The organism is Enterovirga sp. GCM10030262, assembly GCF_042666435.1.
In the GTDB taxonomy this organism is placed as follows: domain Bacteria; phylum Pseudomonadota; class Alphaproteobacteria; order Sphingomonadales; family Sphingomonadaceae; genus Allosphingosinicella.
Window position 1 is genome coordinate 392596 of record NZ_JBHTDC010000001.1, and the last position, 110519, is coordinate 503114.

The 110519-nt window shown below is 66.3% G+C and carries 116 protein-coding genes, 2 other RNA genes and 1 pseudogene (2 of these 119 only partly in view); 52 read left to right on the plus strand and 67 right to left on the minus strand.

Translation table 11 applies throughout. From position 1 onward, the window contains the following. Window positions 1-489, minus strand: the 5' portion of a protein-coding gene (locus tag ACFQRC_RS01850; protein WP_379957166.1) for an aspartate-semialdehyde dehydrogenase. It extends 540 nt beyond the left edge of the window; the window shows 489 of its 1029 coding nt (coding positions 1-489); its start codon is at window positions 487-489; its stop codon lies off the left edge, out of view. Between the two features lie 177 nt (window positions 490-666). Here ACFQRC_RS01850 and ACFQRC_RS01855 point away from each other — a divergent pair, with 177 nt between their 5' ends. Further along, window positions 667-1482, plus strand: coding sequence for a DUF2189 domain-containing protein (locus ACFQRC_RS01855; protein WP_379957168.1), 816 nt, complete (start codon window positions 667-669; stop codon window positions 1480-1482). Window positions 1483-1534: 52 nt separating this feature from the next. Here ACFQRC_RS01855 and rplS read toward each other — a convergent pair whose 3' ends face one another. The 4 genes from rplS to ACFQRC_RS01875 are packed head-to-tail and all read right to left on the minus strand — an operon-like array spanning window position 1535 to window position 3335. After that, window positions 1535-1954, minus strand: coding sequence for a 50S ribosomal protein L19 (rplS, locus tag ACFQRC_RS01860; protein WP_379957170.1), 420 nt, complete (start codon window positions 1952-1954; stop codon window positions 1535-1537). Window position 1955: 1 nt separating this feature from the next. Continuing rightward, the gene (gene trmD / locus ACFQRC_RS01865) at window positions 1956-2696 is read right to left on the minus strand and encodes a tRNA (guanosine(37)-N1)-methyltransferase TrmD (RefSeq protein ID WP_379957172.1); all 741 of its coding nucleotides are present in this window, start codon (window positions 2694-2696) and stop codon (window positions 1956-1958) included. Beyond that, window positions 2693-3079 carry a type II toxin-antitoxin system VapC family toxin gene (locus ACFQRC_RS01870; RefSeq protein ID WP_379957174.1) on the minus strand — a complete coding sequence of 129 codons (387 nt, stop codon included), beginning with the start codon at window positions 3077-3079 and terminating at the stop codon, window positions 2693-2695. The genes trmD and ACFQRC_RS01870 overlap by 4 nt, the downstream gene beginning before the upstream one ends. Then, window positions 3072-3335 carry an AbrB/MazE/SpoVT family DNA-binding domain-containing protein gene (locus ACFQRC_RS01875; protein ID WP_379957176.1) on the minus strand — a complete coding sequence of 88 codons (264 nt, stop codon included), beginning with the start codon at window positions 3333-3335 and terminating at the stop codon, window positions 3072-3074. Before ACFQRC_RS01875 ends, ACFQRC_RS01870 begins: the two co-directional genes overlap by 8 nt. 92 nt (window positions 3336-3427) lie before the next feature. On the opposite strand from ACFQRC_RS01875, the gene ACFQRC_RS01880 reads away from it, so the two are divergent. Continuing rightward, the gene (locus ACFQRC_RS01880) at window positions 3428-4345 is read left to right on the plus strand and encodes an NAD(P)/FAD-dependent oxidoreductase (protein WP_379957178.1); all 918 of its coding nucleotides are present in this window, start codon (window positions 3428-3430) and stop codon (window positions 4343-4345) included. Here the strand turns inward: ACFQRC_RS01880 and rimM are convergent. From rimM to ffh, 3 genes and pseudogenes are all read right to left on the minus strand, one after another. Continuing rightward, entirely contained in the window at window positions 4342-4824 is a 483-nt protein-coding gene (gene rimM / locus ACFQRC_RS01885; protein WP_379957180.1) for a ribosome maturation factor RimM, read from the minus strand. The two genes, ACFQRC_RS01880 and rimM, sit on opposite strands and share 4 nt — an antisense overlap. A gap of 276 nt (window positions 4825-5100) precedes the next feature. Then, window positions 5101-5502: pseudogene (gene rpsP, locus ACFQRC_RS01890) on the minus strand (30S ribosomal protein S16); the annotation flags it as partial. A gap of 121 nt (window positions 5503-5623) precedes the next feature. Then, complete coding sequence (ffh, locus tag ACFQRC_RS01895; protein ID WP_379957182.1) at window positions 5624-7105, minus strand: signal recognition particle protein; 1482 nt, start codon at window positions 7103-7105, stop codon at window positions 5624-5626. 227 nt (window positions 7106-7332) lie between these two features. Here ffh and ACFQRC_RS01900 point away from each other — a divergent pair, with 227 nt between their 5' ends. From ACFQRC_RS01900 to ACFQRC_RS01930, 7 genes are read left to right on the plus strand one after another with little or no spacing between them, the layout of a single operon-like run. Next, window positions 7333-8970: a putative bifunctional diguanylate cyclase/phosphodiesterase gene (locus tag ACFQRC_RS01900; protein ID WP_379957184.1), complete on the plus strand. Its 1638-nt coding sequence runs from the start codon at window positions 7333-7335 to the stop codon at window positions 8968-8970. A gap of 51 nt (window positions 8971-9021) precedes the next feature. After that, the gene (dapF, locus tag ACFQRC_RS01905; protein ID WP_379957186.1) at window positions 9022-9822 is read left to right on the plus strand and encodes a diaminopimelate epimerase; all 801 of its coding nucleotides are present in this window, start codon (window positions 9022-9024) and stop codon (window positions 9820-9822) included. Then, window positions 9819-11078: a tRNA (N(6)-L-threonylcarbamoyladenosine(37)-C(2))-methylthiotransferase MtaB gene (mtaB, locus tag ACFQRC_RS01910; RefSeq protein WP_379957188.1), complete on the plus strand. Its 1260-nt coding sequence runs from the start codon at window positions 9819-9821 to the stop codon at window positions 11076-11078. The genes dapF and mtaB overlap by 4 nt, the downstream gene beginning before the upstream one ends. After that, window positions 11075-12013 carry a signal recognition particle-docking protein FtsY gene (gene ftsY, locus ACFQRC_RS01915; RefSeq protein WP_379957190.1) on the plus strand — a complete coding sequence of 313 codons (939 nt, stop codon included), beginning with the start codon at window positions 11075-11077 and terminating at the stop codon, window positions 12011-12013. The genes mtaB and ftsY overlap by 4 nt, the downstream gene beginning before the upstream one ends. Continuing rightward, window positions 12010-12615, plus strand: coding sequence for a septation protein IspZ (ispZ, locus tag ACFQRC_RS01920; protein ID WP_379957192.1), 606 nt, complete (start codon window positions 12010-12012; stop codon window positions 12613-12615). The genes ftsY and ispZ overlap by 4 nt, the downstream gene beginning before the upstream one ends. 26 nt (window positions 12616-12641) lie before the next feature. Then, window positions 12642-13580: an ABC transporter ATP-binding protein gene (locus ACFQRC_RS01925; RefSeq protein WP_379957194.1), complete on the plus strand. Its 939-nt coding sequence runs from the start codon at window positions 12642-12644 to the stop codon at window positions 13578-13580. After that, on the plus strand, window positions 13577-14353 hold the full coding sequence (locus ACFQRC_RS01930; RefSeq protein WP_379957196.1) for an ABC transporter permease: 777 nt from the start codon (window positions 13577-13579) through the stop codon (window positions 14351-14353). Before ACFQRC_RS01925 ends, ACFQRC_RS01930 begins: the two co-directional genes overlap by 4 nt. 105 nt (window positions 14354-14458) lie before the next feature. On the opposite strand, the gene ACFQRC_RS01935 is transcribed toward ACFQRC_RS01930, so the two are convergent. Both ACFQRC_RS01935 and pspF read right to left on the minus strand, forming a co-directional pair. Beyond that, window positions 14459-15067 carry a superoxide dismutase gene (locus ACFQRC_RS01935; protein ID WP_379957198.1) on the minus strand — a complete coding sequence of 203 codons (609 nt, stop codon included), beginning with the start codon at window positions 15065-15067 and terminating at the stop codon, window positions 14459-14461. A 109-nt stretch (window positions 15068-15176) separates the two neighbouring features. Continuing rightward, on the minus strand, window positions 15177-16202 hold the full coding sequence (gene pspF / locus ACFQRC_RS01940) for a phage shock protein operon transcriptional activator (RefSeq protein WP_379957200.1): 1026 nt from the start codon (window positions 16200-16202) through the stop codon (window positions 15177-15179). 179 nt (window positions 16203-16381) lie between these two features. Here pspF and ACFQRC_RS01945 point away from each other — a divergent pair, with 179 nt between their 5' ends. From ACFQRC_RS01945 to ACFQRC_RS01995, 11 genes are all read left to right on the plus strand, one after another. Then, complete coding sequence (locus tag ACFQRC_RS01945; protein ID WP_379957202.1) at window positions 16382-16549, plus strand: hypothetical protein; 168 nt, start codon at window positions 16382-16384, stop codon at window positions 16547-16549. Window positions 16550-16603: 54 nt separating this feature from the next. Further along, window positions 16604-17284, plus strand: coding sequence for a phage shock protein PspA (pspA, locus tag ACFQRC_RS01950; protein ID WP_379957204.1), 681 nt, complete (start codon window positions 16604-16606; stop codon window positions 17282-17284). Between the two features lie 5 nt (window positions 17285-17289). Further along, entirely contained in the window at window positions 17290-17574 is a 285-nt protein-coding gene (gene pspB / locus ACFQRC_RS01955) for an envelope stress response membrane protein PspB (RefSeq protein ID WP_379957206.1), read from the plus strand. Continuing rightward, on the plus strand, window positions 17571-17957 hold the full coding sequence (pspC, locus tag ACFQRC_RS01960; protein WP_379957208.1) for an envelope stress response membrane protein PspC: 387 nt from the start codon (window positions 17571-17573) through the stop codon (window positions 17955-17957). The genes pspB and pspC overlap by 4 nt, the downstream gene beginning before the upstream one ends. Before the next feature lie 23 nt (window positions 17958-17980). After that, window positions 17981-18274, plus strand: coding sequence for a hypothetical protein (locus ACFQRC_RS01965; protein ID WP_379957210.1), 294 nt, complete (start codon window positions 17981-17983; stop codon window positions 18272-18274). Between the two features lie 25 nt (window positions 18275-18299). Beyond that, the gene (locus ACFQRC_RS01970; protein ID WP_379957212.1) at window positions 18300-18569 is read left to right on the plus strand and encodes a hypothetical protein; all 270 of its coding nucleotides are present in this window, start codon (window positions 18300-18302) and stop codon (window positions 18567-18569) included. Between the two features lie 14 nt (window positions 18570-18583). After that, window positions 18584-18895, plus strand: coding sequence for a hypothetical protein (locus ACFQRC_RS01975; protein ID WP_379957214.1), 312 nt, complete (start codon window positions 18584-18586; stop codon window positions 18893-18895). Between the two features lie 25 nt (window positions 18896-18920). After that, complete coding sequence (locus ACFQRC_RS01980; RefSeq protein WP_379957216.1) at window positions 18921-19157, plus strand: hypothetical protein; 237 nt, start codon at window positions 18921-18923, stop codon at window positions 19155-19157. An 11-nt stretch (window positions 19158-19168) separates the two neighbouring features. Continuing rightward, window positions 19169-19402, plus strand: a complete 234-nt coding sequence (locus tag ACFQRC_RS01985; RefSeq protein ID WP_379957218.1) for a hypothetical protein — start codon at window positions 19169-19171, stop codon at window positions 19400-19402. 135 nt (window positions 19403-19537) lie between these two features. Further along, window positions 19538-19945: a SufE family protein gene (locus ACFQRC_RS01990; RefSeq protein ID WP_379957220.1), complete on the plus strand. Its 408-nt coding sequence runs from the start codon at window positions 19538-19540 to the stop codon at window positions 19943-19945. After that, window positions 19942-20385, plus strand: a complete 444-nt coding sequence (locus ACFQRC_RS01995) for a PaaI family thioesterase (protein WP_379957222.1) — start codon at window positions 19942-19944, stop codon at window positions 20383-20385. Before ACFQRC_RS01990 ends, ACFQRC_RS01995 begins: the two co-directional genes overlap by 4 nt. Before the next feature lie 21 nt (window positions 20386-20406). On the opposite strand, the gene ACFQRC_RS02000 is transcribed toward ACFQRC_RS01995, so the two are convergent. Then, window positions 20407-20940 carry a J domain-containing protein gene (locus ACFQRC_RS02000; protein ID WP_379957224.1) on the minus strand — a complete coding sequence of 178 codons (534 nt, stop codon included), beginning with the start codon at window positions 20938-20940 and terminating at the stop codon, window positions 20407-20409. A 113-nt stretch (window positions 20941-21053) separates the two neighbouring features. On the opposite strand from ACFQRC_RS02000, the gene ACFQRC_RS02005 reads away from it, so the two are divergent. Together ACFQRC_RS02005 and ACFQRC_RS02010 are read left to right on the plus strand one after the other, a co-directional pair. Then, on the plus strand, window positions 21054-22130 hold the full coding sequence (locus tag ACFQRC_RS02005; RefSeq protein ID WP_379957226.1) for a multicopper oxidase domain-containing protein: 1077 nt from the start codon (window positions 21054-21056) through the stop codon (window positions 22128-22130). Then, a complete protein-coding gene (locus ACFQRC_RS02010; RefSeq protein WP_379957228.1) occupies window positions 22127-23278 on the plus strand; it encodes a ZIP family metal transporter in 1152 nt (383 codons plus the stop codon). The genes ACFQRC_RS02005 and ACFQRC_RS02010 overlap by 4 nt, the downstream gene beginning before the upstream one ends. 37 nt (window positions 23279-23315) lie before the next feature. Here ACFQRC_RS02010 and mntR read toward each other — a convergent pair whose 3' ends face one another. The 9 genes from mntR to ACFQRC_RS02055 form a co-directional block, all read right to left on the minus strand. Further along, the gene (gene mntR / locus ACFQRC_RS02015) at window positions 23316-23747 is read right to left on the minus strand and encodes a manganese-binding transcriptional regulator MntR (protein ID WP_379957230.1); all 432 of its coding nucleotides are present in this window, start codon (window positions 23745-23747) and stop codon (window positions 23316-23318) included. 76 nt (window positions 23748-23823) lie between these two features. Then, an RNA gene (rnpB, locus tag ACFQRC_RS02020) (RNase P RNA component class A) lies at window positions 23824-24226 on the minus strand. A gap of 32 nt (window positions 24227-24258) precedes the next feature. After that, window positions 24259-24939, minus strand: a complete 681-nt coding sequence (locus tag ACFQRC_RS02025; protein WP_379957232.1) for an N-acetylmuramoyl-L-alanine amidase — start codon at window positions 24937-24939, stop codon at window positions 24259-24261. Window positions 24940-24986: 47 nt separating this feature from the next. Continuing rightward, window positions 24987-25847 (minus strand): CheR family methyltransferase, encoded by an 861-nt coding sequence (locus ACFQRC_RS02030; protein WP_379957234.1) that lies wholly within the window; start codon window positions 25845-25847, stop codon window positions 24987-24989. After that, window positions 25838-26878 carry a chemotaxis-specific protein-glutamate methyltransferase CheB gene (cheB, locus tag ACFQRC_RS02035; RefSeq protein ID WP_379957236.1) on the minus strand — a complete coding sequence of 347 codons (1041 nt, stop codon included), beginning with the start codon at window positions 26876-26878 and terminating at the stop codon, window positions 25838-25840. The genes ACFQRC_RS02030 and cheB overlap by 10 nt, the downstream gene beginning before the upstream one ends. A 65-nt stretch (window positions 26879-26943) precedes the next feature. Further along, a complete protein-coding gene (locus tag ACFQRC_RS02040; RefSeq protein WP_379957238.1) occupies window positions 26944-27309 on the minus strand; it encodes a response regulator in 366 nt (121 codons plus the stop codon). A gap of 71 nt (window positions 27310-27380) precedes the next feature. Beyond that, entirely contained in the window at window positions 27381-27815 is a 435-nt protein-coding gene (locus ACFQRC_RS02045) for a chemotaxis protein CheW (RefSeq protein ID WP_379957240.1), read from the minus strand. Beyond that, window positions 27812-30166: a chemotaxis protein CheA gene (locus tag ACFQRC_RS02050; protein WP_379957242.1), complete on the minus strand. Its 2355-nt coding sequence runs from the start codon at window positions 30164-30166 to the stop codon at window positions 27812-27814. Before ACFQRC_RS02050 ends, ACFQRC_RS02045 begins: the two co-directional genes overlap by 4 nt. 73 nt (window positions 30167-30239) lie before the next feature. Further along, window positions 30240-30875: a histidine phosphotransferase family protein gene (locus tag ACFQRC_RS02055; RefSeq protein WP_379957244.1), complete on the minus strand. Its 636-nt coding sequence runs from the start codon at window positions 30873-30875 to the stop codon at window positions 30240-30242. Between the two features lie 446 nt (window positions 30876-31321). Here ACFQRC_RS02055 and ACFQRC_RS02060 point away from each other — a divergent pair, with 446 nt between their 5' ends. From ACFQRC_RS02060 to ACFQRC_RS02070, 3 genes are all read left to right on the plus strand, one after another. Next, window positions 31322-31555, plus strand: coding sequence for a DUF4160 domain-containing protein (locus ACFQRC_RS02060; RefSeq protein ID WP_379957246.1), 234 nt, complete (start codon window positions 31322-31324; stop codon window positions 31553-31555). Continuing rightward, window positions 31539-31805 carry a DUF2442 domain-containing protein gene (locus ACFQRC_RS02065; RefSeq protein WP_379957248.1) on the plus strand — a complete coding sequence of 89 codons (267 nt, stop codon included), beginning with the start codon at window positions 31539-31541 and terminating at the stop codon, window positions 31803-31805. Before ACFQRC_RS02060 ends, ACFQRC_RS02065 begins: the two co-directional genes overlap by 17 nt. A 200-nt stretch (window positions 31806-32005) precedes the next feature. Continuing rightward, entirely contained in the window at window positions 32006-32545 is a 540-nt protein-coding gene (locus tag ACFQRC_RS02070; protein WP_379957250.1) for a hypothetical protein, read from the plus strand. Window position 32546: 1 nt separating this feature from the next. On the opposite strand, the gene ACFQRC_RS02075 is transcribed toward ACFQRC_RS02070, so the two are convergent. Next, on the minus strand, window positions 32547-33113 hold the full coding sequence (locus ACFQRC_RS02075) for a hypothetical protein (protein ID WP_379957252.1): 567 nt from the start codon (window positions 33111-33113) through the stop codon (window positions 32547-32549). A gap of 483 nt (window positions 33114-33596) precedes the next feature. Here ACFQRC_RS02075 and ACFQRC_RS02080 point away from each other — a divergent pair, with 483 nt between their 5' ends. The 3 genes from ACFQRC_RS02080 to mtgA all read left to right on the plus strand — a co-directional run bounded on the left by ACFQRC_RS02080 (window position 33597) and on the right by mtgA (window position 36625). Beyond that, window positions 33597-34562, plus strand: a complete 966-nt coding sequence (locus tag ACFQRC_RS02080; protein WP_379957254.1) for an RluA family pseudouridine synthase — start codon at window positions 33597-33599, stop codon at window positions 34560-34562. 56 nt (window positions 34563-34618) lie between these two features. Beyond that, the gene (gene rpoH, locus ACFQRC_RS02085; protein WP_379957256.1) at window positions 34619-35524 is read left to right on the plus strand and encodes an RNA polymerase sigma factor RpoH; all 906 of its coding nucleotides are present in this window, start codon (window positions 34619-34621) and stop codon (window positions 35522-35524) included. A 141-nt stretch (window positions 35525-35665) separates the two neighbouring features. Then, entirely contained in the window at window positions 35666-36625 is a 960-nt protein-coding gene (gene mtgA, locus ACFQRC_RS02090; protein ID WP_379957258.1) for a monofunctional biosynthetic peptidoglycan transglycosylase, read from the plus strand. 135 nt (window positions 36626-36760) lie between these two features. On the opposite strand, the gene ACFQRC_RS02095 is transcribed toward mtgA, so the two are convergent. The 8 genes from ACFQRC_RS02095 to ACFQRC_RS02130 form a co-directional block, all read right to left on the minus strand. Continuing rightward, a complete protein-coding gene (locus tag ACFQRC_RS02095; RefSeq protein ID WP_379957260.1) occupies window positions 36761-37084 on the minus strand; it encodes a YbaB/EbfC family nucleoid-associated protein in 324 nt (107 codons plus the stop codon). Next, window positions 37085-38752, minus strand: a complete 1668-nt coding sequence (locus tag ACFQRC_RS02100) for a DNA polymerase III subunit gamma/tau (protein WP_379957262.1) — start codon at window positions 38750-38752, stop codon at window positions 37085-37087. A 132-nt stretch (window positions 38753-38884) separates the two neighbouring features. Next, window positions 38885-38982: signal recognition particle sRNA small type (ffs, locus tag ACFQRC_RS02105), an RNA gene on the minus strand. A 34-nt stretch (window positions 38983-39016) separates the two neighbouring features. Next, window positions 39017-39319, minus strand: coding sequence for a type II toxin-antitoxin system RelE/ParE family toxin (locus ACFQRC_RS02110; RefSeq protein ID WP_379960379.1), 303 nt, complete (start codon window positions 39317-39319; stop codon window positions 39017-39019). Continuing rightward, window positions 39298-39537: a type II toxin-antitoxin system ParD family antitoxin gene (locus ACFQRC_RS02115; RefSeq protein WP_379957264.1), complete on the minus strand. Its 240-nt coding sequence runs from the start codon at window positions 39535-39537 to the stop codon at window positions 39298-39300. The genes ACFQRC_RS02110 and ACFQRC_RS02115 overlap by 22 nt, the downstream gene beginning before the upstream one ends. Window positions 39538-39568: 31 nt before the next feature. After that, the gene (locus ACFQRC_RS02120) at window positions 39569-39904 is read right to left on the minus strand and encodes a 2Fe-2S iron-sulfur cluster-binding protein (protein WP_379957266.1); all 336 of its coding nucleotides are present in this window, start codon (window positions 39902-39904) and stop codon (window positions 39569-39571) included. Beyond that, on the minus strand, window positions 39901-41124 hold the full coding sequence (locus ACFQRC_RS02125; RefSeq protein WP_379957268.1) for a cysteine desulfurase family protein: 1224 nt from the start codon (window positions 41122-41124) through the stop codon (window positions 39901-39903). The genes ACFQRC_RS02120 and ACFQRC_RS02125 overlap by 4 nt, the downstream gene beginning before the upstream one ends. Further along, window positions 41121-42173 (minus strand): cysteine desulfurase family protein, encoded by a 1053-nt coding sequence (locus ACFQRC_RS02130; protein WP_379957270.1) that lies wholly within the window; start codon window positions 42171-42173, stop codon window positions 41121-41123. The genes ACFQRC_RS02125 and ACFQRC_RS02130 overlap by 4 nt, the downstream gene beginning before the upstream one ends. Window positions 42174-42280: 107 nt before the next feature. Here ACFQRC_RS02130 and ACFQRC_RS02135 point away from each other — a divergent pair, with 107 nt between their 5' ends. Beyond that, the gene (locus ACFQRC_RS02135; RefSeq protein ID WP_379957272.1) at window positions 42281-42937 is read left to right on the plus strand and encodes an alpha/beta hydrolase; all 657 of its coding nucleotides are present in this window, start codon (window positions 42281-42283) and stop codon (window positions 42935-42937) included. Window positions 42938-42972: 35 nt separating this feature from the next. Here ACFQRC_RS02135 and ACFQRC_RS02140 read toward each other — a convergent pair whose 3' ends face one another. Then, the gene (locus ACFQRC_RS02140) at window positions 42973-43143 is read right to left on the minus strand and encodes a hypothetical protein (protein WP_379957274.1); all 171 of its coding nucleotides are present in this window, start codon (window positions 43141-43143) and stop codon (window positions 42973-42975) included. Window positions 43144-43225: 82 nt separating this feature from the next. Here ACFQRC_RS02140 and ACFQRC_RS02145 point away from each other — a divergent pair, with 82 nt between their 5' ends. Further along, window positions 43226-43483, plus strand: a complete 258-nt coding sequence (locus ACFQRC_RS02145) for a hypothetical protein (protein ID WP_379957276.1) — start codon at window positions 43226-43228, stop codon at window positions 43481-43483. Here the strand turns inward: ACFQRC_RS02145 and ACFQRC_RS02150 are convergent. After that, on the minus strand, window positions 43453-44436 hold the full coding sequence (locus tag ACFQRC_RS02150) for a threonine/serine dehydratase (protein WP_379957278.1): 984 nt from the start codon (window positions 44434-44436) through the stop codon (window positions 43453-43455). The genes ACFQRC_RS02145 and ACFQRC_RS02150 overlap by 31 nt on opposite strands. A gap of 217 nt (window positions 44437-44653) precedes the next feature. Between ACFQRC_RS02150 and ACFQRC_RS02155 the strand changes: the two genes are divergently transcribed. Both ACFQRC_RS02155 and ACFQRC_RS02160 read left to right on the plus strand, forming a co-directional pair. Next, window positions 44654-45874, plus strand: a complete 1221-nt coding sequence (locus ACFQRC_RS02155; RefSeq protein WP_379957280.1) for a type III PLP-dependent enzyme — start codon at window positions 44654-44656, stop codon at window positions 45872-45874. A gap of 120 nt (window positions 45875-45994) precedes the next feature. Continuing rightward, entirely contained in the window at window positions 45995-47047 is a 1053-nt protein-coding gene (locus ACFQRC_RS02160; RefSeq protein ID WP_379957282.1) for a deoxyhypusine synthase, read from the plus strand. A gap of 37 nt (window positions 47048-47084) precedes the next feature. On the opposite strand, the gene ACFQRC_RS02165 is transcribed toward ACFQRC_RS02160, so the two are convergent. Beyond that, complete coding sequence (locus ACFQRC_RS02165; RefSeq protein WP_379957284.1) at window positions 47085-47621, minus strand: GNAT family N-acetyltransferase; 537 nt, start codon at window positions 47619-47621, stop codon at window positions 47085-47087. A gap of 63 nt (window positions 47622-47684) precedes the next feature. Here ACFQRC_RS02165 and ACFQRC_RS02170 point away from each other — a divergent pair, with 63 nt between their 5' ends. Beyond that, a complete protein-coding gene (locus ACFQRC_RS02170; protein ID WP_379957286.1) occupies window positions 47685-48119 on the plus strand; it encodes an MAPEG family protein in 435 nt (144 codons plus the stop codon). Here ACFQRC_RS02170 and ACFQRC_RS02175 read toward each other — a convergent pair. The 7 genes from ACFQRC_RS02175 to ACFQRC_RS02205 all read right to left on the minus strand — a co-directional run bounded on the left by ACFQRC_RS02175 (window position 48116) and on the right by ACFQRC_RS02205 (window position 56232). Continuing rightward, window positions 48116-49303, minus strand: a complete 1188-nt coding sequence (locus tag ACFQRC_RS02175; protein WP_379957288.1) for a class I SAM-dependent RNA methyltransferase — start codon at window positions 49301-49303, stop codon at window positions 48116-48118. The two genes, ACFQRC_RS02170 and ACFQRC_RS02175, sit on opposite strands and share 4 nt — an antisense overlap. Beyond that, window positions 49300-50661, minus strand: coding sequence for an NAD(P)H-hydrate dehydratase (locus tag ACFQRC_RS02180; RefSeq protein WP_379957290.1), 1362 nt, complete (start codon window positions 50659-50661; stop codon window positions 49300-49302). Before ACFQRC_RS02180 ends, ACFQRC_RS02175 begins: the two co-directional genes overlap by 4 nt. Then, window positions 50658-51035 carry a hypothetical protein gene (locus ACFQRC_RS02185; RefSeq protein ID WP_379957292.1) on the minus strand — a complete coding sequence of 126 codons (378 nt, stop codon included), beginning with the start codon at window positions 51033-51035 and terminating at the stop codon, window positions 50658-50660. Before ACFQRC_RS02185 ends, ACFQRC_RS02180 begins: the two co-directional genes overlap by 4 nt. Before the next feature lie 60 nt (window positions 51036-51095). Then, window positions 51096-51836, minus strand: coding sequence for an enoyl-CoA hydratase/isomerase family protein (locus ACFQRC_RS02190; RefSeq protein ID WP_379957294.1), 741 nt, complete (start codon window positions 51834-51836; stop codon window positions 51096-51098). 268 nt (window positions 51837-52104) lie between these two features. After that, complete coding sequence (locus ACFQRC_RS02195; RefSeq protein WP_379957296.1) at window positions 52105-52938, minus strand: 4-(cytidine 5'-diphospho)-2-C-methyl-D-erythritol kinase; 834 nt, start codon at window positions 52936-52938, stop codon at window positions 52105-52107. Then, window positions 52938-54626, minus strand: a complete 1689-nt coding sequence (locus tag ACFQRC_RS02200) for a tetratricopeptide repeat protein (RefSeq protein ID WP_379957298.1) — start codon at window positions 54624-54626, stop codon at window positions 52938-52940. The genes ACFQRC_RS02195 and ACFQRC_RS02200 overlap by 1 nt, the downstream gene beginning before the upstream one ends. Then, complete coding sequence (locus ACFQRC_RS02205) at window positions 54583-56232, minus strand: electron transfer flavoprotein-ubiquinone oxidoreductase (protein ID WP_379957300.1); 1650 nt, start codon at window positions 56230-56232, stop codon at window positions 54583-54585. Before ACFQRC_RS02205 ends, ACFQRC_RS02200 begins: the two co-directional genes overlap by 44 nt. Before the next feature lie 110 nt (window positions 56233-56342). Between ACFQRC_RS02205 and ACFQRC_RS02210 the strand changes: the two genes are divergently transcribed. The 3 genes from ACFQRC_RS02210 to ACFQRC_RS02220 are packed head-to-tail and all read left to right on the plus strand — an operon-like array spanning window position 56343 to window position 59951. Continuing rightward, window positions 56343-57062: a uracil-DNA glycosylase gene (locus tag ACFQRC_RS02210; protein ID WP_379957302.1), complete on the plus strand. Its 720-nt coding sequence runs from the start codon at window positions 56343-56345 to the stop codon at window positions 57060-57062. Continuing rightward, window positions 57059-58831: a lytic transglycosylase domain-containing protein gene (locus ACFQRC_RS02215; protein ID WP_379957304.1), complete on the plus strand. Its 1773-nt coding sequence runs from the start codon at window positions 57059-57061 to the stop codon at window positions 58829-58831. Before ACFQRC_RS02210 ends, ACFQRC_RS02215 begins: the two co-directional genes overlap by 4 nt. A 43-nt stretch (window positions 58832-58874) precedes the next feature. After that, a complete protein-coding gene (locus ACFQRC_RS02220) occupies window positions 58875-59951 on the plus strand; it encodes a PA0069 family radical SAM protein (protein WP_379957306.1) in 1077 nt (358 codons plus the stop codon). Between the two features lie 104 nt (window positions 59952-60055). On the opposite strand, the gene ACFQRC_RS02225 is transcribed toward ACFQRC_RS02220, so the two are convergent. The 6 genes from ACFQRC_RS02225 to proS all read right to left on the minus strand — a co-directional run bounded on the left by ACFQRC_RS02225 (window position 60056) and on the right by proS (window position 69701). Continuing rightward, complete coding sequence (locus tag ACFQRC_RS02225) at window positions 60056-61639, minus strand: long-chain fatty acid--CoA ligase (RefSeq protein WP_379957308.1); 1584 nt, start codon at window positions 61637-61639, stop codon at window positions 60056-60058. Between the two features lie 98 nt (window positions 61640-61737). After that, on the minus strand, window positions 61738-65328 hold the full coding sequence (gene dnaE / locus ACFQRC_RS02230) for a DNA polymerase III subunit alpha (RefSeq protein ID WP_379957310.1): 3591 nt from the start codon (window positions 65326-65328) through the stop codon (window positions 61738-61740). A 70-nt stretch (window positions 65329-65398) separates the two neighbouring features. Next, a complete protein-coding gene (locus ACFQRC_RS02235; RefSeq protein WP_379957312.1) occupies window positions 65399-66319 on the minus strand; it encodes a lysozyme inhibitor LprI family protein in 921 nt (306 codons plus the stop codon). Between the two features lie 32 nt (window positions 66320-66351). After that, window positions 66352-67023, minus strand: coding sequence for an ABC transporter ATP-binding protein (locus ACFQRC_RS02240; protein ID WP_379957314.1), 672 nt, complete (start codon window positions 67021-67023; stop codon window positions 66352-66354). After that, window positions 67016-68266: a lipoprotein-releasing ABC transporter permease subunit gene (locus tag ACFQRC_RS02245; RefSeq protein ID WP_379957316.1), complete on the minus strand. Its 1251-nt coding sequence runs from the start codon at window positions 68264-68266 to the stop codon at window positions 67016-67018. The genes ACFQRC_RS02240 and ACFQRC_RS02245 overlap by 8 nt, the downstream gene beginning before the upstream one ends. 130 nt (window positions 68267-68396) lie before the next feature. Then, the gene (gene proS, locus ACFQRC_RS02250) at window positions 68397-69701 is read right to left on the minus strand and encodes a proline--tRNA ligase (RefSeq protein ID WP_379957318.1); all 1305 of its coding nucleotides are present in this window, start codon (window positions 69699-69701) and stop codon (window positions 68397-68399) included. Between the two features lie 433 nt (window positions 69702-70134). On the opposite strand from proS, the gene ACFQRC_RS02255 reads away from it, so the two are divergent. The 7 genes from ACFQRC_RS02255 to ACFQRC_RS02285 all read left to right on the plus strand — a co-directional run bounded on the left by ACFQRC_RS02255 (window position 70135) and on the right by ACFQRC_RS02285 (window position 75016). Then, window positions 70135-71241 carry a sensor histidine kinase gene (locus tag ACFQRC_RS02255; RefSeq protein ID WP_379957320.1) on the plus strand — a complete coding sequence of 369 codons (1107 nt, stop codon included), beginning with the start codon at window positions 70135-70137 and terminating at the stop codon, window positions 71239-71241. 183 nt (window positions 71242-71424) lie between these two features. Continuing rightward, window positions 71425-71634 carry a cold-shock protein gene (locus ACFQRC_RS02260; protein ID WP_379957322.1) on the plus strand — a complete coding sequence of 70 codons (210 nt, stop codon included), beginning with the start codon at window positions 71425-71427 and terminating at the stop codon, window positions 71632-71634. Window positions 71635-71686: 52 nt separating this feature from the next. After that, window positions 71687-71950 carry a translation initiation factor IF-1 gene (infA, locus tag ACFQRC_RS02265; protein WP_379957324.1) on the plus strand — a complete coding sequence of 88 codons (264 nt, stop codon included), beginning with the start codon at window positions 71687-71689 and terminating at the stop codon, window positions 71948-71950. A gap of 270 nt (window positions 71951-72220) precedes the next feature. Next, the gene (locus ACFQRC_RS02270) at window positions 72221-72430 is read left to right on the plus strand and encodes a hypothetical protein (RefSeq protein ID WP_379957326.1); all 210 of its coding nucleotides are present in this window, start codon (window positions 72221-72223) and stop codon (window positions 72428-72430) included. Between the two features lie 195 nt (window positions 72431-72625). Beyond that, window positions 72626-73891 (plus strand): HD-GYP domain-containing protein, encoded by a 1266-nt coding sequence (locus ACFQRC_RS02275; protein ID WP_379957328.1) that lies wholly within the window; start codon window positions 72626-72628, stop codon window positions 73889-73891. A 397-nt stretch (window positions 73892-74288) separates the two neighbouring features. Beyond that, window positions 74289-74609, plus strand: a complete 321-nt coding sequence (locus tag ACFQRC_RS02280; protein WP_379957329.1) for a ribbon-helix-helix protein, CopG family — start codon at window positions 74289-74291, stop codon at window positions 74607-74609. After that, a complete protein-coding gene (locus ACFQRC_RS02285; protein ID WP_379957331.1) occupies window positions 74588-75016 on the plus strand; it encodes a PIN domain-containing protein in 429 nt (142 codons plus the stop codon). The genes ACFQRC_RS02280 and ACFQRC_RS02285 overlap by 22 nt, the downstream gene beginning before the upstream one ends. 678 nt (window positions 75017-75694) lie before the next feature. Here the strand turns inward: ACFQRC_RS02285 and ACFQRC_RS02290 are convergent. The 4 genes from ACFQRC_RS02290 to tpiA form a co-directional block, all read right to left on the minus strand. Further along, window positions 75695-75793, minus strand: a complete 99-nt coding sequence (locus ACFQRC_RS02290; protein ID WP_379957333.1) for a hypothetical protein — start codon at window positions 75791-75793, stop codon at window positions 75695-75697. A gap of 79 nt (window positions 75794-75872) precedes the next feature. Beyond that, window positions 75873-77504 carry a CTP synthase gene (locus ACFQRC_RS02295; RefSeq protein WP_379957334.1) on the minus strand — a complete coding sequence of 544 codons (1632 nt, stop codon included), beginning with the start codon at window positions 77502-77504 and terminating at the stop codon, window positions 75873-75875. Between the two features lie 158 nt (window positions 77505-77662). Beyond that, a complete protein-coding gene (gene secG / locus ACFQRC_RS02300) occupies window positions 77663-78061 on the minus strand; it encodes a preprotein translocase subunit SecG (RefSeq protein WP_379957335.1) in 399 nt (132 codons plus the stop codon). A gap of 128 nt (window positions 78062-78189) precedes the next feature. Next, window positions 78190-78933 (minus strand): triose-phosphate isomerase, encoded by a 744-nt coding sequence (gene tpiA, locus ACFQRC_RS02305; protein WP_379957336.1) that lies wholly within the window; start codon window positions 78931-78933, stop codon window positions 78190-78192. Window positions 78934-79096: 163 nt separating this feature from the next. Between tpiA and ACFQRC_RS02310 the strand changes: the two genes are divergently transcribed. The 6 genes from ACFQRC_RS02310 (at window position 79097) to ACFQRC_RS02335 (ending at window position 84599) form a co-directional block, all read left to right on the plus strand. Beyond that, window positions 79097-81040 (plus strand): peptidyl-prolyl cis-trans isomerase, encoded by a 1944-nt coding sequence (locus tag ACFQRC_RS02310; RefSeq protein WP_379957338.1) that lies wholly within the window; start codon window positions 79097-79099, stop codon window positions 81038-81040. Between the two features lie 75 nt (window positions 81041-81115). Then, entirely contained in the window at window positions 81116-81700 is a 585-nt protein-coding gene (locus ACFQRC_RS02315) for an anthranilate synthase component II (RefSeq protein ID WP_379957340.1), read from the plus strand. A gap of 54 nt (window positions 81701-81754) precedes the next feature. After that, window positions 81755-82402, plus strand: a complete 648-nt coding sequence (gene lexA, locus ACFQRC_RS02320) for a transcriptional repressor LexA (protein WP_379957342.1) — start codon at window positions 81755-81757, stop codon at window positions 82400-82402. Between the two features lie 25 nt (window positions 82403-82427). Beyond that, window positions 82428-82763, plus strand: a complete 336-nt coding sequence (locus ACFQRC_RS02325; RefSeq protein ID WP_379957344.1) for a VOC family protein — start codon at window positions 82428-82430, stop codon at window positions 82761-82763. Between the two features lie 309 nt (window positions 82764-83072). Then, window positions 83073-83684 (plus strand): hypothetical protein, encoded by a 612-nt coding sequence (locus ACFQRC_RS02330; protein WP_379957346.1) that lies wholly within the window; start codon window positions 83073-83075, stop codon window positions 83682-83684. 306 nt (window positions 83685-83990) lie between these two features. Next, entirely contained in the window at window positions 83991-84599 is a 609-nt protein-coding gene (locus tag ACFQRC_RS02335) for a hypothetical protein (RefSeq protein ID WP_379957348.1), read from the plus strand. Between the two features lie 15 nt (window positions 84600-84614). On the opposite strand, the gene ACFQRC_RS02340 is transcribed toward ACFQRC_RS02335, so the two are convergent. Beyond that, window positions 84615-86690, minus strand: coding sequence for a ComEC/Rec2 family competence protein (locus ACFQRC_RS02340; protein WP_379957350.1), 2076 nt, complete (start codon window positions 86688-86690; stop codon window positions 84615-84617). Between the two features lie 107 nt (window positions 86691-86797). On the opposite strand from ACFQRC_RS02340, the gene gltX reads away from it, so the two are divergent. Further along, window positions 86798-88234: a glutamate--tRNA ligase gene (gene gltX / locus ACFQRC_RS02345; protein ID WP_379957352.1), complete on the plus strand. Its 1437-nt coding sequence runs from the start codon at window positions 86798-86800 to the stop codon at window positions 88232-88234. 1 nt (window position 88235) lies between these two features. Continuing rightward, complete coding sequence (locus ACFQRC_RS02350) at window positions 88236-89522, plus strand: citrate synthase (RefSeq protein WP_379957354.1); 1287 nt, start codon at window positions 88236-88238, stop codon at window positions 89520-89522. A gap of 20 nt (window positions 89523-89542) precedes the next feature. Here ACFQRC_RS02350 and ACFQRC_RS02355 read toward each other — a convergent pair whose 3' ends face one another. The 4 genes from ACFQRC_RS02355 to ACFQRC_RS02370 all read right to left on the minus strand — a co-directional run bounded on the left by ACFQRC_RS02355 (window position 89543) and on the right by ACFQRC_RS02370 (window position 93758). Beyond that, a complete protein-coding gene (locus ACFQRC_RS02355) occupies window positions 89543-90937 on the minus strand; it encodes an ATP-binding protein (protein WP_379957356.1) in 1395 nt (464 codons plus the stop codon). Then, entirely contained in the window at window positions 90934-92040 is a 1107-nt protein-coding gene (locus tag ACFQRC_RS02360) for a DUF2336 domain-containing protein (protein ID WP_379957358.1), read from the minus strand. Before ACFQRC_RS02360 ends, ACFQRC_RS02355 begins: the two co-directional genes overlap by 4 nt. A 35-nt stretch (window positions 92041-92075) precedes the next feature. Beyond that, window positions 92076-93278 (minus strand): hypothetical protein, encoded by a 1203-nt coding sequence (locus ACFQRC_RS02365; protein WP_379957360.1) that lies wholly within the window; start codon window positions 93276-93278, stop codon window positions 92076-92078. 159 nt (window positions 93279-93437) lie between these two features. After that, window positions 93438-93758 carry an Hpt domain-containing protein gene (locus ACFQRC_RS02370; protein ID WP_379957362.1) on the minus strand — a complete coding sequence of 107 codons (321 nt, stop codon included), beginning with the start codon at window positions 93756-93758 and terminating at the stop codon, window positions 93438-93440. Between the two features lie 84 nt (window positions 93759-93842). Between ACFQRC_RS02370 and ACFQRC_RS02375 the strand changes: the two genes are divergently transcribed. Beyond that, entirely contained in the window at window positions 93843-96149 is a 2307-nt protein-coding gene (locus tag ACFQRC_RS02375) for a hypothetical protein (RefSeq protein ID WP_379957364.1), read from the plus strand. 3 nt (window positions 96150-96152) lie between these two features. Here the strand turns inward: ACFQRC_RS02375 and ACFQRC_RS02380 are convergent, their stop codons facing one another. The 13 genes from ACFQRC_RS02380 to ACFQRC_RS02440 form a co-directional block, all read right to left on the minus strand. Further along, window positions 96153-96413, minus strand: coding sequence for a DUF1467 family protein (locus ACFQRC_RS02380; protein ID WP_379957366.1), 261 nt, complete (start codon window positions 96411-96413; stop codon window positions 96153-96155). Window positions 96414-96415: 2 nt separating this feature from the next. Next, window positions 96416-98056: a ribonuclease J gene (locus tag ACFQRC_RS02385; RefSeq protein WP_379957368.1), complete on the minus strand. Its 1641-nt coding sequence runs from the start codon at window positions 98054-98056 to the stop codon at window positions 96416-96418. Window positions 98057-98208: 152 nt separating this feature from the next. Next, window positions 98209-98985, minus strand: coding sequence for a type III pantothenate kinase (locus ACFQRC_RS02390; protein WP_379957370.1), 777 nt, complete (start codon window positions 98983-98985; stop codon window positions 98209-98211). A gap of 43 nt (window positions 98986-99028) precedes the next feature. Further along, window positions 99029-99808 carry a biotin--[acetyl-CoA-carboxylase] ligase gene (locus ACFQRC_RS02395; protein ID WP_379957372.1) on the minus strand — a complete coding sequence of 260 codons (780 nt, stop codon included), beginning with the start codon at window positions 99806-99808 and terminating at the stop codon, window positions 99029-99031. Between the two features lie 131 nt (window positions 99809-99939). Then, entirely contained in the window at window positions 99940-101376 is a 1437-nt protein-coding gene (nuoN, locus tag ACFQRC_RS02400) for an NADH-quinone oxidoreductase subunit NuoN (RefSeq protein WP_379957374.1), read from the minus strand. Between the two features lie 112 nt (window positions 101377-101488). Then, window positions 101489-103039: an NADH-quinone oxidoreductase subunit M gene (locus ACFQRC_RS02405; RefSeq protein WP_379957376.1), complete on the minus strand. Its 1551-nt coding sequence runs from the start codon at window positions 103037-103039 to the stop codon at window positions 101489-101491. 142 nt (window positions 103040-103181) lie between these two features. Next, complete coding sequence (gene nuoL / locus ACFQRC_RS02410) at window positions 103182-105254, minus strand: NADH-quinone oxidoreductase subunit L (RefSeq protein ID WP_379957378.1); 2073 nt, start codon at window positions 105252-105254, stop codon at window positions 103182-103184. Window positions 105255-105354: 100 nt separating this feature from the next. Further along, on the minus strand, window positions 105355-105660 hold the full coding sequence (gene nuoK, locus ACFQRC_RS02415) for an NADH-quinone oxidoreductase subunit NuoK (protein WP_379957380.1): 306 nt from the start codon (window positions 105658-105660) through the stop codon (window positions 105355-105357). After that, entirely contained in the window at window positions 105657-106268 is a 612-nt protein-coding gene (locus tag ACFQRC_RS02420) for an NADH-quinone oxidoreductase subunit J (protein WP_379957382.1), read from the minus strand. The genes nuoK and ACFQRC_RS02420 overlap by 4 nt, the downstream gene beginning before the upstream one ends. A gap of 148 nt (window positions 106269-106416) precedes the next feature. Then, a complete protein-coding gene (nuoI, locus tag ACFQRC_RS02425; RefSeq protein WP_379957384.1) occupies window positions 106417-106899 on the minus strand; it encodes an NADH-quinone oxidoreductase subunit NuoI in 483 nt (160 codons plus the stop codon). Beyond that, window positions 106896-108047: an NADH-quinone oxidoreductase subunit NuoH gene (gene nuoH, locus ACFQRC_RS02430; RefSeq protein ID WP_379957386.1), complete on the minus strand. Its 1152-nt coding sequence runs from the start codon at window positions 108045-108047 to the stop codon at window positions 106896-106898. The genes nuoI and nuoH overlap by 4 nt, the downstream gene beginning before the upstream one ends. Window positions 108048-108158: 111 nt before the next feature. Beyond that, entirely contained in the window at window positions 108159-110165 is a 2007-nt protein-coding gene (nuoG, locus tag ACFQRC_RS02435) for an NADH-quinone oxidoreductase subunit NuoG (protein WP_379957388.1), read from the minus strand. Continuing rightward, window positions 110158-110519 carry the final stretch of a hypothetical protein gene (locus ACFQRC_RS02440; protein ID WP_379957390.1) on the minus strand. 400 nt of this gene lie beyond the right edge of the window, so the window shows 362 of its 762 coding nt (coding positions 401-762); its start codon lies off the right edge, out of view — the gene reads right to left on this strand; the stop codon is at window positions 110158-110160. The genes nuoG and ACFQRC_RS02440 overlap by 8 nt, the downstream gene beginning before the upstream one ends.

The following is a 110519-nucleotide window of genomic DNA, read 5'->3' on the forward strand; positions in this document are numbered from 1 at the left end:
GCCGGAAACGGATTGATAGGTCGCCACCACGACCCGTTTGATCGTCGCGAAATCGTGGAGCGGCTTCAGCGCCACCACCATCTGCGCGGTCGAGCAATTGGGATTGGCGATGATGTTCTTCTTCGCATAGCCGGCGATCGCGTGCGCATTCACCTCGGGCACGATCAGCGGCACGTCCGGGTCCATGCGGTAGTAGGAGCTGTTGTCGATGACGGTGCAGCCCGCCGCCGCCGCCTTCGGCGCATAGGCCTTCGAGACTTCGGAGCCGGCGGCGAACAGCGCCATGTCCCAACCCGTCCAGTCGAAATGCTCGATGTTGCGCACCTTCAGCAGCTTGCCGCTGTCGCCGAAGTCGATCTCGTCGCCGGTGGACCGGGCGCTCGCCACCGCCGCCACTTCGTCGGCGGGGAATTCGCGCTCGGCGAGGATGTTCAGCATCTCGCGCCCGACATTGCCGGTCGCGCCGACGACGACCACCCGATAACCCATTTCGCTTCTCCAGACCTGTGGCCGCCGATCTAGTGCGGCGGACGTCTTTATCCAAGCCGGGAATCGATCGGCACATGCGCCTCGCGAAGGCGCCGCGCCTCTGCTATGGGAGAGGGAGGCGGCACACCGGCCCGCCCGAAGAGACCGGACCGCCGCCGTCCCGCAAGGAGGATGTCGATGGCTGTCGCTCAACACCTACCCACTGTCTCTGCTCCGTCCGCCGCCCCGGTCCGCAAGATAACGTCCGAAGATCTCAGCATCTCGCTTCGCGACGGCTGGCAGGATTTCATGGCGATGCGCGGCGACCTGATCTTCATAGGGCTGCTCTATCCGCTGGTCGGCCTCGTCGCCGCCACCGTGACCCTGGGCGGCACGCTTCTGCCGCTCTTCTTCCCGATCGCCGCCGGCATATCTTTGCTCGGACCCATCGTGGCGATCGGCTTCTACGAGCTTGCCCGGCGGCGCGAGGACGGGCTGGAATCGGACTGGTCGCATTTCTTCGACGTGCGCAAGCGGCCGTCGGCGGACGGGCTCGGCGTCGTCGCGGCGCTTCTCGTCACCATCTTCATGCTGTGGGTCGCCGCCGCCGCCATCCTCTACGTGGCCTTGTGGGGAATGAACGCGCCCGATTCGATCGGCGCGTTCCTCACCCGGCTGTTCACCACTCCGGAAGGCTGGGCGTTGATCGTTGCCGGCAACCTGATCGGCCTCGGCTTCGCCGCATTGGTGCTGGCGGTCAGCGTCGTGTCGCTGCCGATGCTGGTCGACTGCGAAGTCGACGCCAGCACCGCCGTCGCCACGTCGGTCGCCGCTTTCGGGCAGAATAGCGGCCTCATGATGCGCTGGGGCATGATCGTCGCGGTGCTGCTCGTGCTCGGGTCCATTCCCGCGTTCATCGGCCTGGCGGTGGTCCTGCCGTGGCTCGGCTATGCGACCTGGCACCTCTACACGCGCCTCGTCGATCGGGCCGCCTTCCCGCACTGCGCCGATTGAAAAAGGGCGGCCCCGGCGGGACCGCCCTATTCTATCAGCTTGTCGCCGAGGCTCAGCCTTCGGCATTCTCCGTCTGCGGCGTAGCCGTCTTGGCCGCCGGCTTGTCGCCGCGCGTGTCGCGGCGCTCGGCGATGCGGGCGGACTTGCCGGTGCGGCCGCGCAGATAATAAAGCTTGGCGCGGCGGACGGCGCCCTTGCGGACCACCTCGATCGAATCGATGTTCGGCGAATAAAGCGGGAAGACGCGCTCGACGCCCTCGCCGAACGAGATCTTGCGGACGGTGAAGCTGCTGCCGAGCCCGCGATTGGCGCGGGCGATGCAGACGCCTTCGTAATTCTGGACGCGGGTGCGCTCGCCTTCGACGACGCGGACGCCGACGCGGACGGTGTCGCCGGGACGGAATTCGGGGATCGACTTGGTCGACTTGAACTGCTCGATGGCCTCGGCCTCGAGGGTCTGGATGAGGTTCATTCTAGGTGCCTTCGTCTTCGTGCCGCGCGCCAGAGGGCGATGGCCTGGGCGCGTCCCCATGACGCTCCATCAGGTCCGGCCGCCGTGACCGTGTGTCCGCCTCCGCCATGGCTTTTCGCCAGGCGGCGATCTTCGCATGATCCCCCGATCGCAGCACTTCAGGGATCGTGCGCCCTTCCCACATTGGAGGTCGGGTATAATGAGGATATTCGAGAAGGCCCGTTTCGAAGCTCTCCTCTTCACCGCTCGTCGGCGCGCCCATTACCCCGGGGAGCAGCCGAACGCAAGCGTCGAGGAGGACGATCGCCGCGGTCTCGCCGCCCGAAAGGATATAGTCGCCGATCGAGACGGGGATGATCGGTCGCGCTTCGAACAATCGCTCGTCGATCCCCTCGAAACGGCCGCAGAGGATGGAGACGCCAGGTCCGGCGGCGAGGTCGCGGACCAACCTCTGGCTGAGCGGCTTGCCGCGCGGCGTCATCACCAGCATCGGCGCCTCCGGCCGCCGCTCCAGCACATGATCGACCGCACACGCCAGTACGTCCGCCCGCATCACCATCCCCGCCCCGCCACCGGCCGGCGTATCGTCGACCGAACGGTGCCTGTCGGTCGCGAAATCGCGGATTTGAACGGTGTCCAATGACCAGGTCCGCTCCCTCAGTGCTCGGCCGGCGAGGCTCTGGCCGAGCGGGCCCGGAAACATTTCCGGATAAAGCGTCAGAACGGTTGCTGCCCAACTCATGGCCTTGCCCAGTTTTCAATCCTCAATCCCGACACATCGGCGAAGTCCCGTTCGTTATTGGTGACGAACGTAAGATCGAGGGCTTTGGCATGGGCAGCGATCAACCGATCGAAGGTGCCTCGCTTGAAAGGTATTAAAGCATAGGCTCGCGCTGCGGCGGCATCAAACGGCAATACATTCACCACCCTGAAAATCGCCTCCGCCTGAGCGACCTTTACCGGATTCCCTTCCGGCACTTTGCGCATCACTTCGCCGTAAGCGATAGCGGAGGTCACTACTTCGCCGGGACGACAAGCTTCAACTCGCTCACGCGCCTCCCGCGAAACCCCCTCCATCAAATAGATGCAAATATTCGCGTCGAGCAGAAAAAGCGGGTCAGTCACGCTTCAGAAGCTTTCCTTCCCAGTCCAGCTCGCGCGGCTCCATGATCCGTTCTTCAGGAGTGAGCGGCTTCAGCCAAGGACAGGAGCCGTAGATGCCCGTCAGGTCGATCCTGTCCGGCTTCTCTACGGGTTCCAGCACATATTTGCCCTGCTCCTCGCGCACGCGCATTTCCGTTCCCGCCTCGATGCCGAGCGCCTTCGGCAGCCGCACGGCGACCGAATTGCCCGACTTGAACGTTCTGGTCGTCTTCGCCATCGAAGCCTCCGTATATACAAGATGTATATACATGTACGGCCCCTCCCATTCAATAGCGGGAACAAGGCGGCGCGGCCTTCGCTATGCGCCGCATGAGCGAATCCAATTTCGACTGCCTCGTCATCGGCGGCGGGCCCGCCGGCCTCACGGCGGCGATCTATCTCGCCCGCTTTCATCTCCGGGTGAAGGTGCTGGACGCGGGAAAGAGCCGGGCGAGCCTCATTCCCTGCACCCGCAACCATTCGGGATTCCCCGACGGCATATCGGGCGAGGAGTTGATCCGGCGGATGAAGGCCCAAACCCAGAAATACGGCGTCTCCATCGAAAACGGACGGGTGACGCGGCTCGACCCGGCCGACGGCGGCTTCGAGGCCCATTGGGGCGGTGGCCGGCTGACCGCCCGCGCGGTCCTGATCGCGACCGGGGTCAGCAATCGACGGCCGCCGATGGACGAGGCTTTGCACGACGAAGCGCTCGCCCGCGGTCTGATCCGTTATTGTCCGATCTGCGACGGCTACGAGGTGACAGACAAGAAAGTGGGCGTGATCGGAGACGACAGCCACGGCGTTGCCGAGGCGATCTTCCTGCGCGGCTACACAAAGGAGGTGACGCTGATCGCACCCGACACGGCGATGAGCCTGCGGCAGAAGGATTATGAGAAGCTTGCCGAGCTGGGCATCCAGGCGGTGGACGGGCCGTGCCAGGCGGTGGCGATCGACGGCAAATGCATCGTCGTCGATACGGCCGAGGGGCGCCACGTCTTCGACAGCGTCTATCCGGCGCTCGGCTCGGACACGCATTCCGATCTCGCCGAGATGGTCGGCGCCGATCTGAACGAGACGGATTGCATCCTCGTAGACTCGCACCAGCGGACTTCCGTGACGGGACTCTATGCGGCGGGAGACGTCGTCATCGGGCTCGACCAGATCAGCCACGCAATGGGCGAAGGCGGGGTCGCGGCGACGACGATCCGAAACGACCTCGCGAAGCGCCGGCCGCTGATTCGCTAGGCCAGGAAAAGCGGATCGACGACGATCCTGCCCTCCGCAAGGTCGGCGATCCCCTCGCGGAATGGGACCATGGACCGTTTACCGTCCGGCTTCTCGATCTCGAGGATATCGCCGGCGCCGAAATTCTCGATGGCCACCACCGTGCCGAGCGCGGCGCCGTCGCGGCTCTCGCAGGGAAGACCGATCATGTCGGCATGATAATATTCGCCCTCCTCCAGCGGCGGGAGGGCATCGCGGGAGACGGTCACGAGCCGGCCGCGCAGGGCTTCGGCGGCGGTCCGGTCGGTGATTTCCGCGAAGCGGGCGATGGGCGCGCCACCGCCCGCCTTCACGGATTTCAGGGTCAGCGTCCGGTCGCCGACCTGGATGCTTTTGTGACGCGCGACGCTTTCGGCACTTTGCGCGAACAGCTTCAGCCGTACCTCGCCGCCGATGCCGTGGGCACCGATCACGGCGGCGAGGGTGACGGTGTCGGCCAAGGCTTATTGCGCCTTTTCGGCACCTTCGGCCGGAGCGTCCTCGGGAGCGCCTTCGGCCGGTTCGGACGTCGACTCGCCCTCATTGGCGGCCTCGTCGGCCGGGGCGGCTTCGGCCTCGGCGGCGGGGGCCTCTTCCGCGGCGGGAGCGGCTTCGGCCTGGGCGGCGGGGGCCTCTTCCGCGGCAGCTTCCTCGGCGGGAGCGGCTTCGGCCTCGGCGGGAGCCTCCTCGGCTACCGGCGTGGCCTCTTCCCCGGCCTCGGCGACGACCTCTACCGTCTCTTCCTCGGCGGCGGGCTCTTCAGCCGGAGCGGCGGCCGCGGCAGCGGCAGCCTCGGCGGCTTCGGTTTCCTTGGTGGCACGCTCCTCGGCGCGCTCCTTGGCCTTCTCGCCCGGCTCGCCCTTCTTGGGGTTGGAACGCGCGGCGCGCTCCAGCAGGCCGGCGGCGTCGAGGAAGCGATGGACGCGATCCGACGGCTTGGCGCCGACGGACAGCCAATGTTTGGCGCGCTCGGTGTCGAGCTTCACGCGCTCTTCGCTGTCCCTGGGCAGCAGCGGATTGTAGCTGCCGATGCGCTCGATGAACTTGCCGTCGCGCGAATTGCGCGAGTCGGTGACGACGATCTTGTAATAAGGACGCTTCTTCGCGCCACCCCGGGCGAGACGGATTGCAACTGCCATTTGTTTCTTCCTTTCTTGATAGTTCAGTCCGTCATCCCGGCGAAGGCCGGGATCTCCCTTCTTCATCTCCAGAAGGGAAAGGGAGATTCCAGCTTTCGCTGGAATGACGGGGTGGTTTCACTCATTTCTTCATGAATTTGTCGAAGCCGGGCGGAAGGTTGAAGGGCTGCGCCCCGCTTCCCCCCGGAAGACCGGGAAGGCCGGTCGGGGGCGCTCCCGCGCCGCCGCCGAGCCCGCCCATCATTCCGCCAAGGCCGCCGCCCCCGCCGCCGCCGCCGAACAGCGCGCCGAGCTTGCCGAGGCCGCCCATCTTCCTGATCTTCTTCATGGCCGTGGCCATTTCCTGGTGCATCTTCAGCAACCGGTTGACCTCCTGAACGGTGGTGCCGGATCCCTTGGCAACGCGTATCTTGCGCTTGGCGTTCAACAATTCCGGCTTCGAACGCTCCCTGGGCGTCATCGAGCCGATGATCGCATCGAGGCGCGGGAGCGTCTTGTCGTCCTGCGCCGCCTGGGCCGCGCCGGCCATCTTCTTCATCCCCGGAAGCATTCCCGCCAGCGCGCCGAGCCCGCCCATGCGCTGCATCTGCATCAACTGGTTGCGAAGGTCGTTCAAATCGAACTGGCCCTTCGCCATCTTCCGGGCGAGCGCTTCGGCCTCCTCGACCTGGATCGTCTCGCTGGCGCGCTCGACCAGGCTGACGACGTCGCCCATGCCAAGGATGCGACCGGCGATGCGCTGGGGATGGAAGGACTCGAGCTTGTCGATGCCTTCCCCGACGCCGGCGAACTTGATCGGCTTGCCGGTAACGGCGCGCATCGAAAGCGCCGCGCCGCCGCGGGCGTCGCCATCCAGACGCGTGAGGACGACGCCGGTGAGGTCGACCTGTTCGGAAAAGCTCTTGGCGACGTTGACGGCGTCCTGGCCGGTCAGCGCGTCCACGACGAGCAGGATTTCGGCGGGACTCGAGACCTCGGCGACCGCCTTCATTTCCTCCATCAGCGCCTGATCGACGTGAAGGCGGCCAGCGGTGTCGAGCAGGACGACGTCGAAGCCCTGCAGCTTGGCCGACTGCAACGCGCGGCGCGCGATCTCGACGGGCTGCTGGCCGGGCACGATCGGAAGCGTCGCGACCTTCGCCTGGGTGCCGAGCACCGCCAGCTGCTCCTGCGCGGCCGGGCGGGCGACGTCCAGCGACGCCATCATCACCCTCTTGCGGCCCTTTTCGGTCAGGCGCCTGGCGATCTTGGCGGTGGTGGTGGTCTTGCCGGACCCCTGAAGGCCGACCATCATCACAACGGCCGGCGGCGTGACTTCGAGGTCGAGGTCGGACGCATCGGCGCCGAGCATCTCGACCAGGGCGTCGTGGACGATCTTGACGACCTGCTGGCCGGGCGTGACCGATTTCAGAACCTGCTGGCCGACCGCCTGCTCGGTCGCCTTGTCGACGAATTCGCGGACGACGGGGAGCGCGACATCGGCTTCCAGCAGGGCGATCCGGACCTCGCGCATCGCCGCGCGGACGTCGGCCTCGCTCAGCGCTCCGCGGCCGCGAAGGCGGTCGAACACCCCGCTCAGGCGATCGCTCAGACTGTCGAACATTCCGTCTTCCTTCCCTCGAGCGGCCCAACGCAAAAGCGCCGGCGGGCGAAAACTCGCCGGCCAGCGCGCGCCCTTGGACGCTCGATATGCACCTATTCCCGGAACAGGATGTGGGGCGCATAGCGGGAGAGGCGCGCGAAGGCAAGACGGCGCTCGCCGCGCTTAACCCCATTTTCACTCCGCCCGCCTAACCGGGAGGCTGGAAGCCGCGGAGACGATGGACGACAATGGCGAGCATGTTCTCGAAAGAGAGGCTGAGCCACGGCCGCGCCGGCGACGGCGATCTCATCATCATCGGCATCGCCGTGACCGCGCTGCTGACGCTGGCCGCTTTCGGCAATTATTATTTCGAGGCGCTGCGCGGGCAGCTCGTGCGGCTGGGCGCCGACAATAGCGGCATCGTCGTCGGCCTTCTTCTGCTCAACGTCGCGCTGACCATCTACGGCTGGCGCCGCTACCATGACGTGAAGCGGGAAATACTGGAACGCACCGCCGCCGAAGGCCGCGCGCGGACGCTCGCCTCCACCGATCCGCTCACCGGCTTCCTCAACCGCCGCGCGCTCGGCGGCGCCCTCGAAACCCTCATCATGGCCGCGGCCCGCAAGAAGCAGGCGGTGGCGATGATGATCATCGACCTAGACGGCTTCAAGACCATCAACGATGTCCATGGCCACCTCACTGGCGACAATCTGCTGCGCACCACCGCCGACGTCATCCTCAAGGCGCTGCCGCCCCATTCGGTCGGCGGCCGTCTGGGCGGCGACGAGTTCGCGGCCGCATTCCCGTTCGATCCCGAGATGGGCGCGGTCGTCGAGGGCATTGCGGGCCAGATCGTCGATCGCCTGGGCAGACCTTTCGACCTCGCCGGCGTCCATACCCACGTCACCGCCTCCGTCGGGATCGCGCGATCCGACGACGATTGCGGCGGCATCGACGCCCTGCTGCGCCGCGCCGACATCGCCATGCACGCGGCCAAGAAGCTGGGCCGAGGGCGGTCCGTCTGGTTCGACGGCAGCATGGAACGCGAGCTTCGCGCCCGAAACGCCGCCGAGGCCGGCCTCCGCCACGGCATCCCGCTCGGCGAGTTCGTCCCCTATTTTGAGCAGCAGATCGATCTCGCCAGCGGCAGCCTTCACGGCTTCGAGATGCTCGCTCGCTGGCGGCATCCGGAGAATGGAATTGTCACCCCCGACGAATTTATCGGCGTCGCCGAGGAATGCGGGCTGATCGGCGACCTGTCACTGTCGGTGATGCGGCAGGCCTTCGAGGAAGCCAGGGGCTGGGATCCCCGGCTGATGCTGTCGGTCAACATCTCGCCCGCGCAACTCAAGGATCCCTGGCTCGCGCAGCGTATGCTGAAGCTGCTGGTCGAGACCGGCTTTCCCGCCGAGCGGCTCGAGGTCGAGATCACCGAAAGCTCGCTGTTCGAGAATCTCGGTCTCGCCCAGTCGATCGTCGGAAGCCTCAAGAATCAGGGCATCCGCCTCGCGCTCGACGATTTCGGCACCGGCTACTCCTCCCTCGCCCATCTTCGGGCGCTGCCCTTCGACCGGATCAAGATCGACCGCAGCTTCGTCTCGTCGATCAACGACAATCCGGAGAGCGCGGCGATCGTGAACGCGATCACCCGCCTCGCCGACAGCCTCAACCTGGCCGTGACGGCGGAGGGCATCGAGGACGAGCTGATCGAGGCGCGGCTGCGCGCGATCGGCAGCTACAAGGGCCAGGGCTGGAAGTTCGGGCGGCCGATGCCGGCCGACGCCGTGCGCCGGCTGCTGGCCGAACGCAACCTGCTGGCCGCCGGGCGGCAGGAGCCGCCGAGGAGACGGCTCAACAATCGGGATCGCACGCGCCGCTCCCGCTGATGCGCGGCCCGAAGGTGGACTTGGGCCCTGCCGCTCACTAGATCGCGCGCCATGCGGCGCTTTCATAAAATGCACGGCCTCGGCAACGATTTCGTCATCTTCGACGCCCGCGAGGAGCCGGTCGAGATGGACGGAGCGCGCGCGCGCGCCATCGCCGATCGCCGGACCGGCATAGGCTGCGACCAGCTGATCGTGATGGAGCCGTCGGCGCGGGCCGATTTCAGGATGCGCATCTTCAACGCCGACGGCGGCGAGGTCGAGGCCTGCGGCAACGCCGCGCGCTGCGTGGCGCTGCTCGCGGGCGGCGATGCCCGTATCGAGACGGCGGGCGGCATCATCACGGGGTCCGCGCAAGGCGGCGGAGCCAGGATCGACATGGGCGAGCCGCGCTTCGCCTGGGACGAAATACCCCTTGGCTATGCGATGGACACGGCGGCGATGCCGGTCGGATGGGAATATCTCCAGCAGCCCGCCGCGATCAATGTCGGCAATCCTCATATCGTCTTCTTCGTCGAGGATAGCGGGGCGGTCGAGCTGGAGCGACTGGGGCCGCTGATCGAACGGGATCCGCTTTTTCCCGACCGGGTCAATGTCGGCGTCGCTTCGATGGAGGACGGCGCGATTAGGCTCCGCGTCTGGGAACGGGGCGCGGGCCTCACTCTGGCCTGCGGCACCGGCGCCTGCGCGGCCGCCGTCGCGGGCATAAGGCGGGGCTTGGTGGCGAGCCCGGTCGAGGTGCGGCTGCCCGGCGGCGCGCTGACGATAGAATGGAAGGCCGGAACTCCCATCCGCATGAGCGGCCCGGCCACCCATGTCTTCAACGGCGAGATCGATCTGGCGGCGCTCGCATGAGCGTGGAGGTCGTCTCGATGGGCTGCCGCCTCAACGCCGCGGAAAGCGAGGCGATACGCCTGCTCGCCGCTGAGGAGGACGATCTCATCGTCGTCAACAGCTGTGCCGTCACCAACGAAGCCATGCGCCAGGCGCGTCAGGCGATCCGCAAGGCCAAGCGCGCCCGGCCCGAGGCGCGGGTGATCGTGACCGGCTGCGCCGCGCAGGTGGAGCCGGAGACTTTCGCCAGGATGCCGGAGGTGACGCGCGTGCTGGGGAACAGGGAGAAATTCGACCCCGCCTCGTTCGACTTTTTGCTTCCTGGACAGGCAAAAATCCAGGTTTCCGACATCATGGCGGTTCGCGATACCGCCCCGCATCTCGCCACCGCCTTCGCCGAGCATACGCGGGCGTTCGTCGAGGTGCAGAATGGCTGCGACCATCGCTGCACCTTTTGCATCATCCCTTTTGGGCGCGGGAACAGCCGGTCGGTTCCGGCCGGACTGGTCGTCGATCGGATCAAGGCGCTGGCCGACGAGGGTTATCGGGAAGTCGTGCTGACCGGCGTCGACGTCACCAGCTACGGTCCCGATCTGCCGGGCAGCCCGACCCTCGGCCAGTTGGTGGAACGCATCTTCCGCCACGTTCCCGCCCTCCCCCGCCTGCGCCTCTCGTCGCTCGACAGCGTCGAGATAGACGAGCGGCTGGAGGAGTTGATCTGCCATGAGCCGCGCTTCATGCCGCACCTCCATATGAGCTTTCAATCGGGCGACGACATGATCCTCAAGCGGATGAAGCGGCGCCACAGCCGGGCGCAGGCGATCGAGACCGTCGCGCGGCTCAAGGCGAGGCGGCCGGACATTGCGATCGGCGCCGATCTCATCGCCGGGTTCCCGACCGAAACCAACGAAATGGCCGAAAACAGCCTGCGCCTGATCGACGAGTGTGACATCGTCATGGGCCACATCTTCCCTTATTCGCCGAAGGAAGGCACTCCGGCGGCACACATGCCGCAAGTGGGCCAGACGCTGGTCAAGGAACGTGCGAGAAAGCTCCGCTCGGCGACGGCGCGGCGCAAGGCTTTGTGGTTGCAGGGGCTCGTGGGGACGGAACAGAAGGTGCTGATCGAGCGGAGCGGGGATCGAGGACATGCGGAGAATTTCGCCCCTGTCCATCTTCGTCATTCCGGCGAAAGCGGCCATGACGCGGTTGGGCGGATTTTGAGGACCAGAATCATCGGAATAGAAAATGGCACGCCGATCGGAGAAGCGGTTTGAGCGAGAGTCCCTGGCTTGAGCGGCTGCGCGGCGGGTTCAAGAAGACATCGGATCGGCTGGGAGACAATCTCAGCGGCCTCTTCACCAAGTCCGCGCTGGACGAGGAAGTGCTCGACGAGATCGAGGAAGCGCTGATCGCGTCCGATCTAGGCCCGGCGACCGCCGCCAAGGTGCGCGACAGGCTGGCGCGCGAGCGGTTTGAGCGCGGTCTTTCCGAGGCCGGTGTTCGCGAAATCGTGGCGGAGGAGCTGGCCAAAATTCTGGCCCCCGTCGCGGTGCCGCTGGAGATCGATGCCTTCCCGCGGCCGCAGGTTATCCTGGTCGTCGGCGTCAACGGTTCCGGCAAGACGACCACCATCGCCAAGCTCGCCCACCTTTTCCTCGAACAGGATTACGGCGTTCTCCTCGCCGCCGGCGATACGTTCCGCGCCGCTGCGATCGGCCAGCTCAAAATCTGGGCGGACCGGATCGGCGTGCCGATCATCACCGGCCCGGAAGGCGGCGATCCTTCCGCCGTCGTTTTCGACGGCGTGAAGAAGGCGACGGCGGAAGGGATCGACGTGCTGATCGTCGATACCGCCGGCCGCCTGCAGAACAAGAAGGCTTTGATGGACGAGCTCGCCAAGATCAGGCGCGTGCTCGGACGGCTCAACCCGGCGGCGCCGCATGACGTGGTACTCGTGCTCGACGCGACGACGGGCCAGAATGCGCTCAGTCAGATCGAGGTATTCAAGGAAGTATCGGGCGTGACCGGTCTCGTCATGACCAAGCTCGACGGCACCGCGCGCGGCGGGGTCCTCGTCGCCGCCGCCGAACGACATGGCCTCCCCATCCACGCCATCGGCGTCGGCGAGGGCATGGACGACCTCCGCCCGTTCGAAGCGGATGAAGCCGCCCGCGCGATCGCCGGCGTACCGAAAGAAAGTGAAGCATGACCGACGCCGCCAAACCGAAGCCGCATGGCGGCCTCAGCTTCGCGCTCGATTTCGGGCCGCTGCTCGCCTTCTTCGTCGCCTACAAATTCACCGGAATCATCATGGGCACGGCGGTGTTCATGGCGGCGATCGTCGTGGCGCTCGTCGTCTCGGTGGCGGTGCTGAAGCGCGTTTCTCCGATGACCTGGATTTCGGCCGTTCTCGTGGTCGGCTTCGGAGGCCTCACCATCTACCTGAACGATCCGCGCTTCATCCAGCTCAAGCCGACGATCATCTATTCCGGTTTCGCTCTGCTGCTTTTCGCCGGCCTCGCGGCCCGAAAGCCGTTGCTCCGCTACGTGTTCGGGCCGATCTTCGAGGGATTGAACGAGGCCGGATGGCTCAAGCTGTCGCGCAACTGGGCGATCTTCTTCGCCGCCATGGCCGTCGTCAACGAGGGTCTGCGCGCCTGGCTGTCCTTCGATGCCTGGCTGACGGTGAAGGTGTGGGGTGTCACGATCCTGTCCATGGCTTTCGCTTTGGCCAACATACCGATGCTGCTGCGCCACGGCTTCAGCGTCGCCGAAGTCAAGGAAGAGCCGCCGATCCCGCCGCAGGGTTGAGCGCGATTTCGAGGGGAAAGAACCAGATGCCGCCCGTCGTTTCCATATCCCACCTCGCCAAGCGCTACGCCTCCGGGCTGGAGGCCTTGAAGGACGTCAGCCTCGACATCCGCAAAGGCGAGATATTCGCTTTGCTCGGGCCGAACGGCGCCGGCAAGACGACGCTCATCAGCATCGTCTGCGGCATCGTCACTCCGACCAGCGGCAGCGTGATCGCCGACGGGCACGACATCCAGAGCGAGTATAAGCAGGCGCGCTCCAAGATCGGCCTGGTTCCCCAGGAGCTTACCACCGATGCCTTTGAAACGGTGTGGGCGACGGTCACCTTCAGCCGCGGGCTTTTCGGGCTGCCGCCCAATCCCGCTTATATCGAGAAGCTGCTGAGGGATCTGTCGCTATGGGACAAGCGCAAGTCCAAGATCATCGAATTGTCGGGCGGCATGAAGCGCCGGGTGATGATCGCCAAGGCGCTCTCCCACGAACCGCGCATCCTGTTTCTCGACGAGCCCACGGCCGGCGTCGACGTCGAGCTTCGCCGCGACATGTGGGAGCTGGTCCGGAGGCTTCGGGATACCGGCGTCACCATCATCCTCACGACCCATTATATCGACGAGGCCGAGGAGATGGCCGACCGGGTGGGGGTCATCAGCCGGGGCGAACTGATCCTGGTCGAACAGAAAGCCGACCTGATGAAAAAGCTGGGGAAGAAGCAGCTTACGCTCAACCTTTCGGAACCGATGGCGCAAGTCCCGCCGGAATTGGGCGAGTGGCGGCTCGCGCTCAAGGCCGATGGGAACGAGCTTGAATATGTTTTCGATACCAATGACGAGCGAACCGGGGTGCCGTCCCTCCTCCGGCGGATGAGCGACCTCGGCATCGGCTTCAAGGATCTCCACACCCGGCAAAGCTCGCTCGAGGAGATTTTCGTCAGCCTGGTCAGCGAGTCCAGGGAGGCGGCACGATGAGCGCAGGCGGCTTCAACGGCCACGGCGTCTGGGCCGTCTACCGCTTCGAGATGGCGCGGGCGCTTCGCACGTGGTTGCAGAGCGTGGTGACGCCGGTCATCACCACGTCGCTCTATTTCATCGTGTTCGGCGCCGCCATCGGGTCGCGGATGACCGAGATCGGCGGCGTGGATTACGGCGCATTCATCGTGCCCGGCCTCATCATGCTGTCGCTGTTCACGCAGAGCATATTCAACGCGAGCTTCGGGATTTATTTTCCGAAATTCACCGGCACGATCTACGAGATTCTCTCCGCCCCCATCTCCACCCTGGAGATCGTGATCGCCTATGTCGGCGCGGCCGCGACCAAGTCGGTGGTGCTGGGCCTCATCATCCTGGCCACCGCGACCCTGTTCGTGCCGATCCAGGTCGTGCATCCCGTCTGGATGATCGCCTTCCTGCTGCTGATCGCGACCACGTTCAGCCTGTTCGGCTTCATCATCGGCATCTGGGCGAAGAGCTTCGAGCAATTGAACTTCATCCCGATGCTGATCGTCACCCCCCTCACCTTCCTGGGCGGCGCCTTCTATTCGATCGACATGCTGCCCGAGCCGTGGCGGACGGTCACCCTGTTCAATCCGGTGGTCTATCTCATCAGCGGCTTCCGCTGGAGCTTCTACGGCACGTCGGACGTGGGCGTGGCCGTCAGCCTGGTGGCCACCCTCGGGTTCTTCTTCCTCTGCCTCGGCGCCGTCGCCTGGATCTTCAAGACCGGCTACCGGCTGAAGAGCTAGGTTTGCAGATATGCTTCCGTTCCCCGGCGAAAGCCGGGGTCCAGCGGCGCCGGCTGGCGACTGGGTCCCGGCTTTCGCCGGGACACAGCAGTATGCGGGTCCGCCTCAGCCCACCGCCTTGGCGAAATGCCCGGCGACCTTCTCCCAATTCACCACGTCCCACCACGCCTTCAGATAGTCCGCCCGGCGATTGTTATACTTGAGATAATAAGCATGCTCCCAGACGTCGTTGCCGAGGATGGGAACGCCTTTCACGGGTGCGTCATCCATCAGCGGATTGTCCTGATTGGGCGTGGCGGTCACCTGAAGCTCGCCCGACGGGTTGACGATCAGCCACACCCAGCCCGAGCCGAACTGGCCGACCCCGGCCTCGTTGAACTTGGTCTTGAGCGCGTCGAACGACCCGAAGGCCTGATCGATCGTCTCGGCCAGGCGGCCCGAAGGCCCGCCCCCGCTTGGACCCATGATCTCCCAGAAGAAGCTGTGATTCCAATGGCCGCCGCCATTGTTGCGCACCTTCTTTGACGCCGACGAGATGCCGGCGAGAATCTCCTCCAGGCTCTTTCCTTCGAGCCCTTCCTCCGTGACGCCTTCGTTCAGTTTGTCCACATAAGCCTGATGGTGCTTGTCGTGATGGAGCTGCATCGTCTGCGCGTCTATGACGGGCTCCAGCGCGTCGAAGGCGTAAGGCAGATCGGGAAGCGTGAAGGCCATGGCGTGTTTCTCCTGTGCTGGGGTCATACCCGCCTAACGCGGTCGCCGCGCGAATGGGCAAATATTTTTCGATCAGCCGCGCCCAGGGACTCGATCAGGCGGCGGAGCCTTACTGGATCTCGTGGCGCTTCAGCGCATGGCGGAGCTGGTCGTAGCTCAGTTGAAGGGCGGCGGCGGCGGCGCGCTGGTTCCAGCGGCATTTCTCCAGGGCGGCCGTCAGGATCGCCTTTTCATATTCGGCGACGGCCAACCGGAAATCCGCGCAGCCTTCGGGATCGTAGGCCGCCGCGGACAGGGCGTCCGGAAGCGTCTCGGCGGGCGCCAGTATCTCCATCGGCGGGGCTTTGAGGACGGCCGGGCGCCAGGGCGATTCGAACGGATCGAACACGACCTCGTCGACCGGACGCTCCGGATCCTCCCAGCGATAGACGGCGCGCTCGACCACATTGCGCAGCTCGCGGACATTGCCGGGCCAGTCGTAGGCGAGGAGCTTCGCCGCGGCGGCGGCACTGAAGTCCGGCCAGCGATTCCATTCCAGTTCCAACGCCATGCGGCGGGCGAAATGGTCGGCGAGAATCGGGATGTCGCTGGTGCGATGGCGGAGCGGCGGCAGGGTTATGACCTCGAAGGACAGGCGGTCGAGAAGGTCGGCGCGAAAACGCCCCTCCTCCACCGCCTTGGGCAGATGCTCGTTGGTCGCCGCCACGATCCGGGCGTCGATCTTGAGCGGCCGGTTGGAACCGATCCGCGTCACCTCGCCATATTCCACCGCGCGCAGCAGCCTGTCCTGCGCCGGGCTCGACAGGGTTCCCAGTTCGTCCAGGAACAGGGTGCCGCCGTCCGCTTCCTCGAAACGCCCCGGACGAGCCTTGGTGGCGCCGGTGAAGGCGCCGGCCTCATGGCCGAACAATTCGGCCTCGATCAGGGTTTCCGGTAGCGCCGCGCAGTTCATGATGACCAGGGGCCCGTCCCAGCGCGACGAGAGGCGGTGAAGCCGCTCTGCGACCAGTTCCTTGCCGGTGCCGCGTTCCCCGATCACCAGCACCGGACGGTCGAGCGGCGCGGCGCGACTCGCCCGCTCGATCGCATCGAGAAAGGATGAGGACTGGCCCACCATCTGAGTATTGCGTTCCATTCCCAATGTTTGGGGCCACGCACCATGTTTTGGCAAGAGGAAAGTGGCTCAGCAGCGCCTGACCGGACGTCATTTCCTTGGATTTCCGCCGTTCCCGCAGTTTGGCATACCTCTTGTAAAGAAGAGAACATCATCGCCGGAACAAGGCGAAACGGAAACTCAATTCAGGGAGCAGCATCATGTTCAACATCGACACCGCCGACCTTCAGCGCGTCGTCACCGCCATCGTCGGAGCCCTCGTCCTCAGCACCGCCTGCGTCGGCGCGGCCGTCGTTCCGGCCCGCGCGGCCGAGACGGCGCCGGTCCAGGCCGCCCAGGTTCAGCTTTCGGATGAGCTTCGCGCCTGATCAATGCTATGACGATCCGCGCACCTGGCGTCACACCAAGGAGTTTTTAATCAGATGGGCATCTTTTCACGGACCCGCGACATCGTCGCCGCCAACTTCACCGACCTTCTCGACAAGGCGGAGGACCCGGCGAAGATGATCCGCATGATCATCATGGAGATGGAAGAGACTTTGGTCGAAGTCCGCGCCTCCGCCGCCCGCACCATCGCGGACCAGAAGGAAATGCGCCGGCAGATCGCCAAGCTCGACAAGCTCCAGGAGAGTTGGACCGAGAAGGCCGAGCTCGCCCTCTCCAAGGACCGCGAGGATCTCGCCAAGGCCGCGTTGGTCGAAAAGCAGAAGGCCGGCGACCTCGCCGACAGTTTGAAGGCCGAGATCACGGTGCTCGACGACGCGCTTCGCGCCTCCGAAGGTGATATCCACAAGCTGCAGACCAAGCTGCGCGAGGCTCGCACCCGCCAGAACGCGATCACCAGCCGGCTCGAAAGCGCCCACAACCGCGTCCGCATGCGCGAAATGTATGCCGGCCCCAAGGTCGACGAAGCCTTTTCGCGCTTCGACGTGCTGGAGCGCCGGGTCGATTATGCCGAAGGCCATGCCGACGCCCTGAGCCTCGGCGCGCCGCCCAAGAGCCTCGATGAGGAGATCGCCGAGCTGCGCAGTTCGGAGAAGGTCGAGGCCGAGCTCGAGGCGATGAAGGCCGCCCGCGACACCAGCGCGAAGAAGGAGGGCTGATCGCCATGGAAGAGGTGCTCATTCCGGTCATCGCCATCACGACCCTCTTTCTGGGCCTGCCGTGGCTGATCTTTCACTACATCACCCGTTGGAAAAGCGCCGCGACGCTCACCTCCGAGGATGAGAAGCTGCTCGACGACCTGCACGAAACCGCGCGCAGGCTCGACGACCGGCTGGCGACGATCGAGCGCATCATGACCGCCGAGAATCCGGCATGGCGCCAGATCACCGCGGATCCCGCCGACATCGGCATCCATGACCTTCATACGACCCGGAGGATCAACCAATGAACGCTCCCCGCCGCACCAAATTCTATCTCGACAAGCAGAATAAGAAGTGGCTGGGCGTCTGTTCGGGAATCGCCGATTATACCGGGCTCGACGTGACCCTGGTCCGGATCGGGCTGGTCGTGCTGACCTTGCTCGGCGGCTTCCCCTGGACCCTGATCGCTTATTGGGTTGCCGCCTGGATGGCGCCGGTGAAGCCGCACGAGCTTTATGGCCAGGACCTCGAGGAAGCGAAATTCTGGCAGGGCGTGCGCGCCAACCCGACCCGCACGGCGCGCGACGTTCGCTCGCGCTTCCGCGACATCGATCGCCGGCTGGCCGACGTCGAGACCTATGTCACCAGCTCGAACAGCAGGCTGGCGCAGGAAATCGAACAGCTTCGCTGAGAGCGAAAATAGGGGAAAAGAAGATGTCCTGGGGAAGTCCGGCTTTCGTAATCGCCATCATCGCCATGTCCTATGCGGCCTGGCTGATCACCAGCTGGATCCGCGCCAAGCACGGCTATCCCATCGAGAATGAGTGGGGTGGAATGACCGAGAAGAGCGACGGCCCCGACGCGAAGCGCCAGATCGAGCTTCTGTCGAAGGAGAATGACGGGCTGAAGGGCCAGGTCAGCCGGCTTGAGGAGCGCCTCTCTGTGCTGGAGCGCATCGCCACCGATCCGGCCGAGCGCACCGCCCGCGAAATCGAGAAGCTGCGCTGAGGCGCGCGCAAGGGGAGCGAACATAATGGAAGACTGGGTATTGTTTTTCGTGGTCGTGGTTGGCGTGCCCGTAATCGCGGGGGTTGCCAGCGACATCTTCAAGCGCTGGACCGCCCTGAAGGAGAAGCAGCTCGATCACGCCGCCGTCCTCGCGGCCGACAAGGCGGTGACGCAGGCGAGCCATATCGAGCGGCTGGAGCAGCGCGTGCGGGTGCTGGAGCGCATCGCCACCGACAAGGGCGCCGAGCTTACCGCCGAGATCGAGACTCTGCGCGACGCGCCGCGCATCAACTAGACGGGAGAGAAATGATGTTCCCATTCGCTGATTTCGCACCGGTCGCCGCTTTGGTCGGCTTCGCCGCCGTCGCCGGCTGGGTGTTCACCACATGGCTCCGCGTCAAGAACGGTTATCCGCTCGACGGCGCCTGGGGCCAGGCCGTCTACCCTAAGACCAGCGATGAATCGGTCGAGCGGATCAAGCTGCTCAGCTCCGAAAACGCGCAGCTGCGCGCCGAGCTGGGCGCGATCAAGGACCGGCTCGCGACCGTCGAGAGGATCGTCACCGACGACAGCCATCGCCTGACGCAGGAAATCGAAAGCCTGCGTGGACCGACCAACTGAAGCGACAGATCAAGACAGGGAGAGAATGATGGGTCCGTTCGAGATGGTGGTGGGGATCGTCCTCATCGTTACCGTGGGACAGATATTGCGGGCGCGCTACAAAACGAGGGGGACCCAGCTTCGGCTCGCCGACGACCCCGACGCGCAGCGGATGCGCGACGAGATCAAGACGCTGCGCGACCGCGTGGCCGTGCTCGAGCGGATCGCCACCGACAAGGAGCACAGCCTCGAACGCGAGATCGAGCTGCTGCGGGACCGCTGAAGGAGGAAGCCATGGCCGATCCTGCCGCCATGCTGACATTGATCACCGCCGGAACCGCCGGCATCTCCATCACCAGCGCCGCGGCTTTGAGGGGTTGGAATGGCTGGCTGGATCTGAAGCGGATGGAACTCGCCGGACCGGACCGGAAAGCGAGCCCGCCCTCCCCCGCCGCGCGCATCGAAATGGCCGACCTCAAGGAGCGGGTACGCAAGCTGGAGGCGATCGCCGAAGGGATCGACACCTAGGCTCCCCCCGTCATTCCAGCGCAAGCTGGAATCTCCCTTCCTTGAGAAGCAAAGGGATTCCAGCTTTCGCTGGAATGACGCGCTGTTCCCCGAATCTCTGGTGACGAACCGGGGCGGCCCCACTATCTCGTGCGCATGGCCGCCCTCACCGACATTTTCGCCGATTACGAGCTTCTCGAAGCGGACGATCGCTACCGGCTGCTGATCGACCTCGGCCGCGGGCTGGAGCCGATGCCCGACGCCCTCAAGACCGATGCGACCCTGGTCCGAGGCTGTTCGGCAGCGGTGTGGCTCTATCCGGTCGAGCGGGACGACGGCACGCTCCACTTCCTCGCCGACAGCAATGCCGCGATCACCAAGGGCATCGTCGCCCTGGTGCTGCTCGCGGTGCAGGACCGCCGGGCGGAGGAGATAGTTGCGACCGATATCGAGCGCGCCCTGGCCCCATTCGATCTCAGGAACCAGCTCAGCTCCAACCGCACGCAGGGCATTCCCAACATGATCTCCCTCATCCGCCGGACCGCCGAGCGGCTGAACGGATGAGCCCGCCCGACCTGAGCAAGATGAAGGGCTTCGATCCCAGGCTCTTCATGTCCTACGCGGACAAGGTGGGACATGGCGCCGCGGTGGGCATCGTCTATCACGACCATGGGCCGGACTGGGTGGAACTCGCCCTCCCTTATGAAGAGAAGCTGATCGGCGTCGCCGAGAGCGGCATCATCGCCTCGGGTCCGATCATCAGCCTGATGGATATGGCGACGAGCCTCGCCATCTGGGCCAAGCTCGATCGTTTCCGCCATCAGGCGACATTGGACATGCGGGTGGACTATCTGCGCCCGGCGACTCCGGGCCGCACGATCATCGGGCGCGGCGAATGCTATCGGGTGACGAAGAGCGTCGGCTTCACCCGCGGCCTCGCCCATGACGGCGATGCCGCCGATCCCGTCGCCCATGTCGCGGCGACCTTCATGTTCACGGACTGAGTTCCCCGCAATAGAGAGGAATCAAGGCGACAGCGCGCTTCGCCGTTCCTCGGCCTTGCGCAACACATCGTAAGCCGCCTGCACCGCCTGGAAACGGGTCGCGGCCTCCGCGCCGGGCGCGACGTCCGGATGGTTCGCCTTGGCCAGGCGGCGATAAGCGGACTTGATCTCCTCGAAATCGGGGTCGCCCTCGATCTCGAGTATATCGAGCGCCCGCATCTCGTCGCGGCTGCGGCTGCCGTCGCCGGAGCCACCCCAACCATAATGTTTGGCTTCCTGGAAACCCTTGGCATCGCGCCGCTCGTCCGCCTCGCGCGCCGCCGCTTCCTCGGCGGTCAGGCCCTCGAAATAATTCCAGTTTCGGTTGTACTCGGCGGCGTGGCGTTCGCAGAAATACCAGCGGTCGGGCTTGTTCGGCGCCTTGGGCGCGGGGCGGTCGCCGGGTTCGGTGCAGCCATGCCGGTCGCACAGCCGCACCTCGGTCGCCGCGCGATTGCCGCCATAGCCGCGCCAGCGCGGAAATCCCCAGTCGTTCGATCGTGTCGCCTTGGCCATAGGTGTCCATCTAGGCAGTGGCGCCCGGATTCTCCATGACTTTCGACGAAGATGATGTTGCTCGTGGCATGAAAGTTTAGCTATGGCTGTATTTTAGCGCTTGGAACGGCGAAATGAAAAGCTGGTGGAGCAATGCCGTGAGCCGCCGCGTGCTGTTGGGGGGCGGCGCGCTCGTCGGCGCGGCCCAGGCCGTTTACGGCATTCGGCCCAATCGACCGTCGCATCCATCGCCGCCGCCGGGCCACGGCAGCCACGACGGCATGATCACGCGCGGCGAAGTCGATAACGCCCGCAATGGGTTCGATCCCCATGACATTCTCACCGACTGGGATGTCGGCACGGTCTCGTCATTGCCCGACGGGCGGACGTTGCGGGAGTTCGACATTGTCGCCGAGGACAAGGAGATCGAGATCGCGCCCGGCGTGATATTTCCGGCCTGGACCTATAATGGACGGGTTCCCGGGCCGAGCTTGCGGGCCACGGAAGGGGAACGGCTCCGGATACGATTCCGCAATTATGGTTCGCATCCGCATTCGATTCATTTCCACGGCATCCATTCGGCCCGAATGGACGGCGTTCCCGGCGCTGGAAACGTGCTGCCGGGCGGCGAGTTCATCTACGAGTTCGACGCCCTGCCCTTCGGCTGCCACCTCTATCACTGCCATTCGGTGCCGCTGAAACGGCACATCCACAAGGGCCTGTACGGCGCCTTCATCATCGACCCCGATCCGGCCCGCCGCGCCGAGCATCAGGCGGCGGCCCGGTCGCGCGTCCTGGGCTCCCCCGAAAACGCCACCTGGCAGGAAATTGTCATGGTGATGAACGCGTTCGACACCAATTTCGACGAGGAGAATGAGGTCTACGCCGTCAACACCGTCGCCCACGCTTATGCGAAGCGGCCGATCGTGATCGACCGGGCGCGGCCGGTGCGCCTCTACCTCATCAACATGACCGAGTTCGATCCGATCAACTCATTCCATCTCCACGCCAATTTCTTCGACTATTACGACCATGGGACGACGCTGACCCCGACGCTCAAGACGGTCGATACGATCATGCAATGCCAGGGACAGCGAGGCATATTGGAGTTCAGCTTCGCCGAGCACGAGCCCGGCCTCTATATGTTTCACGCCCACCAGTCGGAATTCGCCGAGCTCGGTTGGATGAGCATGTTCGAGGTCCGGGGGTGAGCCGGGCGCTGCTTTGGGCGCTGCTGCCGCTGCTCCTGATCGTCGCGGTCGCCGCAGCGTTTTTGGCGAGCGACCCGCTCGGCCCCTTTACCGGCTCCGCTCCCCCCGTCGAAGAGCTCACCATCGAACGCACCATCCTCGACGAGCGGGGGATCAGCGTCCGCATCCGCGCCGGCGGCTCGGAGCCGATGACGATCGCCCAGGTCCAGGTCGATGGCGCCTACTGGACCTTCGACCAGGATCCCGTCGGTGCCCTTGATCGCATGGACGCGGCATGGCTCACCATCCCCTATCCCTGGGTGTCCGGGGAGGCGCACCATCTCTCCTTCGTCACAAACACCGGCATGCTGTTCGATCACAGGATCGACGTCGCGGTGGCGACGCCCGCCATGACCAGCGACCGGCTCGGCTTCTACGCCCTCATAGGCCTGTTCGTGGGCGTGGTGCCGATTGCGCTCGGCATGCTATTCTATCCAGCGCTGCGGGCCGGCGGTGCCGGCGCCTTCCAGTTCGCGCTGGCCCTGACGATCGGTCTGCTCGCCTTCCTGTTCGTCGATACTTTGGCGGAAGGGCTTGAATTTGCGAGCGCCGCGGCGCCCCAGTTCCAGGGGTCCGCTCTGGTCTGGCTGCCGGCCGCGCTGACCTTCGCGGCGCTGATAATGATCGGCCGTAGGGGCGGGGCGCTGAGCGGCGTCGCGCTGGCGACGTCGATCGCGTTCGGGATCGGCGTCCACAATCTGGGCGAGGGACTGGCGATCGGCGCCGCCTTCGCGACCGGCGCGGCGGCGCTCGGCTCGTTCCTGGTGATCGGCTTCACCTTGCACAACATTACCGAAGGGATCGGCATCGCCGCGCCGATGATGTCTGAGCGGCCGCGCCTGCGAATATTCGTCGGGCTCGCCGCGCTGGCCGGGCTGCCCGCGGTACTTGGGATATGGATCGGCAGCTTCGCCTTTTCCCCGCATTGGGCCGCGCTCGCCCTGGGCATCGGCGCGGGCGCGATCCTGCAGGTGGTCGTCGAGGTCGGCGCCTATCTGATCCGCAAATCCCGTGAGCAGGACCGGAACTGGGCGACCGGCATGACGTTCGTTGGCGTCGCGCTAGGCATCCTCGTCATGTATGCGACCGCCTTCCTCGTCCAGGTCTGACGCGGGACCGATCCGGTTATCCCGACCCTTGACGGGCTCATTCGCTGTTCAGCCGCTCGGTCAGGCGGATGAACGCCGCCAGCGTCTGTTCGCTGACATGATGTTCGATGCCCTCGGCATCCGCTTCCGCGGTCATCTCGTCGATACCAAGCGCGCGCAGGAAGTCGTGCACCGCCCTGTGCCGCGAGCGCGAGGCCTCGGCGATGGCCTCTCCGCTCTCGGTCAGAAAGATCGAGCGGTAAGGCCTGGTCTGCACCAGACCGGCGCGCTGGAGCCGCTGAACGACCTTGGTCGCGGTCGCGTGCGACACTCCGATATTCTCGGCGAGGTCGGTCAACCGCGCTTCCCCCGTCGCCGCGATCAGGTCGCCGATCAGCTCGACATAATCTTCCGCCATCTCGGTCCGATGCGCCTCGCGCATACGCCGGAACGCGGCCGCCCGGCGTGCCGCTCCCTTCAGTTCCGCCATTGTGCCCCTTTCGCAGGACAGCCGATCCCTTGTCGGACGATCCGTATAGTCGCCTCTCGCGCCTTTCCAGAAAAGAAGTGCCAGAGGGTCTGTAAGCCGGGTTCTGTCCTCCTCCATAGCCTTGGCGACGGAGGATGTGCGGCCATTCCTCTAGGAGGCGGATTACTCCGCCCCTCAAGCAACCAACCCGGGCGACGAGCCAAGACAGGCCCATATGCCGCCCCTATTCGGTCTTGCTCCCGGTGGGGTTTACCTTGCCGCTTCCGTTGCCGGTCGCGCGGTGCGCTCTTACCGCACCCTTTCACTGTCACGTCACCGAAGTCTTGGGCCGAAGCCGACGCGACCTGCTTTCTGTTGCACTGTCCCTGGACCGAAAAACGAGTTTCCGGCCCGCCGGTAATTAGCCGGCACCGTTGTCTTGTGGAGCCCGGACTTTCCTCGCCCCGCTTATCGCGAGCCGCGGCCGCCCGACCCTCTGGCTCGGCCTATGTAGCCGCTCCCGCCAGGACGTTCAATCGCGGCCGAGCAGCAATCCCAGGAGGATCGCACGGCTTTCGCCGTCGATGATCCCGTCGACCAGTTCCGGGCGAAAGCGGCGCTGGAAGGCGATCGTCGCCGCTTCGGGATTGGCCACGTCGTAGCCGAAGCGTTCGAGCGCGAGCAGGAAGCCGGCGTCGGTCCAGTTGGGATCCATCAGATTGCGGGTGGGGCGCGGCAAGGCGAGGCCGAGCTTCGCCAGCCGCTGCCATTCGAACAATTCGCCGGGATCGCGCTTGCGGTCGGGCGCTATGTCCGAATGGCCGACGACGTTGGCGGGGGGGATGGAGTGGCGCCGAACGATGCCGGCGACGAGCGGAATCAGCGCATCCATCTGCTCTTCGGGAAAGGGGCGATAGCCATATTCGTGGCCGGGATTGACGATTTCGATCCCGATACTGGCCGAATTCACGTCGCGGACTCCGCGCCAGTGGGAGCGGCCGGCGTGCCAGGCGCGCTTTTCTTCATCGACCATCCGCAGCACCTGCCCGTCCTCGGCGACGAGATAATGGGCGGATACCTTCGCGTCGGGGTCGGTCAGCCGCGCGATGGCCGAGGCGGCATCCGTCATGCCCGTATAATGGAGGACCAGCATGGTCACCGGCAGCTCGCGCTCGTCGAAATTGGGCGAGGGACAGTCGATGATCGCGCTCATGGGATCAGTAGCGCGCGAAAATGCCGCGCGCGTCAAGAGCGATCGGGTCAGCCGAGGACCGAGCGACGCGACGGCGGGACCAGGCTTTCGTCGCGGCGCATGTAGAGACCCCTGTGATCGGGGTCGGATGCGAATTGCTCGGTCTGGCCGATCACGGTCTCCCCGGCGCCGAGCATCAGAATCGCGTCGGCAGCGCTCGCCGACGCCAGCTTGTCGAACACTTTCCTGCGCATTTCAGGCGAGAAATAGAGCAGGACGTTGCGGCAGAGAATGACGTCGAACTTCCCCGGCCGCGGCGGTGGCTCGGCCAGGCTATGCTGCTGGAAGCGCACCGAATCGCGTATGCGCGACGCGATGCGCCATTGCTGGCCCGGCTCTTCCTCGAACCAGCGGATCATCTGGAGAACCGGAAGGCCGCGCTGAACCTCGAACTGGGAGTAGAGGCCGGCACGGGCGCGATCGATCGCGCCGCGGGACACGTCGGTGCCGACGATGTCGATCTTCCAGCCCTGCCAGCGTATCTTGTCCTCGGCGAAGGCCATGGCCAGCGAATAGACTTCCTGACCCGTCGAGCAACCGGCGCACCAGATATTGAGCTTCTTCTCGGCCGAACGGGTGCGCTCCAGGCGGCGCAGGGCGCCGTTGAGCAGGAGGTCGAAGGGCGCGCGGTCGCGATAGAAATAGGTCTCGTTGTTGAGCAGCGCGTCGACGACTTCCTCGGCGAGACCGGGCTCCCGCCCGGCGACCAGGATCGCGATGAGCTGATCGAGGGTGGCGATGTCGCGCTCGCGCATAAGCGACTTGAGCGCGGTCTCGATCCGCCACCGGCGGCTGATCGTCAATTGCTGGCCGGTCCGCGTCTCGAGCAGGCCGGCGAGGATGCGGCTGGAGGCGTCGTTTACTTCCACGCCGCCCCCTGGGCGCGCGCGGCGACGCGCCGGGCGAGATCGGGGGGCGGCAGGATCGCCGCCGCCAGACCCGCCTCGGCGACCGTCCGAGGCATGCCCCAGACCGCGGAGGTGCGCTGATCCTGGACCAGCACGGCGCCGCCACTGTCGACGATACGGGCGCTGCCGACCAGGCCGTCCCGGCCCATGCCGCTGAACACCACGCCGAGCCCGTTCTTCCCGAAAGTCTCGCCAACCGACCAGAACATGCAGTCGACCGAGGGCATGCAGCCCGAGCTGGCCGGCGCGCGGCCGAGCTTCACGCAGACACCCCTGCCGTTGCGAACCAGGCCCAGATGCGCATCGCCCGGAGCGATGAAAATCTCTTCGTTCCGCAGGAGCATTCCGTCCTCCGCCACCTGGGCCTGGCGACCCGAGGCGGCGGCGATCTGGCGCGCGAAGAATGGCATGAACACGACGGGCAGATGCTGGGTCACGAGGATCGGCGCATCGATCCGGCCGGGCAGCGCCTTCAGGAATTCGCCCAGCGCATAGAGGCCGCCTGTGGAAGCCCCGAGGGCAAGGCAGGAAAGCGCGCTATCCGGCATCGCGCGGAGGGTAACGAGGACCTGCTCGGGGCCACTGCCCGCGCAAGCGGCGCTACCGCACCTGTCGACGCGGCCGATCCGGCGCAGGCGCTCGGCGAGCACCTCGGAGAAACGGCCGGCGAACGTGCCGGTGCCGGGCTTGGGAAGCGTATCGGCGGCGCCGAGCGCGAGCGCCTTGACCGTCGCCTCGGCGCCGTCTTCGCAGATCGACGAGACGATCAGGACGCGCGCGCCATGGCCGCGTCTCAATATCTCCGGGAGCGCCTGCAGGCCCGATGTGCCCGGCATCTCGACGTCGAGCAGGACGATGTCGACCCTTATGCTTTTCAGCGCGTCGAGCGCTTCTCCGGCGTTGCCGGCCAGCGCGACGATCTCGAAATCCTTCTGGGCGGACAGCATTCGCGACAGCACCGCCCTCGCGATCGGCGAATCGTCGACGATCATGAGGCGGATAGGCTCCGGGCCTGCAACGCCGGCGTGGCGTTCGGGGGCCGCGGCGGATGGTGGCGTCACACGACCCCGACTATCTGAAGCTTGCTCTCGAGGGTCTCGCGATCGAACGGCTTCATCACATATTCGTCCGCACCGGCATCGATCGCCGCGCGGATATGGGCCGCGTCATTCTCGGTGGTACAGAAGACCACCTTGGGCTGCATGTCGAGCTTTTGCTGGCGAAGCGTGCGAAGGAACTCCATGCCGCTCATCACCGGCATATTCCAGTCGAGCAGCACCACGTCGGGCACCTGGTTCTCGATGCGCGACAGGGCCTCGCGACCGTCCTCGGCCTCATCGACGGCGAAATTGAGGGTCTCCAATATGTGCCGCGCCACCTTGCGGATCACCTTGGAATCGTCGACGACAAGACAGTTCTTCATTCCAACACACTCTCTCTTTCGGCCGCTATTCAACAGGCTAGCTGCAATTGGTAATGACTGTGTTAAGGCGCTCAGGCGGCTTGTGCGGTGGGGCCGGCCAGCAGCGCCTGGGTGTCGACGAGCAGCAGCAGATCGTCGCCGGCCTCGACCATGCCCCGGGCGACGCGGCGCCAGCCGGCGGCGAGCGACGTACGGACCGGTTGCACTTCACCCGAATATTCCATGACGTCCTCGACCGTGTCGACGAGCAAAGCGTAAGGATGGCCGTCGGCTTCGACGACGATCGCCTCGCGCACCCCTTGGACGCAGGAGCGGCCAAGCTCGATCGAGGCCGAACAGTCGATGACGGTCAGCACGCGGCTCCTCAGCGCCGCGAGGCCGGCGACATGGTCGGCGGCGCGCGGGATGGGCGTCAGCCCCTCGATCTCGACTACCGCCTCCACATCCCCGGCGGGAATGGCGACGCGCTGCCCCGCCAGCGCGATGATGAGTAGAAGCTCCGTCACCGGCCGTTCCTTCCACGTTGCGCCGCGCGTCGGCTGAGCGCGCTCAGCAGGCCGACGCGATCGTAGCGGTAGATGCTGTCGTCATTCTCGTTGGCGGGGTCGAGCTCGGCGCGAATCCTGAGCAGCCTGTCGGAGAAGCCGGCGGCGATGTCCGATCCGGCGCTCGCGATCAACACGTCCGCTTCGTGCGCGTCCGCTCCGTCCGCCGCGATGACGCGGTAGCCGGCGCTCTCGATAATCGGCCGCAGGATATTCTCCATCCAGCCGTCGCCACGAGGCATCGCGCACACCGGCTTCGCGGCGCTAGCGGTCCCGTCGCGGCCATAAGCTCCGAACAGCCAATAGGTATCGACCATCTCGACCTGCTCGCCGTCGATCAACGTCACGCCGCTCACGTCGCCCGGGGAGCCCGCGGGGTGGAGCTCGGCGCCGAGCGATACCAGGTCGATCACCTCGGCGAAGCCATAGGCCAGCTCGGTCGAACCGTCCGAGAGGCGAAGAATGCGGATGCCTGTCGACGGGGTCTCGTCGCAACCGGCCAGCGGCAGGATGCGTTCGCCGAGCGCGACGCGCAGGCGGCCGGCGCTCCGCTTGATCGAGTCCGCGGGCACATCCTCGATCCGTTCGACGACCGCGAGACGGATGACGCGCTTGCCCCCGTCCAGTCCCCTGAAGAGCAAGGCCGGAATCTCGTTCCCGCTGCCTGTTTCCGGCCTGGGCGCGGCGGTCAGCTTGTCGATTTCGCTCTGGTCCAGCTCGACTCCGGCCGAGGCGGCGATGCCCGAAGGGTCGAGCAGGAGGATCGGACTGCCGTCGTCGGCGAGGGTTGTTCCGGCGTAGAGACCCGTCGCCATCACGACCGGAGCCGCGGGCTTCACCACCAATTCCTCATGGTCGTGGACGAGATCGACCGCCAGAGCATAGACGTCGCCGCCGGCGGGCTTGAGCACGATCATGCACTGGTCGCCCGCGTCGCCAGTCTCCTCGATGCCCAATATGGCCGCCAGCGAGACCAGCGGAATGCGCTTGTCGCGGATGCTCGCGATCCGGGCGCCGCCCACCGATTCGATGCGGACGCTGTTGTTCCTGTTGCGCACGATCTCCTCGATGGCGGAACGGGGGATGGCGTAATTCCGGCCGGCGACGCTGACCGTCAGGGCCGGAATGATGGTGAGCGTGAGCGGAACCCGCAAGGTGAGGCGGACCCCCTGCCCCAGCTTGCTGTCGACATCGACGATACCGCCGATACGCTCGATATTGGCGCGGACCACGTCCATGCCGACGCCGCGCCCGGAGATGGCGGTGATTTCATGGGCGGTGGAAACCCCGGCCTGGAAGATGAGCGCGATGCGCTGCGCGTGGGACAGCCGTTCGCTCTGTTCGATGGTGAGCGTGCCGGCCGAAACCGCCTTGCGGACCAGCCGCTCGCCATCGATGCCGCGGCCGTCGTCGGCGATTTCGATCAATATCTGGTTGCCGGCCTGGCGCGCCCATACGCGCAACGATCCGACGCCGGCCTTGCCCGCCGCCATCCGCTCGTCGGCCGGCTCGATGCCGTGATCGATGGCGTTGCGGACGATGTGGGTCAACGGATCGCGGATCATCTCGATCATCTCGCGATCGAGCTCGACGTCGCCGCCGTCCACTTCGAGCGTCACCTGCTTGCCCAGCTCGGCCGAAAGATCGCGGACCATGCGCGGCAGGCTGACGAACAGATTGTCGATGCGCTGCATCCGCGTGCGCGTAATGGCGTCGCGCATCTCGGCGATGCACGCGGAGACGCGGTCGAAGGCGGCTTCGACGGCCATGTCGGTCGGCGCCTCGCGCAACCGGCGCGCCAGCTCGTTGCGGGCGAGCACCATGTCGGAAACGCCGCTCATCATGCGGTCGAGCAGATCGACCGACAGGCGGATGCTGCGCAGGTTCTTGCGGCTTTCGACCGCCACGCCCGTGGCGGCTTCCTGGCCCGGGCGAACCGGGTCCGCGCTTTCGCCGAGGGCGGCGATCAGCTGGTCGTCATCCGCGCTGGAGACGGATTCGCCGGTTTCGAGCGCCTGGACGAGCTCGCCGATGCGGTCGATCACGGCCAGGACGGCGGAGACGACGCGGTGGTCGGCCCCGCGCCTGCCGGCGCGGACGTCGGCGAGAACGTCCTCCGCCGCATGGCTGAGCGCCTCGAGCCGCGGCAAGTCGAAGAAGCCGCAATTGCCCTTCACCGTGTGGACGAAGCGGAAAATCTCGTCGAGGCGGCCGCGATCGTCGGGCGCGGCTTCCCAGGCGACGATCTCGCCGCCCAGCGCCTCGAGCATTTCGCGGGTTTCCGCGATGAATTCGTTGATCAGGTCGTCCATCGAGCCCCATCCGGCAAGGGTGATGGAGCGCTTATGGAGAGGAGTTGGTAAAGGAGGCGTTTACTGGCGGGCGTCAGGCGGGGACGGAAGCGCCGAACATCAGCATCCCTTCCTCGCTCTCCATCACCTGCACGTCGCCGCCGCCTTCGGCGACGAGGCAGTGGACCAGCCAGGCGGCCGCCGCGCGGGGCGCGATCTGCTCTTCCGAGCTCTGGCCGGACAGCACCTTCTTCAACTCGGGATCGAGGACGATGCGCGGGCCTTCGGCGCGAATGACGATGTCGAGGCCGCCGTCATGCTTTTCCGCGCCGACGTCGAGCCGGCCGCCCCGCACGAGCGCGTCGCCGGCGATGAGGACGAGGTTCAAGAGCACCTTCAACGCCGCCTTGCTCATCGACGGCTCGTCGACCATCCAGCCCAGCTGGATGCGGCCGTCGCCCCCGAACAGCCCCTCGATGGCCACCCTCGCCTCGCGCGTGTCGACATCGTCGGCGAACCCGCCGGCGGCGCCGAAGGCGAGGCGGAAGAATTTGAGCTTGTTAGCGGAGGCGCGGGCGCTTTCGCCGAGGAGATCGAGACAGCGAGCGCGCATTTCGGGGTCATGCTCGTCGGAGAGCAGTTCGATGCCGTTGTTGAGAGCGCCGACGGGACTCAGCAGATCGTGACAAAGGCGCGAACAAAGGAGGCTCGCGAATTCGTGGGATTTCATTCGGTTGGCCCCTCTGGCGGCTGATGCGTCTCTGTTCATGCCTATTGGCGCGTGCGCCGCGCGGTTGCAAGGCGGCGCGTCGCCCGCCGGGCCCGTCGCGGCCCAGATGGCCGAACGCCAGGCGCGCACGCGGGCGGAGCCAATCCGCTATCCTGTCTCCGCCATTTTGCGGGGAATGCGACGTCGATCTGGAGGATAAGGCGCCAAGCCAGCCTCTCTCCCCTTGCGGGAGAGAGCGACTCGCCGCAGGCGAGCGGAGAGAGGGGTTGCCTCGGCGAAGCCGAGGCGGAACAGGGCATGGCCGAGATGAGCGAAAAATTCCGCGAGAAAGGCGGCGAAATCTATCTTCCCGCAGCCGAATAAGTGCCGTCTGTTGACGGACGCACTCTCCGCGCGCGAAGGCATGGCACAGACCTGAGGCTCGTTCCAATCAGGGGGAAAACATCGTGCCGACCGTCCATCGTGAAAAGGGACACCGCTTCTATTTCTTCAGCCACGAACCCAACGAGCCGCCTCACATTCACGTCGACAAGGGTGGTGCGACTCTGAAGGCTTGGCTCGACCCGGTGACGTTCGCGAAGGCCAGCGGCTTTCGCCCGCGCGAAATCAATGCCATATTGGCGATGGTTACGGAGCATCGCGCGGTGCTGCTGGAGGCTTGGCATGAATATTTCGGTTAAGGTGACGGACGAGCGCGTCGCCGACGTGCGCTGCGACGCCGACAGCCTGATCGTCGATCTGATGGACGGCCGCTCCATCTCCGTGCCCCTGGCATGGTACCCCCGCCTGCTCGCCGCCACCCCCGAACAGCGCGCCCATTGGGAGAAAGCCGGCGGCGGCTATGGCATCCACTGGCCGGACATCGACGAAGATTTGAGCACCGAAGGCCTTTTGCGAGGCGCACCGGCGCCTCGGACGGGTGCCAATTGAGTATTGTGTCCCGGGAATGTCTGTCGGGTGCCAATTGAGTATTGTGTCCCGGGAATGTCTGTCTCGGGAATGTCAAAACTGGCCATATTCTAATGGGCGCCCAATATGTCGCCTCAGAAGTGACGCGGCTTTTCTCAGATCGAAACCTTAGGAAGGCTAATCGTGATATCCCTCAACGCTCCTATCCCGCCTAACACATCGTGAATGCCTTTCCCGAGCGGCCTGTTGATTGGGACAATGCTGAGCAAGAGAAGGAGGTCTTCGCTAGGTTTGGCCTAGCCAGCTATCATGCCCAATGTTTTGAACACTCGGTCGTCAATCTCCTGCTGACTGCGGAGTTGGTGGCAGCGAGCAAGGTTGTGGATAGCAAAGAGGCATGGGAACAGCTGGTCGATCACATTCTCGACTCATCTTTCGAGCTCACGCTAGGTAATATTCTGCGTCGTCTGGAACAGCGGATTGCTATTGAGCCGCGCACTATGAAGATCATCCGCGACGCCAAGGATCGACGGGATTGGCTGGCTCACCGATTCTTTAGAGAACATGCCGAAGATTTCGTGACGAGCTCAGGTAGGCTGCGCATGCTCGATGTCGTGGAGGAGCATGGAACTCATATTTACGAGGCGATGCAAATCGTTGACCTCATTGAAGGTGCAACTGCCAAGCACTTGGGCGATACACCGGAGCGACGAGAAGAGTTTTACAGCCGCTATTTCAAAGAAGTCCTCGCTCGAGAATAGGTCAAAGGAGGTTCCTCGTTTCCTCCACCTCTATCGCTGCGCCCTCGCAGTACGTTACGATAATCCAATGAGCCTGAAAAAGCTCGTCCAAATCAGCGTCGATTCCTTCGAACCATTTCCCACCTTTTGAGCTGGGATAGCGAAATCGGTCTGCAAATGGGTCAAGTGCTTGCACGAATGCGATCATCTCTCTCACGCTGTTTGTGAGGTCGTCATCATCCGAATATCCAAGGTCTGCACGCGCGCGCTGTAAGCCCACGAATAGTGCACTGAGATTATGGCTCGGCTTGCCCTCAAACCCACCTGCAATTTCGGTAATTGCCGCCTTTAGAGCCAGTTCGACGCTTTGCCGCCAAAGCAAAATGAGGGGCCGCAACAGAAATCCGGAATGGTCCGCCCGAGCCTGATCCCACAGTGTCTCGAAACCTCGCTGAAAGCTATAGGACAGAGCATCCCAAGAGACCGAGATTATGTCGTGGAGAGGCGCGACATTCCGGATGAACGCCCGCAACTCAGGTTGCGTGTTGACAATGTCGTCCACGAGTTCTTCGCGTCGTTCAAATGACATCGGCTCTCGCCCTGAGTTCCAATCGAGACCTGCGTTCAGACAATTCGCCTCAACTCCGGTAATGCAACACCTAACTTACCCCGCTCTCCCCGATTCGCCCACCCCGTTCGCCGCACTGCAGAGGGGGATTTTCCTACACCCCCCGACATGCCCTAAATGCTCCGCTCCTTTTTCGACTCGGAAGGCGCAAGGATCATGAAGCGTCACACGGCAGACGTTCCGAGGCCCAAATCGGGGGCCAGGTGATTCACTCCGTGGCGGCCAACCGCAAGCGCTCCATGGCCAGTGCGAACATTGGGACCATTCGCGGGAGGTCGTGGTGACGCCCCCCTCACCCCACCCGCAAAATCTTCTCCATCGCCTTCCCCCGCGCCGCATATCGCCGTTCCCGGGGAATTTGGAGAACTTCCGGCTCCGCGGCGGCGGCGCTCGACAGCGCCCGAACCCCTTGAAATCCGCCGTTCCGGGGCCATTTCGGCCGGGATGGAGCGGGGGGTTTCCACGATAGTCGCAACGATCGCCGAGGGCGCCGCCGGCGTCCGGCTCGACCGTGCGCTCGCGGCCGCCTTGCCGGCCATTTCGCGCGAGCGGTTGAAGGCGCTGATCTCAGGCGGCGCGGTGCGCGACGGCGAAGGCGTGGAGGTTCGGGATCCCGCCTCGAAAGCGCGCCCCGGCCCCTACGAAATCATCCTTCCCGCCCCCGCGCCTTTGCACAACGAGCCGCAGGACATCGCGCTGGAGATCGTCCACGAGGACGACCATCTTCTCGTCGTCGACAAGCCGGCGGGGATGGTGGTGCATCCGGCGGCCGGCAATTTCGACGGCACCCTGGTCAACGCCTTGCTCCACCATTGCGCCGGGCGGCTGTCCGGCATCGGCGGCGTCGCGCGGCCCGGCATCGTCCACCGGATCGACAAGGACACGTCGGGCCTTCTCGTCGTCGCCAAGACCGACATCGCCCATGAAGGGCTTTCAGCCCAGTTCGCCGCCCACAGCATAGACCGGCGCTATCGGGCCATCGTCGCCGGGGTTCCGAACCCGCCGAGTGGAACCATCGACGCGCCGCTCGCCCGGTCGGCGGCCAATCGCAAGAAGATGGCGATCGTCGGGGCCAGGGGAGCCGGGGACCGGGGCAAGCGCGCGGTGACTCATTACCGGCTGCTGGAACCGCTCAGGGAGGCAGCTCTGGTGGAATGCCGCCTGGAGACGGGCCGCACGCACCAGGTGCGCGTTCACATGACCTCGATCGGCCACCCCCTGCTCGGCGATCCCGTTTATGGACGCGGCAGAATCGTTCACAATCATCTACTCAATCAATTGGACTTCAAGCGCCAGGCGCTGCACGCTGCGGAGCTTGGTTTCCTGCACCCGGTTTCGAAGGAAAACCTGTCCTTCAAAAGCGCCGTCCCGTCCGATATGCAGGAACTGTTCAGGGCGCTTACCGTATAGCAAGCAAGTATCGGCACGGAGCATAACGTGCGGTGCCAGGGAGAATGAGAAGAGATATGGCAAGCGGCAGCAAGGTTCCGGCGACTATCCCCGCCTCCGGTGGCGAAGCGGGGCTCAATCGCTACCTGACCGAGATCAAGAAATTCCCGATCCTCGCCCCCGAGGAGGAATATATGCTGGCCAAGCGCTGGACCGAGCATCAGGACACCGATGCGGCGGCCAAATTGGTCAACAGCCACCTGCGCCTCGTCGCCAAGATCGCGATGGGTTACCGCGGCTATGGCCTGCCTGTCAGCGAACTCATCTCCGAGGGCAATATCGGCCTGATGCAGGGCGTGAAGAAGTTCGAGCCCGAACGCGGCTTCCGTCTCGCCACCTATGCGATGTGGTGGATTCGCGCGTCGATCCAGGAATTCATCCTGCGCTCCTGGAGCCTCGTCAAGATGGGCACCACCGCCGCGCAGAAGAAGCTGTTCTTCAACCTTCGCCGGATGAAGAACCGCATCGAGGCGTTCGAGGACGGCGACATGAAGCCCGAGGACGTCGCCAAGATCGCCAAGGATTTGGGCGTCTCCGAGGACGACGTCATCTCGATGAACCGGCGCATGGCGATGGGCGGCGACACCTCGCTGAACGTGCCGCTGCGCGAGGAAGGCGAAGGCCAGTGGCAGGATTGGCTGGTCGATACCGACCCGCTCCAGGACGAACGCGTCGCCGAGGCCGAGGAGAGCCAGGTCCGTCACGAATTGCTCGTCAAGGCGATGGATTCGCTGAACGACCGCGAGAAGCATATCCTCACCGAGCGTCGCCTTTCGGAGGACCCGAAGACGCTCGAGGAGCTGAGCCAGGTCTATGACGTCAGCCGCGAGCGCATCCGCCAGATCGAGGTGCGCGCGTTCGAGAAATTGCAGAAGGCGCTGATGAACCTCGCCGGCGAGCGGCGGCTGCTCCCGGCCGGTTAGGCGGCCGTGGCCGCGATTTGCGCCTGTCGTCGCCCTGAACCTGTTTCAGGGCCCAGCTTTCCGTCCGCGCGGTGGCTCGTAGTTGGATGCTGAAACAAGTTCAGCATGACGAACCGGGGAACGACCGCTAATCACTCCCGCATGGCAAAATCCAAACGAAGAGCGCCCAAGCGCGGCTGGTTTGGCCGTATCTCGTCGTGGCTGGTGAGCGCCGTCCTGATCTTCCTGCTGGGCAGCGTCCTCTGGGTGCTGCTCTATCGCTTCGTCCCTCCGCCGATCACCTTCACCATGGCGGGCGACCTGCTCGGCGGGCGGAGCATCTCCAAGGACTGGATGCCGATCGAGGAGATAGACGACGACATGGAGCGAGCGGCGATCGCGGCCGAGGACAGCAAATTCTGCAGCCATCGCGGGTTCGACGTCGATGCCATCGCCCAGGCGATGCGCGAGAACGCCCAGGGCGGCCGCATCCGCGGCGGTTCGACGATCAGCCAGCAGACCGCCAAGAACGCCTTTCTCTGGCAGGGCGGCGGCTATGTCCGGAAAGGCCTGGAAGCCTGGTTCACTTTGCTGATCGAAAATCTGTGGCCCAAGCAAAGGATCATGGAGGTCTATCTCAACATCGCCGAGACCGGGCTCGGCACCTATGGCGTCAATGCCGGCGCGCAGCGTTATTTCGACAAGGATGCCTCCAGCCTCAGCCGCACCGAGGCGGCGCGGATTGCCGCCGTGCTGCCGCTCCCCAAGGAGCGCGAGGCAATCGCGCCGAGCGGCTTCACCCGCCGCTACGGCAATTCGATCGCCGCCCGCATCCGCGTCGTGCAGCGCGACGGCCTCGACGCCTGCCTGAAGGGCGACGGCGTCCGCATGGCCGTCGAGGAGCCCGAAGAAGCGCCTGCCGCTCCGACACAGCGCAAGCAAGCGGCGCCCGCTGCCGCCCCGGACCCACAGCCGGAGCGGATCGAGGATTATCTCGAAGCACCGGACATCGGGCCACCGGTCGCGGCACAATCGCCGGCCGAGGGCGTGCCGCCGGTCATCGAGATCGAACCGCCTCCGCCGCCGCCTGCTGCCGAACCCTCGGACGCGAATGGGATGTAATCGTCATCCCGGCGAAGGCTGGGATCCCGGAACAAGAAGTCACGGACCTTCTCCACGAGATCCCGGCTTTCGCTGGGGTGACGAGCGCCCCACGAGACCCCAGCTTTCGCCGGGGTGACGCGTGCCCCCCACTCGTCAGAATGGCATCTTGAACCCCGGCGGCAGCGGCAGGCCGCTGGTCACCTTCTGCATTTCCTGATTGGCGGCGGCATCGGCCTTCGATCGGGCGTCGTTGATCGCGGCGGCGACGAGATCCTCGACCATCTGCTTTTCGGACGGCGCGAGCAGGCTTTCATCGATGTCCACCGCGATGATCCGGCCCTTGGCGCTGGCGCGGATCTTGACGAGGCCACCGCCGGAAACCCCCTCGACCTCGATCGAATCGAGGGCGTTCTGCGCCTTCTGCAGCTCGGCCTGGGCGTCCTGGGCCATCTTCATGATGTCGTCGAGATTGGGCATTCATGCGCTCCGTTGATCGTTCACAGTGTAATCGGCAAGTTCGGCGTCGGGGAACGCCTCGAACGCCGCCTTGACCATAGGCGAGGCCAGCACCGACTGGCGCAGCGCCTCGGCCTCCCCCTTTTCCTGTTCGAGCAAGGTCGGCTCCGCCGCGTCCTCAGACGCCTCGACAGCCCAGTTCGTTCCCGTCAGCGCCTTCAGCGATGTCGCCAGATCGCGCGAAAAGTCACCGGCGAGCGGCTTCACCGGGCGGAAGACGAATGTGGGCGGCTCGTAACGCACCACGCCGACGAAATCGTGCAGCATCTGGGCGAGGTGCGGCTTGCCGTTGGCGGCGAGGAATTCGACCAGTTTGGCGAACGTCCCCGGCGCCTTCAGCATCGCGCTTTGCCCCTCGCCCGGAGCCTCCGGCGGACGCGACGTCGCGGGTGCCGCCCGGCCGCTTCCCAGTTTCTCGATCAGCGCGCCGGGATCGGGCATCTCGCTGGCATGGATGACGCGAAGCAGCGCCATTTCGGCGGCTTCGAGCGGCATGGCGGCCGTCTGGACCTCGCTCAGGCCCTTGAGGAAAAGCTGCCAGAGACGGTGGATGAGGGCGTAGTTGAGGCGGCTCGCCCAATCGGAATAGGCCTCGCGCTCCTCATGGCTCTGCGCCGGATCGATGCTTCCGCCCACCTTGGCGCGGGTGATGCCGTGGACGCTCTCCAGAAGCCCGCGCAGCAGCGCGGCGGGCTCGACGCCGAGATCATATTGCTCCTTGACCATCGCCAAAGCCCCCGGCGCATCGCCGGCGAGGAGAAGGCCGAGGAGATTGCGGGTGGCGCCCCTGTCGGAAAGGCCGATCATCGCTCGCACCTGATCGGCGGTCACGCCGTCCGCGCCATGGGCGATCGCCTGGTCAAGGATGGAAAGACCGTCGCGGGCCGAGCCTTCCGCCGCCCGGGCGATGAGGGCGAGCGCCTCCGGCTCGGCCTCTACCCCCTCCTGCTTCGCCACTGCGGCGAAATGGGCGGCGAGTTGCTCGGCCGATATGCGGCGAAGATCGAAGCGCTGGCAGCGCGACAGCACCGTTACCGGCACCTTGTTCACCTCGGTGGTGGCGAACAGGAATTTCACGTGCGGGGGTGGTTCTTCCAATGTCTTGAGAAGCGCGTTGAACGCGTTCTTCGACAGCATGTGGACTTCGTCGATGATGTAGACCTTGTAGCGCGCCGAGACCGCGGCGTAGCGCACCGCCTCGATGATCTCGCGCACGTCGTCGACGCCGGTATTGGAGGCCGCGTCCATCTCGACCACGTCGATATGCCGTCCCTCGGCGATGGCCACGCAGGGCTCGCAGACTCCGCAGGGACTGATGGTCGGGCCACCGGCCCCGTCCGGCCCGATGCAGTTCAATGCCTTGGCGATCAGCCGCGCGGTCGAGGTCTTGCCGACGCCGCGGACGCCGGTCAGCAGGAAGGCGTGCGCCAGCCGGTCGCGCCTGATGGCATTGCCCAGCGTCCGCACCATGGCGTCCTGGCCGATCAGCTCATCGAAGGACTGCGGACGATATTTGCGCGCCAGGACGCGATAGGGCTGCGCCCCTTCGACGCCGCTCGGGACAGGCTTGGCGGGCTGCGTGGGCTCGTCGAGGCCGAGGCCGAAGGTGTCAGGGGATTCGGATGCCATGGGCGCCAACCTAAGCGGCCCCCCTTCGTCATTCCAGCGAAAGCTGGAATCCCCCGTCGTTTGGCGCGGCGCGTGTGGAAAGCAAGGGGAGATTCCAGCTTTCGCTGGAATGACGGCCCTGCTCAACGTCGGGGAGGTGGGAGCCGGAACGACCCGGGGCGAAATCGTTGCGGCTGCTTCCTTCCGGACCTGACCGGGTTGGCGATAGCACCGTCCGCCCGACTCCCGCGGCGCATATGGGGGAACGCCAGGCCAAGGGCAAGATCAGATGACATGCAGCGTAGCGTCCATACTGTCATGGAGCACACGCGAGATCAGGATCTCGTCTTCCTTGCGGTAGAAATAGATGAAATGGCGTTGGCACCGTGCCTTGTGCAGGGCAGGTTTGATGAAGTCGGCAGGACGACTGAGGCGGCGTCCGGCGGCAAGCTCGCGGAAGGCCAGGGTAAGTTGCGCGGCATAACGGTCTGCTTGCTCGACTCCCCACCGTTCGGCGCTGAATAGCCAAATCTCATCGAGATCGGCTTCAGCGAGGGCGGATAGAATCAGGCGGCGCGCGATCGATATTTCTCCCGAGCCCGGGCAAAGACTTCTTCGGGCGAAAACGGGCTAACTCCGCTGGCATCCCCTTCTTCGATCAGGGCGCGGAGGCGATCCACGTCCGCCTGACGGCTGCGAATGAGATCACGAATATAATCGCTTGCATTGGCATAGAGGCCGGTCGCCACCTGAGCCTCGACGAAAGCCTTCATCTCAGCGGGCAGGGAGACATTCATCGTGGCCATAGGCAAAAAATGGCGTTGATGACAAAGATTGTCAACGGCCCTGCATGTCGTGGCTGCCGCCGGGCATCCTCACCCGCAGGCTGTCCAGCGCTTCGCTCGTCCATATCTGGCAGGCGAGGCGCGAGTGGCGGGTGACGTGAAAAGCGAGGTCGAGCATGTCTTCCTCCTCCTCGCCGGCGGGCGGGAGGCGCGCGAAATCGGCCGCGTCGACGATGACGTGGCAGGTCGAGCAGGCCATCTGCCCCTCGCACGTGCCTTCGAGCGGCTGGCCGTCGGCCTGGGCGATGTCGAGCAAGCGCTCGCCGGCAGGGGCGTCGATTTCGCTGACGTCCGAGCCGTCAGCGGAGATGAAGCGGATGCGGGTCATGCGGCGAAGATTCGCTGGCGCTGCGCGGCTTCGCGGATGAGCGCCAGGGCTTGCGCCAGCTCACCCTCGGTCGTGTAGCGCCCGAAGCCCAGGCGGATGCTGGAGCGCGCCTCCCTCTCCGATAGCCCCAGAGCCGCGAGGACGTGGCTCGGGCGGCCGGAGCCGCTGGCGCAGGCCGAGCCGGCGGAGAAGGCGACGCCGCGCACTTCGGAGATGAGGCGGGCGGCGTCGATGCCCTCGCACCGGAGGTTGAGATTGCCCTGGTAGCGGCGGTCGGCCGAGCCATTGAGCGACCATCCGTCGAGCTGTGAAAGCGCGGTGGCCCGGAGGCGCTCAACATGGACGCGGTCTTCCTCCTGGCGGCCCGATAACAGCCTCGCCGCTTCGCCGAAGCCGACGCAAAGGGCGGGCGAGAGCGTGCCCGAGCGGATGCCGCCCTCCTGCCCGCCGCCGTGCAGGAGCGGGTCGATCGCGACGCCGTCGCGTATCCAGAGCGCGCCGATCCCTTTGGGACCATGAACCTTGTGGGCGGAGACCGCGACCATGTCGCATGCGTCGAGCGGGACGGGAACGCGGCCGAAACCCTGGACGGCGTCGCAGAAAACCAGCGCGCCGTGGCGACGCGCGATGGCCGAGATTTCGGCGACGGGCTGGATGACGCCGATCTCGTTATTGACCAGCATCGCGGCGACGAGGCCGGTGCGGTCGTCGACGTGATCGGCGACGCGGTTGAGATCGACAAGGCCGTCGGGCTGAACCGGAATGATATCGATGTCGAAGTCCAGGCCGCCGAGCCATTCGACAGTGTCGAGGACGCAGGCATGTTCGGTGGCGAGAGTGACGATCTTGCGCTTGTTTTCGGGGAGGCGCGTCGCGGCCCCTTTCAATGCCCAGTTGGCGGCTTCGGTGGCCCCGGAGGTAAAAAACAACCGCCTTTCCCCGTTCGCCCCGAGCGAAGTCGAGGGGCCCTGCTGAGCGGAGCCGAGGCGCTTATTCTCGGCTTCGCTCGAAAGGGTGTCTCGACTTCGCTCGACACGAGCGGGTTGGAAATTCAGCGCATGAAATACGTGCTCGCGCGCCACCTCGATTGCCGCCGCCGCCTCCCGGCCGATGCGGTGCGGGCTGTGGGGATTGCCGAAGTTCGTCTCCAGCCACGGGCGCATCGCGGCGGCGGCTTCGGGCGCGAGCGGGGTGGTGGCCTGATAATCGAGATAGATCATGCGGCGCGGCGTTTGGCGGACATCGCCAGCCACAGATCGGCGAAGCGGTCGACTTCCTCGTCCGTCGTCGAGGGACCGAAGCTTACCCGCACGACCTCGCGCGCCGCCTCTTCGTCCCAGCCCATGGCGGCGAGGACGTGACTGGGCTTGAGGCTGCCCGAGGAGCAGGCGCTGCCCGCCGAGACGGCGATTCCGGCCATGTCGAACTGGATGAGCTGGGCGTTGGAAGGCACGCCCGGCATCCTATAGCCTCCGATCGTGGGGATGCGCGAAACATCCGGCGCGACGACCTCCCCGCCGGCCGCCATGACCGCGCTTTCGAGCCGGGCACGGAGAGCGGCGGCGCGGCCGAGCCAGTCCGGCGCGGTTTCAAGCGCGGCGGCCATTCCGACGACGCCTGGAAGGTTTTCGGTGCCGGGCCTGTAGCCCTGCTCCTGGCCGCCGACGGCCTCGATCAGGGCAAGGTCGCGCACGAGCAGCGCGCCCACGCCGGGCGGCCCGCCGAACTTGTGGGCGGAGATCGCGATCATGTCCGCGTCGGGCAAATTCAGCTTCCCGGCGGTCTGCGCGCAATCGGCGAGGATTATTCCGCCCTTTTCCCGAACGGCGGCGGCGATTTCGCCGAGGGGCTGGAGGACGCCCGTCTCGTTATTGGCGTGCTGGACCGCGACCAGCGGGCGCTCCCCCTCGACGGCGGTCACATCGACGATCCCTCCCCCGTCGACCGCCAGCCCGAGCGCGTCCGGGGCGGCGCGAAGGACGGCGTCATGCTCGACGGCGGAGACGTAGCGCGGCCCCGCCTTCGCGCGGCGAAGCGCGATCGCCAGCGCTTCGCTCGCGCCCGACGTGAACAGGATCCTGCCCGTCCAGCCGAGCGCGGCGGCGATCCGCGCCCGCGCCTCTTCCAAGGCGGCCTTCGCCGCCCTGCCCTCGGCGTGCGGCGAACTCGGATTGTGCCAGCGCGCCAACGCCTCGGCCATCGCCTCGCGCGCCGCGGGCAAGAGCGGAGTCGTCGCGGCATGGTCCAGATAGGCACGGCCTTGCGGCACCGGTCTTCCTTCGATTGCTAAGCGGGCGCTTCACCCTATATAGAGCGCCGTCGCGCATGGCACAGTCCAGACGCGTTTCCTATCACGCCAGTCCGAGCGCAGGTGCAATGCCCGAAGTCATTTTCCCCGGCCCCGAAGGCCGTCTCGAAGGCCGTTTCCAGCCGGGCCCCCGCCCCCGCGCGCCCGTCGCCATGATCCTCCATCCGCACCCGCAAGCGGGCGGCACGATGAACAACGCGATCGTCCAGGCGCTCTACAAGACCTTCGTCCGCCGCGGCTTCGCGACCTTGCGCTTCAACTTCCGCGGCGTCGGCAGGAGCCAGGGCGTGTTCGACAACGGCATCGGGGAATTGTCGGACGCCGCCTCGGCGCTCGATTGGGTGCAGCAGATCCACCCGGAAGCCGAGACGACCTGGGTCGGCGGGGTCAGCTTCGGCGCGTGGATCGGCATGCAATTGCTGATGCGCCGGCCCGAAGTGCGTGGCTTCATCTCGATCGCGCCGCCGGCCAACATGTATGATTTCACCTTCCTCGCCCCCTGCCCCGCCTCGGGCATCATCATCCAGGGCGAGGCCGACGAGGTGGTGACGCCGCTCGCGGTCCAGAAGCTGGTCGACAAGCTCCGCACCCAGCGCCACATCACCATCCACCACGACACGATCCCCGGCGCGAATCACTTCTTCGCGAACGAAATGCCGCAGCTGATGAAGTCGGTGGACAATTATCTCGACATGCGGCTCGATCCGAACTGCCCGATCAAGTGACGCTTGCGTCATCCCGGCTTTCGCCGGGATGACGATTACACCGTCCAGATCAGCACGTTCCCCAGCAGTACCAGGGCCGCGACCAGCATCAGCAGCCCCTTCTTCGTCTCCCGCCGCCTGACGATCAGCCACATGCCGCCCGCGCCGAGCAGGAAGGCGCCGATCATCGCGATGGAGAGGAAGGCCGAAGTCGATCCGCTGCTCATCCGCGCTCCATGGCACGGGAAGGCCGGGCGAAAAAGGGCGCGTCTTTACGATCGGTTAAGGCTGGCCCTTTAATCCGGCCCCATGGGATATAGTGAGCGCCGGCACGGCCTGGACGAGGCCTTCGAGCGGATCGAAGAGACGATCCTGCCGAGCATCTCGATGATGCTGGACACATTGCTCGACGCGGCAACCTTGGGCCGGCCGGGCATCGACGCCGACGTCTATGCGGCGGAACTGCGCACCATCGCCCTGCAGCTCGAAGCGCTGACCCGGCAGGTGGAAGCCCTCTCGCCGGCCCATATCGATCCTCAGGAATATCGCGCGGCCTCGGTCGCCTGAGCCTTCAATATCGCCGCATAGACCAGCGGATCGACATTGCCCCCCGACAAGATGATTGCCGTACGGCCGCTGACGGCGCCCGCCTTTCCCGCCAGCAATGCCGCCAGCGCGACCGCGCCGCCGGGCTCGACCACCAGCCGCAAATGCCGCGCGGCGAAGGCCATGGCGGCTTCGATTTCCGCCTCGCTCACCGCGATGCCGCGCGCGCCCTCGCCGCGGAGCGCATCGAAGGTCAGCGGCGATACCAGCTTCGTCTGAAGCGCGTCGCAGCGCGTCGGAGGGGCGTCGTCCGGAACAGGCACCCGCTCGCCCGCTTCGAAGGATCGCGCCATGTCGTCCCAGCCTTCGGGCTCGACGGTGACGATTTCCGACTCGGGCAGGGCGAGCGCGATGCCCGCCGAGAGCCCGCCGCCGCCGCAGCAGACCAGCACCTTGTCCGGTAAGGCGCCATTGCTCTCCAGCATCTGCCCGCGCAGCTCGACCCCGACGCTGCCCTGCCCCTCAATCACGTCGACATCGTCGAAGGACGGGACCAGGGTGGCGCCGCTCTCCGCCGCCAGCCGCGCGCCGATCTCCTCGCGGCTCTCGGTGTCGCGGTCATAGGCTACGATCCGCGCGCCGGCGGCGAGGGTGGCGTCGCGTTTCACCGACGGAGCATCGGAGGGCATGACGATGGTCGCGGCGATGCCCATGCGCCTGGCGGCTATGGCCACGCCCTGGGCGTGATTACCGGACGAGAAAGCGACGACTCCGCGTTCCCGTTCGTCCGGACTCAAGAGCATCAGCCGGTTGGTCGCGCCGCGCAGTTTGAAGCTGCCGCCCTGCTGGAGGCATTCCGCCTTCGCCCACAGGCGGGTTCCGCTGATTTCGAACGGCAGTATCGGCGTCCGGGTGACGACATCCCTTATCCTCGCCGCCGCCGCATCGACACCGTCCCGCGTGGGTCGCCTCATCGTCATTCGCTTCCATTCCTCATCGCAATTGGGCCACGTTTCGGCGGGCAAAAAGGCCGTAAATCCCGCGATTTGACCGCCGCGGGCCGCGACGCGGGACCACGGGACTTTACAGGGGGGTCGGACACACATATATCGCCTGCCGCTGCCCCATGGGGACTTCCAACAACCGCAAGGCAGCCTCGTCGTCAACTACCGCCTTTGGAGGTCCCTTGAATTGCACAGCCATCATAACGCGCTGGGGCTAGCTACCGCCCCGACCGGCACCGCCCGCGGTGTCGAGATCGCAAAAGGACGCCCGGTTCAGCCGGTCACGCTCCTTCGTCCGCACGCCGCCCGGCGCGCCGCCCGATACTTCGTCGAGAAGTTTCCGGGAACGTCGATGTATGCGGTCAAGGCCAATCCGTCTCCCGAGCTGCTGGGCATCCTGTGGGACAGCGGCGTGACGCATTACGACGTCGCGTCGATCGCCGAGGTGCGCCTGGTCTCGGCCACTCTGCCCGAAGCGACGCTTTGCTTCATGCACCCGGTCAAGGCCGAGGAAGCGATCGAGGAGGCCTATTTCACGCACGGGGTGCGCACCTTCTCGCTCGACACGATGGACGAGCTGGGCAAGATCCTGCGCGCCACCAAAGGCGCCGCGGACCTCAACCTGTGCGTCAGGCTGCGTGTGTCGTCCGATCATTCGAAGCTCAGCCTCGCCTCCAAATTCGGCGCCGAGCCAGGAGAAACGAAGGAATTGCTGTTCGCGGCCCGCCAGGCGGCCGACGCGCTCGGCATCTGCTTCCATGTCGGCAGCCAGGCGATGACGCCCGCGGCTTATGCCGAAGCGATGGAGCGGGTGCGCGCGGCGATCGTCGAGGCGGCAGTCACGGTCGACATCGTCGATGTCGGCGGCGGCTTCCCCTCCGTCTATCCCGGCATGGAGCCGCCGCCGCTGGAAGCCTATTTCGCGGTCATCCACAATGCGTTCGAGAGCCTGCCCATCTCTTACTCGGCGGAATTGTGGTGCGAGCCCGGCCGGGCCTTGTGCGCGGAATATGCGAGCGTTCTGGTTCGGGTCGAGAAAAGGCGCGGCGACGAGCTCTACATCAACGACGGCGCCTATGGGGCGCTGTTCGATGCGGCGCATGTCGGCTGGCGATTCCCGGTCAAGCTGGTCCGCGAGGAAGCCTCCGAGACTCGCGAAATGGCGTTCAGTTTCTACGGCCCGACCTGCGACGATCTCGATCACATGACGGGCCCCTTCATGCTCCCCGCCGACGTCGCCGCCGGCGATTATATCGAGATCGGCATGCTCGGCGCTTATGGCTGCGCGATGCGGACCGGCTTCAACGGCTTCGGATCGGACCTGAGGGTCGTCGCCACGGACGAGCCGATGGCGACGCTGTACGCCGATGAGGAACGCCCGGCGGCCTCGAACGTCGTCACGCTGTAACGGCTGCTAATCGGCTAAGGCGTCACCCCGGCGAAGGCCGGGGTCTCGTCTCGCGCGCCGTGCCCCAATTCCACGAGATCCCGGCCTGCGCCGGGATGACGCTGACTTGAAGGAAGTACAATGAACGACGCCCCCATCAACGACACCCGCAAGGCGGAGCTTCTGTCAAGCGTGGTCGAGCATATCGACATCAAGAGCTTCGACGCGCGCCCGATCGTCGACGCGATGAAGAAGATGAGCTTCACCAGCCGCGACCTCGGCCGCGCGACCGACATCTACAACCAGATGCTGGCCGACCCCGATTGCGCGGTCATCCTGGTCGTCGCCGGCTCGACTTCGGCGGGCGGCTGCATGGACCTCTATGCCGACCTCGTCCGCCACAATATGGTCGATGCGATCGTCGCCACCGGCGCCACCATCGTCGATATGGATTTCTTCGAAGCGCTTGGCCACAAGCACTATCAAGCCCTTGAAATCCCCGACGACGACACTTTGCGCTCGCTCTATATCGATCGCATCTACGACACCTATATCGACGAGGAGAAGCTCCAGGAGACCGATCACACGATCGGCGACATCGCCAATTCGCTGGAGCCGCGCCCCTATTCCTCGCGCGCCTTCATCCGCGAGATGGGCAAATGGCTGATGACGCACGGCAAGAAGGACAACAGCCTGGTCAAGCTCGCCTACGAGCATGACGTGCCGATCTTCTGCCCCGCTTTCGTCGACAGCTCGGCCGGCTTCGGCCTGGTCAAGCATCAAGTTGATGCCATGAAGGCGGGTCGCCAATATATGGTCCTCGACGCCATCGCCGATTTCAGGGAGCTGACCAGCCTCAAGATCCAGGCCGGCACTACCGGCCTGCTGATGATCGGCGGCGGCGTGCCGAAGAATTTCGTCCAGGACACCGTCGTCTGCGCGGAGATCCTCGGCCACGACGATGTCGAGGTGCATAAATATGCGGTCCAGATCACCGTCGCCGACGTCCGTGACGGCGCCTGCTCCTCCTCGACGCTTCAGGAGGCGGCGAGCTGGGGCAAGGTGTCGACCGCGATGGAACAGATGGTGTTCGCCGAGGCGACCAGCGTCCTCCCGCTCCTCGCCTCCGACGCTTATCATCGCGGCCACTGGAAGACCCGCGCCAAGCGCGCCTTCGGCAAGATGTTCGACTGATTCCCTCCTCCCGGCGAACTGGGCTCGCCGGGAGAAATCACCGCCTGCCCCGCCGCCACTCCTCGCGCGTCTGCCCCCAGATGTCGACCGGATAGGCTTCGAAGGGCGGCGGCAGCTTGCCGGGGCCGCGGTTGACCGAGCCCAGCCGTTCGGCAAGTTTCTGCGAAGGCCGGTTGTCCGGGTCGATACAGTGGATCACGTCGGTCCAGCCCAGCCGGTCGAACGCCCAGTCGATGGTGGCGACGGCCGCTTCATAGGCGTAGCCCTGCCCCCACGCCGATCGGACGATACCCCAGCCGACCTCGCTCCCCGGCCATTGCTCCGGCTGCCACGGTCCGACCCGGCCGATCCACCGACCGCTCGCCTTCTCGATCAGCGAGAACATAGCGAAACCTTGTAGCGCCCATGAACCCGCCATCGCCGCCATGCCCCGCCAGGCCGCGGCGCGGGGGACCGGGCCGCCAATGAAGCGGGACGCTTCCGGATCCGCCATGAACTCGGCCCAGCCGTCAAAATCCGCTGCGGCTATCGGTCGCAGCAGCAGCCTTTCCGTCTCGATCCTCGGTTCCATCATCTCCCCCTTGTCTTGCGGGCCGCGCTGCGTCACCCTTGCTTCTTGTCAGGGGGAGACGAAAACATGCAACCCAGTCCTATTCTTGGCCCGATCGTGGCGCTGGTCGCCTGGTCGCTGGTGATGATGCTCTGGATGGCGGCGACGCGGCTTCCGGCGATGAGTCGCAAGGGCATCCGCATCGGCACGCTTGTCGGCGGTCGCGGCGCCGATCTCGACGGAGTCCTCGAGGACAGCATCCAGTGGAAGTCCCACAATTACGCCCATCTGATGGAGCAGCCGACGGTCTTCTACGCCGTCGCTTTGTCGCTGGCGCTGATGGACCAGGGCGACGGCCTCAACCTGACCCTCGCCTGGGTCTATGTCGGGCTTCGCATCGCCCACAGCCTGGTGCAGGCGATTTTCAACCGGGTGCTGGTCCGCTTCCTGCTCTTCCTCCTGTCGTCGCTGGCGCTGGTCGGGCTCACCGTCCACGCAGCGGCGGTGCTGTTGAACTCCTAGCGGGAGAAGCAGGCGGCCAGCTCGACATGGATCGACCAGCGGAACTGGCCGACCGGCCTCACCCAATCGAGGCGATAGCCGCCCTCCACCAGCATCTTCGCGTCACGGGCGAAGGTGCTCGGGTTGCACGAGACATAGGCGACGCGCGGCACGGCGCACCGTGCGAGCAGCGCCACCTGCTCCTTGGCGCCGGCGCGGGGGGGATCGAGGACGACGGCTTCGAAGCGGCCGAGTTCCTTCTCGTCCAGCGGGCGGCGGAAGAGATCGCGATGGTCGACGAAAACCGGCCGCTGGGCTCGGTTCGCGGCGCCCTTCAGCGCCAGCGCCGCGTCGCGGTCGCCTTCGACGGCGAGGCTGCGGCCCTCCAGGGACAAAGCGAAGGTGCCGAGTCCGGCGAACAGGTCGGCGACGGTTAGCGCCTCACCCACGGCCTCGCGGACGGCGGCGATCAGCGCCGCCTCGCCTTCCGCCGTCGCCTGGAGGAAGGCGCCGTAGGGCAGCGGCACGGCGATGCCGCCGAGCGTGACCGTCACCGGCTCGGGCTCCCAGCGCGTCTGCGGGCCGTAGCCGTCGTCCAGCGCCAGGCGGGCGAGGCGGTGGGTCTCGGCGAAGGCGGCGAGCGCCTCGTTCGCCTTCAGGCCATCAACATTCACCTTTTCGAGCAATATGTCGGCGCCCTGATCGGCCAGGATCATGCGGACCCCGCCGCCGCCGCGCGGGCCGAGCAATTCGCCCATCAGCTTGCGCAGCGGCGCGACCAGAGCGAACAATTCGCGGCGCAGGATGTGGCATTCACGCATGTCGATGATGCGGTGGCTCTTCTCGGCGTTAAATCCGAGCAGCACGAAATTCCCCTTCCGCTCGGCCCGGAGCGACGCTCGCCGGCGGCTGACCGGCGGCGAGATATGGGGCGGCTGGATGTCGGGCGCGGAGATTCCCTGCGCCGCCAGCGCGGAGGCGATACGGTCGGCGAGGAAGACGGCATAGGCCTCGTCGTCGATATGCTGGAGCTGACAGCCCCCGCATTCGGGGAAATGCCGGCAAGGCGGGACCGCGCGATGCGGGCCGGGCAAGGCGATGCCGCCCGGCTGGACCATGTCTCCGGGCGCGGTGAAGGGGAGGTGACGCCCGCTCTCAGTGACGCCCTCCCCTCGCGCCGCGATACGGACGACGGTGTCGGTCATCGGCACTCGGCCAAGGCGGAGGGAAGGCAGGCGAGCATATCGTCCGCGATCAGATATGGCCCGGCCATCTCGGCGGCGCGGCCGTGCAGCCAGACACCGGCGCAGGCTGCCTCGAAAGCATCGAGCCCGCGCGCCCGCATCGCCGCGACGATGCCGGCGAGGACGTCCCCCGTGCCCGCGCTGGCGAGCCAGTGCGACGCAGGGCGCGCGACGGCGGCACGGCCGTCCGGCGCGGCGACCACCGTATCCGCGCCCTTGAAGATGACCACGGCCCCGGCACGCGTAGCCGCCGCCCGGGCCTGCTCGACCTTGCTTCCGGGAAGCGATCCGAACAGGCGGGCGAACTCGCCGGCATGGGGGGTGAGGATCGGCGTCCGGCTCCATTGCGGGTACGGATGGCCGGCGAGCAGGGTCAAGGCATCGCCGTCGATCACCAGCGGGCGATTCGATTCGAACGCCTGTCGGAGCAATTCCTTTGCTTCCCCCGTCCTCCCAAGTCCGGGGCCGATGACGATGGCATCGATACGCTCATCCTCATGCGGGTCCGGCCCCTGCACGACCGCGCTGGGAAGCGCCGCGACCAATCGCGATGCGACCAGGCGAACATAGCCCGCGCCAGTCCTCGCGGCCGCCGTGGCGGCGAGCGCGATGGCGCCCTCCATCTCGCCAGCGACCAGGGCCACATAGCCTCGCCTATATTTGTGATCGTCGGGGCCGGGTGCGGCGAGGCTCGGCCGCTCTATCAGCCAAAGGTTGCTCGTCGCCGCGATGCCGATATCGGCGACCGCGATGCGGCCCATGTGGCGCGCCGCCGGCTGGAGGAGATGAGAGGGCTTGCGCGCCCCGAAGGTGATGGAGAGATCGTAATCCGGCACCGGAGAGAGGATGCGACCGTCGTCGGTGGCGACGCCGCTGGGCAGGTCGATCGCGACCCGGACCGCTGCTTCGCGAGCCAGACGCCCCAGAGCCCGCACGGTCGCGTCGTCGAGCGGCCGCGCAAGCCCGGTGCCGAACAAAGCGTCGATCAGCAAAGGCGCGTGGGACGCCTCGTCGAGAGGCTGGACTGTGCCGCGCCATTGGTCACGGGCCCATTTCGCGGCTTCGCTCTTCGGCTCGGCGAGCGCGGCGACCCGGACATCGACGCCCCGGTCGGCCAGATCGCGGGCAATCACATAGCCGTCGCCGCCATTATTGCCCGGCCCGCAAAGGACGAGGGTGGGGAGCGGCCCGCCGAAGCGCCATATCGCTTCGGCGGCGGCGGTGCCCGCACGCTCCATCAGGGCCTCGACGGAATCGCCGGCATCGATCGCCCGCTGCTCGGCGGCGCGCATCTCCTCCGCCGTCAGGATGAAGCTCATCGGCCCTTGACGCTCGCCGGCAGGCGGTAGCGGTCGCCGGCCACGGCGACCTCGATTCGATCATCGGCGATTACCGACACGGTCGCCGGCTCCGCCCCGTCGGCGGCGACCACGCCGCGCCCGTCGGTGGCGACGAGGAACCGGCGGAAGCCGCCGCTCGGATGGCGCAGGACAAGCGATACCTCTCCGCCGCCGCTGATCCGCTCGATAGTGCAGACCCGACCAAGTTCCGCCGCGCCCTCGACCGCGCAGTCGATGCGCCCATCCTCGGCGGCCCGCGCATCGGCCTCGGCAAAGGCCTCCTGCGTCGCTTGGCCGGAATCGCCGCAAGCGGCGGCCAGGAGCATGGCAGCGAGAGCGAAGCCGGTCTTCATCCGCCGCTGTTTGAGCCATGCGCCCGCCTCAGGCAAGGGAGCCGGAGCGAAAGTCCCGGCCTATTTAGGCCGCGCGCGATAGGCGGCCAGCCGCTGGACCAGCGCCTCCGAGCCGAGCAAGGCGTCGAACGCGCGGTCCTGCGCCCCGTCTTGCAAAACTCCCGACGCCGCCAGAGCGATGCCGCGCTTCAGCATCGCGATGCTTTTGTCATCGTTAGCGACGACGGCATCGGCGAACGCGTCCGCCGCCGCTTCCACATCGTCGCACATCAGTTCGGCCAGACCGATCCTGACGGCCTCCTCGTCGTCGATCGCACCCGCGCCGAACAGGAGGCGCGCGGCGTGGCCGGGACCGACCAAAGCCACCAGCCGGTGCACGTCTTCCTGGGGATAGCCGATGCCGAGCTTGGCCGGCGTGATCGCGAAGCGCGCGGCGGGTCCGGCGATGCGGATGTCGCAGGCCATGGCGAGCGCCACGCCGGCGCCGTAGCAGGCGCCGTCGACCATTGCGACGGTCGGAATGGCCAGCCCCCGCAACATGTCGAGGCCGTACCGAATCGCCTCTCGAAAGGCGCTGCGCGCGGCCTCATCCTCCCGGAAGCGGGGGAAGTCGGCGATATCGGCGCCCGCGCAGAAGGCTCCCTCGGCCTTGGCGCCCACAAGGAGAATTCTGGCGCTCGATCCCGCGGCGGCGGCGTGGGTAGCGAGTTCACCCCAGCCGGACAGCGAAACGGCGTTGCGCGCCTCGGGGCGGTTCAGGCGAAGCCGGGCGATGGCGCCCGTGACGGTGAGGTCGAACATGCAAGGCGGGTTGCCGGGAACGGAGCGCTTTGTCACCACCGGGGGCATAAAAAAGGCCGGGCGCCTGAAAGAGGCGGCCCGGCCTTACACGGGTGCATGGCGCCCGCTCCCGCGAGGGAGCGGGGACCATGCGCGGATGTCAGTGCGGCCAGGGACCGCGCTTCGACCCGTCCGGGGATCGAAGGAGCAAGAGGCGTGCCACGACGGGGAGCTGCGGATGACGATGGTTAAGCCGCTGAAAAAGCTGTGCCGTTCCGGGAGACGCGGGTCATCTGAGACGAGTCGCGAGCTGCCACCAATCCGGGCGATCGGCCGCGATCGACCCCTGCGCTCCGTCTCGCGCGGCCTCCGTTTCGAATAGAGCGAAGCAGGTCGCGCCCGATCCGGACATGCGGGAGACGATGATACCGGGCGCGCCGGCCAGGCGGGCGAGGATTTCGCCTATCGCCGGCGCCAGGCTCCGCGCGGGCGCTTCGAGATCGTTGCGTCCCTCGATCGCCGTGGCGAGCGGAGACGCGATCGGCAACGGTCCGCGATCGACGCCATCCCACGCTGAAAACACCGCCGCGGTCGAAACGGGAATGCCGGGGTTGACCAGCAAGGCCGGCGTTCCGGCGAGGCCGGATCCATCCTGCGACGAAAGCCTGTCGCCTCTGCCTTCGCCGCGCGCGGTCTGGCTCGCGAGGCAGGCGGGAACGTCGGCGCCGAGGGTGGCGGCGATGGTGAGCAAGGCCGCCTCGTCCGCATCGATTTTCCACCAGCGGGCCAGCAGGCGCAGGGTGGCGGCGGCATCGGCCGAACCGCCGCCAATGCCCGAGGCGACCGGCAGGCGCTTGTCGAGCGCGAGAGCGGCGCCGCGTATAACGCCATATTCGCGGCGGAAGGCCTCGGCGGCGCGCTGGACGAGATTGTCGGAGGCATCCCCCAGCTCGGGCGCGAAGGGACCGGTGACGGTGAGCGTGAGACCCGCGCCCTCGGCGACGCTCAGGCTGTCCCCATCCTCGCAAAAAGCAAACAGGGTCTCGATGCGATGATAGCCGTCCGGCGCCCTCCCCCGCACGTGCAGCGCCAGGTTGATCTTGGCGTAGGCGGTCTCGCGCATCAGGGAGAAGCGAGCTTCGGAGTCAGGCCGGTCTCCAGCTTGGCGCGAAGGCGCGCGGCATCCTCGTCCTCGGCGTAGATCAGGGCCGCCTCCCAGGCATAGCGCGCCTCGTAGCGGCGGCCCGCGCTGTAATATGCGTCACCGAGATGTTCGTTGATCGCCGGATCGGCGGGCTGCCCGACGACCGCCTTTTCGAGCAGCTGGATCGCCTGGGGCAGATTGCCGCGCAGATAATGCGCCCAGCCCAGCGAGTCGGTGATCTCCGCGCTGTCGGGCTGGAGCCGGCTCGCTTCGGCGATCAGCCGCATCGCCTCCTCGATATTCTCCCGCCGCTCCAGCTGCGCATAGCCCAAATAATTGAGCACGATCGGCTGCTGAGGCGCCAGGCGATAGGCGGCTTCGAGCGCGGCCTTGGCCTCCGCCCAGTCGCCGGCTTGCTCCAGCACCCCGCCGCGGAGCAGCCACAAAGCCCATTCATTCTCCTGCCCCCTGGCGAGCGCCAGCGCCTCGGCATAGGCGGCGGCGGCTTCGTCCAGCCGTTTCAACCCGCCATAGAGATCGCCAAGCCGGGTCCATTCGGCGGCGGCCGGCGGCCCGGACGCCACCGCGGCCCGCGCATCGGCGAGCGCCTTCTCGGCCTGGCCGGTAGCCACGAGCAACCTGATCCGGCTCTCGCTCACAATGGCAGCGAAAGGATCGCCCGGCGGGATGTGGGCCAGGACTTCGAGTGCCGCCGCTTCCTGCTCGCGGGCTGCGAATATCTCGCTGGTGACGAGCCAGGTCTCGCTATTTTCGGGCGCGAGGAAGGTGGCGAGGCGCGCATAGGTAAGCGCCAGCGAACTCACATTCTGGCGGTGCAGGTCAATGGCGACCCGCACCAGGAATTCGGCGATGCCGGCGGACGCGCCGTCGATCGCGCCGGGAATGGGTTCGCGCTTCTCGAGCAGCGCCCGCGCGGCGACGAGCGGCGCCTCGTCTCCCTGAAGCAAGATGGCGGCCGCCTTGCGATCATTGTTGTCGGCGAGCCAGGCGGCGCCGGCGATGCGCAGGCGGCTGGCGCGCCCGCCGCCGCCCTCGGCCATCGCCACCAATCCGGCGACGCCTTCCTTCCTGTTGCCCTGGGCGAGCAGGATCAGCGGGCGGTGCTCCGCGACGTACGCCCCCGCGATCGGGTCGTCCGCCGCCGCGTCGAGGATCGCGATCGGGTCGCCGTCACCGGTTTCGAAGGCGAGCCAGGCGCGCAGCACCGGGGCCATGAAGGCGAATATCTCGTCTTTCTCGATGGCGTCGATGTGCAGCGTTGCCGCTTTCCAGTCGCGGGTGCGCAAAGCCTCGGTGAGCAGCAGCAGCCTGATGTCCGGAGCGAGCAAGCCGGCCTTTTCGAGGATGCGAGCGGATCGAACCGCCAGCGCCGGATCGCCGGCCTCGACCGCCTGGCCGAGCGCGCGGGCGGCGAGTATCTCATTCTGCGGCGCCAGCGCGAGAACCGCCGCATAGCCCTGCGACGCCCGGTCGGCGGCGCCGATCGTATCGGCCGCCCGCGCCTGGACATAGGCGCTGAGCAGAGCATGGTCTTCGCGGCTTGCCTCGGCCGCGCTCAAGGGGAGGATCAGCGCGCCGGCGAGAAGGCCGTAGAAGCCGGATTTACATATTGGGATAGTTGGGGCCTCCTCCGCCTTCCGGCACAACCCAGTTGATGTTCTGGGTCGGATCCTTGATGTCGCACGTCTTGCAATGAACGCAATTCTGGGCGTTGATCTGGAGGCGGGGCCTGCCCTCCTCCACACCCACGATCTCGTAAACGCCCGCCGGGCAATAACGCTGCTCGGGCGCGTCATATTCGGCGAGATTCACCTCTATCGGTACATCCGCATTCTTGAGCGTCAGGTGAACCGGCTGATCCTCCTCGTGATTGGTGTTGGACAGAAACACCGAGGAGAGGCGATCGAAGCTGATAACGCCGTCGGGCCTGGGATAGGCGATCGGCTTCGCCTGGTCCTTGCGCAGCAGGGTCTCGTTATCGGGATGATGCTTCATCGTGAAGGGAAGACCGATATGGAGCTGCCGCATCCACATGTCGGCGCCGGCGAGCAAGGTGCCCCATGTGCCGCCATATTTGGCCACCATCGGCTCGACGTTGCGGACCATCTTCAATTCGTCCGCGACCCAGCTTGAACGGAGATTGTCGTCATAGGCCTGGAGCGCGTCGCACTCGCGTCCGGCGGCGACCGCCTCGAACGCGGCCTCGGCGGCCAGCATTCCCGATTTCATCGCGGTATGGCTGCCCTTGATGCGGGGCACGTTGACGAAGCCGGCAGAGCAGCCGATCAGCGCGCCGCCTTCGAACGCGAGCTTGGGCACTGCCTGCCAGCCGCCCTCGTTGATCGCGCGCGCGCCGTAGCTGACGCGCTTGCCCCCTTCGAGGATCGCGCGGATGTCCGGATGCTGCTTCCAGCGCTGGAATTCCTCGAACGGATTGAGGTGCGGGTTCCTGTAATTGAGCGCGACGACGAAGCCCAAGGCGACCTGTCCCGCCTCCTGATGGTAGAGGAACCCCCCGCCCCAGGCATCGTCGAGCGGCCATCCCTGGGTATGGATGACGCGGCCGGGGACATGCTTGCCGGGCTCGACATCCCACAATTCTTTCAACCCGATTCCATAGACTTGCGGCTGGCTTTCGGAATCGAGCTTGAAGATGCGCTTCAGTTCCTTGGTGAGGTGGCCGCGGGCGCCCTCGGCGAAGAAAGTATATTTGCCGTGCAGTTCCATTCCGGGCTGGTAATCGGGCTTGCGGGTGCCGTCGCGAGCGACCCCCATGTCGCCGGTGGCGACGCCCTTCACGGCGCCATTGTCGTGGAACAGCACTTCCGCCGCCGCGAAACCTGGAAAGACCTCGACGCCCAGGGCTTCGGCCTGGCCGGCGAGCCAGCGGCAGAAATTGCCGAGCGAGCAGGTGAAGGTGCCCTTGTTGTTCATGAAGGGCGGCATCATCAGATGCGGCATTCCGTATTTCTTCGTCTCGGTGAGCACCCAATGGTGGTTCTCGGTCACCGGAACGGTAAGCGGGCTGCCCAGCTCCTTCCAGTTGGGCAGCAATTCATCGAGCGCGCGCGGATCGATCACCGCGCCGGAAAGGATATGCGCCCCGACCTCGGACCCCTTTTCCAGGATGCAGACGGAGAGCTCGCGCCCCGCCCTTTCGGCGAGCTGCTTCAGGCGGATGCCGGCGGCCAGGCCGGCCGGGCCGGCGCCGACAATCACCACGTCATAGGCCATGGATTCGCGTTCGCTCATTCGCCTCTCCGTTCCGCCGCCGTTCCTTCGTCGCAAACGGCCAACGTCTGGCAGATAAGCGGCCAGATTGCGGTTGACCACCCCGCAATAGCCTGACTCTATGGGCGGCTGTGGAGCGGGGAGACCATCCATATTCCCCGGCGGCCGCGCTCAGCGCGCTGCAATGGTGGGCCGATGCGGGCGTCGACGTGATTGTCGACGAAGCCCCGCGCGACTGGTTGCGCCCGCAGACCAGGCCGACCGCTCCGATGAAACCCCAGCCGCCGGCGGACGCCCCCCCCGATCAGCTGGAGCTGTTCCAGGCCTGGCTCAGGGACCATGCCGCCCTCCCCTTCGCTTCACCCGCGGCGCCGCGCATCTGCCCGTCGGGCGATCCGGCGGCGGGACTGATGATCCTGACCGACATGCCGGCAGGCGAGGATTGCGCGTCGGGGACATTGCTTTCCGGCGAGGCGGGACGGCTGTTCGACCGGATGATGGCGGCGATCGGGCGCGACCGGGCCTCGCTCTATCTCGCCTCGCTGTCCTGCCTGCGCTCGCCGGACGGCCGTTTGACCGGCGAGGCGGCCAACAGGTGCGCCACCCTGGCGCGGCACCATGTCGGCCTGGCCGACCCCAAGGCTCTGCTCATTTTCGGAGACGCGGTCTCCAAGGCCTTGCTCGGCCTCTCGATGGCGCAGGCGCGCGGCCGGTGGCACGAGATCGCCACCCATGCGGGGCTCATCCCGACTTTGGTGACCATCCCTCCCTCCTACCTGCTCAACCAACCATCGGCGAAGGCGCTCGCCTGGGCCGATCTGCAAATGCTCGCCGAAGGATTGAACCGATGACCATGCTTCGCGCCCTGCTGCTGGCGGCGGCCGCCGCGCTTCCGGCGGCGCCGGCGATAGCCATCGACGCCAGCCCGAGCCGCAGCAGCGATTTGCGCCGCAGTGAGCCGTCGGTGCTCAGCGCGTCGGAACGCAGCAATTATCGCGAAGTCTTCGCGGGGCTTGATCGAGGCGACTGGGCGGGCGCCGCCGCCCGCCTCTCCGGGATGCGCAACGGCCCGCTTCACGCCGCGGCCACGGCCGAACTCTACCTCGCCAAGGGCTCTCCCGTCGTTTCGCTCCCGCAGTTGATGACTTTGCTCGAGCGAGCGCCGGAATTGCCGCAGGCCGCGCAGCTCGGACGGCTGGCGGAGAGGCGCGGCGCCGAGACCTTGCCCCGCCTCCCCGAAGCGCAGAATCTGGTCTGGGCCGGAAGCCAGCCGCGCCGGGCCCGGGCGCGGGGCGTCGAAGGCGATCCCGTCGCCGCGCAGATCGAAGCGCGCATCCAGTCCCTGATCGTCGAGGATCAGCCGGGCGCGGCCGAAGCTTTGCTGAACGAGAAATTCCACGCCCTCACCCCCGGAGCGCGCACCGAATTCCAGCAGCGCATCGCCTGGTCTTATTATCTGACCGAGAATGACCGGACGGCCCGGCGCCTGGCCGATACGGCGCGGAGCGGCAGCGGCGAATGGGCGCTGCATGCCGCCTGGATCTCCGGCCTCGCCTCCTGGCGGATGGGCGATTGCGCGTCCGCGGCCGACGCCTTCGCCTCGGTCGGCGCCCGCTCCGGCGATCCCGAACTGATGGCGGCCGGCCATTATTGGGCGGCGCGCGCGGACATGAAATGCGCGCGGCCGGAACGGGTCCAGGCGCGGCTGCGGAGCGCGGCCCGGCTCAAGGAAACCTTCTACGGCTTGCTCGCCGCCAGCGCGCTCGGCATCCGCGCGCCCGATTTTCCGGGCCTCCACGATTATCGCGACGCCGAATGGCGCAAGATCGCGCGCAAGCCCAATGTCGAAGCCGCCATCGCGCTTGCCGAAATTGGCGAGACGGCGCTCGCGGACGAGTTTATCAAGCATCAGGCGCGGATCGGCGGGCGCGACGAGCATGAGGCGCTGCTCCACCTCGCCGCCGACCTCAACCTTCCCTCCACCCAATATTGGCTCGCGCACAACGCGCCGCGCGGCGCACACGTGAACATGGCCGCCCGCTATCCACGGCCCGACTGGCAGCCGTCGCGCGGCTGGCGGGTCGACCAGGCGCTGGCCTTCGCCCACGCGCTCCAGGAATCGAGCTTCCGAACCGCCGTGGTCAGCCCCGCCGGAGCGCGCGGCCTGATGCAGGTGCGCCCCGGCACCGCCGGCGACATCGCCCGCGCCCGGGGCGATGCCTTCAGTCCGGACCAGCTCAGCAATCCGGCGGCCAATCTCGAATATGGCCAGAGCTATCTCGAATATCTGCGCGGCCATCACGGCACCGGCGGGCTGCTGCCCAAAGTCATCGCCGCCTATAATGCCGGGCCGGCCCCGATCTCCGAATGGAACACCCGCCGCTTCGGCGAGGGCGATCCTTTGCTCTACATCGAATCGATTCCCTATTGGGAAACGCGCGGCTACGTGCCGATCGTGCTGCGCAATTACTGGATCTACGAACAGCAGGCCGGCAAGGAATCCTCCAGCCGCGAGGCGCTTGCCCAGGGGATGTGGCCGCGCTTTCCGGGTCTTCCCGGCGCAACCGCCGTTCGGTTGGGGCAGCCCAGTTCCGCAGTTGCCGCCCACGGCAGCGACTAGCTTCGTTCTTGCTATGTTCCGATTGAAGGCGTAGACATTCGGGATGCACGGTCCCGATGTCCGCCACGGCCGAGGCGCGCCCGAGAACAGGATTCCGACCCGCTTCGGCCTAGCGGCGCGAGAGGCCGACGGCGACTGGCTCGACGCGCGCGAGGCGCTGGACGGCGGCCCGCCGCCGCTCCGCACCAGCGTGACGATCGAGAAGCCGAAGACGATCATCACCCGCAACACGTCCCCCGACATCGGCTTCGACCGGTCGATCAACGCTTATCGAGGGTGCGAGCATGGCTGCATCTATTGCTTCGCGCGACCGACCCACGCTTTTCACGATCTGTCTCCTGGCCTCGATTTCGAATCGAAATTGTTCGCCAAGCCGGACGCGGCGGAGTTGCTGCGCAAGGAATTGGCGCGCCCGGGTTACAGCCCGCGCCCGATCGCGATGGGAACCAACACCGATCCCTATCAGCCGATCGAGGGGCGCTACGGGATAACGCGCTCGTGCATCGAAGTCTTGCTGGAGACGCGGCATCCGCTGACGATCACCACCAAGTCCGACCGGGTGCTGCGCGACCTGGACCTGCTCGTGCCGATGGCCGAGCAAGGATTGGTGAGCGTGGCCCTCTCGATCACGTCGCTGACACCGCACGTGTCGCGCACGCTGGAGCCTCGGGCTCCGTCGGGGCGCAAACGCCTGGCGGCGGTGAAGGCGCTGAGCGAGGCGGGCGTCACCGCCTGGGTGGCGATCGCCCCGGTCATCCCCGCCGTCACCGACCATGAGTTGGAGCATATCGTCGAGGCCGCCGCTTTGGCCGGCGCCAAGGGCTGCTTCTACCTGCCGGTACGCCTCCCCCACGAGGTCGCGCCGTTGTTCCGGGCGTGGCTGGACGAACATTATCCGGATCGGGTGGAGAAGGTCATGAGCATCATCCGGTCGATGCGCGGCGGAAAGGACAACGACCCGAACTGGTTCTCGCGGATGCGCGGCTCGGGGCCTTGGGCGGAGCTATTGCGCACACGCTTCCAGATCGCGGTCAGGAAGCACGGCCTCAACCAGGACAAGATGAAGCTCCGCGCCGATCTGTTCGAGCCGCCGCAGGGGGCGCAGTTGCGGTTATTGTAGGACCCGTCATCCCAGCGAAGGCTGGGATCCCAGGGAGAACAGTCACGGGCGGATATGCGGTGCGAACTCCCGCTGGGGCCCCAGCCTTCGCTGGGGCGACGTACCTAAGCCGCTGCCAGCTTATAGTCCTTATACTGGTCCCGAAGCGCGGTCTTGAGCAGCTTTCCCGTTGCCGTATGCGGAAGGCTTTCGACAAAGACGATCTCGTCCGGCAGCCACCATCGGGCCACCTGGCTCGACAGATGCGCGATGATTTCCTGCGGCGTCACGTTCGATCCTTCCTTGCGCACCACCAGCAGCAGCGGCCTTTCGTCCCACTTCGGATGATGCACGCCCACCGCCGCCGCTTCGGCGACGCCGGGGCAACCCACGGCGGCATTCTCGAGCTCGATCGAGCTGATCCATTCGCCGCCGGACTTGATGACGTCCTTCGATCGGTCGGTGATCTGCATCACGCCGTCGGGGTGGAGGATGGCGACGTCGCCGGTGTCGAACCAGCCGTCGGCGTCGATCGCCGGCTGCTCCTCCTTGAAATATTGCTTGATGACCCAGGGGCCGCGCACCTGCAGCCGGCCGGAAGTCGCGCCGTCGCGCGGCAGCACCTGCCCCTCGTCGTCGACGATCCGCATCTCGACCCCGAACGGCACCCGCCCCTGCTTGCAGATGAGGTCGATCTGCTGGTCGAAATCGAGCGTGTCCCAATCGTGCGGCCGGGCGCCGACCGTGCCGATCGGTGACATTTCCGTCATGCCCCAGGCATGGGCGACCGCGACGCCGCGCTTCTCGAAGAACTCGACCATCGCCCGGGGCGCGGCCGAGCCGCCGATCGTCACCGCCTTCAGATCGCCGAGATCGGAGCCGGTCTCATCGACATAGTGCATCAGGCCCAGCCACACAGTCGGCACGGCGGCGGTGTGGGTGACGCCTTCCTCGTGCATCAGGTCGCAGATCGCCTTGGGCGCATAATCGGCGGTGCAGACGAGCTTGCACCCGGCGATCGGAGCCGCGAAAGGCAGCCCCCACGCTGCCGCGTGGAACATCGGCACGATCGGCATCGCGACCGAACGGGCGCAGACGCCGAGCACATTGGGCTGCACCTCGGCCATGGCGTGGATGACGGTCGAGCGATGCTCGTAGAGCACGCCCTTCGGATTGCCGGTCGTGCCACTGGTGTAGCAGAGCATCGCCGGCTCGCGCTCGTCGCCTTCGACCCAGCTATAGGCGTCGCTCTCTGCGGCGATCATATGCTCGAATGCGCCGTCATCGAAGCAGACATAATGCTCGATCGTCTCGAACCGCGGCTTCAGCCGCTCGACGATGGAAGCGAAGGCGGCGTCGTAGAAGAGGATGCGGTCCTCGGCATGGTTGGCGATGTAGACGAGCTGATCGTCGAACAGGCGCGGGTTGATGGTGTGGAGGACGCCGCCCACGCCGATCGCGCCATACCAACAGGCGAGGTGGCGGCCATGGTTCATCGCCAGGGTCGCGATCCGGTCTCCGCGTTCGATGCCGAGCCGTTCCAGCGCATTGGCCAGCCTGCGGGCGTCGCGGGCTATGCCGATCCAATCGGTGCGAACGACATCGCCGGCCGCATAGCGCGAAACGATCTCACGCGTGCCATGCTCTTGCTCGGCGTGATCGAGCAGCCGCATGATCCGGAGCGGCCAATCCTGCATTCCACCGAGCATCCCACCCTCCCGCCGTCATTCCGGCGAAAGCTGGAATCTCTTTGCCTTCGAGTCGAGAGGAAAAAGAAATGAGATGCCGGCTTCCGCCGGGATGACGATCAGGAAACCAGCGCGAGCCTGGGCGGTTCGGCGGCCGAGAGGCGAACGGCGGTGACTCCGTCCAGGCGCTCCACGCGGGCGGCGGTCTCGGCGTCGAGCAGGAAATCGCGGCCGAGGATGAGGTCGGCCTCCCCGCCTTCCAACGTCGCCCGCAGGCGAAGCACGCCATTTCCGCCGCGTTCGTCGGCGAGCAGGTTGGCGAGACGGCGGAGCGTGTCCGCGCCCTCTATCTCGACTTCCATCTGGAGGCGCGTGCGTTTGGACAGGGCTTCGAAGGACTGGACGCTGCGGATCGTCACGCGCGGCGCTTCCTCGCCCGGTCGCCGGTCCAGCTCGACGCCGAGCAGCGCGCAGCCGCCGGCCTTGGCGGCATCCTCCACCTGGGCGGCGACCATGTCGTCGAAGACCGTCGCCGCGAACTGGCCCGAAGCGTCGGACATCGTCGCCATCAAATAGCGGCGTCCGCGCGCGGAGGTCCGCCAGCGCGCTTCCTCGACGAGGCCGGCCATCACCGCGCCGGAGCGGCCGCCATCGGGCGACGCGGGCATCGCGCCAAGCTCCGCGAAGCTCCGCGCCCCGTTCGCGATCGCGAGGTGGCGGTAGCGGTCGACCGGATGGGCGGAGAAATAGAAGCCGAAGCTCTCTTTCTCCTGCGCCATCCGTTCCGCCATCGACCAGAGCGCGGTCGCCGGCATGCGGATGGGCACGACGTTCGCCTCGCCCTCGCCGAACAACCCGCCCTGCCCGCTGGTGCGCGCATCGGCGGCGCTGGCGGCGTGGGCGAGGATCGTTTCGGCCGCCGCGTGCACCGCCGCCCGATTGGGCGTCACGCCATCGAAAGCGCCGCCGCCGGCAAGGCTTTCTATCTGCCGTCGATTGAGCAGGCGCGGGTCGACGCGATCGGCGAAATCGTCGAGCGACTTGAACGGCCCGTTGGCGCCGCGCTCCTCGACCAGTTGCTCCATCGCCTTCTCGCCGACCCCCTTGAGGGCCGCGAGCGCATAGCGCACGGCATAGCCCTCACCAACCGGCTCGACCGAGAATTCAGCTTCGCTGGCGTTGACGGAAGGCGGCAGGCATTCGACCTCCAGCCGGCGCATGTCGTCGGTGAAGATGGCGAGCTTGTCGGTCTGCGCCATGTCGAAGCACATCGACGCCGCGTAGAATTCGACCGGGTGGTGCGCCTTCAGCCACGCCGTCTGGTAGGCGACGAGCGCATAGGCCGCCGCGTGGCTCTTGTTGAAGCCGTAGCCGGCGAATTTGTCGATCAAGTCGAACAATTCGTTGGCTTTGGCCGGCGCGATGGCGTTGGCCGCGCAGCCGGTGACGAAACGGTCCCTCTGGGCATCCATCTCGGCCTGGATCTTCTTGCCCATCGCGCGGCGGAGCAGATCGGCCTCGCCGAGGCTGTAGCCGGCGAGCACCTGCGCCGCCTGCATCACCTGCTCCTGATAGACGAAGATGCCGTATGTCTCTTTCAGCACCTCTTCCAGCAGCGGATGCGGATAGGCGATCGGCTCGCGGCCGTTCTTGCGGGCGCCGAACATCGGGATATTGTCCATCGGCCCCGGCCGGTAGAGCGAGACCAGCGCGATGATATCCTCGAAGCTGGTCGGCTTCACCGCCGCCAGCGTCCGGCGCATGCCTTCCGATTCCAGCTGGAACACGCCGACGGTCTCGCCGCGCTGGAGCAATTTGTAGACTTCGGGATCGTCCCACGCGAGGCGATCGAGATCGACCTGGATGCCACGCGCGGCCAGCATCCGCGCGGCCTTCTGCAGCACCGAGAGCGTCTTCAGTCCGAGGAAATCGAACTTCACCAGCCCCGCCGCCTCGACATATTTCATGTCGAACTGGGTGACCGGCATGTCGGAGCGCGGATCGCGGTAGAGCGGCACCAATTGGTCGAGCCGGCGGTCGCCGATGACGACGCCGGCGGCGTGGGTGGAGCTGTGGCGCGGCAGTCCTTCGAGCTTCATCGCGAGATCGAACAGGCGCCGCACCTGCGCATCGTTCTTATATTCGGCGGCCAATTCGGTGACGCCGTTCAGCGCCCGCTCCAGGGTCCACGGGTCGGTCGGGTGGTTGGGGATCGCCTTGGCGAGCCGGTCGACCTGGCCGTACGACATCTGCAGCACCCGGCCCGTATCCTTCAGCACCGCCCGCGCCTTCAATTTCCCGAAGGTGATGATCTGCGCGACCTTGTCGGCGCCGTAGCGCTGCTGGACGTAGCGGATGACTTCGCCGCGCCGGGTTTCGCAAAAGTCGATGTCGAAGTCGGGCATCGACACGCGCTCGGGGTTGAGGAAGCGCTCGAACAGCAGGCCGAGCCGGATCGGGTCGAGATCGGTGATGGTGAGCGACCAGGCGACCACCGAGCCGGCGCCGGAGCCGCGCCCCGGCCCCACCGGAATGTCGTTCTCCTTCGCCCATTTGATGAAGTCGGCGACGATCAGGAAGTAACCGGGAAAGCCCATGCGGACGATGACGTCCACCTCGAAATCGAGGCGGTCGAAATAGACGCGATACTCGGGAGGTACATCCCCAATTCCGTTCAGGCTGAGCTTGTCGAAGCCCTGCCCTTCCTCGTTCGATCGGGTCAAAGAGGAGGACAGCCCTTCGACAGGCTCAGGGCCGGCGGTGGAGGGGGCCAGGTTCGCTCCCATACGCTCCAATCGCGCCACGAGCCCCGCCCGGGCGTCGCGGCGGAGTTGCTCGGCCTCGGCGTCGATGTCGCCGGCGAGACTGGGCAGGATCGGCTTGCGCTTGGGCGCTCCGACGGCGCAGCGGCGGGCGATGACCGACGTGTTTTCGATGGCCTCCGGCAGGTCTTCGAACAGCTTGCGCATATCCGCCGCCGGCTTGATCCAGGCCTCGGGGGACGATTTGACACGGTCGTCGCGGTCGATCTGGCTCGACTGGGCGATGCACAGCATCGCGTCATGCGCCTTGTGGAAGGCCGTGTCGGTAAAGCAGGCGGGGTTGGTCGCGACCAGCGGCAGATCGCGAACGTAAGCCAGATCGACCAAAGCCGCCTCGGCGCGCTGCTCGACCTCCATTCCGCGCCGGCAGAGCTCGATATAGAGGCGTTCGGGAAAGAGCTTCTCCAGGCGGTCGAGATAGACGGCGGCCGCGTCCGCCTGCTCTTCGGCCAGCAGCCGCGCGAGCGCGCCCTCGCCGCCCGCGGTGAGCGCGATCAGCTTGCCGGTTCGGCCCTCCAACGCCGCGAAGCCGACATGCGCGTCCTCGTCGGCCGGGCGGTCGAGATGCGCCGCCGAAACCAGCGCGCACAGATTCTGGTAGCCCGTCTCGTCCTGGGCATAGAGCGCCAGCCAGTCGATGACGGGCGGCTTGCCTTCCGCGCCTCCCGGCCGGGCGATGCCCAGCATCGTGCCGACGATCGGCTGGACGCCCGTCTCCATGCAAGCGTCGGTGAACGCCATGGCCGCGTAGAGACCGTTGCGATCCGTGAGCGCCGCAGCGGGGAAATCGAGCCTCCTGGCCTGTTTCGCGATCGCCTTGGGCTCGATCGCGCCTTCCAGCATCGTGTAGCAGGAGAAGATACGCAAAGGGACGTACGGGGCTGCCATGCCCTCACTATGGGCAGTCGGAGCCGGTTAGGGAACAGAGCGCGCGCAGTTTTCCACAGGATTCGGGTCGTCAGTCGGAATCGCGCATGATGTCCCTGATTTCGTCCCGGCGATCCTCATAGGCTTCCTCGATGCAGGCATTGCTTCGGCAGCGCTCGCGATAGGCGAGGAAATTGTCGCGCGTGACGATCAGGGCCTGACGCGTCCGCGGACCGGCGGCGGCCATCGCGGAATCGAAATCCTCGGCCATCCTGCGATCCCGCCTGGCGAGCCGCTCGCTGCCGCAGACCATGATCTCGCTGCGGGTCCGGGCATCGCGGCAGTCGAAGCTGGGGTTGGACCAGTTGCCCGCCGGGACGCGAGGGTCGCGCGGCGCTGGTTCGGCCGGAAAGGCGGGCGGATCGAAGCCGGGCTCCACCGCGATCGACCCGTCATCCTCGACCGTCGCGGCGTCGAGCACGTCCTGCGGAAGCTGCAACGGCTCGCCCTCGAGCTCGAAGGCGGCGAGTTGGGAGACGATCGCCTCTTCGCCCGTCATGCGGTAGACCGGTCCGCTGCCGTCCGCGGCGGGCTGCACCTCGTAGCTGACGTCCGCGACCAGCCGTCTCTCGCCGCCGAACGCGCGTTCCGCGCCGGGTGGCAGTTCGAGGATGAAACGGCCGGTACAGGCGGTGACGTCCAGCGCCTCGTCGCGGCTGGTCGCCACCGGATTTTCCATGCGCGGAATGGCGGTCGCCGCCAGCACATCGAAATTGACGCGCTCACCCGTCCGAATGCGGGCCGCCTGATCGAAAACAAGTTTCTTCAGGCCTTGGAAGGTGTCGCTTGACGCACAGGCGTCCTGGATCGCCTCCTCGCGTTCGACAATTATCTCCGCTTCGGTCTTGGCCTCCGGGGCGCCGCCCATGGTGACGAAGCTCAGGCCGAAGCCCGCGGCAATCGCGAGCACCAGGGCGGTCAGGGCTATTACCAGCTTGCGTTTGTCGATCATCCTTCGCCTCACAACCGGCAGAAGCGGCTATCCTATTCCAGCACGCCATCGTGCAAACGCACGACGCGGTCCATCTTTGCGGCGATGCGTTCGTTATGCGTGGCGACGAGCGCGGCGGAGCCTTCATCGCGGACCAGCTTGACGAATTCCATGAACACCACGTCGGCGGTGGCTTCGTCGAGATTGCCGGTCGGCTCGTCCGCCAGCACCAGCGACGGGCGGTTGGCGAGCGCGCGGGCCACGGCGACGCGCTGCTGCTCGCCGCCCGAAAGCTTGCTCGGCCGATGGCTCAGCCGCTCGCCCAGGCCCAGCGACGTCAGCAGCGATTCCGCCCGCTCGCGCGCATCCGCCGTCTCCGCGCCGTGGATGAGCTGCGGAAGGATGACATTCTCCGCGGCGTTGAAATCGGGCAGCAAATGGTGGAACTGATAAACGAAGCCCAAAGCGTCGCGGCGGATGCGGGTGCGTCCGTCGCTGCCGAGTTGCGCCGCTTCCTCGCCGCCGATCCGGATCGAGCCCTCGAACCCCCCTTCGAGAAGGCCGACGGCCTGGAGCAAAGTGGATTTGCCCGAACCGGAAGGGCCGAGCAAAGCGACAATCTCGCCCCGTCCGACAATGAGATCGACGCCGCGCAGCACATGGATGGTGACGCCGCCCTGCTGGAAGCTGCGCTTCAGTCCGGTGACCTGGAGGATGTCACTCATAGCGCAGCACCTGCACCGGGTCGGTGCTCGCCGCCTTGTAGGCCGGATAGAGGGTAGCGAGGAAGCTGAAGCCCAGCGCCATCGCCGTCACCGCGACGACTTCGAAGGGATCGGTCTTGGAGGGGAGTTCGGTCAGGAACCGGATCGAGGGATCCCACAAATCCTGTCCGGTGACGATCTGGACGAAGTTCACCACCGGCTGGCGGAAATAGAGAGCGATCGCCCCCAGGACCAGCCCGGCGACGGTGCCGAGGCCGCCGATGATCGTGCCCACCGTCATGAATATCTTGAGCAGGCTGCGGCGCGACGCGCCCATGGTACGCAGAATCGCTATGTCCCGCGTCTTGGCGCGGACCAGCATGATGAGCGACGAGAGGATGTTGAACACGGCCACCAGGATGATGAGCGACAGGATGACGAACATCGCCACCCGCTCCACCGACAGGGCCTCGAACAGGGCCTGGTTCATGGAACGCCAGTCCGAAAGCACCGCCTGCCCGGCGACCGCCGCGGCGAGCGGGGCGAGTATCTCCCCGACCCGGTCGGCGTCCACCGTCTCGATCTCGACCATGCCGACGGCGTCGCCGAGCATGAGCAGGGTCTGGGCATCCTCGATCGGCATGACCACGAACGCCTTGTCGTAATCGTAGACGCCGACCTCGAAGATGGCGGCGACGTTGTAGGAGACGATGCGCGGAACGGTGCCGAAGGGCGTCGTACGCCCCTGCGGGCTGATCAGGCTGATCTGGCCGCCGACGGTCGCGCCCAGCGATTCGGCGAGGCGAATGCCGATAGCCACGTTTTGCGAGCCCGGACGAAGCGCCTGGAGCGAGCCGGCGACTTCGTTGCCGCGAAGGATCGGGTTTTCGAGAATGTCCGCGCGCCGCATTCCGCGCACCAGCACGCCCTCGACCCGCCCGTCATAGCTCGCCATCAAAGGCTGCTCGATGAGGGGCACGGCCGCGGTGACTCCGGGCGTCGCCTTCGCCTGTTCGGCGATCTCGCGCCAGCCGGGCAGCCGGCCGCCATAGCCCTGGACCACGGCGTGGCCGTTGAGGCCGACCACCTTGCTGAACAGCTCGTCGCGAAAGCCGTTCATCACGCTCATCACGATGATGAGCGCGGCGACGCCGAGCATGACCGCGAACAGGCTGATCGAGGCGACGAGGAAGATGAAGCCCTCGCCCTTGCCCGGCAGCAGATAGCGCTTGGCGATCATGCGCTCGTAGCGGGTGAGGATCATGACGCGCCCCCCAACGCGTTACCCCGGCCCTCGTCATCCCAGCGAAAGCTGGGATCTCTTTGCCTTGCTGCGGAAGAAGAGAGATTCCAGCTTGCGCTGGAATGACGGGATTGGCGCATCCGTCCGACCCTCATCCCGCCAGCCTCGCCAGCGCGCTCTCCATCGACAGCTCTTCGCGCTCGCCGGTGGCGCGGTTCTTGAGCTCGACGACACCCTTCTCCAGTCCCTTGGGGCCGACGATCACCTGCCAGGGAAGCCCGATCACGTCCATGGTCGCGAACTTGGCGCCGCCGCGTTCGTCGCGGTCGTCGTAGAGGGTGTCGATACCGGCATTCTGGAGTTGGCCGTAGAGGCGGTCGGCAGCCTCGGCGCAGGCCGCATCGTCGGCGCGCATGTTGATGAGGCCGACCTTGTAGGGCGCGACGCTTTCGGGCCAGATTATGCCGCTCTCGTCATGGCTCGCCTCGATGATCGCGCCCATCAGGCGGGAGACGCCGACGCCGTAGCTGCCCATATGCGGGTGTACCTGCCCGCCCTCCTTCGTCTGGACCGACAGGCCCATCGACGCGCTGTACTTGGTGCCGAAGGCGAAGATGTGCCCCACCTCGATGCCGCGACGGCTCCGGAGGCGTTCGGCCGGGACCGGGCAGGCCTCGACCTTGGCGTGCTCTTCCTCCTCCATCGCATAGAGATCGGTCAGGCGCGTGATGGTCGAAGCGTCGGCGGCGAGCAGCTCGTCGCGCGTTACCTCCTCGATGGCGGCGTCGTAGAAGAGCGCGCTCTCGCCCGTGTCCGCCAGTATGTGGAATTCGTGGCTGAGGTCGCCGCCAATGGGGCCGGTGGGAGCGCGGACGGGAACCGCCTGAAGGCCGAGCCGGGCGAAGGTGCGAAGATAGGCGACGAACATCGCCTCATAGCTCTTCCTCAGCCCCTCCTCGTCGAGGTCGAAGCTGTAGGCGTCCTTCATCAGGAACTCGCGGCCGCGCATCACGCCGAAACGCGGGCGGACCTCGTCGCGGAACTTCCACTGGATATGGTAGAGGGTGCGCGGCAGGTCGCGGTAGCTCTTCGCCGCGTCCTTGAAGAGCAAGGTGATCATCTCTTCGTTGGTCGGGCCGTAGAGCATGTCCCGATCGTGCCGGTCCTTGATGCGCAGCATCTCCGGGCCGTATGCGTCGTAGCGGCCGGACTGGCGCCACAGGTCGGCCGACTGGATGGTCGGCATCAAAAGCTCGATCGCGCCGGCTCTGTCCTGCTCCTCGCGGACGATCGCCTCGATACGGTTCAGCACCTTGAGGCCGAGCGGCAGCCAGGCGTAGATGCCGGCGGCGGTCTGGCGGACGAGGCCGGCGCGGAGCATCAGCTTGTGGCTGACGATCTGGGCGTCGGCGGGCGTTTCCTTGGTGACGGGGAGGAAATAGCGGGAGAGGCGCATAAGCGGGGGGCTGGTCCGGACAAGAAGCGAGGGTCGCTCAGCCTCTAGGGGCGCACCCCGTCCAAGGCAACCGCCCGGCCTGCGCTCATACCGGTATCGCTGTTGCATAGCCGACACAGGGCCATCGCAAATGCCCCGCGATACCGTATTTGCCGGTGACAAGGCCAACCGCCTTCCCTAGCATCCGGACCACGAGCTGCGGCTAAGGCCTTGGTTCGGGGAGGCTTCGGCCCCGCTTCCTCAGGCGAGGTGAGGAAGTGCGCGGGCCGGGCATTCTACAAGGGGGTTGGCGGGAAACCGTCACGCGGGTGCCCGGGTCCACAGGATCCGGGCACTTGCTATTTCCGGCCCCTCGTTCCGCTTATCGTTCGAATCTCTTTCGCCGCCGCCATGCGAGGCGCTATGCCTCCGTTCGGGCCGTCGGGGAGGGGTGATGAGAAATCTGCGGCGAATCCTCGGCAGCGCGGCGTTGCGGCCGGTGCTGGTGATCTGGGGTTTCGGCTATTTGCTGGTCGAAATTTTCGCCGTGCTGCTGGGTCGGTCGTCGCCGGGGACGAACCTTCTCAGCTCGATACCCTTGTTCGCGGTCGGCGTCGGCCTGACCCTGCTGCTCGACCGGACGCGGCTCCGGCTCCACGATTCTCCGCCCCTCTCCCGCTGGCTGCTGATGGGCATGGCCATCATCGCCGCGACCGCGGTGCATACGGCGGTCGACCTCCACTGGCTCAAATGGCTGGCGCTGACCGTCGCTCCGGACTGGCAGGAATGGGCGCTGAACCTGGGCAGCCAGCGCGTTTTCACCGTCGGACTCCTCTATTTGTGGACCTTCTGTCTTGCCCTCACCCTCCTCTGGGCCGCCGGCGTGAGCAATGCCGCCCAGGCGAGCGCCGCCCGCGCCAGCGCCTTCGAGGCTTCCAGCCATCGCGCCGAGGCGGCCGCCCTCCGGCTTCAGCTCAACCCGCATTTCCTGTTCAACGCGATGAACTCCGTGTCGAGTCTCGTCGCCCTCGACCGCAAGGCGGAAGCGGAGGCGATGATCGGCCAGCTTTGCGATTTCCTCCGCGCATCCCTCGCCTCCGATCCGATGGCAGACGTGGCGCTGGCCGATGAGATCGATACGATCGACGCCTATCTCGGCATCGAGGGGGCGCGGTTCGGCGACCGGCTGGAGGTGGATATCGACGTGCCGGACGAGGCGATGCGAGCGCAGGTGCCCAATTTCATCCTTCAGCCGCTGGTCGAGAATGCGATCAAGCACGGCGTGTCGGCCGCGCGCGGCCGCGCCACGATCCGGATCAGCGCGGCGAAGGAAGGCGATATGCTCGTGCTGAGCGTGGTGAACCAAGCCGAGCCCGGCCGTGCCGGAGAGGAATCCGACGAGGGGGGACTGGACCGTCGCGGCATTGGCCTGTCCAACATCCGCCAGCGCCTCGCGATCGGCTACGGCAATCGCGCTGGGCTCGAGACCGGCGCCATTCCCGGCGGCTACAGCGCCGTCATCCGCCTGCCCTTCGCGGACGCCGCCGCCGGAGATAGCTGATCCGGCTGGGCCCGTCGCCCGGCCGCATTGTAAATCGGCCGCCATTCGCCTATATCGGGCTGGCTAACGTCGCCTGCGGCGGAATTTGACGCCTTTCGGCCTATCCTTCCCTTACTCGCTTCATGGCTCACGCGGCGCACGTTGCGCGCGGACAACCATTTTGAAATGAAAGGACGGGACAAAATGCCCTCAGGCACCGTCAAATTCTTCAACTACGACCGGGGCTACGGCTTCATCTCCAACGACGATGGCGGCGCCGACGCGTTCGTCCACGTCACCGCGGTCGAAGCCGCCGGCCTGCCCGGGCTCAACAAGGACGAGCGCATCAGCTACGACCTGGAGACCGGCGCCAACGGCAAGATATCCGCCATCAACCTCCAGCCGGCGGGCTGAGCCCGACCCGATTGGAAAGCGGCCCACCGCGGCCCCACGAGAAAGAGAAAATATGGCCAAGGAAGCGCTGCTCACGATGGAAGGGCTGATCGACGAGATCCTGCCGGACGGGCGCTTCGGCGTGACGCTCGACAACGAGCACCGGATCATCGCCTACACCGCCGGCAAGATGCGCAAATTCCGCATCCGCTCCGTGGTCGGCGACCGGGTCCATGTGGAGATGACGCCCTACGACCTCACCAAGGGGCGAATCGTCTTCCGGGAGAAGACCCCCGGCCAGGGCCCCGGCCCGAGGCGGAGCGGCTTCCGGCGTTAGCGCCGACAGTAACGACAAGGCGGCCATGCGCCGCCCAAGGAATGAAATGAACGTACAGACTATCGATAACATTCGACCCAAACTCTCTTTGGCTTTTGCGGGGGCTTCGGCTCTCCACCCATCGGGAATTCTATCGAGCCGGCCTGCTGCCAAGCGCTGCTCGCCTCTTCTTTCCGATCGCGAGTTGCGGCGCATCGTCGCCGGCATGATCGGCTGATACCCACCGGCCCTTCCCGTTCGCGGGGAGGGCTTTTATCTGGAGACCCAGACATGTCGAGAATTCCCGTCCGTCCCTTCCTGATCGCCAAGGACGAGGAAGGCCATTTCCGCATCACCGTGCGCGAGACCCGCTACAACAGCCAGGGCTACCCCCTCGTCACCGCCACTTTGCAGGACGAGACCTTCAAGACGGCGACGGCGGCGCGCACGCACGCCAAGGAGCATTTCGGGGCCGAGGCAGGCCAGTTCGCGCTCAAATAAGCCGACCTTCTTCGTAACGATCCAACCCGCGCGCGCGCCGCATGTCGCCGCGGCGGGGCGACGAGTGCCGGCATTTCGAGCGGAGCCTGTTCCGGCTTGCTCGGACTCTCGCGAAACCGCTCTCCGCCTTAAGGATTTCCCAACCGCGCGTCTGGCAGACTAGCTACCGGGGCAAGTGCCGGGAGGGGGAATTTCATGCTTCGCGTGAGCAAGGCGGATCTGCGGCTGGGAATGTTCGTCCAGTCGCTCGAAGGTTCCTGGTTCGACCATCCGTTCTGGAAATCCAAATTCCTGCTCGCCGAGGAGGAGGATCTGCGCGCGCTGCAAGGCAGCGACATCGAATGCGTGTGGGTGGACGAGGTCAAGAGCCTCGCCCCTGCCCTCGCCCACCTGACGCCACAGGAGCCGACGCCCAGGCGAAGGCTGTTCGAGGAGCTGTCCTCCGAAGCGCCCGCGGAGACATCTCCGGCCGCGCCGCCCAGGCCGCGCCGCGCCTCGCTTCCCAATGAATATCATGCCGCCCAGACGGTGCTGGAGGATTGCAAGGCCGCGGTCGGCGAGCTCTTCGCCCGGGTGCGCAGCGGCGACGCCTCGGCGGTCGAGGACGCCGCCCCCGTCGTCGGCGGCATCGCCGAATCGGTCGCGCGCAATTCGGACGCCTTGATCACCCTCGCCCGCGTCCGCACCCTCGACGAATATACCTATATGCACTCGGTCGCGGTCAGCGCGCTGATGATCAACCTCGCGCGCCAGCTCCAGCTGCCGCCCGAATATATCAAGCAGGCGGGCACGGCCGGGCTGTTCATGGACGTGGGCAAGGCGCTGCTCCCGCCGGAGCTCCTCGGCAAAAGGGGAGATTATGCGCCCGAGGATTGGGCGGAGATGCGCCGCCACCCGAAGCTTGGCGCGGATGCGGTCAAGGCGTCGGGCGACCTGTCCAAGATCGTCGCCGACGTCTGCCTCCACCATCACGAGCGGCATGACGGCAGCGGCTATCCCCACGGCCTGAAGGGCGACGAGATCAGCCTGTTCGCGCGCATGGCCGCGCTCTGCGACACCTATGACGCGCTCGTCTCCGTCCGCCCGCACCGCCCGGCCTACGGCCCGGCCGAGGCGGTGGCCGAAATGTACAAACTCAAGGGCCGGTTCGACGAGAGCCTGCTCGCCGGCTTCATCAAGAGCATCGGCATCTATCCGGTGGGGAGCCTGGTGCGCCTCGAATCGCGCATGCTCGGCTGCGTCGCGGCCCAGCGCCGGGACCAGCTGACCCGGCCCCTCGTCCGCATCTTCTATTCCATTCGGCAACGCACGCACGTGCCGGTCGAGGAAGTGGACCTGGCGCAAGTGCCCGAGCCGGACCGGATCGTCGCCCGCGAGGAGCCCGGCCGCTGGGGCCTGCCCGACTGGGACAATTATGCGCTGACCATCCTCCAGGGCCAGAAGGCGAAGCGCGCGGCGTGACCCGGTGCAGGCGGCGGGTGCGCGAAGTTGACGAAGTTTACACGTGCCATGGGCTTCCGGTTGCACCGGCCGGGCGCGGCGTGTGGCGCGGGCCGTGAAGGGAACCGCGTTTGCTTCCCTTTCCCTTGGCCGATGCCCGCCCCGAGACATCCGGCGCGGGTGGAGGGATGACCGGCACGACTGGCACAAAAGTGACATGGAATCGCGGCGGTCTGCCCGCAGCGGCGGGCGCGGACTGGAACAGCCTGGAGACAGTCGGTGGCGGGAGCGACTCGGCCATTGCAAGTCTATGACCGATCGGGGGTGGGTGTAGGAAAATCGAAAATGAGGGTTGCCGGGGGCAAGTTTCATTCTCGATTTTCGCCGGAAGCTTTTCCAAGCTCCTCGCGTCTGAGGTTTGGCGCGTCTTGAAGCCCCGGCCTCTCTCTGCTACTGTGAAACCATGAAGAATGTCACAGTTTCACTGGACGATGCCACCTACCGGGCCGCGCGTGTGAAGGCGGCCCAGGCGGGGCGTTCGCTTTCGGCCCTGGTGCGCGAGGCGCTCGAGGAGCTTGGCTCCGGCGAAACCGAATTCGAGCGGCTGCACAGGGAGGAACTGGAGTTGAGGGAGAAGCTGAAAGAGCTTCCTCCTTTCCGCGCCAGCGACCGCCTCACCCGTGAAGAGGTGCACGACCGTGCCCGCGAGCGGAAGGAATGGCGCGAGCGGCGGTCTTGACCGGCTTCCTCGACACGAACGTTCTGATCTACGCCGTCGGCAACCTGCCGGAAGAGGCGGCGAAACGCGAGAGGGCGTGGCGGCTGATCGATGGCGGCGACGTTGCCGTGTCGATGCAGGTTCTGCAGGAATTCTATCACCAGGCGACGAGGCGGAGCCGCCCCAACCCGCTGTCGCCGGACCTGGCCAGGGGCTTCGTGGAGCGATGGCGGCGCTTTTCGGTGCAGGAGACGACGCTCAAGCTGCTCGATCTCGGCTTCGAAGTCCAGCGCCGCCACCGCTTCAGCTTCTGGGACAGCATGATCGTCGCCGCGGCGCGCGCGCAGGGCTGCGATGTGCTGTGGACCGAGGATATGGACGACGGGCGGATCGTGGACGGGATGCGAATCGCCAATCCGTTTCGGTAAAGGAGCAGCGAACAGGTGCTGTGTCCCCCCTAACCTCCAAGCGTCCCCAAGATTTCAGCTAGACGGCGCGGTAAAAGTGCGATGACGGAAGTGGCGACAGTGCCCAGTGAAACCCCCCACCTTTTCCTGGATGAAGTACGTCGAGCTCCTTATTTGTATAAATCCGCTCGTACTCATCGGTAGGCGTGTTACGGTTTCTTAATGGCCTCCTTCCGTACCGCTCAATAAACTTAGCGATTAGGTCGGCCTCAACGCCTTCGCAATTCGTCCCATGCCAACGGACTTTTGGTTCGCAGTAGTATATCCTTATTCGAAGATCAGGTATTTTTTTCGCAAGTTCAGGAATCCAGCTTCTTAGATGAGATGTGATGCGCCTCTGCGCCTGCCCTTTGCCGATGTACGCAACAGGAGAGTGACGGTCGCCGTAGGCAAATGAAAATGGTCGGCGTACCCCGATAATGTACACCGCTCGATCGGTTAGAAGTCCCTTGTGGCCATCAAGGTCAACCGCCTTCTTCAGGGCGCGCCAACTAGACACCCCCGCGCCTCGGAATTCGATGAACTTCCAGTTCAACTTCACACGCGCTGCCACATAGCTCTCCATTCACCCAGCAGAGCATTGATGGCATCTCGCAGGTTACGAGATCAAGGGGCGCAATGCTGCAAAGAATTGCTTTCTTAGACCAACCTGCTCTGCTTCACCGCCGCTTCGATAAAACTGGCGAACAACGGATGTGGCTCGAAGGGCTTGCTCTTGAGCTCCGGATGGAACTGCACGCCCTCCTTCGACTGGCGCCTCGGCTACGCTCGGTGCCGCTCAGGACAATCGGAATTTTGTAGGCGTCCAGTTTCACCCCTAGACCAAACGACTCTGCTTCACCGCCGCTTCGATAAAACTGGCGAACAGCGGATGCGGCTCGAAGGGCTTCGACTTCAGCTCCGGATGGAACTGCACACCCACGAACCAGGGATGGTCCGGCCGCTCCACGATTTCCGGCAGGGCGCCATCGGGGCTCATGCCGGAGAAGATCAGGCCCCCCTCCTCCAGCTTCGGCACGTAATGCGCGTTGACTTCGTAGCGGTGGCGGTGGCGTTCGCTGATCGCCTTGCTGCCGTAGATGGTGGCGACGTGGCTGTTGGGGCTTAGGGTCGCGTCATAGGCGCCGAGGCGCATGGTGCCGCCCAGCTCACCCCCGGCCGCCCTTCGTTGCAGGCCCTCAGGGCCCATCCATTCGGTGATGAGGCCGACGACCGGCTCCTCCGTCTCGCCGAATTCGGTGGTGCTGGCCTTTTCGAGGCCGGCGGTGCGCGCCGCCTCGATGCAGGCCATCTGCATGCCGAGGCAGATGCCGAAGAAGGGGACGTTGCGCTCGCGGGCGAAGCGGACGCTGGCGATCTTGCCCTCGCTGCCGCGCTCGCCGAAGCCGCCCGGGACGAGGATGCCGTGGACCGGCTCCAGCATCGGCGCGACGTCGTCGCCGTTCTCGGAGAAGAGTTCGGCGTCGAGCCAGTTGATGCGGACCTTGACCCGGTTGGCCATGCCGCCGTGGATCAGCGCCTCGGTGAGGCTCTTATAAGCGTCCGGAAGCCCGACATATTTGCCGACCACGCCGATCGTTACCTCGCCCTCGAAATGCTCCTGGCGGTCCATGATGTCCTCCCAGCGGGAGAGATCGGGCGCGGGCGCGTCGTGGATGCCGAAGGCGCGCAGGACCTCGAAATCGAGGCCTTCGCGGTGATACTGCATGGGGACGGAATAAATGCTCTTCGCGTCCAATGCGGGGATGACCGCCTCTTTCCTGACGTTGCAGAATTGGGCGATCTTGGCGCGCTCGGTATCGGGGAGCGGGCGATCGACGCGGCAGAGCAGGACGTCCGGCTGGATGCCGAGGCTGGTCAGGTCGCGGACGCTGTGCTGGGTCGGCTTGGTCTTCAATTCGCCGGCGGCGGCGATGTAGGGGATGAGGGTGGTGTGGATCGAGACGGTGTTCTCGCGCCCCAGATCGTTCCTGAGCTGCCGGATCGCCTCGATGAAGGGGAGCGATTCGATGTCGCCGACGGTGCCGCCGATCTCGCAGATCAGGAAATCGAGATCGCCCAGTTCGGCGCGGGCGAAATCCTTGATCTCGTTGGTGACGTGCGGGATCACCTGGACGGTGGCGCCGAGATAATCGCCGCGCCGCTCCTTGGCGATGATGTCGCGGTAGATGCGGCCGGTGGTGATATTATCGGACTGGCGGGCGGGGACGCCGGTGAAGCGCTCGTAATGGCCGAGGTCGAGGTCGGTCTCGGCGCCGTCGTCGGTGACGTAGACCTCGCCATGCTGATAGGGCGACATCGTCCCCGGATCGACGTTGAGATAAGGGTCGAACTTCCTGATGCGGACCTTGTAGCCGCGCGCCTGGAGAAGGGCCGCCAGAGAGGCTGCCATGAGACCTTTGCCGAGCGAGGAGACCACGCCGCCGGTGATGAAAATGAACCGCGCCATGGGAGGAAAGGCTTAAGCGGTGGCGCGGGAAAAGGGCAAGCCGCAGAATCGGATTGAGGCGAAATAAATGCGCCCGCGATCCCGGCGAAGGCTGGAATTCTCGGAAACGCCGAGACTTCCCGTCTCGGAGCCCCAGCTGGAGCTGGGGCGACGCGCGCTTATTCCGCGAGCGGGACTTCCGGTTCGGCCGTGTTGGCGGCGGGAGCGGCCGTGTCCCCCGCCTGGGCGGCGACGCCGGCGAGCGGGTCGCCGGTGGCGAGCGGGACCTGGCCGGCGGGCGCCGGGGCGACGGGGGCACCCTGACGGGCGAGGCTGGCATCGATGCCGGCGGAGGTCTGGACGGTGGCGAGGCCGGCGAGCACGATCGAGAGCAGGACGAACAAAGCCGCGAGGACGGCGGTGGCGCGGGTCAGGAAATCGGCCGCGCCGCGTGCCGACATCAGGCCCGACGAATTGCCGCCGACGCCGAGGCCACCGCCTTCCGAGCGCTGCATCAGGATGACGGTGACGAGCGACGCGGCGACGAGCGTCTGGATGATGAGGAAGAAAGTGAACATGCGGGCGTTTCCAGGCTTTCGTCATGCCAGCGGAGGCTGGCATCCCAGTGCTAACTCTCGCTGGGACCCCAGCCTTCGCTGGGGTGACGGTGAATCAAGCCGCGACTTAGTCGAAGCGGGCGCCGGGTTCAATGCCGCGCGGCCGCCTCGACGATGGGGACGAACTGCGCGGCGGTGAGGCTGGCGCCGCCGACGAGGGCGCCGTCGACGTCGGGCACCGCGAACAGCTCGGCGGCATTGTCGGCCTTGACCGAGCCGCCATAGAGGATGCGGATGCGGCCGCCGCGCTCGCCCAGGCGCTCGCGCAACGCTCCGCGGATGGCGGCGTGCATCTCGGCGACGTCCGCCGGAGTGGCGACCTTGCCGGTGCCGATCGCCCAGATCGGTTCGTAGGCGACGACCATCTCGCCTTCATGGCCGTCGTCGGGGAGCGAGCCCTTAACCTGGCCGGTCACCACGTCGACATGCCGGCCCGCCTCGCGCTCGGCCTCGCTTTCGCCGACGCAGACGATCGTCTGAAGACCGCGGGCCAGCGCCGCCTCCGCCTTGGCGCGGACCTGGGCGTCGGTCTCGCCGGCTTCGGCGCGGCGCTCGCTATGGCCGACGATGACGAGCTGGGCGTGGACCTCCTTCAGCATCGCGGCGGAGACCGCGCCGGTATGGGCGCCACTCTCGGCCGGGTGGACATCCTGCGCACCGATGGCGAGGCCGTTCGAGCGGGCGACGGCGGGCGCGATCAGGGTGAAAGGCGGGCAGAGCGCGACGTCGACACCGGCCGCCGCCTTGGCCGCGGCGGCGATCTCGGCGATCTCGGCGAGCTGGTGGAGGTTTCCGTTCATCTTCCAATTGCCGACGACGAGCTTGCGACGCACTTTTGCAGTCCTTTCGATCCGATTCTGCCTCGTGAAGCCACGGCAGGGCCAACCGGCCTAGCAACAGCGCGGCCCCGCGCCAAGCTTGCCGCCGCTCCCCTCGCCTCTTATGGAGCGGGAAAGCGGCCTTCGGGGCCATCCTTCCTCTTGTCGCGGATCATCCATGCTGAAAATCTTTCGTAGCGGCGCTTCCTCCAAGTTCCTGCTCGTCTTCCTCGGCCTCGCTTTGTTCGCGATGGTGGTGACCGGGTTCGGCACCGGCGGCATGGGACTGGGTGATCTGGGCGGGATGGGCGACGAGACGCTGGCCGAGGTCGAAGGCGAGACGATCGGATCGGCGCAGGTCCGCGACCAGGTCGACCGCCAGCTCGCCAACGCCAGGCAGCAACAGCCCGATCTCGACATGGCCGCGTTCCTGAGGAGCGGCGCGCTGGGCGAGATCGTCACCCAGCTCGTCTCCAACACCGCCCTCACCGTCTTCGGCCGGGAGCAGGGGCTGACCGCGTCGAAGCGGATGGTCGACGGCGAGATCGCCAGCATCCCCGCCTTCCAGAATCTCGCCGGCCAGTTCGACGATGGCGCCTTCCGCGCCGCGCTCTCCAGGGAGAATCTCAGCGAGAAGCAGCTGCGCGACGAGATTGCCGGCACGCTCATTTCGCGCCAGCTGCTGCTGCCCGTCGCCGGATCGCCCAAGGTGCCAGAGGCGATGGCGCTGCAATATGCCTCCTTGCTGCTCGAGCGGCGCAGCGGCAGCGTCGGCATCGTCCCCGCCGCCGCGATGGGCGCCGGCACCGAACCCACCGACGCCGAAGTCGCCGCTTTCTACAAGGAGAATGAGGGCCGCTACACCATCCCCGAGCGGCGGGTGCTGCGCTACGCCGAATTCGGCGCCGACAAGGTCGCGGCCGCCGCGGCCCCGACCGACGCCGAGATCGCGGCCTTCTACCAGGCCAATGCCGCCAGATATGGCGCGCGCGAGACACGCTCGCTGAGCCAGGTGGTCCTGCCGGACCAGGCGGCGGCGCGGGCGCTGGCGGCGAAGGTCGCGGCCGGGACGAGCTTCGCCGCGGCCGCCAGCGAGGCCGGTTTCAGTGCCGCCGACACCGCGGTCGGGGAGCGCAGCCAGGCGCAATTCGCGCAGCTGACGTCGGAGGCTGTGGCCAATGCGGCCTTCGCCGCCGCCGAGGGCGCGGTGACGGCGCCGACCCAGTCGCCGCTCGGCTGGCACGTGGTGCGCGTCGACGACATCGCCACCATCGCCGCGACGCCGCTCTCCGCCGTCCGCGACGAAATCGCGGCGCAGATCGGCGCCCGCAAAAGCGAGGAAGCGCTGGGCGCGCTCGTCACCCGCATCGAGGATGCGCTGGCGGAAGGCGCGACCATGCAGGAAGTCGCCCAGGCCGAGGGCCTGACCATCCGCGAGACGCCGCCGATCACGGGCTCCGGCATCCAGTTCGACGATCCCAATTTCAAGGCCCCCGAACTGCAGCCGGTGCTGGAGACCGCGTTCGACATGGCGCCCGACGAGGATCCGCTGGTCGAGACTTTGGTGCCGAACCAGCGCTTCGCCATCCTCGCCATCGCCCGCATCGTGCCGGCCGCCGCGCCGCCGCTCGCCGAGGTTGGGGACCGGGTGAAAGCCGACCTCGTCCAGCGCCGCGCGCTCGACCGGGCCAAGGCGGTGGCGACCTCGATCGTGGCCAAGATCAACGCCGGCACCAGCGCCGCCCAGGCCTTCGCCGAAGCGGAACGCCCCCTCCCCGCGATCGAGACGGTGACCGCGCGTCGGCTCGACGTGGCGCGCCCGGATCAGCCCATTCCGCCGCCGCTGGCGATGATGTTCAGCCTGCCCAAGGGCAAGGCCCGCATCCTCCAGGCGCCGAACGGCCAAGGCTGGTTCGTCGTCCACCTGCAGGAGACGGTGCCCGGCAACGCCGCCGAATCCCCCGGGCTCATCGAGGCGACGCGCACCCAGTTCGAAGGCATACTCGGCGAGGAATATGCGAACCAGTTCGGCCGCGCCGTCGAGGGGGGCATGGACGTGGAGCGCAACCAGGACGCGATTAACGCGCTGCGCGGGCAATTGCTGGGGCCGGGCTTGCAATAAGGACGTCACCTGATCGGGGCGGCGATGCGGGACGCGCGGTTCAGTCTGCCGCGCGCCGCTGCTAAGTCCCGCATTATGATCCTCGTCGTCGACAATTATGACAGCTTCACATGGAACATCGTCCACTATCTCCGCGAGCTCGGAGCGGCGGTCGAGGTGGCGCGAAACGACGAATTGAGCGCGGCGGACGCGCTGGCGAGCGAGGCTGAGGCATTCCTGATCTCGCCGGGGCCGGGGACTCCCGAAGAAGCGGGAATCTCGCTCGAGCTGGTCGCCGCTTGCGCCCGCGCGCGGCGGCCGCTGCTGGGCGTCTGCCTGGGTCATCAGGCGATCGCACGCCACTTCGGCGGCCATGTCGTGCGGGCAGAGCGGCCGATGCACGGCAAGACCTGTTCGGTCGAGCATGACGGGAGCGGTATCTTCGCGGATCTCCCCTCCCCCTTTACCGCCACCCGCTACCATTCGCTGACGGTGGCGACCCAGGGATTGCCGGAATGCCTCGCGGTGAACGCCACCGCCGGGGACGCGACCGTGCAAGGGCTGCGTCATCGCGACCTGCCGATCCATGGCGTGCAGTTCCATCCCGAAAGCGTGGCCAGCGAATGGGGACACAGGCTCTTTGAAAACTTCCTGCGATTGGCGCCACGGGAGGTCTATTGACACGCCTCGCGCTGTTCCTTACACGTTCCGCATACGTTCCCGAGGGGCCCGAACATGCTGACGCGCAAGCAACATGAGCTTCTTTGCTTCATCCACGACCGTCTCGGCGAGACCGGGGTGTCCCCATCCTTCGAGGAGATGAAGGATGCGCTGGACCTGAAATCCAAGTCCGGCGTGCACCGGCTGATCTCGGCGCTGGAGGAACGCGGCTTCATCCGCCGGCTGCCCAACCGGGCGCGGGCGCTGGAAGTGCTCAGGATGCCGGACAAGGGCGGCAACGTCGTTCCCTTGAAGGCTCCCGCTTTGCCCGCCGCGGCCAACGACATCGTCGAGCTCCCGCTGCACGGACGGATCGCCGCCGGCACGCCGATCGAGGCGCTGCAGGGCAATGAGAGCCTGGCCGTTCCGGCCGCGCTGCTCGGACCGGGCGAGCATTATGCGCTGGAGGTCTCCGGCGATTCGATGGTCGAGGAGGGCATTCTCGACGGCGATTACGCCCTCATCCGCAAGACCGACACGGCCCGTGACGGCGAGATCGTCGTGGCCCTGATCGACAACGCCGAAGCGACCTTGAAGACCTTTCGCCGCGAAGGCCAGATGATCCGCCTCGATCCGGCCAACCGCCAATATGACCCCCAGCGCTACCGGCCCGAGCAGGTGGTGGTGCAGGGCAGGTTGTCGGGGCTGCTCCGGCGTTATTGAAGTTTCCGCATCGAGGAGTAGCCGGATGGCGCGGTTGAATTATGTGGAGTTGCCGGCGAGCGACGTCGGCGCGGCCAAGGCGTTTTACGAAGCCGCGTTCGGCTGGGCGCTGACGGAGTTCGGCCCGACCTACGCCGCGACGATGACCGGCGATACCGATATCGGCCTTCAGGGCGATGCGGTCGAGGCGAGCAAGGCGCCGCTGGCGGTCATCGAGGTCGAGGATCTGGAGGCGGCGCTGGCGGCGGTCAGCAAAGCCGGCGGCGTCGTGGTTCGTCCAATCTTCGCCTTTCCGGGCGGACGGCGCTTCCATTTCCTCGACCCCAACGGCAACGAACTCGCCGCGGTCAAGGGCGACTGACCGGACAACGCCCGCGCATCCCGCGCTCTTTCAGAGGATCGGCCGATGCAGATAACGGCCGAATCAGGCCCTGTCCGCCGCGCCGCGCCCCGAGTCCGTAGCGTCCGCCGCCCTTCGTGGACGATCTCCGATTTTGTTGGTAGGTTGCATGCCCGGTTTGTTCGCGGAAAGGGGATCATCATGGTCGCGGGAATGCCGCCTTCCCACTTCCCCTGAAACCGCCTGGAGCCGGAGGCCGGCGACCGATTTGGAGGATGACCCTTCAAAGCCGGTCCTGAGCAAGAGTGAAGCCTGGGAGGAGTGCGCACCATGTCGATACTAGCCACCGCTATTTTCTCGCTGCTGAGTTCCACATCGCCGGGCGTCCCCGTCGATGTCGGCCGCTTCCACCCGGCGGACTTCCCCAACCTCATCAAGCTGGAGCGCACTTTGCCTCATGCGGAGATGACGAGCCGCGTCGAAAAAATCTTCGCCGACCGTCGCTGTTCGATCGACGGGCAGAGCAAGCTCCGGTTCAACATCACCGTGCCTTATGCAATCCTGATGGAAGCCGGAGGCACGGCGAAACGAGTCGTCGTCGGAGAGGTCGACTGCGCCCCGCTGGAGACGCTGGTCGGGCAGGTCGTCGTCGCCAGGGCCGCGAGGGGCGATTTCAAGCTGCAGCACAGCGAAGGCGATCGCTGGTATGTGAGTGATCTCCATTTCGGCCTGGGCGAACCCGAGCTGGCCGCGGCGGTCGAAGATCCAAACCAGGTCACCTGCAAAAGGGGCGAACCCCAGCTCGGGAGCCGCCTCAGATATACCAGGATGTGCAAGACGGCGGCGGAATGGCAGGCCTATAATAATGACCGGCAGCAGCTCCGCAGGGACATCGGCAACAACGCCGCGTGTCTGGGGAACCCGTCCTGCACCAGCGACTAGCGCGGTCGGCGGCGGTCAGTCGCCAACTCTCGCGACGACTGCCCTCCAAGTGAGAGCGGCCCGGCCGAGGGACAGCGCCGCTGGCGGTGATCGGCCGCACCCCGCGTTCGAGCGGTCTCTCGGCGCTTTGTGGACGATCCATGGAATTGCTGATAGGCTGAACCCCGATTGACGCGCGACGGGGGGTTCAGGCTCGCAGCCATGTCTTTCCTTTCGACGAAGCCGCCTGAATGTTCGGGTCCCGACGAGGTCGATTACAAAGATGATCGACGCCGGAAAGGTTGAAGTAAGGGAGGAAAGTTCATCATGTCGATACTGGCAACCGCTATTTTCTCGCTGCTGAGTTCCACGTCGCCGGGCGTCCCCGTCGATGTCGGCCGCTTCGACCCGGCGGACTTTCCCAACCTCATCAAGCTGGAGCGCAGCTTGCCCCATGCCGAGATGACGACCCGCGTCGAAAAGATCTTCGCCGACCGCCGCTGCTCGATCGACGGGCAGAGCAAGCGCCGGTTCGACATCACCGTGCCTTATGCGATCCTGATGGAGGCCGAAGGCAGGGCGAAGAGGGTGGTCGTCGGGGAGGTGGAATGCGCCCCGCTGGAAACGCTGGTCGGACAGGTGGTCGTCGCCAGGGCCGCGAGAGGCGACTTCAAGCTGCAGCACAATGAAGGCGAGCGCTGGTACGTCAGCGACCTCCATTTCGGCCTCGGCGAACCCGAACTGGCCTCGGCGGTGGAAAATCCGGACGAGGTCACCTGCAAGCGAGGAGAGCCCGTCGTGGGGAGCCGCCTCAAATATACGAAGATGTGCAAGACGGCGGCGGAATGGCAGGCCTATAATAATGACAGGCAGCAGCTTCGCAGGGACATAAGCAATTCAGGCGCATGCATGGGGGGCAGCTGCGTTAGCGACTAAGCGGCTCGCCGACGATCATTCACCTGCCGACCAGGGATGCCGCCCCGCCCGCGCCGTGACGGTGGCGACGCGGGGTTGGTCGCCCAGGGTAATGGCGAGACCGCCGGTGTGCCGGAGAAAGGCGCGGTCGGCCTTGAGCCAGTGGGGAATGCAGGTGCGCGGTAGGGTGCGGTCGCTGACGACGATGTCGGCGGAGGCGCAGGCGCGGCTCAAAGGAGCGAAGTCGACGAAGCGGCGGCTGCGGGTGGCGAGCACACGCCAGCGGCGGCCGTCGCGCACGATGTCGGCGGCACACATGTCCCGGCTGCAGGCGGCGGTGGGGAGATCCTGGATGGCGGCGAGATCGCCCTCATAGCCGGAGGTTTCGGACAGCATGTCGCGGACATAGTCGCCGGCGCGGTCGCGCAGCAAAGCGAAGCCGCCCTCGCCCGTCCGGATGGCGAGGTGGCGGCCGTCGCCGGTGACGACGATATCGGGCGCGGGCGTCGAGAGCGCCCAGATGGCGCCCAGCAGGACGGGCGCGAGTCCCCAGCGGCGCCAGCGTGTCTTCCACAAGCAAATCCAGAGGCCGCCCGCCACGACCAAAGCGAAGGTCCCTGTCGGCATGGTCGGCAGCAGCGCCACCGCGCCCGGTGTCTCCGCCACCGCGTGGGCGAGGCCGAGCAGGAGCGACAGCGACTGGCCCGTCAGCCACCAGAAGGGCGCGCCGAGACCGGCGAGATCGAACAGCAAGGCCAGCGCCTCCAGCGGCATCACGACGAAAGTGGTGAGCGGGATGGCGACGATGTTGGCGAGCGCGCCGTAAAATCCCGCCTTGTGGAAATGATAGAGCGCGATCGGCGCGAGCGCGATCTCCACGGCGAGGCCGGTGAGGATGAGCGCAAGGAGAAAGCGACCGAATTTCTGCGCGAAACCCTCCTCGCGGCGGGAGAGCAGCGCCTTGATGCGCGGATGCTCGTGCAGGGCGACGATCGAGGCGATCGCCGCGAAGCTCAGCTGGAAGCTCGGGCCGGCGAGCGATTCCGGCCAGAGCAGGAGCACGATCAGCGCGCCGACCGCGAGCAGGCGCATGGTGAAGGCGTCGCGGCCCAGCGCGACGCCGGCAAGGATGAGCAAGGCCGCGACGCAGGCGCGAACGGTCGGCACCTCGGCGCCGGTGAGGAGGGTGTAGGCGATGCCGGCGACGGCGCCGGCCGCCGCCGCGACGAGGGTCAGGCGGCAGCGAAGGGCGAGCGTGGGGCTGAGCGCGAGCAATTTGAGGGTGAGCAGCATGACCGCGCCGACGACGGCGGTGAGGTGAAGGCCACTGACCGAGAGGAGGTGCGCGAGGCCGGAGCGGCGCATCGCCTCGGCATCCTCTTCCGAGATCGCGCCCTGGTCGCCGGTGGCAAGCGCGGTGGCAATGCCGCCCTCCCCGCCCGACAGGCGCGACTGGATATGGTCGGCGAGCGACTGCCGCCAGCCGGCGATGCGGGCGCGCCAGTCCTGGCCTCCGGCGGGGGCCACAAGCTCCACCTCGAGCGCGCGGCCGGTGCCGCCGATCCGCTGGAACCAGGCGTGGCGAGCGAAATCATAGGCGCCGGGCACGGCCATCGGTGGTGGCGGCATCATCCACGCGCGGATGCGGACGGTGGCGCCGGGCTGGAGGGACGGGACAGCATCCTCCTCGTCGATGTTGACGCGCAGCTTCGGCGGCAGATTAGGCGCGTCTAGCGGCCGGACGACCAGCCGGACGGAGTCGCGCGCGGGCAGGCGCTGGAAGGAGTCGATGGCGGCGGTGAACTCCGCCATCCGGGCATATTCGAGCGTGGGTGCCGCGACCCGCTCCGCCTTCCACCAGATATGGGCGCAGCCGAGGGCGGCGGCGAGGCAGAAGATGGCGAGCGCCCTGCCCCAGCGCGTGCTGGCGCCGAGCGCGAGGAAGCCAAGCATGGCGGCGGCGGCGGCGAGCAGGAAGGCGATCCACGCCCGGCCGTCGGGCAGCGCGAACCAGGCGCCGATGCCGAGGCCGAGGCCGACCGGAAGCCAGAGCGGAAGCTGGTCGCGTTCGGCGTCGAAGCGGGCCTCGAGCCGCTCGCCCAGGCGCGCCATGCCCCTGCTCCAATTCGCCGTCCGCCCCGTTTGTAGCGGCTCATCCGCTATGCTAGGGGCGCTGGCGTCTGTCGTCGGCATGAGCCGCATCCTTGGAGAATCCGCGCTTGAGCGCAACCCGCTTATCCCGCCCGGTCGTCACCCGCTTCGCGCCCTCGCCGACCGGCTTCCTGCATATCGGCGGCGCCCGCACCGCCTTGTTCAACTGGCTCTATGCGCGCCATCACGGCGGCAGGTTCCTGCTCCGGATCGAGGATACCGACCAGGCACGCTCCACCCAGGCCGCGATCGACGCGATCCTCGACGGCATGCGCTGGCTGGGCCTCGATTGGGACGGGCACGAATATTATCAGTCGCAATTCGCCGTGCGTCATGCCGAGGTCGCCAATGAGCTGCTGGCGAAGGGCCGGGCCTATCGCTGCTACATGACGCAGGAAGAGCTGGCGGAGCAAAGGGCGGCGGCGCAGGCGGAACGGCGGCCCTTCAAGGTGAACAGCGTCTGGCGCGACTGCTCGCCCGACGCACCCACGCCCGATGCGCCTTCCGTCATCCGGCTGAAGGCCCCGCGTGAGGGGGAGACGGCGATCGAGGACCAGGTGCAGGGCCGGGTCGTCGTCCAGAATGAAGAGATAGACGATTTCGTCCTGCTCCGCTCCGACGGGACGCCGACCTACATGCTGGCCGTGGTGGTCGACGATCACGACATGGGCGTGACCCACGTCATCAGGGGCGACGACCATCTCAACAACGCCTTCCGCCAGCTCGGCATCGTCAAGGCGATGGGATGGCCCGAGCCGGTCTACGCCCATGTCCCGCTGATCCACGGCTCCGACGGCGCCAAGCTGTCGAAGCGCCACGGCGCGACCGGCGTCGAGAGCTATCGCGACGAGCTCGGCATGCTGCCCGAGGCGCTGTCCAACTATCTGCTGCGCCTCGGCTGGGGGCATGGCGACGAGGAGATCATCAGCCGCGACGACGCGGTCAAATGGTTCGATCTCGACCATGTCGGCCGTTCCCCTTCCCGCTTCGATCTGAAGAAGCTGGAGAATCTGAACGGCCATTATATCCGGGAGGCGTCCGACGGACGGCTGGCGGGGCTGGTGGGTCCGCGCGTCGGGACTCTGATCGGCCGTCCGCTGGATGATCGGGAGCTCGGGCTGCTCACCCGCGCGATGGAAGGCTTGAAGCCCCGCGCGAAGAATCTGGACGAGATGGCCGAAGGCGCTGCCTTTCTTTTCAAAACCGTTCCGCTGGACATGGACGAACGCGCCGCGGCGTTGCTAGAGGGACAGGCCTCGGACCTGCTCGCCCTCGTCCACTCCCGCCTCGCCGCTCTTCCCGAGTGGACCGCGGAGGCGACGGAGGGGGCCGTGCGCGGGGTCTCCGAGGATTCCGGCGTCAAGCTCGGCCAGGTGGCGCAGCCATTGCGCGCCGCGCTGACCGGGCGGGCGACCTCGCCGGGGATTTTCGATGTGCTGGCGTTGCTGGGCCGTGAAGAGAGCCTGGCGCGCATAGCCGACAAGATGAATAGCAAGGAGCAATAGCATGGCGGACAAGACAGCCAGCCTCACCCTCGGCGAAAAGAGCTACGATTACGGCCTGCTCTCGGGATCGGTGGGTCCGGACGTCGTCGACATCCGCAAGCTCTACGCCCAGACCGGCGCGTTCACCTACGATCCCGGCTTCACCTCCACGGCGAGCTGCGAGAGCGCGATCACCTATATCGATGGCGATCAGGGCATCCTCCTCCACCGCGGCTACCCGATCGACCAGCTCGCCGAAAATTCGACGTTCATGGAGGTCGCCCACCTGCTCATCCACGGCGAGCTGCCCAAGAAGGACGAGCTCGATACGTTCACCTACACGATCACCCGTCATACGATGCTGCACGAGCAGCTGATCCAGTTCTACCGGGGGTTCCGGCGCGACGCACATCCGATGGCGATCATGTGCGGCGTGGTCGGCGCCCTCTCCGCTTTCTACCACGATTCGACCGACATCACCGATCCCAAGCAGAGGATGATCGCCAGCCACAGGCTGATCGCCAAGATGCCGACGATCGCGGCGATGGCGTATAAATATTCGATCGGGCAGCCGTTCATGCTGCCGCAGAACAACCTGTCCTACACCGGCAACTTCCTGCGCATGACGTTCGGCGTGCCGGCCGAGCCCTATGAGGTGAACCCGATCGTCGAGCAGGCGATGCGGACCATCTTCATCCTCCACGCCGATCATGAGCAGAATGCCTCGACCTCGACCGTGCGCCTCGCCGGCTCATCGGGCGCCAATCCGTTCGCCTGCATCGCGGCCGGCATCGCCTGCCTATGGGGCCCGGCCCATGGCGGCGCCAACGAGGCGGCGCTCAACATGCTGCGCGAGATCGGCACCCCGGACCGCATCCCCGAATATATCGCCCGCGCCAAGGACAAGGAAGACCCGTTCCGGCTGATGGGCTTCGGCCACCGGGTGTACAAGAATTACGATCCGCGCGCGAAGGTGATGCAGAAGATCGCCGCCGACGTGCTCGACCAGCTCGACATCGACGATCCGGTGTTCGACGTCGCGCGGGAGCTGGAGCGGATCGCGCTCCACGACGAATATTTCATCGAGAAGAAGCTCTATCCCAACGTCGATTTCTATTCGGGTGTCGTGCTGTCGGCGATCGGCTTCCCGACCTCGATGTTCACCGCTCTGTTCGCCCTCGCCCGCACCGTCGGCTGGGTGGCGCAGTGGAATGAGATGATATCCGATCCCGACCAGAAGATCGGCCGCCCGAGGCAGCTCTACACCGGCCCGACGCAGCGGGACTATGTGCCGGTCGACAAGAGGTAGAGCAAAGCGGCGGCTGGCGCTCAGCTGAGCGGCAGCGTCAAGGTGAAACGCGCGCCCTGGCCCGGGGCGCTGTCGACGGCGATGTCGCCGCCCATGACGCGGGCCAGCCGGCGGGCGATGTAGAGGCCGAGGCCGGTGCCGCCGGCTTCGGTCGGGTCGATCCGCTCGAACTTATCGAAGATGCGTGCCTGGTCCTCGGGCGCGATGCCCTTGCCCTGGTCGGCGACGATGACGCAGGCGAGATCGTCCTCGCGTTCGGTGCGGATCCACACCTGCGCGCCTTCGGGCGAATAGCGGATCGCGTTGGTGATGAGGTTCATCAATATCTGGAGCACGCGCCGGAATTCACCGGTGGCGGGGAGCGTCTCGTCGTCGCCGGGCCGGTCGATTCGGACGCCTCGGTCGGCGGCGCGGACGGCGAGCAGGCCGGCGGCGCGGCGGGCGACGTCGGCGAGGTCGATCGCTTCCGCCTCGGGGGCGAATTCGGGACGTTCGATCGCCTGCAGGTCGACCAGATCGTCGACCAAAGCGAGCAGATGGCGGCCGGCGGTCGCGATGTCGTGGGCGTAGCCGGCATAATCCCTGCGCAACGGCCCGTCCGGCTGGGCGCCGATCGTCTCCGCATTGGCGATGATATGGTCGAGGGGCACGCGCAACGCCTTGTCGAGACGCTCGCCGAACGCCGGCGAATCCTTGAGCGGCGGGGGCGGAGGCGCGGCGTCGTTGGCGGCCGCCTCGGGCAGCCATCTGGGAAGGCTCGCCGCGGCGCCGCGAAAGCCGGCGAAGCGGCCGGCGCCGTCGATCAGCGGCACGCCGCCGAGGCGATAGCGGCCCTTGCTGCCCGAACGGAGCTCGGCGAACTGGTCGTCGAAGCGGCGCTGCTCGGCCAGAGCGGTGAGGATCGGCAGCGCGCCGTCCTCCCCTTCCTGGAAACGGAACAGGCGGGTCAGCTGCTTGCCGATCAATTCGGCCGGCAGCTTGCCGACGGCGGCGGCCGCGGCCGGCGACAAAGCGGTGAAGCGGAGGGCCTCGTCGGTCTCCCACATCCAGTCGGCCGAGGCGCGCAGGAAGTCCGATTCGCGCTCGGCCTCGGACGCCTCGGCCGGCCGGCGCGCGGGCCGCTCGGTCCAGCCGCCGATGGCGAGGGCGACGCCGGTTTCGGAAGGCTCGGCCCGCACCCACAGATCGAGGTCGGACGGTCCGTCGGCGGCGATGACGGCGCGGGAGATGACGATGCCTAGGCGGCGCGAGAGGCGGGCGAGCGAGGCGATCTGGGGAATGGCGAGCATCCCCCCTTCCCGCCCGCCCGCGCGCTCATGAAGGCTGGCGAGGGCCGGTTCCGCCTCGACCAACCGTCCTTCGAGGTCGACCCGCCCGTGGACGAGCAAGGTGTCTGGACGGAGCTGGGCGCTCATGCCGCTTCCGCCGCGAAGCGCGCGCGGGTCGAGAGGCGGGCGACGGCGGCGCGATAGCCCGGATCGACCTGCCAGAGGCGGAGGATGTCGGCGGCGGCGCCTTCGTCGCTGGCGTCGAACAGGTCGAGCTGGGCGGCGGCGGCGTCGCCCTCTGTGCCCGAGAACATTCGGCCCCGCGCGTTGAGCACCAGCAGGATCGCGGCGGCATGGTCGCGCTCGACGCCGGCGGCGCGGAGCAACAAAGCGGGGCCCCTCCCCCTCGGATCGGACAACACTTCCCACGCGGCCGAATAATCGAGCCCGCAGCGCAGGCCGATGGCGGCGACGAAAAGAGGCAACAGGCCGTCGTCCAGGACGAGCCGCAGGACCGCGTCATCGAGTCGATCGGAACGGTCGAGCCGTCGCGCGAGGCGCATGCAGCACGCCTCGAGGCTATCGCCCTCGTCATAGCCGGCGATCAGCTCTCCGGCGGCGACGGCGATGGCGGCGTCGGCGCGGCCGGAAGGCAGCGCGTGCTGCTGGACCATATATTGGCGGAGCGCCGCGGCGATCATCCAGACCAGGCGGTGCTGGATTTCGGCGGCAAGCTCGGTGCGGCCCATGACGGGCTCGTTGAACTGGTCGAAGCGGCGGCTGCGGGCGATCATCAGCGCCATGGCCTCGGCCGCGACCGCATCGTCGTCGTCGCGCACCAGATCGAGGAGATATTCGTCGGTGCCGTCGTCGCCCTCGGCATTGTCCTTCCAGAAGCGATGCTCCTCGACCCGGCGGACGAGCACGGTGCCGAGTTCGGGGTCGCGGAGCACCTGCGCCCGTTCGAGCAACGGCTGGGCGATAGGCACATGGGCGGAGGAGAAAGCGGCGCTGAGCCCCTCATGGTCGGCGAAATGACCGGCGAGGCGGGCGCGGAGCGTATCCTCGACGGTGCGGACCAGCCGGACGAGCAGGGCCGCGGCGGTGAGGCGCTGCCATTCGGTGAGGCGGGACTGTTCGGGCAGCAGCAGATCGGTCGCGGCCACGGAAAAGCGCTCGCGCGCCGCCGCCAGCAGCAGCCGCGCGGCGTCGCCATTCCCGTTGCGCCCATTGGACCGTCGATCCGCCATAGTCCGGGCATAGGGCAGACAAGGTTAAACTGTCGCTAATCCTGTGGCGGATCGAGCGGCGCGTGAACCTGCCGCTGCGCCCAGAAGAAGGAGGCGGCGGCATAAGCGGAGAGCGTCGCCAGGCCGATCGTCCAATAACCGGTAATGGCGAAGGGCAGCATCAGCCAGGCCATGCCCTTGCGTTCGGCCAGGGCAATCCGGCCGGGAATGTCGCCGTCCCCGCTTTCTCCGTGCCGGGCGAGAAGGAAGGCAATCGTCGTGGCGGCCAGCGCGATGCAGCCCCAGCCGCGCGTCGGCGCCAGCGACAGGCTCAACGTCGCCAGCGCCGCGCCGGAAAGCGCCGGGAGAAGGTAGCGCCAGCGACCTTGCCGGGGCGTGGGCTGGAGGCGGAGCGCGGCGATGCGGTCGGCGATGCCGTCCAGGGGGGTGGCGAGAAGCACAAGCACAGCCCCCGCCCACAACCAGTCCTTGTGAAACAGGAAGGCGGCGAGACCGGTGAAGGCGGCAGCGACAAGATGAAGCCACCTGGGCGTGATCGCGCTCGGCATTAGCAAGGCGGTGGCGGCGCGTTCGACGGGCGCCAGCAGGAAGCGGGACGCCCAGTCGGTTCGCGCCCCGGCGGCGCTTTCGACGATCCGGGCCTCCGCCTCGTCGAGATCCTCCTCGCGCTCGGCGATGAGAAGCGGCTCCTCGTCCGCGTCGCGGATGGCGAGCTGGCGGGCGCCGCCCTGCACGGCGCGGCGGAGCAGGGTCGATTGCAGATCCCAGTCCTGGAGCATCGCCGCCGTCCGCCGCAGCAGATCGCCGTCGACCATGGCCAGGCCGGCCCAGCGGGATTGGGCGTCGATCCGCTCGAAGCGGTCGTCGGTGAGATGGTCGGCGATGGTGAGGAGCGCATCCCCTTCCGCGCCGGCGAGGCGATCGAGATGCGACTCCGCGATGACGAGCCCGTCGGCGACGAGCAGCAGCCGGTCTTCGGGCTGGACCGATTCGGCGGCCTCGGCGACGCCGCGGGCGACGATCGCGCGGACGCCCTCGCCGCGCATCCGGTCGATCGCCGCAATAAGGGCGGGCGGCAGCCGCTCGACCAGGATAATGACCGAATCGGCGCCAGCCGCCGCGGCCAGGCGCGCCTGCCGCTCGACGACGGTGCGGCCCGCCAGAGGCAGAGTGGCGCGCAGCCCGTCGCCGGGCTCGCCGCTTTCATGATAGGCGCAGATGAGAGCGGCCAGAGTCACAGGGCCACGATCCCTCCCCAAAACAGAAAGGGCAAGGATAGGCGGCTCCCCGGCCGCTTGCAAAGCGCTTAGCGCGGTCTGCGATCCGATGAGATCGGATCGACCGCACTATTTCTTTGGTTGGCCGCGATTTCCGAGTCATCAGATGATTCCATCTGACTAGAAATCGCTCTGGCGGAACGTCGTCGTGAAATCGTCGATGGCGAGGCCGAGCTTGCGCAGCACGACGGGGTCACCGGGCGCGCCGTCCAGGGCTTCGTCGGCCAGTTCGATCATGCCGATCGCGCCGAAGCTGGCGGCGAGGCTCTTGAGCCGGGAGGCGGAATATTGCCAATTGGCGTCGCAGCGGGCGCGGGCCATCAGGTCGACCTGGCGGGCGGCGCTCTCGACGAAGGCGGCGCGCAATTCGCCCATCAGCTGAGCGTCGTTGCCGACGGCGGCGGCGAGCGATGCGTCGAGGGCTCCGGGATCATAGACCATCGCTCTCCCCTACGCCTGGCGCGTTAACACCACCTTTCGTGGGCTCGCCCTTTCGCGCCACCGCAAACATGATAAGGTCCCCCCATGACGACGGGGGCACAGCGCGCCGAGGCGCAGCCGGACAACGGCATCGCGGACACCGATCGCGGCGATTGGGAAGTCCTTCAGGCAAACGAGGAATCGGCCGAGGCCGTCGAGACCTTCGAATGGGCGGAGGAAGAGCCGGCCGAATCGCCGGCGCGGCCGCGCATCCTGGCGGTCCTGCTCTCGCTTCTGGCCGTTGCATGGGTCGGTATCGTCGCCTGGTCGCTGGCCGTCGCGAGTCCGGAACTCACGCTGTCGGCGCTCGTCCAATGGATCGCCGTCGCCAGCGCGCCGCTGGTGCTCCTTTGCGTGGCATGGCTCGCCTTCGGCCGCACGTCCCGGCGCGAGACCGAGCGTTTCACCCAGGCCGTCGCCGCGATGCGGAGCGAGAGCGCCGCGCTGGAGAGCCTGCTGGCGATCGTCGCCACCCGGCTCGAGGAGAATCACGCCCGGCTGACCAACGAGGCGGCGAAACTGATGACTCTGGGCGACGAGGCATCAGACCGCCTCGGCCGGGTCACCCATTATCTCGCCAAGGAGAGCGCGACGCTCGATCGCAAGGCCGAGGCGCTGGAGATTGCGGCCAACGCGGCGCGGGTCGATATCGGCGTGCTGCTCCAGGACATCCCCCGGGCCGAGGAACAGGCGCGCTCGCTGGCCGGATCGATGCGCGAGACCGGGATCGCCGCGCTCGAGCAGGCCGGGGGCCTGGAAGGGCAGCTTTCGGCGCTGATCGCGCGCGGCCGCGAGGCCGATGAGATCGCCGCCGGTGCGGCCCAGCGCCTCGCCGCTCAGCTCGCCCGGATCGAGAGCAATACCGCGTCCGCCGCCGGGCGAATCGACGAGGCTGCCTCGGGCATGGCGGCGGCGATCGACGGGACCATGGCGCGCGCGGCCGAATCGGTCGATGCCGTCCGCTCGGGCATCGAGGAGCAGGGTGGCGCGATGCTGGCCATGCTCGATCAGAGCCGGGCCGCCTTCGAGCGCGCCGGCGAGGATGCGACTCGGAACCTGACGCACCGGCTGGAGACGATCAGCGGCAAGATTCAGGAACTGGCCGGCCATCTGGCGGCGCAGGACGCGGCCAGCCAGGCGCTGGTCACCGGCCTCGCGCGCGACCTCACGGACCTCGACGAGCGCTTCGTCCGTCTGACCGAATCGGGCAGCAGCGGCGCGGAGCTGATGACCGGATCGTTCGAGACGGTGCGCGGCTGCGTCCAGCAATTGTTCGAAGAGCTCGGCGGAAGCCACGATCGGGCGCGGGCCCTGATCGAGCGCAGCGAGGAAATGGCGCGCGCGCTCGCCCAGATCGGCGACCGGCTCGACGGTGAGATTCCCGCATCGCTGGCGCGGGTCGAAGAACAGGCCGGGCGGACCCGGGAGACCGCCGTGGCTTTGGCTCCCGAGGTGGAGGCGATCCAGGTATCCGCGGACCGGGCCGCGGCACGGCTCACTTATGCCGAGGACAGCATCGCGCGGCAGCGCGAGGCGCTGGAAGCGATGCTGGCGATCGTCAACGACGGCGTCGGCAGCGCCGAGGAGCGGCTGCAATCGCTGGCCCGCGCGGTCGGCGAGGCGGACGAAGCCACCGCCAGGATCGTCGGCGAGACGACGGGCGAGCTGGTCGACGCTTTGGTGCGGGTGCGCGACACCGCGAACCAGGCGGCCGAGAAGGCGCGCGAGGCCATTGGGGCGGTCATCCCCGAAAGCGCGGCGGCGCTCGGCGAAGCGAGCCGCAAGGCGGTCGGCGAAGCGGTCGGCGCCGAAGTGACCCGCCAGATGGGCGAGCTGGGCGAGGTCACGGAGCGCGCGGTCGAGACGGCGCGTCACGCGTCGGAGCGGCTGACCCGGCAGATGCTCACCATCGGCCAGGCCGCCGCCGCCGTCGAGGCGCGGATCGACGAGGCGCGCCGCGAACGGCAGGAGAAAGAAGGCGAAGCCCTCTCCCGCCGCGTCGCTTTGCTGATCGAATCGCTCAATTCGACCGCCATCGACGTCACCAAGATCCTGTCCAACGACGTCACCGACAGCGCCTGGCAGGCTTATCTGAAGGGCGATCGCGGAGTGTTCACGCGCCGCGCGGTGCGGCTGCTCGACACCACCGAGACTCGCGAGATCGTCCAGCATTACGAGGCCGAGCCGGAATTTCGCGACCAGGTCAATCGCTACATTCACGATTTCGAGGCGATGCTGAGGCGCATCCTGATCGATCCGGACGGTTCGGCGCTGAGCGTCACGATCCTGTCGTCCGACATGGGCAAGCTCTACGTGGCACTCGCCCAGGCGATCGAGAGGTTCAGGAACTGATTTCTATCGCGTCCAGTCGAAGAATCCGACGCCGACCCAGCCATAGATGTAATTGGCATAAAAGAGCCCGAACAGGATCGCCGACAGGATCGTCGCGCGCAAGGCGGCGCGGCCGAAGCTGAAGCTGTGGGGAGCGCTGTCGGCGTGGCCGGGGAGCACCTTCTCCCCCTCCTCCTCGCTGGTGCGGACGCCGAAGGGGAGAACGAGGAACAGGCTGATCGTCCAGAACAGGAAGTAGATAGCGATGATCGAGCCCAGCTGCATGGTCAGACCCTGACGATCAGCACATCGACGATCGGCTTCTTGCCGGTCCACTCGGTGGCGCAGCGGCGGACGGCGAGGCGGATGCCTTCGCGGAGCTTGTCCTCGTTACCGCCATTCTTGCCGGCCGCGCCGGCGGCGGCGTCGCAGGCCTCCGCGATGAAGGCGTCGCGATCCTCTTCGACCGGCACGCCTTCGAGCGCGATGCGGACCTCGCCCTGCACCCGGTTCGATCGATCCATTGCCACCGCGACCGAGATGATCCCGTTGGCGGCGAGCTTGCGGCGCTGATTCATCGTCGCGCCGTCGGCGGCGAGGATGACGTCGCCGTCGAGGATCAGCCGGCCGACTCTCTCGTCGCCGGTCTTGGCCGGGCCATTGGGCGCGAGGCGGACGATCTCGCCATTTTCCTGGACCATGCTCTTGGGCACGCCCTGTTCGAGCGCGAAGCGGCGATGCTCGTGGAGATGGCGCGTCTCGCCATGGACCGGGATCAGCATTTCCGGCTTCAGCCAGTGATACATGGCGGCGAGCTCGGGCCGGGCGGGATGGCCCGAGACGTGGACATGGGCCTGGCGCTCGGTGACCGTCTTGACGTCGGCCTTGGCGAGCGCGTTCATGATCCGGCCGATGGCGAGCTCGTTGCCCGGTATCTGCTTGGACGAGAAGATGACCGTGTCCTCGGCGTCGAGCTTGATCTTGTGGCTGTCGAACGCGATCCGGGCGAGCGCGGCGCGCGATTCGCCCTGCCCGCCGGTGGCGACGATCATGATCTCGCGCTTGGGAAGCGCCATTGCCTCCTCGAAGCTGACCGTCTCGGGGAAATCGAGGAGATAGCCGGTCGCGCGTGCGACCTTGAGGATGCGGTCGAGCGAGCGCCCGGCGACGCAGACCTTGCGGTTGGTGGCGCGGGCGACCTTGCCGAGCGTGTGGAGCCGGGCGGCGTTCGACGCGAAGGTGGTGACCAGCACCCGGCCCTTCTGCGCCGCGACGACATCTTCCAGGCCGCCGCGCACGGTCGCTTCGGAGCCGGACGGCTCGGCGTTGAAGACATTGGTCGAATCGCAGACCAGAGCGAGCACGCCGGCATCGCCGATCGCGCTCAGTTCCTCGTCGCTGGTCGGGCGGCCGATCTGCGGCGCGGCGTCCAGCTTCCAGTCGCCGGTGTGGACGACCTTGCCGTGCGCGGTCTCGATCAGCAGGGCATTGGCCTCGGGGATCGAGTGGGCGAGCGGCAGGTAGCGAATGCCGAACGGGCCGAGATGGAGGCTGCCGCCCAGGTCGACGATGTTGAGCTCGACCTCCCCGAGCAGACCTTCCTCCTCGAGCTTGCCGGCGATGAGCCCGGCGGTGAACGGGGTCGCGTAGAGCGGCACGCCCAAATCCGCGGCGAGATAGGGGATGGCGCCGATATGATCCTCGTGGCCGTGGGTGAGCACGATGCCGAGCAGGTCCTTCCGCCGCTCCTCGATGAAGCTCAAATCGGGCAGGATCACCTCGACTCCCGGATATTCGGGATCGGCGAAGGTGATGCCGAGATCGACCATGATCCACTTGCCCTGTGTCCCGTAGAGATTGACGTTCATGCCGATCTCGCCCGAGCCGCCGAGCGCGAGGAAGAGGAGTTCGTTGCCGGGTTTGGTCACTGGAAGATTCCTGTTTGCGTTTCCCGCGAAAGCAGGAAGTGAAATGGCCGTCATGCTGAACTTGTTTCAGCATCCATGCCTGAGCCCCCGAGCGGATGTCGAGATGGACCCTGAAACAAGTTCAGGGTGACAAAGTGCAGCGAGCGCTCGGGCTAAATCCGGCTCCGCTCGTAAAGCAAGCCGAGGCCCTGGATGGTGAGGTCCGGCTCGATTGCGTCGAACACCGATGTATGGTCGTTGAAGAGCACCGCAAGGCCGCCGGTGGAAATGACCTTCACCGGCCGGCCGATCTCCGCCTTCATGCGGCCGACCAGCCCTTCGATCATCGCGACATAGCCCCAGAAGATGCCGATATGCATCTGCTCCTCGGTGGTGCGGCCGATGACGCCCCGGCCCTCCGGCGCCTCGATGGCGATGCGGGGGAGCTTGGCGGCGGCCGTGACCAGGGCTTCCAGGGACAGGTTGATACCCGGCGCGATGATGCCGCCTTTATAGGCTCCCGAATAATCGACCACGTCCAACGTGGTGGCGGTGCCGAAATCGACGACAATCAGATCACCCGGATGAAGCGCGTGGGCGGCAATGGCATCGAGCACGCGATCGGCCCCGACCGTCTTCGGCTCGACCACGTCAAGCGCAACGCCCCATTCGGCGGGTGCCTCGCCCGCGATCAGGGCCTCGACGCGGAAATATTTGGAGGCGAGCACCTGGAGGTTGTGCAGGGCTTTCGGGACGACGGTGGCGACGATGACGGCGGTGACGTCGCCGGCGGCATAACCCTCCAATGCGAGCAACTGGTGCAGCCAGACGGCATATTCGTCGGCGGTGCGCCGGGGATCGGTCGCGATCCGCCATCGCGCCCGGATCTCGCGATCCTTGACCAAAGCGAACACGACATTGGTGTTCCCGGCATCGATGGCGAGCAGCATGGCAGCTTCCCTAGCGAGGCTCGGCGGAATTGGCGAGTGGGTCCTAAATTAGAAATACGTCGCCTGCGTGAATGACACGCATGGAACCATCCGCGAGACGGAGGCGGAGGGCGCCGGTTTCGTCGAGGCCGTCGAACAGCCCTTCTCCTTCCGGCGTGCTGAGCGCCGTACCGATCGGGTGAGCGGCGGCGAGCCATTGGGCGCGGATGGGGGCCAGGCCTTCGGTTCGCCAGCGGTGGAGCCAGCGGGCGAGGCTTTCGACCAGCATTTCGAGGAAGATCGCGGGGTCGGGGGCGGCGCCGGTGAGGGCGGTGATGCTGGTGGCGGGGCGGCCGACGTCTTGCGGATGGTGCGCGAGGTTGACGCCGAATCCGATCACCACCGCGTCGCCGGCGCGCTCGAGGAGGATGCCGGAGAGCTTAGCGCCGCCCACCAGGAGGTCGTTGGGCCATTTGATCCGTAATCCGCTCAGTCCATCGTCATTCCCGCGAAAGCGGGAATCCCGCTTCACTTGCGGTGCTGAAGAACAAGCGGGATCCCCGCTTTCGCGGGGATGACGGATAAGCTGAGCAACCACCTCGTGTAGCGCCACGGCGGCCACCAAAGCGAGTGTGGGCGCCGGGGGATCGTCCTTGCGCACACGCACCAGGGTGCTCGCATAGAGATTGCCCTCCGGGGAGCGCCAGTCCCTCCCCTGCCGCCCGCGGCCGCCGGTCTGGCGCTCGGCGCGGAGCCAGAGGCCTTCGGGCGCGCCGTCGCGGGCGAGGGCGGCGACATCGTCATTGGTCGAGCCGGTTTCGGGGACGGTGCGGATGTCTGCCACGGCCCTCCCCTATCCGTTCGGGCGGAGCCTGTCGAAGCCCTGTCTGTTCCTTCGAGGCCCCGTCGCAAGAACAAGGCAGCCCTTCGACAGGCTCAGGGCGAACGGCTCTCTTTGAGCACCCCTTTGGGGGATCAGAACAAAGCCCCCGCCGCGTTCAGGGTCGCCGCGTCCAGCAGCGGGATCGAGAGATAGCCGAGCGGGGAGACGAACAGGGCGGCGAGGAGGATCAGAACGCCTTCGATGCGGGCGGGGCTGCGCTCATAGGCCGGCGCCGGCTCGTCGAAGTAGATCGTCTTGACGATCATCAGATAATAAAAGGCGCTGATCACCGAGGTGGCGATGCCGATGGCGGCGAGCCAGGTGAGGTTGGCCTCGACCGCCGCCGTGAAGACCAGGAATTTGGGCCAGAAGCCGAACAGAGGCGGCACGCCCGCCAGGCTGAACATGAAGACCGCGAAGGCGGCGGCGAGCGCGGGATTGGTGCGCGACAGGCCGGAGAGCGACGCGATCGTCTCGACCGGGCGTCCGTCGGCGTCGCGCATGCGCTGGACGCAGAGGAAGGCGCCAAGCGTCATGACGACATAGACCGCCATGTAGAAGAGCACCGAGGCGACGCCCTCGCGCGTGCCGGCGGCGAGGCCGATGAGGGCGAATCCGATATTGTTGATCGAGGAATAAGCGAGCAGCCGCTTGATGTTGGGCTGGCTGATCGCGGCGACGCCGCCGAGGATGGTGGAGGCCAGAGCCATGAAGATGATGATCTGGCGCCAGGCGTCCGTCGCCGGCCCCATCGCCTCGATGACGACCCGGGTGAGCAAGGCCATGGCGGCGACCTTGGGGGCGCTGGCGAAGAAGGCGGTGACGGGCGTCGGCGCGCCTTCATAGACGTCGGGAGTCCACATGTGGAACGGCACGGCGCTGACCTTGAAGGCGATGCCGGCGAGGACGAAGACGATGCCGAACAGCTCTCCGGTCGAAACGCCATCGCGGCCCAGAGCCACCGCAACGTCCCCGAACAAGGTCGAGCCGGTGAAGCCGTAGAGGAGCGAGATGCCGTAGAGCAGGATGCCGCTCGCGAGCGCGCCAAGCACGAAATATTTGAGGCCGGCCTCGGCCGAGCGCGTGTCCTTGCGCTGGAAGGAGGCGAGGACGTAGGCGGCTAGGCTCTGCAACTCGAGGCCGACATAAAGCGTGAGCAGGTCCCCGGCCGAGACCATCATGCCCATGCCGACGCCCGACAAAAGCACCAGCACAGGATATTCGGCGCGGAAATCCCGGTCGCGGCCGAACCAGCCGGAGGCGGCGACGAGCGCGACGGCGGCGGCGATGTAGATGAGGATCTTAGAGAAGGCGGCGAAGCTGTCGGCGACGAACAGGCCATCGAACCCGACGGCGCCCGCGTCGCGGATGCCGGGCACGAACAGGGCCGCCACGACGAACGCGGCAATTGCGAGCCAGGTGGCGATCTTCGCGGATTTGTCGCCCCCATAAGCAGCAACCATCAGCAGCGCGAGCGCGCTGAGCGTGAGGATGATTTCGGGGAGCGTAAGGGCGAGGGAGTCGGTCATTCTGAAATCGTCATTCCAGCGAAAGCTGGAATCTCCCTGCTCTTGGCCACGGAAGAAGAAACGAGATCCCGGCTTTCGCCGGGATGACGGGAGGTGGTGGCGCGTCCCGTCATCAATGCGCTCCCGCTTCGGGTTCGTGGGCGCCGCTGTCGCCCGTGGGCGCGGCGGCTGCGCCGGTGGCGAGCTGGGCGTCGCCTTCGGGGTTGGCGCGGTCGATGCGGGCGAGGAGGATGCCGACATCGTCGCGCATCGGGGCGAGGAAGCTCTCGGGATAGACGCCCATCCAGAGCACCACGGCGGCGATCGGCGCGAGGATCAGCATTTCGCGCTTGTTGAGGTCCGGCATGGCGGCGACGTCGGGCTTGTCGAGCTTCCCATAGGCGATGCGCCAATAGAGGTAGAGCATGTAGGCGGCGCCGAGAATGATGCCGGTCGTCGCCACGAACGCGACCCAGCTGTTCGCCTCATAGGCGCCGACCAAGGCGAGGAACTCGCCGACGAAGCCGCTGGTGCCCGGCAGCCCGATGGACGCCATGGTGAAGAGCAGGAACAACAGGGAATAGGCCGGCATGTTGTCGGAGAGGCCGCCGTAGCGGTCGATCTCGCGGGTGTGGAGGCGGTCGTAGATGACGCCGACGCAGAGGAACAAAGCGCCCGAGACGAGGCCGTGGGAGAGCATCACGATCAGCGCGCCCTCGATCCCCTGCCGGTTGAAGGCGAAGAGGCCGATGGTGACGAACGCCATGTGCGCGACCGACGAGTAAGCGATGAGCTTCTTCATGTCCTTCTGCACCAGCGCCACGAGCGAGGTGTAGACGACGGCGACCATCGACAGGCCCATGACCAGCCAGACGAGCTGGGCCGAGGCTTCGGGGAACATCGGCAGCGAGAAGCGGACGAAACCGTAGCCGCCCATCTTCAAGAGCACGCCGGCGAGGATGACCGAGCCCGCCGTCGGCGCCTGGACGTGCGCGTCGGGAAGCCAGGTGTGGACGGGCCACATCGGCATCTTCACCGCGAAGGACGCGAAGAAGGCGAGCCACAGCCAGGTCTGCGCTTCGGGCGGGAAATCCGTGTTGAGGAGGGTCGGGATGTCGGTGGTGCCGGCGTAATTCACCATCCACAGCATCGCGATCAGCATCAGCACCGATCCGAGCAATGTGTAGAGGAAGAATTTGTAGCTGGCGTAGATGCGGTTGGCGCCGCCCCAGATGCCGATGATGAGGTACATCGGGATGAGGCCGGCCTCGAAAAAGATGTAGAAGAGGAAGATGTCCTGCGCCATGAAGACGCCGATCATCAGCGTCTCCATGAACAGGAAGGCGGCCATATATTCGGGCACGCGCTTCTCGATCGCTTCCCACGAGGCGAGGATGCAGATCGGCATCAGGAAGACCGACAGCATGATCAGCATCAAGGCGATGCCGTCTATGCCGAGCGCCCAGGCGAAGCGCCCGAACAGGTCGAGATGCTCGACGAACTGCCACTGCGCGCCGCCAATGTCGTAATTGACCCAGAGGACGAGCCCGAGGGCGAGATCGATGAGCGTCGCGGCGAGCGCGAGCCAGCGGGCGCCGTTGGCGCCGAGATAGAAGCAGGCGATCGCGGCCGCCATCGGGATGGCCAGCATCAGGCTGAGAATGGGGACGCCGAGTTCGGTCATTTGACGTGCATTCCAAAGCCGTTCGCCCCGAGCGAAGTCGAGGGGCCCTTTCGAGCGAAGCCGAGAACTCTTCCGTCCCTCGGCTCCGCTCGGGAGGATGTCTCGACTTCGCTCGACACGAACGGGTGGTTCGTTACCTCCCTCATCGCGTCATCGCCCAGGTCGTGGCGGCGGCGAGGCCTAAAAGCATCACCAGCGCATAAGTGTAGAGATAGCCGGACTGGAGCCGGGCAGTGAGCCTGTTGCCGCCGGCGACGAGCGCCGCGGCGCCGTCCGGGCCGAAGCGGTCGATCGTCCCTTCATCCCCCTTCTTCCAGAAGAAGCCGCCAATCCAGAAAGCCGGACGCACGAACAGGAAGTGGAAGATCTCGTCGAAATACCATTTGCGCAGGAAGAAGGTGTAGAGGACGCGCATATGCTCGCTGACCTTGCGCGGCAGATCGGTGCTCCAGATGTAGAAGGCGAGCGCGGCGAGAAGGCCCAGCGCCATGGCGACGGTGGCGGAGAGCTTCACCCACATCGGCACCTCGTGCATTTCGTGCATCAGATGCGCGTCGAAGGCGATGCTTCCGGCCCAGAAGGCGGCGCCCTCTTCCGGATAGAGGAAGGGATAAGCGAACAGGATGCCGGCGAAGACCGCGCCCAGCGACAGGACGGCGAGCGGCACCAGCATCGTCCAGGGGCTCTCGTGCGGATGATAGCCGCCAGTGCCGGTCGTCGCCGTCTTGTGTCCCGCCGTCGCCGCGATGGCGCCCTGGTCGACATGCGCCTCGTCGCTGTCGGTCGTGCCTTCGGAGCCGGGTTCTTCATGGACGTGATGGATCGCATGCTGGATATGCTCCGAGGCCGCCCACCGCGCCTTGCCCCAGAAAGTGAGGAACATCAGCCGCCAACTGTAGAAGCTGGTGAGCAGAGCCGCAAAGACGGTGACGACGAAGGCGAAGCCGCCGACGGTCGAGCCGCTGGCGAAGGCGGCCTCAATGATCGCATCCTTGGAATAGAAGCCGGCGAACCCGAACACGCCGTAAATTCCGACGCCGGTGATCGCCAGCGTGCCGATCAGCATCGCCCAGAAGGTGAACGGAATCTCGCGGCGGAGCGCGCCGTAATAACGCATGTCCTGCTCGTGGTGCATCGCGTGGATGACCGATCCCGCGCCGAGGAAAAGGAGGGCCTTGAAGAAGGCGTGCGTGAACAAATGAAACATCGCCGCGCCATAGGCGCCGACGCCCGCGGCGACGAACATGTAGCCCAGTTGCGAGCAGGTCGAATAAGCGATGACCCGCTTGATGTCGGTCTGGACGAGGCCGACGGTGGCGGCGAACAAAGCGGTTGCGGCGCCGATGAAGGTGACGACGGCGAGAGCGGTCGCGCTTGTCTCGAACATCGGCGAAAGGCGGCAGACCATGAACACGCCGGCCGTCACCATCGTCGCCGCGTGGATAAGGGCCGAGACGGGCGTCGGGCCCTCCATCGCGTCCGGCAGCCAGGTGTGGAGGCCCAATTGCGCCGACTTGCCCATCGCGCCGATGAACAGGAGGATGCAGAGCAGGGTCATCGTGTCCACGCGCGCGCCCAGGAAGCCGATCGTCGAGCCGGCCATGCCGGGCGCCGCCTCCAGGATCGCCGGGATCGAGACGGTGCCGAACACGAGGAATGTGCCGAAAATGCCGAGCAGGAAGCCGAAGTCGCCGATGCGGTTGACGACAAATGCCTTCATCGCCGCCGCGTTGGCCGACGGCTTGTGATACCAGAAGCCGATCAGGAGGTAGGAAGCGAGACCGACGCCTTCCCAGCCGAAAAACATCTGGACGAGATTGTCCGCCGTCACCAGCATCAGCATCGCGAAGGTGAAGAGCGAGAGGTAGGCGAAGAACCTGGGCTGGCTGTCGTCCTCCGCCATGTAGCCCCAGCTATAGAGGTGGACGAGGCTGGAGACGGTGGTGACGACGACCAGCATCACCGCCGTCAGCGTGTCTACGCGGAGGCTCCAGTCGACGACGAGGTCGCCGGAGCGGATGAAGCTGAGGACCGGCTCGACATATTCGGTGAGGTCGCCGGAGAGAAAGCCGAGGAAGATAGGCCAGCTGAGCGCGCACGAGACGAACAAAGCGCCGGTCGTGATGAGCTTGGCGAGCGTATTGCCCAGCGCGCGGTTGCCGAGCCCGGCGATGATCGCGGCCAGAAGCGGCAGGAAGACGATGAGCTTGATCATGACCTGTCCGTCACCCCAGCCAAGGCTGGCGTCTCATTGCCTTTGGGAAGGGAGATTCCAGCTTTCGCTGGAATGACGAGGAAGTGGGAACGCACCACCATCACCCCTTCATCTGGTTGATGTCGTCGACCGCGATCGTGCCGCGGCCGCGGAAATAAATGACGAGGATGGCAAGCCCGATCGCCGCCTCGCCCGCCGCCACGGTCAGCACGAACATGGCGAAGACCTGGCCGACCATGTCGCCCAGATAAGCAGAGAAGGCGACGAGATTGATGTTGACCGCGAGCAGGATGAGCTCGATCGCCATCAGGATCACGATGACGTTCTTCCGATTGAGGAAGATGCCGAACACGCCGAGCACGAACAGGATCGCGCCGACCGCGAGGTAATGTCCCAGGCCGATCACAGCTCCACCCCCTGCCCCACCGGCTGGTCGATATTGCGCGTCGCGTCTTGCGGGCGGCGGCGGTTCTGGGCGCTGATATTCTGCGGCCGGGTGCCGCCGCGCTTCCTGTGGGTGAGGACGATAGCGCCGATCATCGCCACCAGCAGGACCAGGCCCGCGGCTTCGAAGATGTAGAGATAGCGCGTGTAGAGAATGGTGCCGAGCAACTGGATGTTCGGTATGCCGGCGTCGACCGGTGCGACCCTGGCGTCCGCGCCGATATCCCCCGCATTCCAGGCGGCGACCGCGAAGGCGATCTCGGCCAGCAGGACCAGCGCCAGCAGCGTGCCGAACGGCAGATATCGGGCGAATCCGGCGCGAAGCTCCGCGAAATCCACGTCGAGCATCATCACCACGAAGAGGAACAGCACCGCGACCGCGCCGACATAGACGATGACCAGCAGCATGGCGATGAACTCGGCCCCCAGGAGCAGGAACAGACCCGCCGCGTTGAAGAAGGCGAGGATCAGCCACAGCACGCTGTGCACCGGGTTGCGCGACGCGATCGTCATCACGCCCGAGGCGATGACGACGGTCGCGAACAAATAGAAGGCGACGGCTTCGATCACAGCGTCATTGCCCCCCGCTTCGTCATCCCCGCGAAAGCGGGGATCCCGCTGCCTTGCGATAGCGGAGCAGCAGGAAGAAGCGGGATTCCCGCTTTGGCGGGAATGACGGATGTGGCTGATATGGTCATCATGTGAATTGCCCGCGCCCTTACCGGTAGGGCGCATCGGCGGCAAGGTTCGCCGCCAGCGCGCGCTCCCACTTGTCGCCATTGGCGAGGAGCTTGGCCTTGTCGTAGAGCAATTCCTCGCGGGTTTCGGTGGCGAACTCGAAGTTCGGTCCCTCGACGATGGCATCGACGGGGCACGCCTCCTGGCAGAGCCCGCAATAGATGCATTTGGTCATGTCGATGTCGTAGCGCGTGGTGCGGCGGCTGCCGTCCTCGCGCGGCTCGGCCTCGATGGTGATGGCGAGCGCCGGGCAGACCGCCTCGCACAATTTGCACGCTATGCAGCGCTCCTCGCCGTTCGGATAACGCCTGAGCGCATGCTCGCCGCGGAAGCGGGGGCTGATCGGATTCTTCTCGTGCGGATAGTTGATGGTCGCCTTGGGCTTGAAGAAATATCTCAAGGTCAAAGCGTGCGCCTTCACGAACTCCCAGAGGGTGAAGGATTTGATCCAGTGCGCGATCATGAGGCGGCTCCGGCCACATCGCGGCCCTGGTTGAGGGTGACGGTACGAGCGGCGCAGGACGGCATGTAGCGGCCGGCATTGTCCGCCGAGATGACCATGCCGGGCGCGGGACATTGCTCGCGGGTCAGCATCAGCCAGCCCGAGACGAGAAACACCCACAGGAGCGAGATGGGCAGGAAAATCTTCCAGCCAAGACGCATCAGCTGGTCGTAGCGGAAGCGCGGCACCGTCGCCTTCACCCAGCTGAAGATGAAGAAGAAGACGAATATCTTGAGGAAGAACCAGATGATGCCCGGCACCACGTAGAGCGGCCCCCAGTCGATGGGGGGCAGCCAGCCGCCCCAGAACAGGATCGCGTTCAGCGCGCACATCAGCAGGACGTTGGCATATTCGCCGAGCCAGTAGAGCGCGAAGCTCATCGAGCTATATTCGGTCTGGTACCCGGCGACGAGTTCGGACTCCGCCTCGGTGAGGTCGAAGGGCGTGCGCGCCGTCTCCGCCATGGCCGAGATGAGGAACACCACCGCCATCGGGAACAGCAAGGGATTGAAGCCGAACCCGTTGAGGAAAAAGACGTGAGCCCGCTGCGCTTCGATGATGCCGGTGAGGTTGAACGTCCCGGCCCACAGGATCACCGAGATGAGGATGAAGCCGATCGAGACTTCGTAGCTCACCATTTGCGCGGCGGCGCGCATCGCCGAGTAGAAGGGGTATTTGGAGTTGGACGACCATCCGGCGATGATCACGCCGTAGACCCCGAGCGACGAGGCGGCGAGGATGTAGAGAAGGCCGACATTGATGTCCGCCAGCACCATGTCCGGCCCGAACGGGATCACCGCCCAGGCGATCAGCGCCACCGTGAAGGTGATGATCGGCGCGAGGATGAACAGGCCCCGGTTCGCCGCCGAGGGGATGATCGTTTCCTGGAGGAAGACCTTCAATCCGTCGGCGAAGCTTTGCAGCAGACCGAACGGACCGACGACGTTGGGTCCGCGCCGCAGCGCCATCGCCGCCCAGATCTTGCGGTCGGCATAGATGATCATGGCCACCGCCAGCATCAACGGCAGCGCGATCATCAGGATGAGGATGAGCGTCGCCACGAACCAGCCGAAGCCGTAGCCGAGCGCGCCCTGGAACCATTCGGTCATTTCAACACTCCGTCACCCCGGCGAAGGCCGGGGTCTCGGGACACGATTGCGCCGGCGCCTGTTCCGGCATGGGACCTCGGCCTTCGCCGGGGTGACGAGATAATCCAACCCTCATTCCGCCGCCTCCGCGAAGCTTTGTCCGTGGAGAATCTCGGCCGAGCAGCGCTGGAGCGTGGGCGAGGAACGGGCGATCGGATTGGTGAGGTAGAAATCGTCGATCGGATGGACGATCCCGCCCGAAAGCTTGGGCGCTTTGCCGGGCGCGGGGAGCGGCTCGAACAGGGTGAGGCCGGCCGTCGTCAGATGCGGCTTCTCGGCTCCGATGGCGGCGCGGAGCTGCGGCAGGTTGTCGAACGGCAGCGTGTGTCCGAGCACCTGCGAAAGGGCACGCAGGATCGTCCAGTCCTCGCGAGCCTCGCCCGGCGGGTTCACCGCGGGTTCGGAGAGCTGCACTCGCCCTTCGGTGTTCACATAAGTGCCGTGCTTCTCGGAATAAGCGGCGGCGGGGAGGATCACGTCGGCGTGCCTGACGCCGGCATCGCCATGGCTGCCGATATAGACGGTGAAGGTGTCGGCGAAGGCGGAAAGGTCCATCTCGTCCGCGCCCAGCAGGAACAACGCCTTGAGCGTCCCTGCCCTTTCGCGAATAGCATCGACCCCGCCATTGGTGACGAAAGCGAGGTCGAGCGCGCCCACCCGCGATGCGGCCGTGTGCAAGACATTGAACGTCGCGCCCAGCGAAGCGCCGGCGGCGCGGGCGGCCTCGTAGACGCCGTCGTGCATCAACGCGCCCATGCCGACGATGACAGCCGGGTTCGCGGCGTCCTTGAAGCCTTCGGACACTTCCTTCGGCAGCTTGGAGAGCAAAGAAAGATCGTTGCCGAGCCAGGTGGCCGGATAGGTGAGGTCTACCTCCGGTCCGATGGCGAACACCTTGGCGCCAGCCTTGATCGCCTTGCGGATGCGCGTGTTGACTAAAGGCGCTTCCCAGCGCGGGTTTGAGCCGATGAGGAGGATGGCCTTCGCCTCCTCCAGCCCCGCGATGGTGGAATTGAGGCGGTAGGCGGTGGGGCTGGACACGTCGTAGAGCGCGCCGTCCTGCCGGCATTCGTGCAAGCTGGAGCCGTAGGCGCCGAGCAGCGCCCGCGTCGCATAAATGCTCTCAAGGTCTTGGAGATCGCCGGCGATGGCCGCGACCTGGTCGCCCTTCGCGCCCTTCAACTGCTTTGCAATGGCGGCGAACGCCTCCTCCCACGTCGCGGGCTGGAGCGTGCCGCCCGTGCGCACCCACGGCCGGTCGAGCCGGTTGCGGAGGAGGCCGTCCACGGCGTGGCGCGTCTTGTCGTGCGCCCATTCCTCGTTCACGTCCTCGTTGATCCGGGGCAGCGCCCGCATCACCTCGCGCATACGGGCATCGAGGCGGATGTTGGTGCCGACCGCGTCCATCACGTCGATCGCCGGAATCTTGCGAAGCTCCCACGGCCGCGCCTCGAAGCTGTAGGGCTTGGAGACGAGCGCGCCCACCGGGCAGAGATCGACGACGTTGCCCGAAAGCTCGCTGGTCAGCGTCCCTTCGAGATAGGAGGTGATCTCCTCATTCTCGCCGCGCCCGACGAGGCCGATCTCCTCGACTCCCGCCACTTCCTCGGCGAAGCGGACGCAGCGCGTGCACTGGATGCAGCGGGTCATGATCGTCTTGACCACGGGGCCCATATATTTCTCGGTCACGGCGCGCTTGTTCTCGGCGAAGCGCGAATGGCCGCGGCCATAGGCCATGGCCTGGTCCTGAAGGTCGCATTCGCCGCCTTGGTCGCAGATCGGGCAGTCGAGCGGGTGGTTGATGAGCAGGAACTCCATCACCCCCTCGCGCGCCTTCTTCACCATCGGCGACATGGTGGTGATTTCCTGGCCTTCGCTGGCCGGCAGCGCGCACGACGCCTGCGGCTTGGGCGGTCCCGGCTTCACCTCGACCAGGCACATGCGGCAATTGCCGGCGATGGTCAGCCGCTCATGATAGCAGAAACGCGGGATTTCCTTGCCGGCAAGCTCGCAAGCCTGGAGCACGGTAGCGCCCTGCGGAACCTCGATCTCGACGCCGTCTACCTTGACCTTAGGCATTGCGCTCGCCTTTTCGCTCCGGCGAGACGGCCGAATATTGAGCCTTGTTCAAGCGGTAGAGAATGGCTTCGGCAACGACCCCCCGCAGCGGCCCCGCCTCCAGCTTCACCTTCATCGTTGCCGGCACGCAAGCGGCGAAGCTATCGGCCATATTCTCCACCGCGGCCTGCTCCACATCAGAGCGCGGCATGGTATCCAGCAGGCGGACGGCGCTGGGCCAGTTCGACGCCGCGACGCAGACTCCGATGTCGTAAAGAATATAGGTTGCCCGGTTTGCGGCGGCGACAATTGCCGCGGAGGGTCGCGATTCGAAGTGATTCATCAAGCTAGGGTCCACAGCCGGTGCGGGAGAAG

Coding starts and splice junctions, on each gene's coding strand:
- ACFQRC_RS01900 (WP_379957184.1), top strand. CDS start 7,333: ATGGCGAGCATGTTCTCGAAAGAGAGGCTGAGCCACGGCCGCGCCGGC.
- mntR (WP_379957230.1), bottom strand. CDS start 23,747: ATGGCGGAACTGAAGGGAGCGGCACGCCGGGCGGCCGCGTTCCGGCGT.
- ACFQRC_RS02360 (WP_379957358.1), bottom strand. CDS start 92,040: ATGGCGGATCGACGGTCCAATGGGCGCAACGGGAATGGCGACGCCGCG.
- ACFQRC_RS02120 (WP_379957266.1), bottom strand. CDS start 39,904: ATGACCCGCATCCGCTTCATCTCCGCTGACGGCTCGGACGTCAGCGAA.
- ACFQRC_RS02180 (WP_379957290.1), bottom strand. CDS start 50,661: ATGAGCTTCATCCTGACGGCGGAGGAGATGCGCGCCGCCGAGCAGCGG.
- ACFQRC_RS01990 (WP_379957220.1), top strand. CDS start 19,538: ATGGCCGCCCTCACCGACATTTTCGCCGATTACGAGCTTCTCGAAGCG.
- rplS (WP_379957170.1), bottom strand. CDS start 1,954: ATGAACCTCATCCAGACCCTCGAGGCCGAGGCCATCGAGCAGTTCAAG.
- ACFQRC_RS01965 (WP_379957210.1), top strand. CDS start 17,981: ATGTCCTGGGGAAGTCCGGCTTTCGTAATCGCCATCATCGCCATGTCC.
- ACFQRC_RS01995 (WP_379957222.1), top strand. CDS start 19,942: ATGAGCCCGCCCGACCTGAGCAAGATGAAGGGCTTCGATCCCAGGCTC.
- ACFQRC_RS01945 (WP_379957202.1), top strand. CDS start 16,382: ATGTTCAACATCGACACCGCCGACCTTCAGCGCGTCGTCACCGCCATC.
- ACFQRC_RS01975 (WP_379957214.1), top strand. CDS start 18,584: ATGTTCCCATTCGCTGATTTCGCACCGGTCGCCGCTTTGGTCGGCTTC.
- ACFQRC_RS01980 (WP_379957216.1), top strand. CDS start 18,921: ATGATGGGTCCGTTCGAGATGGTGGTGGGGATCGTCCTCATCGTTACC.
- pspF (WP_379957200.1), bottom strand. CDS start 16,202: ATGGAACGCAATACTCAGATGGTGGGCCAGTCCTCATCCTTTCTCGAT.
- ACFQRC_RS02000 (WP_379957224.1), bottom strand. CDS start 20,940: ATGGCCAAGGCGACACGATCGAACGACTGGGGATTTCCGCGCTGGCGC.
- ACFQRC_RS02190 (WP_379957294.1), bottom strand. CDS start 51,836: ATGTTCGACCTCACCGTCACGGGCGCCATCGCCCGGCTTCGCCTGAAC.
- ACFQRC_RS02005 (WP_379957226.1), top strand. CDS start 21,054: ATGAAAAGCTGGTGGAGCAATGCCGTGAGCCGCCGCGTGCTGTTGGGG.
- ACFQRC_RS02205 (WP_379957300.1), bottom strand. CDS start 56,232: ATGAGCGAACGCGAATCCATGGCCTATGACGTGGTGATTGTCGGCGCC.
- ACFQRC_RS02065 (WP_379957248.1), top strand. CDS start 31,539: ATGAATATTTCGGTTAAGGTGACGGACGAGCGCGTCGCCGACGTGCGC.
- ACFQRC_RS02075 (WP_379957252.1), bottom strand. CDS start 33,113: ATGTCATTTGAACGACGCGAAGAACTCGTGGACGACATTGTCAACACG.
- ACFQRC_RS02145 (WP_379957276.1), top strand. CDS start 43,226: ATGGGATATAGTGAGCGCCGGCACGGCCTGGACGAGGCCTTCGAGCGG.
- proS (WP_379957318.1), bottom strand. CDS start 69,701: ATGCGCCTCTCCCGCTATTTCCTCCCCGTCACCAAGGAAACGCCCGCC.
- ffh (WP_379957182.1), bottom strand. CDS start 7,105: ATGTTCGACAGTCTGAGCGATCGCCTGAGCGGGGTGTTCGACCGCCTT.
- nuoG (WP_379957388.1), bottom strand. CDS start 110,165: ATGCCTAAGGTCAAGGTAGACGGCGTCGAGATCGAGGTTCCGCAGGGC.
- ACFQRC_RS02215 (WP_379957304.1), top strand. CDS start 57,059: ATGACCATGCTTCGCGCCCTGCTGCTGGCGGCGGCCGCCGCGCTTCCG.
- ACFQRC_RS02165 (WP_379957284.1), bottom strand. CDS start 47,621: ATGATGGAACCGAGGATCGAGACGGAAAGGCTGCTGCTGCGACCGATA.
- ispZ (WP_379957192.1), top strand. CDS start 12,010: ATGACCGACGCCGCCAAACCGAAGCCGCATGGCGGCCTCAGCTTCGCG.
- ACFQRC_RS02170 (WP_379957286.1), top strand. CDS start 47,685: ATGCAACCCAGTCCTATTCTTGGCCCGATCGTGGCGCTGGTCGCCTGG.
- ACFQRC_RS02125 (WP_379957268.1), bottom strand. CDS start 41,124: ATGATCTATCTCGATTATCAGGCCACCACCCCGCTCGCGCCCGAAGCC.
- cheB (WP_379957236.1), bottom strand. CDS start 26,878: ATGATCGTCGACGATTCGCCGATCGCGAGGGCGGTGCTGTCGCGAATG.
- ACFQRC_RS02225 (WP_379957308.1), bottom strand. CDS start 61,639: ATGCTCGGTGGAATGCAGGATTGGCCGCTCCGGATCATGCGGCTGCTC.
- infA (WP_379957324.1), top strand. CDS start 71,687: ATGGCCAAGGAAGCGCTGCTCACGATGGAAGGGCTGATCGACGAGATC.
- ACFQRC_RS01985 (WP_379957218.1), top strand. CDS start 19,169: ATGGCCGATCCTGCCGCCATGCTGACATTGATCACCGCCGGAACCGCC.
- ACFQRC_RS02375 (WP_379957364.1), top strand. CDS start 93,843: ATGACGACGGGGGCACAGCGCGCCGAGGCGCAGCCGGACAACGGCATC.
- ACFQRC_RS02275 (WP_379957328.1), top strand. CDS start 72,626: ATGCTTCGCGTGAGCAAGGCGGATCTGCGGCTGGGAATGTTCGTCCAG.
- pspC (WP_379957208.1), top strand. CDS start 17,571: ATGAACGCTCCCCGCCGCACCAAATTCTATCTCGACAAGCAGAATAAG.
- ACFQRC_RS02135 (WP_379957272.1), top strand. CDS start 42,281: ATGCCCGAAGTCATTTTCCCCGGCCCCGAAGGCCGTCTCGAAGGCCGT.
- ACFQRC_RS02100 (WP_379957262.1), bottom strand. CDS start 38,752: ATGGCATCCGAATCCCCTGACACCTTCGGCCTCGGCCTCGACGAGCCC.
- ACFQRC_RS02315 (WP_379957340.1), top strand. CDS start 81,116: ATGATCCTCGTCGTCGACAATTATGACAGCTTCACATGGAACATCGTC.
- ACFQRC_RS02260 (WP_379957322.1), top strand. CDS start 71,425: ATGCCCTCAGGCACCGTCAAATTCTTCAACTACGACCGGGGCTACGGC.
- dapF (WP_379957186.1), top strand. CDS start 9,022: ATGCGGCGCTTTCATAAAATGCACGGCCTCGGCAACGATTTCGTCATC.
- ACFQRC_RS02330 (WP_379957346.1), top strand. CDS start 83,073: ATGTCGATACTAGCCACCGCTATTTTCTCGCTGCTGAGTTCCACATCG.
- rpoH (WP_379957256.1), top strand. CDS start 34,619: ATGGCAAGCGGCAGCAAGGTTCCGGCGACTATCCCCGCCTCCGGTGGC.
- ACFQRC_RS02380 (WP_379957366.1), bottom strand. CDS start 96,413: ATGCAGCTGGGCTCGATCATCGCTATCTACTTCCTGTTCTGGACGATC.
- ACFQRC_RS02245 (WP_379957316.1), bottom strand. CDS start 68,266: ATGATCCTCACCCGCTACGAGCGCATGATCGCCAAGCGCTATCTGCTG.
- ACFQRC_RS02285 (WP_379957331.1), top strand. CDS start 74,588: ATGGCGCGAGCGGCGGTCTTGACCGGCTTCCTCGACACGAACGTTCTG.
- ACFQRC_RS02270 (WP_379957326.1), top strand. CDS start 72,221: ATGTCGAGAATTCCCGTCCGTCCCTTCCTGATCGCCAAGGACGAGGAA.
- secG (WP_379957335.1), bottom strand. CDS start 78,061: ATGTTCACTTTCTTCCTCATCATCCAGACGCTCGTCGCCGCGTCGCTC.
- ACFQRC_RS02140 (WP_379957274.1), bottom strand. CDS start 43,143: ATGAGCAGCGGATCGACTTCGGCCTTCCTCTCCATCGCGATGATCGGC.
- nuoN (WP_379957374.1), bottom strand. CDS start 101,376: ATGACCGACTCCCTCGCCCTTACGCTCCCCGAAATCATCCTCACGCTC.
- ACFQRC_RS01935 (WP_379957198.1), bottom strand. CDS start 15,067: ATGGCCTTCACGCTTCCCGATCTGCCTTACGCCTTCGACGCGCTGGAG.
- ACFQRC_RS02405 (WP_379957376.1), bottom strand. CDS start 103,039: ATGACCGAACTCGGCGTCCCCATTCTCAGCCTGATGCTGGCCATCCCG.
- ACFQRC_RS02335 (WP_379957348.1), top strand. CDS start 83,991: ATGTCGATACTGGCAACCGCTATTTTCTCGCTGCTGAGTTCCACGTCG.
- ACFQRC_RS01970 (WP_379957212.1), top strand. CDS start 18,300: ATGGAAGACTGGGTATTGTTTTTCGTGGTCGTGGTTGGCGTGCCCGTA.
- ACFQRC_RS02095 (WP_379957260.1), bottom strand. CDS start 37,084: ATGCCCAATCTCGACGACATCATGAAGATGGCCCAGGACGCCCAGGCC.
- nuoI (WP_379957384.1), bottom strand. CDS start 106,899: ATGATCGCGCACTGGATCAAATCCTTCACCCTCTGGGAGTTCGTGAAG.
- ACFQRC_RS02350 (WP_379957354.1), top strand. CDS start 88,236: ATGGCGGACAAGACAGCCAGCCTCACCCTCGGCGAAAAGAGCTACGAT.
- ACFQRC_RS02080 (WP_379957254.1), top strand. CDS start 33,597: ATGGAGCGGGGGGTTTCCACGATAGTCGCAACGATCGCCGAGGGCGCC.
- ACFQRC_RS01880 (WP_379957178.1), top strand. CDS start 3,428: ATGAGCGAATCCAATTTCGACTGCCTCGTCATCGGCGGCGGGCCCGCC.
- ACFQRC_RS02390 (WP_379957370.1), bottom strand. CDS start 98,985: ATGCTGCTCGCCATCGATGCCGGGAACACCAATGTCGTGTTCGCTTTG.
- ACFQRC_RS02340 (WP_379957350.1), bottom strand. CDS start 86,690: ATGGCGCGCCTGGGCGAGCGGCTCGAGGCCCGCTTCGACGCCGAACGC.
- mtgA (WP_379957258.1), top strand. CDS start 35,666: ATGGCAAAATCCAAACGAAGAGCGCCCAAGCGCGGCTGGTTTGGCCGT.
- ACFQRC_RS02235 (WP_379957312.1), bottom strand. CDS start 66,319: ATGATCGACAAACGCAAGCTGGTAATAGCCCTGACCGCCCTGGTGCTC.
- ACFQRC_RS01875 (WP_379957176.1), bottom strand. CDS start 3,335: ATGGCGAAGACGACCAGAACGTTCAAGTCGGGCAATTCGGTCGCCGTG.
- ACFQRC_RS02115 (WP_379957264.1), bottom strand. CDS start 39,537: ATGGCCACGATGAATGTCTCCCTGCCCGCTGAGATGAAGGCTTTCGTC.
- ACFQRC_RS01855 (WP_379957168.1), top strand. CDS start 667: ATGGCTGTCGCTCAACACCTACCCACTGTCTCTGCTCCGTCCGCCGCC.
- ACFQRC_RS02025 (WP_379957232.1), bottom strand. CDS start 24,939: ATGAGCGCGATCATCGACTGTCCCTCGCCCAATTTCGACGAGCGCGAG.
- lexA (WP_379957342.1), top strand. CDS start 81,755: ATGCTGACGCGCAAGCAACATGAGCTTCTTTGCTTCATCCACGACCGT.
- ACFQRC_RS02220 (WP_379957306.1), top strand. CDS start 58,875: ATGCACGGTCCCGATGTCCGCCACGGCCGAGGCGCGCCCGAGAACAGG.
- ACFQRC_RS02040 (WP_379957238.1), bottom strand. CDS start 27,309: ATGAAGAACTGTCTTGTCGTCGACGATTCCAAGGTGATCCGCAAGGTG.
- mtaB (WP_379957188.1), top strand. CDS start 9,819: ATGAGCGTGGAGGTCGTCTCGATGGGCTGCCGCCTCAACGCCGCGGAA.
- ACFQRC_RS02255 (WP_379957320.1), top strand. CDS start 70,135: ATGAGAAATCTGCGGCGAATCCTCGGCAGCGCGGCGTTGCGGCCGGTG.
- ACFQRC_RS02240 (WP_379957314.1), bottom strand. CDS start 67,023: ATGAGTGACATCCTCCAGGTCACCGGACTGAAGCGCAGCTTCCAGCAG.
- pspA (WP_379957204.1), top strand. CDS start 16,604: ATGGGCATCTTTTCACGGACCCGCGACATCGTCGCCGCCAACTTCACC.
- dnaE (WP_379957310.1), bottom strand. CDS start 65,328: ATGGCAGCCCCGTACGTCCCTTTGCGTATCTTCTCCTGCTACACGATG.
- nuoL (WP_379957378.1), bottom strand. CDS start 105,254: ATGATCAAGCTCATCGTCTTCCTGCCGCTTCTGGCCGCGATCATCGCC.
- ACFQRC_RS02195 (WP_379957296.1), bottom strand. CDS start 52,938: ATGCGCGAGACCGCCTACGCCAAGATCAACCTGGCGCTGCACGTGCGG.
- pspB (WP_379957206.1), top strand. CDS start 17,290: ATGGAAGAGGTGCTCATTCCGGTCATCGCCATCACGACCCTCTTTCTG.
- ACFQRC_RS02150 (WP_379957278.1), bottom strand. CDS start 44,436: ATGAGGCGACCCACGCGGGACGGTGTCGATGCGGCGGCGGCGAGGATA.
- ACFQRC_RS02160 (WP_379957282.1), top strand. CDS start 45,995: ATGAACGACGCCCCCATCAACGACACCCGCAAGGCGGAGCTTCTGTCA.
- ACFQRC_RS02325 (WP_379957344.1), top strand. CDS start 82,428: ATGGCGCGGTTGAATTATGTGGAGTTGCCGGCGAGCGACGTCGGCGCG.
- ACFQRC_RS02355 (WP_379957356.1), bottom strand. CDS start 90,937: ATGAGCGCCCAGCTCCGTCCAGACACCTTGCTCGTCCACGGGCGGGTC.
- ACFQRC_RS02175 (WP_379957288.1), bottom strand. CDS start 49,303: ATGACCGACACCGTCGTCCGTATCGCGGCGCGAGGGGAGGGCGTCACT.
- ACFQRC_RS02185 (WP_379957292.1), bottom strand. CDS start 51,035: ATGAAGACCGGCTTCGCTCTCGCTGCCATGCTCCTGGCCGCCGCTTGC.
- ACFQRC_RS01925 (WP_379957194.1), top strand. CDS start 12,642: ATGCCGCCCGTCGTTTCCATATCCCACCTCGCCAAGCGCTACGCCTCC.
- nuoH (WP_379957386.1), bottom strand. CDS start 108,047: ATGACCGAATGGTTCCAGGGCGCGCTCGGCTACGGCTTCGGCTGGTTC.
- ACFQRC_RS01930 (WP_379957196.1), top strand. CDS start 13,577: ATGAGCGCAGGCGGCTTCAACGGCCACGGCGTCTGGGCCGTCTACCGC.
- ACFQRC_RS02310 (WP_379957338.1), top strand. CDS start 79,097: ATGCTGAAAATCTTTCGTAGCGGCGCTTCCTCCAAGTTCCTGCTCGTC.
- ACFQRC_RS02050 (WP_379957242.1), bottom strand. CDS start 30,166: ATGGACGACCTGATCAACGAATTCATCGCGGAAACCCGCGAAATGCTC.
- trmD (WP_379957172.1), bottom strand. CDS start 2,696: ATGAGTTGGGCAGCAACCGTTCTGACGCTTTATCCGGAAATGTTTCCG.
- ACFQRC_RS02370 (WP_379957362.1), bottom strand. CDS start 93,758: ATGGTCTATGATCCCGGAGCCCTCGACGCATCGCTCGCCGCCGCCGTC.
- ACFQRC_RS02055 (WP_379957244.1), bottom strand. CDS start 30,875: ATGAAATCCCACGAATTCGCGAGCCTCCTTTGTTCGCGCCTTTGTCAC.
- ACFQRC_RS02295 (WP_379957334.1), bottom strand. CDS start 77,504: ATGGCGCGGTTCATTTTCATCACCGGCGGCGTGGTCTCCTCGCTCGGC.